The sequence below is a fragment of the Mesorhizobium sp. MC2-1-1 genome (assembly GCF_057597255.1).
The window spans coordinates 3354824-3469192 of the sequence record NZ_CP195205.1; the positions used below are offsets into that span (position 1 = coordinate 3354824).

104 protein-coding genes, 2 tRNA genes and 2 pseudogenes (2 of these 108 only partly in view) are annotated in these 114369 nt (G+C 63.9%); 54 read left to right on the plus strand and 54 right to left on the minus strand.

The window, feature by feature from the left end:
* Positions 1 to 988 carry the 5' portion of a KpsF/GutQ family sugar-phosphate isomerase gene (locus ACR64R_RS16635; RefSeq protein ID WP_487357431.1) on the minus strand. Its footprint begins 14 nt before the window's first position, so 988 of the gene's 1002 nt are visible here — the first part of the coding sequence; its start codon is at positions 986 to 988; its stop codon lies off the left edge, out of view.
* Between the two features lie 159 nt (positions 989 to 1147).
* Between ACR64R_RS16635 and ACR64R_RS16640 the strand changes: the two genes are divergently transcribed.
* Positions 1148 to 2941: an outer membrane beta-barrel protein gene (locus ACR64R_RS16640; protein ID WP_487357432.1), complete on the plus strand. Its 1794-nt coding sequence runs from the start codon at positions 1148 to 1150 to the stop codon at positions 2939 to 2941.
* Between the two features lie 121 nt (positions 2942 to 3062).
* Here the strand turns inward: ACR64R_RS16640 and galU are convergent, their stop codons facing one another.
* Positions 3063 to 3968 (minus strand): UTP--glucose-1-phosphate uridylyltransferase GalU, encoded by a 906-nt coding sequence (gene galU / locus ACR64R_RS16645; RefSeq protein WP_487357433.1) that lies wholly within the window; start codon positions 3966 to 3968, stop codon positions 3063 to 3065.
* Between the two features lie 248 nt (positions 3969 to 4216).
* Between galU and ACR64R_RS16650 the strand changes: the two genes are divergently transcribed.
* From ACR64R_RS16650 to ACR64R_RS16660, 3 genes are all read left to right on the plus strand, one after another.
* Positions 4217 to 5437 (plus strand): lytic murein transglycosylase, encoded by a 1221-nt coding sequence (locus tag ACR64R_RS16650; protein WP_487357434.1) that lies wholly within the window; start codon positions 4217 to 4219, stop codon positions 5435 to 5437.
* Positions 5438 to 5550: 113 nt separating this feature from the next.
* Complete coding sequence (locus ACR64R_RS16655; RefSeq protein ID WP_487357435.1) at positions 5551 to 6762, plus strand: SGNH/GDSL hydrolase family protein; 1212 nt, start codon at positions 5551 to 5553, stop codon at positions 6760 to 6762.
* A 57-nt stretch (positions 6763 to 6819) separates the two neighbouring features.
* Entirely contained in the window at positions 6820 to 7257 is a 438-nt protein-coding gene (locus ACR64R_RS16660; protein ID WP_487357436.1) for an MAPEG family protein, read from the plus strand.
* A gap of 64 nt (positions 7258 to 7321) precedes the next feature.
* On the opposite strand, the gene ACR64R_RS16665 is transcribed toward ACR64R_RS16660, so the two are convergent.
* Both ACR64R_RS16665 and gltB read right to left on the minus strand, forming a co-directional pair.
* A complete protein-coding gene (locus ACR64R_RS16665) occupies positions 7322 to 8776 on the minus strand; it encodes a glutamate synthase subunit beta (RefSeq protein WP_487357437.1) in 1455 nt (484 codons plus the stop codon).
* A gap of 141 nt (positions 8777 to 8917) precedes the next feature.
* On the minus strand, positions 8918 to 13654 hold the full coding sequence (gltB, locus tag ACR64R_RS16670; protein WP_487357438.1) for a glutamate synthase large subunit: 4737 nt from the start codon (positions 13652 to 13654) through the stop codon (positions 8918 to 8920).
* A 492-nt stretch (positions 13655 to 14146) separates the two neighbouring features.
* Between gltB and ACR64R_RS16675 the strand changes: the two genes are divergently transcribed.
* Positions 14147 to 15196 (plus strand): threonine aldolase family protein, encoded by a 1050-nt coding sequence (locus ACR64R_RS16675; RefSeq protein WP_487357439.1) that lies wholly within the window; start codon positions 14147 to 14149, stop codon positions 15194 to 15196.
* Positions 15197 to 15340: 144 nt separating this feature from the next.
* Here the strand turns inward: ACR64R_RS16675 and ACR64R_RS16680 are convergent, their stop codons facing one another.
* The gene (locus tag ACR64R_RS16680; RefSeq protein ID WP_042639398.1) at positions 15341 to 15808 is read right to left on the minus strand and encodes an Hsp20 family protein; all 468 of its coding nucleotides are present in this window, start codon (positions 15806 to 15808) and stop codon (positions 15341 to 15343) included.
* Positions 15809 to 16314: 506 nt separating this feature from the next.
* Here ACR64R_RS16680 and ACR64R_RS16685 point away from each other — a divergent pair.
* The gene (locus ACR64R_RS16685) at positions 16315 to 17271 is read left to right on the plus strand and encodes an alpha/beta fold hydrolase (RefSeq protein ID WP_487357440.1); all 957 of its coding nucleotides are present in this window, start codon (positions 16315 to 16317) and stop codon (positions 17269 to 17271) included.
* 40 nt (positions 17272 to 17311) lie between these two features.
* On the opposite strand, the gene hisN is transcribed toward ACR64R_RS16685, so the two are convergent.
* A complete protein-coding gene (gene hisN, locus ACR64R_RS16690) occupies positions 17312 to 18085 on the minus strand; it encodes a histidinol-phosphatase (RefSeq protein ID WP_487357441.1) in 774 nt (257 codons plus the stop codon).
* Positions 18086 to 18440: 355 nt separating this feature from the next.
* Positions 18441 to 19397, minus strand: coding sequence for an N-formylglutamate amidohydrolase (locus tag ACR64R_RS16695; RefSeq protein WP_487357442.1), 957 nt, complete (start codon positions 19395 to 19397; stop codon positions 18441 to 18443).
* A 149-nt stretch (positions 19398 to 19546) separates the two neighbouring features.
* Here ACR64R_RS16695 and cpdR point away from each other — a divergent pair, with 149 nt between their 5' ends.
* Positions 19547 to 19909: a cell cycle two-component system response regulator CpdR gene (cpdR, locus tag ACR64R_RS16700; RefSeq protein ID WP_006199474.1), complete on the plus strand. Its 363-nt coding sequence runs from the start codon at positions 19547 to 19549 to the stop codon at positions 19907 to 19909.
* Positions 19910 to 20036: 127 nt separating this feature from the next.
* Positions 20037 to 20111 (plus strand) — tRNA-Val (locus ACR64R_RS16705).
* A 59-nt stretch (positions 20112 to 20170) separates the two neighbouring features.
* Here ACR64R_RS16705 and ACR64R_RS16710 read toward each other — a convergent pair.
* The 4 genes from ACR64R_RS16710 to ACR64R_RS16725 all read right to left on the minus strand — a co-directional run bounded on the left by ACR64R_RS16710 (position 20171) and on the right by ACR64R_RS16725 (position 23907).
* Entirely contained in the window at positions 20171 to 20338 is a 168-nt protein-coding gene (locus ACR64R_RS16710; protein WP_487362464.1) for a DUF1330 domain-containing protein, read from the minus strand.
* Between the two features lie 269 nt (positions 20339 to 20607).
* Positions 20608 to 21576 carry a GDP-L-fucose synthase gene (gene fcl / locus ACR64R_RS16715; RefSeq protein ID WP_487357443.1) on the minus strand — a complete coding sequence of 323 codons (969 nt, stop codon included), beginning with the start codon at positions 21574 to 21576 and terminating at the stop codon, positions 20608 to 20610.
* An 11-nt stretch (positions 21577 to 21587) separates the two neighbouring features.
* Positions 21588 to 22673 carry a GDP-mannose 4,6-dehydratase gene (gmd, locus tag ACR64R_RS16720; protein WP_487357444.1) on the minus strand — a complete coding sequence of 362 codons (1086 nt, stop codon included), beginning with the start codon at positions 22671 to 22673 and terminating at the stop codon, positions 21588 to 21590.
* Positions 22674 to 22752: 79 nt separating this feature from the next.
* Positions 22753 to 23907: a dihydrodipicolinate synthase family protein gene (locus tag ACR64R_RS16725; protein WP_487357445.1), complete on the minus strand. Its 1155-nt coding sequence runs from the start codon at positions 23905 to 23907 to the stop codon at positions 22753 to 22755.
* Positions 23908 to 24148: 241 nt separating this feature from the next.
* On the opposite strand from ACR64R_RS16725, the gene ACR64R_RS16730 reads away from it, so the two are divergent.
* The 14 genes from ACR64R_RS16730 (at position 24149) to ACR64R_RS16795 (ending at position 40206) form a co-directional block, all read left to right on the plus strand.
* Complete coding sequence (locus ACR64R_RS16730; RefSeq protein ID WP_487357446.1) at positions 24149 to 25192, plus strand: LacI family DNA-binding transcriptional regulator; 1044 nt, start codon at positions 24149 to 24151, stop codon at positions 25190 to 25192.
* Complete coding sequence (locus ACR64R_RS16735) at positions 25189 to 26205, plus strand: Gfo/Idh/MocA family protein (RefSeq protein ID WP_487357447.1); 1017 nt, start codon at positions 25189 to 25191, stop codon at positions 26203 to 26205. The genes ACR64R_RS16730 and ACR64R_RS16735 overlap by 4 nt, the downstream gene beginning before the upstream one ends.
* Complete coding sequence (locus ACR64R_RS16740; protein WP_487357448.1) at positions 26202 to 27803, plus strand: acyl CoA:acetate/3-ketoacid CoA transferase; 1602 nt, start codon at positions 26202 to 26204, stop codon at positions 27801 to 27803. Before ACR64R_RS16735 ends, ACR64R_RS16740 begins: the two co-directional genes overlap by 4 nt.
* On the plus strand, positions 27796 to 28569 hold the full coding sequence (locus ACR64R_RS16745) for an enoyl-CoA hydratase/isomerase family protein (protein WP_487357449.1): 774 nt from the start codon (positions 27796 to 27798) through the stop codon (positions 28567 to 28569). The genes ACR64R_RS16740 and ACR64R_RS16745 overlap by 8 nt, the downstream gene beginning before the upstream one ends.
* A gap of 10 nt (positions 28570 to 28579) precedes the next feature.
* Positions 28580 to 30091, plus strand: a complete 1512-nt coding sequence (locus ACR64R_RS16750; protein ID WP_487357450.1) for an aldehyde dehydrogenase family protein — start codon at positions 28580 to 28582, stop codon at positions 30089 to 30091.
* 58 nt (positions 30092 to 30149) lie between these two features.
* Positions 30150 to 31403, plus strand: a complete 1254-nt coding sequence (locus ACR64R_RS16755; protein WP_487357451.1) for an ABC transporter substrate-binding protein — start codon at positions 30150 to 30152, stop codon at positions 31401 to 31403.
* Between the two features lie 129 nt (positions 31404 to 31532).
* Positions 31533 to 32492 carry a carbohydrate ABC transporter permease gene (locus tag ACR64R_RS16760; RefSeq protein WP_487357452.1) on the plus strand — a complete coding sequence of 320 codons (960 nt, stop codon included), beginning with the start codon at positions 31533 to 31535 and terminating at the stop codon, positions 32490 to 32492.
* Entirely contained in the window at positions 32489 to 33433 is a 945-nt protein-coding gene (locus tag ACR64R_RS16765) for a carbohydrate ABC transporter permease (protein WP_487357453.1), read from the plus strand. Before ACR64R_RS16760 ends, ACR64R_RS16765 begins: the two co-directional genes overlap by 4 nt.
* A gap of 23 nt (positions 33434 to 33456) precedes the next feature.
* A complete protein-coding gene (locus ACR64R_RS16770) occupies positions 33457 to 34572 on the plus strand; it encodes an ABC transporter ATP-binding protein (RefSeq protein ID WP_487357454.1) in 1116 nt (371 codons plus the stop codon).
* 68 nt (positions 34573 to 34640) lie between these two features.
* Complete coding sequence (locus tag ACR64R_RS16775) at positions 34641 to 36143, plus strand: GMC oxidoreductase (RefSeq protein ID WP_487357455.1); 1503 nt, start codon at positions 34641 to 34643, stop codon at positions 36141 to 36143.
* Positions 36140 to 36901, plus strand: a complete 762-nt coding sequence (locus ACR64R_RS16780; protein WP_487357456.1) for a 3-ketoacyl-ACP reductase — start codon at positions 36140 to 36142, stop codon at positions 36899 to 36901. Before ACR64R_RS16775 ends, ACR64R_RS16780 begins: the two co-directional genes overlap by 4 nt.
* A gap of 6 nt (positions 36902 to 36907) precedes the next feature.
* Entirely contained in the window at positions 36908 to 38536 is a 1629-nt protein-coding gene (locus tag ACR64R_RS16785; RefSeq protein ID WP_487357457.1) for a GMC family oxidoreductase, read from the plus strand.
* A gap of 10 nt (positions 38537 to 38546) precedes the next feature.
* Positions 38547 to 38864, plus strand: coding sequence for a Dabb family protein (locus tag ACR64R_RS16790; protein ID WP_487357458.1), 318 nt, complete (start codon positions 38547 to 38549; stop codon positions 38862 to 38864).
* A gap of 94 nt (positions 38865 to 38958) precedes the next feature.
* On the plus strand, positions 38959 to 40206 hold the full coding sequence (locus tag ACR64R_RS16795; RefSeq protein WP_487357459.1) for an MFS transporter: 1248 nt from the start codon (positions 38959 to 38961) through the stop codon (positions 40204 to 40206).
* Positions 40207 to 40302: 96 nt separating this feature from the next.
* Here ACR64R_RS16795 and ACR64R_RS16800 read toward each other — a convergent pair whose 3' ends face one another.
* The 3 genes from ACR64R_RS16800 to ACR64R_RS16810 all read right to left on the minus strand — a co-directional run bounded on the left by ACR64R_RS16800 (position 40303) and on the right by ACR64R_RS16810 (position 43815).
* On the minus strand, positions 40303 to 41148 hold the full coding sequence (locus ACR64R_RS16800; RefSeq protein ID WP_487357460.1) for an EamA family transporter: 846 nt from the start codon (positions 41146 to 41148) through the stop codon (positions 40303 to 40305).
* Between the two features lie 7 nt (positions 41149 to 41155).
* Positions 41156 to 42073: an endonuclease/exonuclease/phosphatase family protein gene (locus tag ACR64R_RS16805; RefSeq protein WP_487357461.1), complete on the minus strand. Its 918-nt coding sequence runs from the start codon at positions 42071 to 42073 to the stop codon at positions 41156 to 41158.
* Between the two features lie 191 nt (positions 42074 to 42264).
* On the minus strand, positions 42265 to 43815 hold the full coding sequence (locus tag ACR64R_RS16810) for a cation:proton antiporter (RefSeq protein WP_487357462.1): 1551 nt from the start codon (positions 43813 to 43815) through the stop codon (positions 42265 to 42267).
* An 84-nt stretch (positions 43816 to 43899) separates the two neighbouring features.
* Here ACR64R_RS16810 and ACR64R_RS16815 point away from each other — a divergent pair, with 84 nt between their 5' ends.
* A complete protein-coding gene (locus tag ACR64R_RS16815; protein ID WP_487357463.1) occupies positions 43900 to 44451 on the plus strand; it encodes a hypothetical protein in 552 nt (183 codons plus the stop codon).
* An 11-nt stretch (positions 44452 to 44462) separates the two neighbouring features.
* On the opposite strand, the gene ACR64R_RS16820 is transcribed toward ACR64R_RS16815, so the two are convergent.
* The 9 genes from ACR64R_RS16820 to ACR64R_RS16860 all read right to left on the minus strand — a co-directional run bounded on the left by ACR64R_RS16820 (position 44463) and on the right by ACR64R_RS16860 (position 55228).
* Positions 44463 to 45527, minus strand: a complete 1065-nt coding sequence (locus tag ACR64R_RS16820; RefSeq protein WP_487357464.1) for an ABC transporter ATP-binding protein — start codon at positions 45525 to 45527, stop codon at positions 44463 to 44465.
* A 24-nt stretch (positions 45528 to 45551) separates the two neighbouring features.
* The gene (locus ACR64R_RS16825; protein WP_487357465.1) at positions 45552 to 46343 is read right to left on the minus strand and encodes an ABC transporter permease; all 792 of its coding nucleotides are present in this window, start codon (positions 46341 to 46343) and stop codon (positions 45552 to 45554) included.
* Positions 46340 to 47254 carry an ABC transporter permease gene (locus ACR64R_RS16830; RefSeq protein ID WP_487357466.1) on the minus strand — a complete coding sequence of 305 codons (915 nt, stop codon included), beginning with the start codon at positions 47252 to 47254 and terminating at the stop codon, positions 46340 to 46342. Before ACR64R_RS16830 ends, ACR64R_RS16825 begins: the two co-directional genes overlap by 4 nt.
* A gap of 63 nt (positions 47255 to 47317) precedes the next feature.
* The gene (locus tag ACR64R_RS16835; protein WP_487357467.1) at positions 47318 to 48424 is read right to left on the minus strand and encodes an ABC transporter substrate-binding protein; all 1107 of its coding nucleotides are present in this window, start codon (positions 48422 to 48424) and stop codon (positions 47318 to 47320) included.
* A 244-nt stretch (positions 48425 to 48668) separates the two neighbouring features.
* Positions 48669 to 49841 (minus strand): iron-containing alcohol dehydrogenase, encoded by a 1173-nt coding sequence (locus ACR64R_RS16840; RefSeq protein WP_487357468.1) that lies wholly within the window; start codon positions 49839 to 49841, stop codon positions 48669 to 48671.
* Positions 49842 to 49859: 18 nt separating this feature from the next.
* On the minus strand, positions 49860 to 51248 hold the full coding sequence (locus ACR64R_RS16845; RefSeq protein WP_487357469.1) for an aldehyde dehydrogenase family protein: 1389 nt from the start codon (positions 51246 to 51248) through the stop codon (positions 49860 to 49862).
* Between the two features lie 127 nt (positions 51249 to 51375).
* Positions 51376 to 52746, minus strand: a complete 1371-nt coding sequence (locus ACR64R_RS16850; RefSeq protein ID WP_487357470.1) for a glutamine synthetase family protein — start codon at positions 52744 to 52746, stop codon at positions 51376 to 51378.
* Between the two features lie 87 nt (positions 52747 to 52833).
* Entirely contained in the window at positions 52834 to 54390 is a 1557-nt protein-coding gene (locus ACR64R_RS16855) for an amino acid permease (RefSeq protein WP_487357471.1), read from the minus strand.
* Between the two features lie 19 nt (positions 54391 to 54409).
* Complete coding sequence (locus tag ACR64R_RS16860; RefSeq protein WP_487357472.1) at positions 54410 to 55228, minus strand: N-formylglutamate amidohydrolase; 819 nt, start codon at positions 55226 to 55228, stop codon at positions 54410 to 54412.
* Between the two features lie 143 nt (positions 55229 to 55371).
* On the opposite strand from ACR64R_RS16860, the gene ACR64R_RS16865 reads away from it, so the two are divergent.
* From ACR64R_RS16865 to ACR64R_RS16875, 3 genes are all read left to right on the plus strand, one after another.
* Positions 55372 to 56196, plus strand: a complete 825-nt coding sequence (locus tag ACR64R_RS16865) for a MurR/RpiR family transcriptional regulator (protein WP_487357473.1) — start codon at positions 55372 to 55374, stop codon at positions 56194 to 56196.
* 220 nt (positions 56197 to 56416) lie between these two features.
* Complete coding sequence (locus ACR64R_RS16870; RefSeq protein WP_487357474.1) at positions 56417 to 57571, plus strand: efflux RND transporter periplasmic adaptor subunit; 1155 nt, start codon at positions 56417 to 56419, stop codon at positions 57569 to 57571.
* Positions 57568 to 60696 (plus strand): efflux RND transporter permease subunit, encoded by a 3129-nt coding sequence (locus ACR64R_RS16875; protein ID WP_487357475.1) that lies wholly within the window; start codon positions 57568 to 57570, stop codon positions 60694 to 60696. The genes ACR64R_RS16870 and ACR64R_RS16875 overlap by 4 nt, the downstream gene beginning before the upstream one ends.
* Here the strand turns inward: ACR64R_RS16875 and ACR64R_RS16880 are convergent, their stop codons facing one another.
* From ACR64R_RS16880 to ACR64R_RS16905, 6 genes and pseudogenes are all read right to left on the minus strand, one after another.
* Complete coding sequence (locus tag ACR64R_RS16880; RefSeq protein ID WP_487357476.1) at positions 60697 to 61107, minus strand: GtrA family protein; 411 nt, start codon at positions 61105 to 61107, stop codon at positions 60697 to 60699.
* The gene (locus ACR64R_RS16885; RefSeq protein WP_487357477.1) at positions 61104 to 61964 is read right to left on the minus strand and encodes a ChbG/HpnK family deacetylase; all 861 of its coding nucleotides are present in this window, start codon (positions 61962 to 61964) and stop codon (positions 61104 to 61106) included. Before ACR64R_RS16885 ends, ACR64R_RS16880 begins: the two co-directional genes overlap by 4 nt.
* A 427-nt stretch (positions 61965 to 62391) precedes the next feature.
* Positions 62392 to 62886 (minus strand): annotated as a pseudogene (locus tag ACR64R_RS16890) (glycosyltransferase); the annotation flags it as partial.
* Positions 62879 to 64042, minus strand: coding sequence for a glycosyltransferase 87 family protein (locus ACR64R_RS16895; RefSeq protein ID WP_487357478.1), 1164 nt, complete (start codon positions 64040 to 64042; stop codon positions 62879 to 62881). The gene ACR64R_RS16895 and the pseudogene ACR64R_RS16890, both read right to left, overlap by 8 nt.
* Positions 64043 to 64169: 127 nt before the next feature.
* Positions 64170 to 65207 carry a zinc-binding dehydrogenase gene (locus tag ACR64R_RS16900; RefSeq protein WP_487357479.1) on the minus strand — a complete coding sequence of 346 codons (1038 nt, stop codon included), beginning with the start codon at positions 65205 to 65207 and terminating at the stop codon, positions 64170 to 64172.
* Positions 65208 to 65212: 5 nt separating this feature from the next.
* Complete coding sequence (locus ACR64R_RS16905; RefSeq protein WP_487357480.1) at positions 65213 to 66454, minus strand: acyl-CoA dehydrogenase family protein; 1242 nt, start codon at positions 66452 to 66454, stop codon at positions 65213 to 65215.
* Positions 66455 to 66568: 114 nt separating this feature from the next.
* On the opposite strand from ACR64R_RS16905, the gene ACR64R_RS16910 reads away from it, so the two are divergent.
* The 6 genes from ACR64R_RS16910 to ACR64R_RS16935 all read left to right on the plus strand — a co-directional run bounded on the left by ACR64R_RS16910 (position 66569) and on the right by ACR64R_RS16935 (position 70966).
* The gene (locus ACR64R_RS16910) at positions 66569 to 67384 is read left to right on the plus strand and encodes an SDR family oxidoreductase (RefSeq protein WP_487357481.1); all 816 of its coding nucleotides are present in this window, start codon (positions 66569 to 66571) and stop codon (positions 67382 to 67384) included.
* 39 nt (positions 67385 to 67423) lie between these two features.
* Entirely contained in the window at positions 67424 to 67957 is a 534-nt protein-coding gene (locus ACR64R_RS16915) for a MaoC family dehydratase (RefSeq protein ID WP_487357482.1), read from the plus strand.
* Positions 67954 to 68991: a phosphotransferase family protein gene (locus ACR64R_RS16920; RefSeq protein WP_487357483.1), complete on the plus strand. Its 1038-nt coding sequence runs from the start codon at positions 67954 to 67956 to the stop codon at positions 68989 to 68991. Before ACR64R_RS16915 ends, ACR64R_RS16920 begins: the two co-directional genes overlap by 4 nt.
* Before the next feature lie 18 nt (positions 68992 to 69009).
* A complete protein-coding gene (locus ACR64R_RS16925; protein ID WP_487357484.1) occupies positions 69010 to 69786 on the plus strand; it encodes an SDR family NAD(P)-dependent oxidoreductase in 777 nt (258 codons plus the stop codon).
* A 141-nt stretch (positions 69787 to 69927) separates the two neighbouring features.
* A complete protein-coding gene (locus ACR64R_RS16930) occupies positions 69928 to 70572 on the plus strand; it encodes a TetR/AcrR family transcriptional regulator (protein ID WP_487357485.1) in 645 nt (214 codons plus the stop codon).
* A 160-nt stretch (positions 70573 to 70732) separates the two neighbouring features.
* Positions 70733 to 70966: a DUF680 domain-containing protein gene (locus tag ACR64R_RS16935; protein WP_487357486.1), complete on the plus strand. Its 234-nt coding sequence runs from the start codon at positions 70733 to 70735 to the stop codon at positions 70964 to 70966.
* Between the two features lie 98 nt (positions 70967 to 71064).
* On the opposite strand, the gene ACR64R_RS16940 is transcribed toward ACR64R_RS16935, so the two are convergent.
* The 5 genes from ACR64R_RS16940 to ACR64R_RS16960 form a co-directional block, all read right to left on the minus strand.
* A complete protein-coding gene (locus tag ACR64R_RS16940; RefSeq protein WP_487357487.1) occupies positions 71065 to 71289 on the minus strand; it encodes a hypothetical protein in 225 nt (74 codons plus the stop codon).
* Between the two features lie 86 nt (positions 71290 to 71375).
* Positions 71376 to 71960, minus strand: a complete 585-nt coding sequence (locus ACR64R_RS16945; protein WP_487357488.1) for a sarcosine oxidase subunit gamma — start codon at positions 71958 to 71960, stop codon at positions 71376 to 71378.
* Entirely contained in the window at positions 71953 to 74946 is a 2994-nt protein-coding gene (locus tag ACR64R_RS16950) for a sarcosine oxidase subunit alpha (RefSeq protein ID WP_487357489.1), read from the minus strand. Before ACR64R_RS16950 ends, ACR64R_RS16945 begins: the two co-directional genes overlap by 8 nt.
* Complete coding sequence (locus ACR64R_RS16955) at positions 74943 to 75239, minus strand: sarcosine oxidase subunit delta (protein ID WP_487357490.1); 297 nt, start codon at positions 75237 to 75239, stop codon at positions 74943 to 74945. The genes ACR64R_RS16950 and ACR64R_RS16955 overlap by 4 nt, the downstream gene beginning before the upstream one ends.
* A 72-nt stretch (positions 75240 to 75311) precedes the next feature.
* Entirely contained in the window at positions 75312 to 76565 is a 1254-nt protein-coding gene (locus ACR64R_RS16960; RefSeq protein WP_487357491.1) for a sarcosine oxidase subunit beta, read from the minus strand.
* A 295-nt stretch (positions 76566 to 76860) separates the two neighbouring features.
* Here ACR64R_RS16960 and ACR64R_RS16965 point away from each other — a divergent pair, with 295 nt between their 5' ends.
* The 5 genes from ACR64R_RS16965 to ACR64R_RS16985 all read left to right on the plus strand — a co-directional run bounded on the left by ACR64R_RS16965 (position 76861) and on the right by ACR64R_RS16985 (position 81039).
* Positions 76861 to 77247, plus strand: a complete 387-nt coding sequence (locus tag ACR64R_RS16965) for an SET domain-containing protein (protein WP_487357492.1) — start codon at positions 76861 to 76863, stop codon at positions 77245 to 77247.
* Between the two features lie 179 nt (positions 77248 to 77426).
* Complete coding sequence (gene rpsU, locus ACR64R_RS16970; protein ID WP_027165252.1) at positions 77427 to 77693, plus strand: 30S ribosomal protein S21; 267 nt, start codon at positions 77427 to 77429, stop codon at positions 77691 to 77693.
* A gap of 131 nt (positions 77694 to 77824) precedes the next feature.
* A complete protein-coding gene (locus ACR64R_RS16975; protein ID WP_487357493.1) occupies positions 77825 to 78676 on the plus strand; it encodes a tetratricopeptide repeat protein in 852 nt (283 codons plus the stop codon).
* A 211-nt stretch (positions 78677 to 78887) separates the two neighbouring features.
* Entirely contained in the window at positions 78888 to 79364 is a 477-nt protein-coding gene (locus tag ACR64R_RS16980; RefSeq protein WP_487357494.1) for a DUF992 domain-containing protein, read from the plus strand.
* Between the two features lie 223 nt (positions 79365 to 79587).
* The gene (locus tag ACR64R_RS16985) at positions 79588 to 81039 is read left to right on the plus strand and encodes an MFS transporter (RefSeq protein WP_487357495.1); all 1452 of its coding nucleotides are present in this window, start codon (positions 79588 to 79590) and stop codon (positions 81037 to 81039) included.
* On the opposite strand, the gene coaBC is transcribed toward ACR64R_RS16985, so the two are convergent.
* From coaBC to ubiE, 3 genes are all read right to left on the minus strand, one after another.
* Positions 81036 to 82511 (minus strand): bifunctional phosphopantothenoylcysteine decarboxylase/phosphopantothenate--cysteine ligase CoaBC, encoded by a 1476-nt coding sequence (coaBC, locus tag ACR64R_RS16990; protein ID WP_487357496.1) that lies wholly within the window; start codon positions 82509 to 82511, stop codon positions 81036 to 81038. The two genes, ACR64R_RS16985 and coaBC, sit on opposite strands and share 4 nt — an antisense overlap.
* Before the next feature lie 86 nt (positions 82512 to 82597).
* Positions 82598 to 84172, minus strand: a complete 1575-nt coding sequence (gene ubiB, locus ACR64R_RS16995) for a 2-polyprenylphenol 6-hydroxylase (protein WP_487357497.1) — start codon at positions 84170 to 84172, stop codon at positions 82598 to 82600.
* Between the two features lie 43 nt (positions 84173 to 84215).
* Entirely contained in the window at positions 84216 to 84992 is a 777-nt protein-coding gene (gene ubiE, locus ACR64R_RS17000; RefSeq protein WP_487357498.1) for a bifunctional demethylmenaquinone methyltransferase/2-methoxy-6-polyprenyl-1,4-benzoquinol methylase UbiE, read from the minus strand.
* Between the two features lie 168 nt (positions 84993 to 85160).
* Between ubiE and ACR64R_RS17005 the strand changes: the two genes are divergently transcribed.
* The 3 genes from ACR64R_RS17005 to ACR64R_RS17015 all read left to right on the plus strand — a co-directional run bounded on the left by ACR64R_RS17005 (position 85161) and on the right by ACR64R_RS17015 (position 87566).
* On the plus strand, positions 85161 to 86135 hold the full coding sequence (locus tag ACR64R_RS17005) for an adenosine deaminase (protein WP_487362465.1): 975 nt from the start codon (positions 85161 to 85163) through the stop codon (positions 86133 to 86135).
* 128 nt (positions 86136 to 86263) lie between these two features.
* Entirely contained in the window at positions 86264 to 86893 is a 630-nt protein-coding gene (gene upp / locus ACR64R_RS17010) for a uracil phosphoribosyltransferase (protein WP_027165262.1), read from the plus strand.
* A 106-nt stretch (positions 86894 to 86999) separates the two neighbouring features.
* The gene (locus ACR64R_RS17015) at positions 87000 to 87566 is read left to right on the plus strand and encodes a TIGR02281 family clan AA aspartic protease (RefSeq protein ID WP_487357499.1); all 567 of its coding nucleotides are present in this window, start codon (positions 87000 to 87002) and stop codon (positions 87564 to 87566) included.
* A gap of 6 nt (positions 87567 to 87572) precedes the next feature.
* Here the strand turns inward: ACR64R_RS17015 and deoA are convergent, their stop codons facing one another.
* From deoA to ACR64R_RS17045, 6 genes are all read right to left on the minus strand, one after another.
* Complete coding sequence (deoA, locus tag ACR64R_RS17020; protein ID WP_487357500.1) at positions 87573 to 88889, minus strand: thymidine phosphorylase; 1317 nt, start codon at positions 88887 to 88889, stop codon at positions 87573 to 87575.
* Positions 88889 to 89692 (minus strand): purine-nucleoside phosphorylase, encoded by an 804-nt coding sequence (locus tag ACR64R_RS17025; protein ID WP_487357501.1) that lies wholly within the window; start codon positions 89690 to 89692, stop codon positions 88889 to 88891. The genes deoA and ACR64R_RS17025 overlap by 1 nt, the downstream gene beginning before the upstream one ends.
* Before the next feature lie 13 nt (positions 89693 to 89705).
* Positions 89706 to 90098: a cytidine deaminase gene (gene cdd / locus ACR64R_RS17030; RefSeq protein WP_487357502.1), complete on the minus strand. Its 393-nt coding sequence runs from the start codon at positions 90096 to 90098 to the stop codon at positions 89706 to 89708.
* A gap of 94 nt (positions 90099 to 90192) precedes the next feature.
* Positions 90193 to 91164, minus strand: a complete 972-nt coding sequence (locus ACR64R_RS17035; RefSeq protein WP_128256300.1) for an ABC transporter permease — start codon at positions 91162 to 91164, stop codon at positions 90193 to 90195.
* Position 91165: 1 nt separating this feature from the next.
* Positions 91166 to 92305, minus strand: coding sequence for an ABC transporter permease (locus tag ACR64R_RS17040; RefSeq protein ID WP_487357503.1), 1140 nt, complete (start codon positions 92303 to 92305; stop codon positions 91166 to 91168).
* Positions 92302 to 93834 carry an ABC transporter ATP-binding protein gene (locus ACR64R_RS17045; RefSeq protein ID WP_487357504.1) on the minus strand — a complete coding sequence of 511 codons (1533 nt, stop codon included), beginning with the start codon at positions 93832 to 93834 and terminating at the stop codon, positions 92302 to 92304. Before ACR64R_RS17045 ends, ACR64R_RS17040 begins: the two co-directional genes overlap by 4 nt.
* A 256-nt stretch (positions 93835 to 94090) precedes the next feature.
* Between ACR64R_RS17045 and ACR64R_RS17050 the strand changes: the two genes are divergently transcribed.
* A complete protein-coding gene (locus tag ACR64R_RS17050; RefSeq protein WP_487357505.1) occupies positions 94091 to 94300 on the plus strand; it encodes a SlyX family protein in 210 nt (69 codons plus the stop codon).
* A 22-nt stretch (positions 94301 to 94322) separates the two neighbouring features.
* Positions 94323 to 94733, plus strand: a complete 411-nt coding sequence (locus tag ACR64R_RS17055) for a hypothetical protein (RefSeq protein WP_487357506.1) — start codon at positions 94323 to 94325, stop codon at positions 94731 to 94733.
* Here ACR64R_RS17055 and ACR64R_RS17060 read toward each other — a convergent pair.
* The 6 genes from ACR64R_RS17060 to ACR64R_RS17085 all read right to left on the minus strand — a co-directional run bounded on the left by ACR64R_RS17060 (position 94728) and on the right by ACR64R_RS17085 (position 99704).
* The gene (locus tag ACR64R_RS17060; protein WP_487357507.1) at positions 94728 to 94901 is read right to left on the minus strand and encodes an N-acetyltransferase; all 174 of its coding nucleotides are present in this window, start codon (positions 94899 to 94901) and stop codon (positions 94728 to 94730) included. The genes ACR64R_RS17055 and ACR64R_RS17060 overlap by 6 nt on opposite strands.
* A 64-nt stretch (positions 94902 to 94965) precedes the next feature.
* Positions 94966 to 95955, minus strand: coding sequence for a BMP family lipoprotein (locus tag ACR64R_RS17065; protein ID WP_487357508.1), 990 nt, complete (start codon positions 95953 to 95955; stop codon positions 94966 to 94968).
* A 279-nt stretch (positions 95956 to 96234) separates the two neighbouring features.
* A complete protein-coding gene (locus ACR64R_RS17070; RefSeq protein ID WP_487357509.1) occupies positions 96235 to 96561 on the minus strand; it encodes a hypothetical protein in 327 nt (108 codons plus the stop codon).
* 84 nt (positions 96562 to 96645) lie between these two features.
* Positions 96646 to 97347: a hypothetical protein gene (locus ACR64R_RS17075; RefSeq protein ID WP_487357510.1), complete on the minus strand. Its 702-nt coding sequence runs from the start codon at positions 97345 to 97347 to the stop codon at positions 96646 to 96648.
* Positions 97348 to 97532: 185 nt separating this feature from the next.
* Positions 97533 to 98945, minus strand: a complete 1413-nt coding sequence (locus tag ACR64R_RS17080) for a protein kinase domain-containing protein (protein ID WP_487357511.1) — start codon at positions 98943 to 98945, stop codon at positions 97533 to 97535.
* Positions 98946 to 98963: 18 nt separating this feature from the next.
* Complete coding sequence (locus ACR64R_RS17085; RefSeq protein ID WP_487357512.1) at positions 98964 to 99704, minus strand: metallophosphoesterase family protein; 741 nt, start codon at positions 99702 to 99704, stop codon at positions 98964 to 98966.
* Positions 99705 to 100167: 463 nt separating this feature from the next.
* Between ACR64R_RS17085 and ACR64R_RS17090 the strand changes: the two genes are divergently transcribed.
* A tRNA-Ser gene (locus ACR64R_RS17090) sits at positions 100168 to 100257 on the plus strand.
* Positions 100258 to 100347: 90 nt separating this feature from the next.
* Here the strand turns inward: ACR64R_RS17090 and ACR64R_RS17095 are convergent.
* On the minus strand, positions 100348 to 100485 hold the full coding sequence (locus ACR64R_RS17095; protein WP_487357513.1) for a hypothetical protein: 138 nt from the start codon (positions 100483 to 100485) through the stop codon (positions 100348 to 100350).
* A 97-nt stretch (positions 100486 to 100582) separates the two neighbouring features.
* Positions 100583 to 101953 (minus strand): aspartate aminotransferase family protein, encoded by a 1371-nt coding sequence (locus tag ACR64R_RS17100; RefSeq protein ID WP_487357514.1) that lies wholly within the window; start codon positions 101951 to 101953, stop codon positions 100583 to 100585.
* A gap of 158 nt (positions 101954 to 102111) precedes the next feature.
* Between ACR64R_RS17100 and ACR64R_RS17105 the strand changes: the two genes are divergently transcribed.
* Together ACR64R_RS17105 and ACR64R_RS17110 are read left to right on the plus strand one after the other, a co-directional pair.
* A complete protein-coding gene (locus ACR64R_RS17105; protein WP_487357515.1) occupies positions 102112 to 102801 on the plus strand; it encodes a GntR family transcriptional regulator in 690 nt (229 codons plus the stop codon).
* Positions 102802 to 102803: 2 nt separating this feature from the next.
* A complete protein-coding gene (locus ACR64R_RS17110) occupies positions 102804 to 103925 on the plus strand; it encodes an NAD(P)/FAD-dependent oxidoreductase (protein WP_487357516.1) in 1122 nt (373 codons plus the stop codon).
* A 35-nt stretch (positions 103926 to 103960) separates the two neighbouring features.
* On the opposite strand, the gene ACR64R_RS17115 is transcribed toward ACR64R_RS17110, so the two are convergent.
* Positions 103961 to 104176 (minus strand): KTSC domain-containing protein, encoded by a 216-nt coding sequence (locus ACR64R_RS17115; protein ID WP_487357517.1) that lies wholly within the window; start codon positions 104174 to 104176, stop codon positions 103961 to 103963.
* Between the two features lie 99 nt (positions 104177 to 104275).
* Here ACR64R_RS17115 and ACR64R_RS17120 point away from each other — a divergent pair, with 99 nt between their 5' ends.
* The 3 genes and pseudogenes from ACR64R_RS17120 to ACR64R_RS17130 all read left to right on the plus strand — a co-directional run.
* Positions 104276 to 104893, plus strand: coding sequence for an alpha-ketoglutarate-dependent dioxygenase AlkB (locus ACR64R_RS17120; protein WP_487357518.1), 618 nt, complete (start codon positions 104276 to 104278; stop codon positions 104891 to 104893).
* Positions 104894 to 105075: 182 nt separating this feature from the next.
* On the plus strand, positions 105076 to 105486 hold the full coding sequence (locus ACR64R_RS17125) for a hypothetical protein (RefSeq protein WP_487357519.1): 411 nt from the start codon (positions 105076 to 105078) through the stop codon (positions 105484 to 105486).
* Positions 105487 to 105494: 8 nt separating this feature from the next.
* Positions 105495 to 105632, plus strand: a pseudogene (locus ACR64R_RS17130) (NADH-quinone oxidoreductase subunit D); the annotation flags it as partial.
* Between the two features lie 81 nt (positions 105633 to 105713).
* On the opposite strand, the gene ACR64R_RS17135 reads toward ACR64R_RS17130, so the two are convergent.
* Together ACR64R_RS17135 and ACR64R_RS17140 are read right to left on the minus strand one after the other, a co-directional pair.
* Positions 105714 to 106148, minus strand: a complete 435-nt coding sequence (locus ACR64R_RS17135; protein WP_487357520.1) for a hypothetical protein — start codon at positions 106146 to 106148, stop codon at positions 105714 to 105716.
* A gap of 593 nt (positions 106149 to 106741) precedes the next feature.
* A complete protein-coding gene (locus ACR64R_RS17140) occupies positions 106742 to 107929 on the minus strand; it encodes a Gfo/Idh/MocA family protein (RefSeq protein ID WP_487357521.1) in 1188 nt (395 codons plus the stop codon).
* A gap of 195 nt (positions 107930 to 108124) precedes the next feature.
* Here ACR64R_RS17140 and ACR64R_RS17145 point away from each other — a divergent pair, with 195 nt between their 5' ends.
* The 6 genes from ACR64R_RS17145 to ACR64R_RS17170 all read left to right on the plus strand — a co-directional run.
* Positions 108125 to 109024: a MurR/RpiR family transcriptional regulator gene (locus ACR64R_RS17145; protein WP_487357522.1), complete on the plus strand. Its 900-nt coding sequence runs from the start codon at positions 108125 to 108127 to the stop codon at positions 109022 to 109024.
* A gap of 162 nt (positions 109025 to 109186) precedes the next feature.
* Positions 109187 to 109969: an SDR family oxidoreductase gene (locus tag ACR64R_RS17150; RefSeq protein WP_487357523.1), complete on the plus strand. Its 783-nt coding sequence runs from the start codon at positions 109187 to 109189 to the stop codon at positions 109967 to 109969.
* Positions 109966 to 111492 (plus strand): mannitol dehydrogenase family protein, encoded by a 1527-nt coding sequence (locus tag ACR64R_RS17155; RefSeq protein ID WP_487357524.1) that lies wholly within the window; start codon positions 109966 to 109968, stop codon positions 111490 to 111492. The genes ACR64R_RS17150 and ACR64R_RS17155 overlap by 4 nt, the downstream gene beginning before the upstream one ends.
* Before the next feature lie 19 nt (positions 111493 to 111511).
* Positions 111512 to 112423: a sugar phosphate isomerase/epimerase family protein gene (locus tag ACR64R_RS17160; RefSeq protein ID WP_487357525.1), complete on the plus strand. Its 912-nt coding sequence runs from the start codon at positions 111512 to 111514 to the stop codon at positions 112421 to 112423.
* Between the two features lie 70 nt (positions 112424 to 112493).
* Entirely contained in the window at positions 112494 to 113546 is a 1053-nt protein-coding gene (locus tag ACR64R_RS17165) for an ABC transporter substrate-binding protein (RefSeq protein WP_487357526.1), read from the plus strand.
* 226 nt (positions 113547 to 113772) lie between these two features.
* A protein-coding gene (locus ACR64R_RS17170) for a sugar ABC transporter ATP-binding protein (protein ID WP_487362466.1) crosses the window boundary here: on the plus strand, positions 113773 to 114369 show its 5' portion. The gene runs 945 nt beyond the window's last position; 597 of the gene's 1542 nt are visible here — the first part of the coding sequence; it begins with the start codon at positions 113773 to 113775; its stop codon lies beyond the right edge, outside the window.

The following is a 114369-nucleotide window of genomic DNA, read 5'->3' on the forward strand; positions in this document are numbered from 1 at the left end:
TGCGCAGCAGATCGTGCAAATGAACCAGGCCGACCGGCTTGCTTTCCTCGACCACCATCAGACTTGTGATGGCCGAATTGTTGATGGTTTGCAACGCCGTCGCGACCAGCGTGTCCGGGCTTGCCGTCTTCGGCTTCTTCGTCATCACCTGATCGACGCTCATGGAAAGCAGGTCGCTGGCGATGTGCCGGCGGATATCGCCGTCGGTGATGATGCCGGCAAGCGCGCCGTCGGCGCCGGTGATCGCCACGCAGCCGAAACCCTTGCGCGACAATTCCAGGATTGCCTCCTGCATGCCGGTTCCCGAGGGCACAAGCGGCAGCCTTTCGCCCACATGCATGATCTCGCGCAATTGCATCAGGTTGGCGCCAAGCTGGCCGCCCGGATGGAAGGTGCGGAAATGGTCAGGCGTGAAACCGCGCGCCTCGAGCAGCGCGATAGCCAGCGCATCGCCCATGACGAGTTGCAGCAGGGCCGACGTCGTGGGCGCCAGCCCATGCGGACAGGCCTCCGGCACGGCCGGCAGCAACAGCACGACGTCGGCGGCACGCGCCAGCGCTGAGTTCTCGCCCGAGGTAATGGCGATCAAAGGGATGGAAAAGCGCCTGGAATAGGCGACGATGCCCATCAGTTCCTTGCTCTCGCCAGACCAGGACATGGCGATGATGGCGTCATCCCGGGCGATCATGCCGAGATCGCCGTGATTGGCCTCGGCCGGATGGACGAAAAAGGCGGGGGTGCCGGTCGAGGCGAGCGTGGCTGCGATCTTGGAGCCGATATGGCCGCTCTTGCCGACGCCGGTAACGATGACGCGGCCGTCGATCCGCGAGATCATGTCGATGGCGGCTGCGAAAGGCTCCGCCAGCCCATTCTCGAGCGCGGCGGCAAGGGCCGCCACACCGGCCTTCTCCGTCGCCACCGTTCTCAGCGCCGATTCGATCGCAGCCTGCCTGTCCGGCTGCCTTCTCTCTGGGGACCCCGCATGCATGGCGCAAGCGATTAGCGCTTTGCCTCGCCGGTGTCCAACAGAATTGCCGTGGGGCCTTGATCGGGGGCACGCAAGGCGGCCCTCTCAACCCTCCGTTAACCATCCGCATTTACGGTTCGGTAAGTATGGCGCAACCGCGCCGCGCAAGCAGTGGTGTCGATGTCCGGGGGCCAACCTGAAACGAGAATCGGTCGAAGGGGCATTGCCGTCGCGGCACTGCTGCTGACGGCGAGCGCGCTCGGCTTACTGCGCTCGGCGCCGGCATTTTCCCAGGAGACCGAGCTGCGCGGCGAGGTTTCCGAATCGGCCATACTCGCCGACCAGCAGCGCAAGGCCAGGCAGTTGCGGGCGCAGGGGGCGCAGGATCAGGATGCGCCCGCGGTCGCGGCCGCCCAAGATACCGCACCGACGACCTACCAGCCGGCAAGCCCCGGCGCCGTTCCCGATGACAACCAGGCGGGGCGCGCCGCGGACAGCATCTTCGACCAGCCGCAGGCAACCGACGATCCGTTAGCCGCCACGACGACGCCGGCAAAACCGCGCCGGCCCTCGACGGCCAATCGGCGCGCTCAGGACACCAAGACGAATACCAAGACAGCCGACAAGAGCAAGGCAAGGAAGAAGACCGGCGAGGCGACGGACAATACGACCACGGCCTCCACTGCCGGCGCAGCCAGCCAGGCCGATGCCGCCGCCATCGATGAAAATGACGGCAGCAACAGCCGTGCTGTCACCGTCGACAGCGTCGACAGGCAGAGGCTCGACCCCGGCGCGGAGCGCACGGCGTCCATCGAAGGCCGGAAGGTCAAGCCGGAGGACGATCCCTTCGCCGCGCCGGGCGTGAAAGTCGGCACCTTTCTCTTCCGGCCGTCGCTCGAGCAGGGATTGACCGCCACGTCCAACGCCGATTCCAGCAGCACCGGCAAATCGGCCGTCCTGTCCGAGACGGCGCTGCGTTTCACGGCGACCTCGGACTGGCGTGAGAATTCGGCCTTGATCACCGGCTACGGCCTTTTCCGCAACACCGTCTCCGGCGAGAAGATCAACGATGCACAGGGCCGCATCGACGGCCAGCTCAACGTCGATCTCGACAACGAGCTGCGCGCCGTCGCCAAGCTTGGTTACGAAGCGGCGCCGGAATCGGCTTCCTCGCCGGATGCGATCGCAGGTGTCACTCAGCAGCCGCTGCGCCAGACCGTGGACGGCAGCCTCGGCATCGAAAAAAGTGTCGGCAAGATGCGTTACGCGCTGACCGGGGCAGTCAGCCATGATTTCTACGGCGATGCCGAACTCTCCAACGGGACCACCGTGTCGCAGAAGGATCGCGATTCCACGCTCTACACCGCGACCTTGCGGACCGGTTATGAGATTTCGCCCGCGCTGACGCCCTTCGCGGAGGCCGAGGCCGGGCGGCGCGTCTACGACCTGCGCACCGACACCGACGGCTTCCAGCGATCCTCGACCAGGCTTGGCGCGCGCGCCGGCCTCGAGCTCGACATGGGCGAGAAGCTGTCCGGCGAATTTTCCGTCGGCTGGCTGCGCGAAGCGATCGACGACAGCCGCCTGCCGGCGGTGGCCGGGCCGAGCATCAATGCCGACCTCAAATGGTCGCCCGAGCGCGGCACCACCATCGGGCTCACCGGGAAGACCGAAGTGGAGACCACCACGACGGCCGGCCAGAGCGGCGATATCCTCTATTCCGGCCGTCTGACCGGCGAGCGCCAGATCCGAGCCAACCTGACGGCAAACTCGGCGCTTGGCCTCGATTGGCGCGACTACACCGGCTCCGACGGCCACGATTTGATCCTGAGCGCCGAGGCCGGACTGACATGGTGGCTCAATCGCTATGCCGGGATTACCACCCGCGTCAGGACCGAGAAGCTGACCAGCAATCTGCCCGGCCGCGACTACACTGCCAACAGCGTCTACCTCGGACTGAAGGTGCAACGCTGACAGCAGTGACGGCCATGCCTGTATCGAGATTCAGGTCATCGGGGTCGAGAGCGATGCATCCGAGAACCGGAGCCGAGCGCGCCCCGGGGTATGAGCACGGCCTGCCTCAGAACCGCGACGGCTACGAAGCCGCGCCGCGCTGCTCCACCGGTCGGACCTCATCAAGCAGCGTGCGGATGACGCCGGCCATGCTTGCGTTCATGTCGCTGCGCCAGAGCGCGAAGGCGACATTGGCCTCGACGAAACCCTCCGGCGAGCCGCAGTCGAAGGTGCGCCCCTTGTAGTGATAGCCGTAGAACGGTTGCTCTTTCTGCAGCCTCAGCATCGCGTCGGTCAGCTGGATCTCGTTGCCGGCGCCACGTTCCTGGCTTTCCAGGATCCCGAAGATTTCCGGCTGCAGGATATAGCGCCCATTGATGAAGAGGTTGGACGGCGCGGTGCCCTGCTTCGGCTTCTCAACCATGCCGGTGATGCGGAAGCCGTTATGGGTGTCCTCACCGCGGCCGACAATGCCGTATTTATGCGCCTCGGCCGGGTCGCATTCCTGCACGGCGATGATGTTGTTGCCGGTCTCGGCATAGAGCTCGACCATGCCCCTCATGCAGCTCTTTTCCGACTGCATGATCATGTCCGGCAAAAGCAGCGCGAACGGTTCGTCGCCAACCAGCTCGCGGGCGCACCATACGGCGTGGCCTAGGCCCATCGGCACCTGCTGGCGGGTGAAGCTGGTCTGCCCCGGCGCCGGCTGCAGCCGCTGCAGGCGGGCGAGCTGGTCGTCCTTGCCTCGCTGGGCGAGCGTGTCGTAGAGCTCGAACTGGACGTCGAAATGGTCCTCGATGACCGCCTTGTTGCGCCCGGTCACGAAGATGAAATGCTCGATGCCGGCCTCGCGGGCCTCGTCGACCACATATTGGATGACCGGCCGGTCGACGACGGTGAGCATTTCCTTCGGGATGGCTTTGGTGGCCGGAAGGAACCGCGTGCCGAGGCCGGCGACCGGAAAAACTGCCTTGCGAACGCGTTTCATGCTGACACCCCTATTTTCGGCCAATTATCCGTTCGGCGGCGCGCTCCGCAATCCCCTCCGGGATTTTCACGCCGGAATTCCATTTTCACGCCGGAATGTGGGATTAACGGGCGACCGGTGAACGTAAAGCTAAAAGTAGAGCTAAAGTCGCGACACATATTTTCGTTCCTGGCGGCACCTATGGTAAACTAAATGCTAACCGGGTTCGGCGTTGAATGATCCTTCCTGATTTGACGAAGGAGGAAATGATGTCCGTTCGCAACACCGCGAGGCGCCTGATAGCGCTGGCGACCTCCGCCGGCGTCACGCTGGCCCTGCTGATGCCCGCCGGACCCGCTTTCGCGGATGCGGGATTCCGCCAGTGGGTTGCAGGCTTCCGCGCCACCGCGGTGGCGGGTGGCGTTTCGGGCGCCGTCTACGATCAGTCCATGAGGGGCATCGAGCCCGACCCGGTCGTGCTGGAAAAGGCCCGCACCCAGCCGGAATTCACCGCGCCCGCCTGGGACTATTTCGACAACCGCGTGCACGACCAGTCGGTGGCCAACGGCCGGGCGATGGCGCGCAAGTGGAAGCCGTGGCTCGATCGCATCGAGGCGCGGTTCGGCGTCGACCGCAACATCCTTCTGGCGATCTGGTCGATGGAATCGAACTATGGCGAGATTCTCAAGCGCGACGACATCATGCGCAACGTCATCCGCTCACTGGCAACGCTCGCCTATGGCGATCAGAAGCGGTCGAAATATGCCCGCACCCAGCTGATCGCGGCCTTGAAGATCCTGCAGACCGGCGACATCGACGAGAGCCATCTGATGGGTTCCTGGGCCGGCGCGATGGGCCAGACGCAGTTCATCCCGACCAGCTATCAGCGCTATGCGGTCGACATGGACGGCAACGGCAAGCGCGACATCTGGAACTCGATCCCAGACGCGCTGGCGACTTCCGCCAATCTGCTCAAGACGAACGGCTGGCAACCCGGCAAGACCTGGGGTTATGAGGTGACCATACCAGCCGGCAAGCTGCCCGGCGGCGCAAAAACGCTTGCCCAATGGCAGGCGCTCGGCGTGGTCAGGGCCAATGGCAAGCCATTCAGGAACCTGACGGACAAGGCCACGCTGAAAGTGCCGGATGGCAGGGGCGGCCCCGCCTTCCTGATGATCAGGAATTTCTCGGTCATCAAGGCCTATAACAATGCCGACAAATACGCCTTGGCCGTCGGCCTTCTGGCCGACGAGATCGCCGGCGGCACCGGGCTGGTGCAGGACTGGCAGCGGCCTTTCACCAAGCTCAGCTTCGAGGAGCGGCAGGAGTTGCAGAAGCGACTCTCCGAGCATGGCTATTATGACGGCAAGTTCGACGGCAAGATCGGCGATGGCTCAAAATCAGCCATCATGGCCTATCAGGCCAACGTCGGCTTGACCCAGGATGGCTATCCGAGCATGGAAGTGCTCAAATGGCTCCGCAAGCAATAGGGCTGTCGAAGGCGCCAGCCGTCCTTCCAGACAGGACAAGGATGCTGTAGCGCTCGGCTTGCGCATGACCTTGCCACGTCTGCCCGGTCATGCGCCAAGGGATGGAGAGGTGTTTGGTTCCGGTTGCGCGTATCAGGCAGGGTATTCGCCGGGCGCCGATCCTGATTCTCGCCCTTGCCGTGCTTATCGTCACCGCCGCCGGCGCCTTCCACGCCCCTGCCTTCGCGCAGGAGGAGAGCCGCGGCTGGTCGCTGCGCGACCTTCTGTTCCCGCGCCGCAGTGAACGCGTCGAGCCACCGGTCGAAATACAGAATGCAAGGCCGAAGCCGAAGAAGAAGCCCAAGCCGCGCCCGCCGGCGGAGCCGGAAACACCGATCGTCGAGAAGACGAATGACGCCCGGATCGTGCTGGTGGTTGGCGACTTCCTGGCGGCCGGGCTGGCCGAAGGGCTGGACGCCGCCTTTGCCGACAATCCCGCCGTCAGGATCGTCACGCGTAGCAATGGTTCGTCCGGTTTCGTTCGCGATGATTTCTACAATTGGCCAGCCGAGATAAAATCGCTGATCGAGACCGAGAAGCCGGCGGTCGTGATCGTCATGCTGGGCTCCAACGACCGGCAGCAGATGAAGGTCGGCGACGTGCGCGAGCAGCCGCGTTCAGAGAACTGGACCAAGGAATACGAGCGCCGCGCGGATGCGCTCGGCAAGGCCATACAGAATGCCAAGGTGCCGTTCCTGTGGGTCGGCATGCCCGCTTTCCGGGTAGCGAAGATGAACTCGGACATGCTTGCCTTCAACGACATCTATCGGTCCACCGCAGAAACTCATGGCGGCGAGTTCGTCGATGTCTGGGACGGCTTCGTCGACGAGAATGGCGCTTTCGTCACCTCCGGCCCGGACATCAACGGCCAGCCGGTCCGCCTGCGTTCCGATGACGGCATCAACGTCACAAAGGCCGGCAAGCGCAAGCTTGCCTTCTATACGGAAAAGCCGTTGGCAAAGATACTCGGCCTGGCGGCGCCGGGAAGCATCACGACCGTGTCCGCGCCCACCGGCGCTCCGGTCGAGGCTTCGAAGCCGGCCGCGGCCCCCGTGATAGTCGACCGCACCGCGCCGATGCTGCTCGGCGATCCGTCGCTCGACGGCGGGACCGAACTGCTCGGCGCCGCGCAGCCGGCCAAGGCCGATCCGAACCTGCCCGGCCAAAAGCTGATCATCGAAGGCAAGGCGCCCGCCGCCTCGCCAGGCCGTGCCGACGATTTCACCTGGCCGCCCAAGAAGCAGCCTCCCGCGACGGCGGCTGTCGGGTCAGGCGCGACTCCTTGATCTATATTCCTCTATAGCGGCAATTTGGCGCTCAGCCGATCAATGGCACTATTGGATTTGGCCGAGCTCAACATCGGGGGGGCAAATATGTCGGCAACAGCTTATTCCCTGCTCGGGTTCGTAACTTGGACCCTATTGCTGCTTATATGGATGGAGATCCTGCGCACCTATCTTGTGTTGAGCGGCCACGTGCCCGCGAATGGCTTCGCACCGGACAACGCCGGACTTTCGCCCTTCCTGCAGCGACTGGCCCGCGCTCACGCCAATTGCATCGAAGGCCTTCCCGTATTTGGAGGTCTCATGGCCCTTGCCATGATGAGCTCGCGCGCTTCTATCACCGATCCGCTCGCATATTGGCTTCTCGGCGCGCGGCTGGTGCAGTCGGCCATCCATTTGACGTCGACAAGTCCGACCGCCGTCAAGGCTCGATTTTCGGCGTTCGCGGTCCAGATGGCCATTGGCCTCTATTGGGCGATAAAGCTTCTGGCCAGCTAGCGTCCCACCGTTTCATGGAAACGGCGGGTCGCCAAGATTGCATTCGTTACCGCCAATTGCCGACTCAGCGCGGCAGCACCGTCGATCCCATCAATGCCTCGTCGATCGAGCGCGCCGCCTGGCGGCCCTCGCGGATGGCCCAGACCACCAGCGACTGACCGCGGCGCACATCGCCGGCGGCATAGAGCTTGTCGACACTGGTCTTGTAGTCGCGATCGTTGGCCTCGACATTCCTCGAGCGGCGGCTGTCGGTGACGACCTTGATCTTGCCTTCCAGTTCCTTCATCAGGCTGTCGCCCGCCGGGCCGGCAAAGCCGATGGCGATGAAAGCGAGATCGGCGCGGATGACGAACTCGGTGCCGGGGACTGGCTTGCGCTTGTCGTCGACCTCGCAGCAGCGCACGCCGGTCAGTTGGCCGTCCTCGCCGATGAATTCGAGCGTCGCCACCTGGAATTCGCGCTCTGCGCCCTCGGCCTGCGAGGAGGATGTGCGCATCTTGGTCGCCCAATAGGGCCATACCGAGAGCTTGTCTTCCTTCTCCGGCGGCTGCGGGCGGATATCGAGCTGCGTCACGCGCACGGCGCCCTGGCGGAAGGCGGTGCCTATGCAGTCGGACGCGGTATCGCCACCGCCGACCACCACGACATGCTGGCCGCCGGCAATGATCGGGTGCGAGGGCCACGCCACCGACTGGATCGGCTCGCCGCCGACGCGGCGGTTCTGCTGCACAAGGTAAGGCATGGCGTCATAGACGCCGCTGAGATCGCTGCCCGGGATACCGGCCGGACGCGGCGTTTCGGAGCCGCCACAATAGAGCACGGCGTCGAACTCCTCGATAAGATCGGCGACCTTCACGTCGACGCCGACATTGACGCCGCAATGGAAGGTGACGCCCTCGCCCTGCATCTGCTCGATGCGCCGGTCGATATAGTGCTTCTCGATCTTGAAGTCCGGAATACCGTAGCGTATCAGCCCGCCGGGTCGGCTCTCGCGCTCATAGACATGCACATCGTGGCCGGCGCGACCGAGTTGCTGCGCCGCCGCCATGCCGGCGGGTCCGGAGCCGATGACGGCAACCCGCTTGCCGGTCTTCCTCTCAGGGGGATAGGGCCGGATATGGCCGGTCTCATAGGCCTTGTCGGCGATCGCCTGCTCGACCGTCTTGATGGCAACCGGAATGTCCTCGAGATTGAGCGTGCAGGCTTCCTCGCAGGGGGCGGGACAGATGCGGCCTGTGAACTCCGGGAAATTGTTGGTCGAATGCAGGTTGCGGATCGCGTTGTCCCAATCGCCATTGTAGACGAGGTCGTTCCAGTCGGGGATCTGGTTGTGGATCGGGCAACCGGTAGGCCCATGGCAGAACGGAATGCCGCAATCCATGCAGCGCGCGGCCTGTTTCTCGACCTCCTTGTCGGACATCGGCAGCGTGAATTCGCGGAAATGCCGGATTCGGTCCGAGGCAGGCTGGTACTTGTGCACCTGCCGGTCGATCTCGAGAAAGCCTGTTACCTTGCCCATAGTCCAGTCCCTGCTGTCCGAAGGCACGCTTTTGTCGGCGCACCCGTTAACCCCTTAAGGCTGCCGTGGCAACCGAAGTCCGGGGTCAGGATTGTTGGTGAGGATGGCGGCCGCAGACCCGTCTCTCCGGCCTGCCGATGCTCATTCGGCCGCCACGCTCATGCGCATGCGTTCCATCTCGATCAACGCGCGGCGGTATTCCACCGGCATGATTTTTCGGAATTTCGGCCTGAAATTCTGCCAGTCGTCGAGGATCTCGCGGCCGCGCACCGAACCGGTGAAATGCACGTGGTTGGAGATCAGCTGGTAGAGCCGTTCCTCGTCGTGACTGGTCATGTCGCCGGAAACGTCGACGCGGCCCTTATGGTCGAGATCGCCGCCATGATGGAGCAGCTTTTCCATCAGGTCGTCCTCTTCCGGAACGGGCTCAAGCTCGACCATCGCCATGTTGCAGCGTTCGGCGAAATCGCCCTGCTCGTCCAGCACATAGGCGACGCCGCCCGACATGCCGGCCGCGAAGTTGCGCCCCGTCTTGCCGAGCACCACGACGATGCCGCCGGTCATATACTCGCAGCCATGGTCGCCGACGCCTTCGACGACGGCCGCCACGCCGGAATTGCGCACCGCGAAGCGCTCGCCGGCGACACCGGCGAAATAGGCTTCGCCCTCGGTAGCGCCGTAGAGAACCGTGTTGCCGACGATGATCGAGTCGGCCGCCACGATCCTGGCTTCTTCCGGCGGGCGGATGACGATGCGACCGCCCGACAGGCCCTTGCCGACATAATCGTTGCCGGCGCCGACCAGCTCGAACGACACGCCGCGCGCGAGAAACGCGCCGAAGGACTGGCCGGCCGTGCCGGTCAGCTTCACCTGGATCGTGTCCTCGCGCAGGCCCTTGTGCTTGAAGCGCTTGGCGACCTCGCCCGACAGCATCGCGCCGGCGGATCGGTCGACATTGCGGATCGGCAGCTCGATGGTGACGGGCTGCTTTGCGTCCAGCGCGGGCTTCGCCAGCTCGATCAGCTTGCGGTCGAGCACGTCGTCGATCGGGTGCTTCTGCCGCTCGGTCCAGTGCAGCGCCTCATGCGGCGCGTCCGGCTTGAAGAACATCTTGGAGAAGTCGAGCCCGCGCGCCTTCCAGTGTTGGATGACATCGCGCTTTTCCAGGAGATCGCTGTCGCCGATGATCTGGTCGAGATGGGTGTAGCCCATTTCGGCAAGCAGCGCCCGCACCTCTTCCGCCACATAGAAGAAGAAGTTGATGACATGCTCGGGCGTGCCCTTGAAGCGCTTGCGCAGCACCGGGTCCTGCGTCGCCACGCCGACCGGGCAGGTGTTGAGATGGCACTTGCGCATCATGATGCAGCCGGCCGCGATCAGCGGCGCGGTCGAGAAGCCGAACTCGTCGGCGCCGAGCAGCGCGCCGATGATGACGTCGCGCCCGGTGCGAAGGCCGCCATCGACCTGCAGCGCCACTCTGCTGCGCAGGCCGTTGAGCACAAGCGTCTGGTGCGTTTCGGCAAGGCCCATTTCCCACGGGCTGCCGGCATGCTTGAGCGAGGTCAGCGGCGAAGCGCCGGTGCCGCCATCATAGCCGGAGATGGTGATGTGATCGGCGCGCGCCTTGGCGACGCCCGCGGCGACGGTGCCGACGCCGACTTCCGATACCAGCTTGACCGACACGTCGGCCGCCGGATTGACGTTCTTCAGGTCGTAGATCAGCTGCGCCAGATCCTCGATCGAATAGATGTCGTGATGCGGCGGCGGCGAGATCAGGCCGACGCCGGGGGTCGAATGCCTGACCTTGGCGATGGTGGCGTCGACCTTGTGTCCGGGCAACTGGCCGCCTTCGCCGGGCTTGGCGCCTTGGGCGACCTTGATCTGCATGACGTCGGAATTGACCAGATACTCCGCCGTGACGCCGAACCGCCCCGAAGCGACCTGCTTGATCGCCGAGCGTTCCGGGTTCTTGCCGCCGCCGGGCAGCGGCAGATAGCGATCGGCCTCTTCGCCGCCCTCGCCGGTGTTCGACTTGCCGCCGATCTGGTTCATGGCGCGAGCCAGCGTGGTGTGCGCTTCGCGCGAGATCGAGCCGAACGACATCGCGCCGGTCGAGAAGCGCTTGACGATCTCGGCCGCCGGCATGACGTCCTCGATCGCGACCTTCTTGCGGCCGGTCTCGTCCGCTGTTCTGATCTTGAACAGGCCCCGAATGGTCTGCGCGCGCGCGGTCGCGCTGTCGATCTGCGCCGAATACTCCTTGAACGTGTCCCATGAGCCTTGCCGCACAGCGTGCTGCAGGCTGGCGACCGCGTCCGGCGACCACATATGCGCCTCGCCGCGCATGCGGAACATGTATTCGCCGCCGACCTCAAGGTTGTTGCGCAGCACGGGATCGCTGCCGAAGGCATCGGCATGGCGGCTGAGCGTCTCGGTCGCGATCTCGTCGAGACCGACGCCTTCGATCAGCGTCGCCGTGCCGGTGAAATACTTCTCGATGAAATCCGACTTGAGCCCGATGGCGTCGAAGATCTGCGCTCCGCAATAGGACTGGTAGGTCGAGATGCCCATCTTGGACATCACCTTGAGGATGCCCTTGCCGATCGACTTGATATAGCGCGAGACGACCTCGTACTCGTCGACCTCGGCCGGCAGTTCGCCGCGCTTGTGCATGTCGAGCAGCGTGTCGAAGGCGAGATAGGGGTTGATCGCCTCGGCGCCATAGCCGGCCAGGCAGCAGAAATGATGCACCTCGCGCGGCTCGCCGGATTCGACCACGAGCCCGACCGACGTGCGCAACCCCTTACGGATCAGGTGATGGTGGACCGCGGCCGTCGCGAGAAGCGCCGGGATGGCGATGCGGTCCGGACCGACCTGGCGGTCGGACAGGATGATGATGTTGTAGCCGCCGGCGACCGCCGCCTCTGCCCGCTCGCAGAGCCGGTCGATGGCGCCCTGCATGCCGGCCGCACCCTCGTTCGAGCCGTAGGTGATATCGATCGTCTTGGTGTCGAAACGGTCCTCGGTGTGGCCGATGGAACGGATCTTTTCGAGATCGCCATTGGTCAGGATCGGTTGGCGCACCTCCAGCCGCTTGCGACGCGACGTGCCGACCAGGTCGAAGATGTTCGGCCGCGGCCCGATGAAGGACACCAGGCTCATCACCAGTTCCTCGCGGATCGGGTCGATGGGCGGGTTGGTGACCTGGGCGAAGTTCTGCTTGAAATAGGTATAGAGCAGCTTCGACTTGTCCGACATCGCCGAGATCGGCGTGTCGGTGCCCATCGAGCCGACGGCTTCCTGTCCGGTGGTGGCCATCGGCGCCATCAGGAGCTTGGTGTCCTCCTGGGTGTAGCCGAAGGACTGCTGGCGATCGAGCAGGCTGACATCCTTGCGCAGCGCCCGCGGTTCGACCGGCTTCAGGTCCTCCAGGATGAGCTGCGTGTTGGCGAGCCAGGTCTTGTAGGGATGCCTGGTCGCGATCTCCGACTTGATCTCCTCGTCGGAGACGATGCGGCCCTTGGCGAGATCGATGAGCAGCATGCGGCCCGGCTGCAGCCGCCACTTCTGCACGATCTTTTCCTCCGGCACCGGCAGCGCGCCGGCTTCGGAAGCCATGATGACGCGGTCGTCGTCGGTGACGATGTAGCGGGCCGGGCGCAGGCCGTTGCGGTCCAGCGTGGCGCCGATCTGGCGTCCGTCGGTGAACACCACCGCCGCGGGTCCGTCCCACGGCTCCATCAGCGCCGCGTGGTACTCGTAGAAAGCCTTGCGGTCGGCATCCATGAGCTTGTTGCCGGCCCACGCCTCCGGGATCAGCATCATCATGGCGTGGGTGAGCGAATAGCCGCCCTGGAACAGGAACTCGAGCGCGTTGTCGAAGCACGCAGTGTCCGACTGGCCCTCATAGGAGATCGGCCAGAGCTTCGAGATGTTGTTGCCGAAAAGCTCGGAATCGACCGAGGCCTGGCGCGCCGCCATCCAGTTGTTGTTGCCGCGCACGGTATTGATCTCGCCATTGTGCGCGACCATGCGGTAGGGATGCGCCAGCTTCCATGACGGGAAAGTATTGGTCGAGAAGCGCTGGTGCACGAGGATCAGCGCCGTCTCGAAGCGCGGATCCTTGAGGTCCTTGTAATAGGCGCCGACCTGATAGGCCAGGAACATGCCCTTGTAGACGATGGTGCGCGCCGACAGCGACACGCAATAGGCGCCAATGTCCTTATTGTCATTCTCGGCATAGATGCGGCCCGAGATCACCTTGCGCAGCAGGTAAAGCCTCGCCTCATACTCCTCGTCATCCGGGATATCGGCCGTGCGGCCGATGAACACCTGCCGGTGGAAAGGCTCGGATGCGACGATATTGGGCGCCTTCGACAGCGATGAATTGTCGACCGGCACATCGCGGAAGCCGATGAGCGGCAGCCCTTCCGACTGCGCCGATTCGGCGATGATCTCTTCGATATGGGCTCGAAGCGCGGCGTCCTGCGGCATGAACCAATGGCCGACGCCATACTGGCCGGCTGGCGGCAGTTCGACGCCCTTGGCCGCCATCTCGTCGCGGAAGAAAGCATCCGGGATCTGCACGAGCACGCCGGCGCCATCGCCGACCAGCGGATCGGCGCCGACGGCACCGCGATGGGTGAGGTTTTCCAGCATCGCCAGACCGTCCTCGACGATCCGGTGCGACTTCACGCCCTTCATGTTGGCGATGAAACCGACGCCGCAGGCGTCATGCTCGTTGCGCGGATCATAGAGGCCTTGGGCGGCCGGGCCGCCGGCGGTTCGGAGGGCTTGGGTCGGGACGATGTTTTTAACGGCTGCCGCTTTCGTCTGCGCGGCCGGGCCGTTGATCGCAGATGGCGTCAGTTCCGTCATCGTCCTATCCTCCATTCTCCACCTTGGCCCCGACTGTCTCAGGGCGCTGGTTTGCCTTGGGAAGCGGGATGCTTCCCCTTGATTCTTGCTGCACGTCTAGCGAAATCCATCGAACCATACGGCTATACGCCCGGTTCGCATCCGGTATCGTACAGGTCAGAGCCGGGCCGTCTACCCGCCGCTCGCGACAATGGCCGGAATGGCAGCGATGATACGCCAGTCCAGCCTGTTTTGTGCGACAAAATAAGACAGCACTACTGTCCTAAATTTTTTATGGCAGAAATCAGGGGACCATACAAGACCGATTCACAAAAAACTTGGCCGTGCCGCGACACAAAATTTCGTGACGAGCACTGGAAGCGCAAGCTTTGATCCGCGCCACTCTTGTTCATAGGCTGGCTTCACCGCTTTGAAGCCGATTGGCTCTTGCGCTCCCGATAGCGAAGCGGTCAAGTCGCGCCCGCTTTTGCCATTCATGATATGGACCTCTCAATGTTTTTTGCATCCGACAATTGGGCGGGCGTCCACCCCAACATCGCCGCCGGCCTGTCAGCCAATGCCGGCGGCTTCTCAACCGCCTATGGCGATGGCGATCTGGATCGCGTCGTCTACGGGCGTTTCAGCGAGCTCTTCGAGCGGGAGGTCGCGGTGTTCTTCGTTGCCACGGGCACAGCGGCGAACTCGTTGTCGCTGGCCGCCTACAGCAAACCCGGCGGCATCTCGTTCGCGCACCGCGAATCCCATGTCATCGAGGACGAATGCGGGGCGCCGGAATATTTCAGCGGCGGCTCACGCCTGCACGCGGTGGACGGCGCGCTGGGCAAGATCGACCCGTACAACCTCGAACAGACCGTCGGCCGTTTCGCGCCGGAGATTGTACACTGGGGTCGGCCAACGGCCGTATCGATCACCCAGTCGACGGAGGTCGGCACCATATATGGACTTGAGGACATCGCGGCGATTTCCCAGGTCGCCAAACGCCACTCCCTGCCGCTGCATATGGACGGCGCCCGCTTTGCCAACGCGCTCGTCGCGCTTGAGACGACGCCTGCCGAAATGACATGGAAACGCGGCGTCGACATTGTTTCCTTCGGCGGAACGAAAAACGGTTGCTGGTGCGCCGAGGCGGTGGTGCTGTTCGATCTCGGCCGGGCCAAGGAACTGGCTTTCCTGCGCAAGCGCGCCGCGCAGCTCTTCTCCAAGTCGCGCTTCATCGCCGCCCAGTTCGACGCCTATTTCAAGGACGGCCTGTGGCTCGAAACGGCCCGTCACGCCAACGCCATGGCCGCGCGCCTGGCGGCGGCCATCGAGGACTCGGCAACGGCCAAGCTGGCCTGGTTGCCGCAGGCGAACGAGGTATTCGCCGTGATGAAAAAGACGGAGGCTGATAGGCTGCAGGCAGCGGGCGCGGCCTTTTATGACTGGCACAAGCCGTACGGTTTCGACGGCCATTTCGGCGAGGATGAACAGCTCTATCGCTTCGTCACCAGCTTCGCCACCACGGCCGAGGAAGTCGACCGTTTCGGCAAGTTGCTTGGCTGAGTTCGCGGCACGAGCAGCCGGATGATCCAGCCGCCCCTCGGCTCAATGAAAGACCGCTTGCCTGCGCCACAGTAAAAAGCGGCGCCTCTCGGCGCCGCTTCCGTCTCGGGAGGGAGACGTTGTCTATAGGATAGAACCCGCGGATTACGCGGCGGCCTTGGCCTCGATCTGCTTGGCTTTATCCGAAGACTGAGTGATCGCGATCTTGCGCGGCTTCAGCTCCTCGGGAATGTTGCGCTTGAGATCGACGAAGAGCAGGCCGTTCTTCAAAGTGGCGCCCTCGACCTCGACATGGTCGGCGAGCTGGAAGCGGCGCTCGAAAGCGCGCGATGCGATGCCGCGATAGAGCAGCTCGGAGCCCTCGCCATTGCCCTCTTCCTTGCGCTCGCCCTTGACGGTCAGCACGTTGCGGTGGGCCTCGATCGAAATCTCGTCTTCCGAGAAGCCGGCAACGGCCATCGAGATGCGATAGGCGTTCTCGCCGGTGCGCTCGATATTATACGGCGGATAGGTCTGCGCGGTCTCGGGCTGGCCGAGCGAGTCGAGCATGGTGAAGAGCCGGTCGAAGCCGACGGTCGAACGATAGAGCGGGGAAAAATCAACGTGACGCATGAGGTGTTCTCCTGTTGAGCAACATGGTTTGCGTATGACCTGGTGCGAAACCCTCGAAAGGCGTTTCGGTTAGGCCAGCGACCCCGACATCGGCGGCCGCAACCCTCATTTGGGAAGCACAAAAAGCCAATTCAAGGCTTTGTGAGGCGCAAAACCGCCATGTTGATGAACGGCGGATGAACCCTGGCTTCTGCATCCGTTCAGCCACGCGTCGCTAAGCTCCAGCCAAGGTCGAGCAGTTCCGGGAAAAGCGAGAAGCGGTTTCCGCCAGGAATTGCGTTACGACAAAGAGACAAGCGGCGCTTCACTTTCCCGCGCCGTGACGAGGCCGAACCGGGTGCAACGTCCCTTCCTCCCGGATCGACAGAGGCCGGAAGTGCGCCGCAGGCACTTCCGGCCTTACCTGCTTTGGCGACAGCCGCCTAACGCCTTTGCTTTTGCCGCCTGGCCGTCTATCACCATGCCGACGCCTCGCCCGTCCGGGCAAGAACAAGCAACGACGCCGAATGACGGATATTTTCCATTACGCCGAGGACAATCCCGCGCCCCAGAACGCCGCGGGCGGCTTCTTCACTACGCCCGATGGCAAGAAGATTCGCTACGGCGTCTTTGGCGCTGTCGCTCGTCCGCTGCAAGGCACGGTGGTCCTGCTGACCGGACGCAACGAATGCATAGAGAAGTATTTCGAGACCATCCGCGATCTCGCCGATCGCGGCTTCGGCGTCGCCGTCCTCGACTGGCGCGGCCAAGGCGATTCCAGCCGGCTGCTGCGTGACCGCCAGCGCGGCTATGTCCGCAGCTTCCGCGACTATACGCGCGACCTCGAGCAGTTCTTCGAGGAGATCGTGTTGCCCGACTGCCGCGGCCCCTATTACATCCTTGCCCATTCGACCGGGGCCGTGATTGCGCTGCTTGCCTCGCCGTCGATGATCAACCGCGTGAGGCGAATGGTGCTGCTGGCGCCTTTCCTGGCCGTGCCCGACCTGCAGGCTTCGATAAGCACCGTGCGGCGCGTCTGCGCGGTCTTCTGCGCGCTGGGCCTTGGCCGGCTCTATGCCGCGCTCGGGCCACGGCCGAAATTGCCGGTGCCTTTCGAGATGAACAAAGTGACTTCGGATCCCAAGCGCTACCGGCGCAATGTCGGAATCTACGAAGCCTGGCCGCAGCTCGCGCTCGGCGGCCCAACCATCCGCTGGCTGAAGGCCGCCGCCGGAGCCGCGGAGGCCGTCAGCGATCCCGATTTCATGGCAAGGATCCAGGTGCCGATGCTGATCGTGGCCGCCGGCGCGGACCGCGTGGTCTCCACCAAGGCGGTGGAAACCTATGCCAGGAAGCTGCGCGTGGGCTCATTGTTGATGATCGACGGCGCGCAGCATGAGATCCTGCAGGAGAGGGACATCTACCGCGAGCAGCTCCTGGCCGCCTTCGATGCCTTCATTCCGGGGACCGGCGACGCTCCCTGATCGCGATCGAAATCCGGCGGCGCACCCGTCGCGGCGTGCGTCAACCGCGCAGCGCGGCCATTGCCGCTGCATGCAGTTCCGGCGTCGCCGCCGCCAATATGTCGCCGCCCTTCTCCGCAGGGCCGCCCTCGAAAGTGGTGACGACACCGCCCGCCTTCTCGATGATCGGGATCAGCGCGACGATGTCGTAGGGCTTCAGCCCCGGATCCGCGACGATGTCGACACAGCCCGCGGCCACCATGGCGAAGGCGTAGCAGTCGGTGCCGTAGCGGGCGAGCTGGACCCTCGTCTCGAACTGGTCGTAGCGCTTGCGCGCTTCGCCCTTGAACAAGGCGGGGGTGGTCGTGAACAGCGTCGCTTGCGCGAGATCGGTCGTCTTGCGGGTGGCGAGCCTGCGCGGGCCGCCCGGTCCTTCGTAGTACGAACCCGACGCGTTGGCGTAGAACAGCTCTCCGGTGAAGGGTTGCGACATCATGCCGGCGACCGCGTCGCCATCGGCGGTCAGCCCGACCAGCGTTCCCCAGACCGGAAGGCCGGAGATGAAGGCGCGGGTGCCGTCGATCGGGTCGATCACCCAGACATGCCGGCTGGCGGTGTTCTCGCTGCCATGCTCTTCGCCGAGAATGCCGTGATCGGGATACTCGGCCGAGATCAGCGTCCGGATCGCGCGCTCCGCTTCACGGTCGGCCTCCGTCACCGGATCGAAGCTTTCCGTCAGCTTGTTGGTGACCTTTCCCTGGCTGCGGAAGCGCGGCAAGGTTTCGGCGGCGGCGGCATGCGCGATGCGCCGCATGAAATCGGTGCTGATATCCAAGTCATTCTCCCATCGCGGCTATTGCCAGCCGCTCGTCTCTCACGAACAGGCGCGTCGATATTCCGTCAGACGCCCGCCCTCTGTTGCCTGAATGTCACATCCGGGCCGCCGAAGCGGAATTCCCACATCATGTTGAATTAAAAAAGCCCGATGTCGATTGACATTTGTGCGCCGCACAATAACTTTGTCATCGGACAGGTTTTCCTGTCCATGCCCTCCTTGGGCGTTTCCTCCCTAGACTTCGACCGTGTCGTGAAAACGATGCGGTCTTTTTTTCGGGGCAATTCCAGGAAAGTGTGAAGCGATTTTCCGTCTGGAACTGCGTTTATAAGAACTCGTCGCTCCGATGGAGCAGTCATTCCGCCGCGAGCGGTAAATCGACGAAATGATGGTCGGGCATCGACATCAGGTTGGCCGAGAAGCGGGTAAGATCGTCGGCCAATGCGTCGAAGCCGGCCGATTTCTGGAATGTCCGTTCGTCCATGTAGAGCCCGCGATTGACCTCGACCTGCAGCGCATGCAGATGCCGGGCCGGCCGGCCGTAATGCTCGGTGATGAAGCCGCCGGCATAGGGCTTGTTGTGTGCGACCGTGTAGCCCATGCCGACAAGCAGGCTGATAGCCATTTCGGTGAGCGCCGGCGAGGCTGAAATGCCGAACCGGTCGCCGATGATGAAATCGGGCCGCACGCCATTGTCGCCGACGCGAATGCTGGCCGGCATCGAGTGGCAGTCGATCAGCACGGCATAGCCGAATCTGGCATGTGTCCTGGCCAGTAGCCGCTTCAGCGTCTCGTGATAGGGTTTGTAGACCGCTTCTATGCGCGCCACGGCCTCAGCCAGCGGCAGGCGGCCGGGATAGATATCGAGCCCTTCGCCGACCAGTTTGGGCACCGTGCCCAACCCGCCGGCGACACGCGCCGAACGGATGTTGCAGAAGGACGGCACCGGCTCCGTGAACATGCGCGGATCGAGTTCCCATGGCTCGCGGTTGACGTCGAGATAGGCGCGCGGAAAATTGGCCGCCAGCATCGGCGCGCCAAGTGCCACCGCGCCGCCGAAGAGCTCATCGACATAACAGTCCTCCGACCGGCGGATGGCGTTGCGGTCGAGCCGCGCCATGGCCAGGAAGCGCTCCGGATAGTGCCGGCCGCTATGCGGCGAGTTGAACAGGAAAGGGACGCGCTGCTCGGCGCCCGATCGGATTTCGAAGGGTGGAACGACCGAAAAATCCTCGGCTGCCGTCTTCAATTTGAACGAACCAGGAAACAGCACTGCATCATGACGCAAAACTTGCCACCTTGCGCCCGGCATGTCCAGCATTTCAGGCGGTGAAACCGCGCCTCGGACCGCATGTCGGACGCCCTTCATTCACTTGATGTTTACCGGCGCGGCCGCATATACAGGATGGTTAATGGCCTTGCCCGGCGGCAGGCTGGGGCGGGTGATTCGGACGGGACACAATGGCACGCATTCTGCTGGCGGAAGACGATGACGATATGCGTCGCTTCCTCGTCAAGGCGCTGGAACGCGCCGGCTACCAGGTAAGCGATTTCGACAACGGCGCCAGCGCCTATGAGCGGCTGCGCGAGGAACCTTTCTCCCTGCTCCTGACCGACATCGTCATGCCGGAGATGGACGGCATCGAGCTCGCCCGCCGCGCCACGGAGATCGATCCGGACCTCAAGGTGATGTTCATCACCGGCTTTGCCGCGGTGGCGCTCAATCCCGACTCCAAGGCGCCCAAGGACGCCAAGGTGCTGTCGAAGCCCTTCCACCTGCGCGACCTTGTCAACGAGGTCGAGAAGATGCTGCAGGCGGCCTGAGCCGTCCCTGGTTCGCTTGGGGGCCCGCATCGGCAAGGACTTCGCCGATGCGACAAACGGAAGCCGTCTTTCCACATTCCCGCTATTGACGCGCCGGATCAAAAATGGTGTATGCGCGGCGTCGGATGGGCGTGTAGCTCAGCGGGAGAGCACTGCATTGACATTGCAGGGGTCACAAGTTCAATCCTTGTCACGCCCACCATCCTTTCAATAGTTCACTCGCCCCGTCTTGCCTGGAATGCTTCGGCAGTCCTGTAGCGGTTACCCGAGATCACCTTCGAACATCACGAGCAGGCGGTTCGACGCCTTGAGCGCGAAGCGCTTGGCCTCCTGATAGGCGGGGTCGGCATAGCAGGCCTTGGCGATCTCCAGCGACGGAAACTCCACCAGTACCATGCGTTTGGCATCCCGCGCCTCCTGCCGCGGCATCGAGGCCGGCACGGGTAAAGCCTACCTTCTCAAGGACGTCGAACCCCGATGGTTCGACCTTTTCCCCCAGCCAGCGCTTCTCGATAAAATCCGCCGGAGAATATCTTGTCGACCTTCGCGACCGAGTGAAATTCCTCGTCATGGGTCGGCCCCCAGGCAAAGCCAAAGCGATAGCCAAGCGTATCGGCAAGGGACTTCGCGTTGACCAGGCCAGGTGGCGGCCGCCCAAACCGTCCTCCCTGGTCGCCGCTATGTGTTTCGATTGGGCATCATGCCGAGCCAAGACGAATGTCGCCTCCCCCGACATGCTTGAGGAACCACGCATAGGTCTGTGTCAATCCATCGCGCAGCGTGTACTTCGGACGCCAGCCGGTAGCGAACAGGTGCGAGACATCCAGCAGCTTGCGCGCCATGCCGTCTGGCTTGGTCGGGTCGAAGCTAATCTCTGCACGCAGGCCGACGACCGAGGCGATGGTTCGGGCAAGCTCGGCTATCGTGACGTCCTCGCCGCTCCCGACATTGACGTGGCTGTCACCAGAATAATTCTTCAAGAGCCAGACAAGGGCGTCGGCCGCGTCGTCGACATGCAGGAATTCCCGCATAGGCCGGCCCGACCCCCACACCTGCAGGGCCTTTTGGCCGGTGAGCTTCGCCTCATGCGCCTTGCGCATGAGCGCCGGTACGACATGGCTGCTGTCTAGGTCGAAATTGTCGCGCGGACCGTAAAGGTTGGTTGGCATGGCCGAGATGTAGTCGGCGCCATATTGGCGCCTGTAGGCCTGGCAAAGTTTCAATCCCGCGATCTTGGCGACCGCATACCATTCGTTGGTGGGCTCGAGCGGGCCGGTGAGCAGCGCGTCTTCCGGGATCGGCTGCGGCGCAAGTCTCGGATAGATGCAGGACGAGCCCAGGAAGAGGAGTTTCCGCACCCCGCTGCGGAAGGCGGCCTCGATGACGTTGGACTGCACGACGAGGTTTTCGTAAAGGAAATCCACCGGGAAGCTGTTGTTGGCCAAGATGCCGCCGACCTTGGCGGCCGCCATGATCACCGCGTCGGGCCGCCGGTCCTGCATCCAGCGGCGCACGCCGGCCTGGTCGAGAAGGTCGAGCTCGCTCCGCTCCACCATCACGATCTCGCAATCCTCGCCCGCCAGGCGGCGCGCCAGCGCCGAGCCGACCATGCCGCGATGGCCGGCGACGAAAATGCGTTTTCCCTTGAGGTCGAAGCTCTCTCCCATGCCTCATATTCCTAGGTGGAACGACCGTTACGCCCTGCACCGCCGCTGGCGCGCGCCAGGTCGGCCTGGACCATTTCCGCCACCAGGTCCCTGAAGCCCAAGGTGGGAGACCAGCCCAAGACGTTCCTTGCCTTGGCGGCGTCGCCGACCAGTGTGTCCACCTCGGTCGGACGGAAATAGCGCGGATCGATCCGCACCAGCGCGGCGCCGGTGGCTGCGTCGACGCCGACCTCATCGGCGCCCTCTCCCTGCCAGCGGATGGCGCGCCCTGCCTCGGCGAAGGCGAGCTCCACGAATTCGCGCACCGAATGGGTCTCGCCGGTGGCGAGCACGAAATCGTCAGGCTTGTCGTGCTGCAGGATGCGCCACATGCCCTCGACATAATCGCGCGCATGGCCCCAGTCGCGGCGGGCATCGATATTGCCGAGATAGAGCGTGTCCTGCAGCCCGTGATGGATCGCGGCAACGGCGCGCGTGATCTTGCGGGTGACGAAGGTTTCGCCGCGCATCGGGCTCTCGTGGTTGAACAGGATGCCGTTGGCGGCGAACATGCCGTAGGCCTGACGGTAATTGACCGTGATCCAGTAGGCATAGAGCTTGGCCGCCGCGTAAGGCGAGCGCGGCTGGAAGGGCGTGGCTTCGCTCTGCGGCGTTTGCGCTGCCTGGCCATAGAGCTCCGAGGTCGAAGCCTGGTAGAAGCGCACCAATTTCTCCAGGCCGAGAATGCGGATCGCTTCCAGAAGCCTCAATGTCCCCAGCGCATCGGCATTGGCCGTGTATTCCGGCGTCTCGAAACTCACCTGGACGTGGCTTTGGGCGCCGAGATTGTATATTTCGCTGGGCCTCGTCTCCTGCACGAGGCGGATCAGACTGGTCGCGTCGGTCAGATCGCCATAATGCAGAAAGAAGCGCGCCCCGCTCTCATGCGGGTCCACATAGATGTCGTCGACGCGCCCGGTGTTGAACGAGGACGACCGGCGTTTGACGCCGTGGACGATGTAGCCCTTGCCGAGCAGAAATTCGGCCAGATAAGCCCCATCCTGCCCGGTGACGCCGGTGATAAGAGCGACTTTGTCTGCCAGGGCGACCTCTGCCATTGCCGTATTCGTCCGCGCCGATCTCGGCAAGCGAATACAGATTTACCGGCGGAACGCAAATCCCCGCGCGGGAGATTTCTCAGATGCCCGCCACCGCCAGCAGGGTCTTCATCCTGGCGGCGGCAAGATCGGGGTCGGCCAGCAGGCCGGCCTGGTCGGCAAGTCGAAAGACATCCGCGTAGTGGCATATCCCGCGCGCCGACTGCATGCCGCCGATCATGGTGAAGTGGTCCTGATGCCCGTTCAGCCATGCCATGAAGACGATGCCTGCCTTGTAATACTCGGTCGGCGTCTCGAAGATTTTCCGCGACAGCGGCACGGTTGGCGTCATCAGCGCGTCGTAGCCGGCCCTGTCGCCTTCCGCCAGCTTCGCCAGCGCGGCATTTGCCGCTGGCGCGATGGCGTCGAAGATACCAAGCAGCGCGTGCGAATGCCTTTTGCCGTCACCGGCGATCAGTTCGGGATAGTTGAAATCGTCGCCGGTGAACATCACGACGCCATCGGGCAGCCGGTCGCGCAGGAGCACCTCCTTGCCGGCATCGAGCAGCGATATCTTGATGCCCTCGACCTTGTCGGCGTGCCGCTCGATGGTGGCCACGACCGTTTCGAGCGCCGCGCCGAAATCGTTGCTGCCCCAGTAGCCCCTGAGCGCCGGATCAAACATGTCGCCCAGCCAGTGCAGGATGACCTTGCCCGATGCCTGGGAAAGAATGCGATCATAGACGCGGGCATAATCGTCCGGCCCTTTTGCTACCGCCGCCAGCGCGCGGCTCGCCATCATGATCGCCTTGCCGCCCTCGCCCTCAATGAAAGCGAACTGCTCCTCATAGGCGCGGATGACGTCGTCGAGCGTTTTGGCCGCCGCCGGCGCCAGGTGATCGGTCCCCGCCCCCGAAGCGAGGTCGGCGCCCGGCACCGTTTTAGCCTCCGCGATCGAGCGGCGGATCAGGTCCTTCGCGCTCGCCCAGTCGAAACCCATGCCGCGCTGAGACGTGTCCATGGCCTCGGCGATGCGGAAGCCGAGTCGCCACAGATGATGGCGAAACGCCATCGTCCTGTTCCAGTCGACCGCCGGCCGCGACCATGGATCGGTCATGGCGATGGGGTCGGCAACGACATGGGCGGCTGCATAGGCGATGCGCGAGAAATGCGCGCTTTTGCTCGGCTCAACCGGCTTGCCGGCGAGCCGGTAGCTGACCCGGTCGCCGCTTGCCGCAGGCAACATGATTTCCATCAAACTCTCCCGTCGCCGTCGCTATAACTGGAACGTTCCAATAAATCAAGTGTCCGATGTTCCCATTTGCCCCACTTGTTCGGCTGCCGAGGTCCGATGAAGAAATCCTTGATCGGCAGCGGTTTTGAACCGCTCCAATCACTTTTCCAGTCTTACGGGAATCAACGATTGACTCCGATTGGGAACAGTGATTAGAACGTTCCAATAAGTTCAGTCAAAAAACGTGGAGGACGCGACGAGGATGGCCAGCCGGGCCAAGACGACGATCCTGGACATCGCCCGCGAGGCCGGCGTGTCCAAATCGACGGTTTCGCTCGTGCTGCAGGGCAGCGGGCTGATCCGGCCTGAAACTGCGACCAGGGTGCGCAAGGCGATCGAGGATGTCGGCTACGTCTACAACCGCGGCGCCGCCAATCTGCGCAAGGCCCACTCCAACGTCATCGGAATGGTAATCAACGATCTCACCAACCCTTTCTTCGCCGAGCTTGCGGTCGGCATGGAGCGCGTCTTCCAGGCGGCGGGCGTCGTGCCCTTCATCGCCAACACGGCGGAGAATCCGGTGCGCCAGGAAGAGGTGTTGAAGTCGCTGATGGAACAAGGTGTCGCCGGCCTGATAGTCTCGCCGGCGCGCGGCACCACGCCGGGCGCCTTCCGCCGCATCGAGGCGGCGGGCGTACCGATCGTCTTTACCATGCGCCGGCTGCCTGAGAGCCGCATCCCGGTGATCACGCCGGACAATCATCGCGGCGCCGTGCTTGCCACCGAGCATCTGATCCGCAGGGGCCATCGCCGCCTTGCGTTCTTTGGTGGCTCGTCCGACCTTGTTGTCTATCACGAGCGGCTGGGCGGTTTCCTCGAAGCCTGTGAAACGCTCGGCATTCCGGCGGCCGACCGCCTGATCGTCGAGGGTGAGACCAGCCGCAAAGGCGGCATGGCCTGCCTGGAGACAGCGCTTGCCGCGGCAAGACCACCGACAGCGGCGCTTTGCTTCAATGATGCGGTCGCCTTCGGCGTCATGCTGGCATTGCGCAAACGCGGCCTCGAGGCCGGAGCGGACTTTGCCGTCGTCGGCTTTGACGATGTCGCCGAGGCCGAGCACTACACCCCGGCGCTGACCAGCGTTGCCGTCGACACCGCCGGCCTCGGCGAGCGCGCGGCCCACGTCATGCTGAAGATGATCCAGTCGCGCACCACGCGGGCAGAGGACCATATCGGCGCCGTCAGCCTTGTCGTGCGGGAAAGCAGCGGCCCGGTTCGCGGCAAGCAGATGGGAGACGCGGCATGAGCGTGCGATGGGGACTGATCGGCGCGAGCACGATTGCAAGGCAGTTCATGATCGACGCCATCCGCGCGCAGGCCGATGGCGAAGTCGCTGCCGTGATGAGCTCGAATCCCGAGCGTGCGAAGATCTACGCCGGCGAGAATGGCATCCCGCTCGGCGTCTCGACTCTCGATGCGCTGCTCGGTGCCGGCATCGACGCGGTCTACATCTCGACCACCAACGAGTTACATCTCGAGCAGGGCCTCTCCGCCATAAAGGCCGGCAAGCATGTGCTGTGCGAAAAGCCCCTGGCGCTGACCAGCGCCGACGCGAAGAAGATGGTAGCCGCCGCCAAGGCCGCCGGCATCGTCTTCGGCACCAACCATCATCTTCGCAATGCCGGCGCGCACCGCGCCATGCGCGAGGCGATCGCCGCCGGCCGCATCGGCAAGCCGATCGCGGCGCGCGTCTTCCATTCCGTTTTCCTGCCGGAGAACCTGCAGGGCTGGCGCATTGCCAGGCCGGAGGCCGGCGGCGGCGTGGTGCTCGACATCACCGTCCACGACGCCGACACACTGCGCTTCGTGCTTGGCGACGATCCGGTCGAGATCTCGGCCTTTACGCAGTCGGCCGGCATGGCCGGTTGCGGACTGGAGGATGGCGCCATGTGCATCTGGCGGTTCGCGTCCGGCCTCATTGCGCAATCGCACGAAGGCTTCACCACGAAATTCGCCGGCACCGGTTTCGAGGTGCATGGGTCGGAAGGATCCATCATCGCCAGCAATGTGATGACGCAGAAGCCGGTCGGCTCCGTGCTGCTGCGCACCGCGAAGGGCGAGGAAGAACTGCACTTCGATCGCGAAGATCTCTACACGCGTTCGCTCCGACAGTTCCACGCCGCGATCCGCGGCGAAGGCCAGCCTTCCGCGACCGGCGAGGACGGCGTCTGGTCATTGGCGGCGGCTGAAGCGGCATTGCAGTCGGCCAAGTCAGGCAAGGCCGTCAGGATTGACCCGAAACTCGGGAGCACGAATTGAGCAAGGTCATCTCCGCAACGAAGGCGGCAAGCCTGATCAAGGACGGCATGATCGTATCCGTATCGTCGTCGAGCGGCCTCGGCTGCCCGGACGCGGTGCTTGCCGCGATCGGCGAGCGCTTCGATACGGAAGGCCACCCGACGAATATCACCACGCTGCATCCGATCGCCGCCGGCGACATGTACGGAATCAAGGGCATCGACCATCTCGCCAAGCCGGGCCTGCTGAAACGCACGCTTTGCGGCTCCTATCCGTCAGGCCCCTCCTCCGCCGAGCCGCCGCAAATCTGGAAGATGATCGGCGACAATTCCGTGGCTGCCTATAACGTGCCGTCCGGCATCCTGTTCGACATGCATCGAGAGGCCGCCGCCAAGCGGCCTGGCGTGCTGACCAAGGTCGGCCTCGACACGTTCGCCGATCCGCGCCACCAGGGCTGCGCCATGAACGCGGCGGCCAGCGAGCCGATCGTCTCGGTGCAGCAGTTCGACGGCGAGGAATGGCTCTATTTCCGCGCCATCGTTCCGGCCATCTCGATCATCCGCGCCACCTCCGCCGACGAACGCGGCAACCTGACCTACGAGCATGAAGGCGCCTATCTTGGCGGCCTGGAGCAGGCGCTCGCCGCACGCAACAATGGCGGCATCGTCATCGCGCAGGTGAAGCGCGTCGTCGAGAACGGCACGCTGAAGCCGCATGACGTGCGCGTGCCCGGCGTCCTGGTCGACCATATCGTGGTCGCGCCCGACCAGTTGCAGACGACACAGACGGCCTACGACCCGGCGATCTCGGGCGAGATCTTCCGGCCGCTATCGAGCTTCCGCACGCCGGAGATGAACATCCAGAAGGTGATCGCGCGCCGTGTCGCCATGGAATTGCGCGACGGCATGGCCGTCAACATCGGCTTCGGCATTTCGGCCAACGTGCCGCGTATCCTCCTCGAGGAAGGCCAGCACGGCAAGGTCACCTGGGTGATCGAGCAGGGCGCGGTCGGCGGCGTGCCGCTGCTCGACTTCAAGTTCGGCTGCGCCTCCAACGCCGAGGCGATCATGCCCTCGCCGCACCAGTTCATCTATTTCCAGGCCGGCGGTTTCGACGCCTCGTTGCTCTCCTTCCTGCAGATCGACCGCCATGGTTCCGTTAACGTTTCGAAGCTCTCCGCGCGGCCACATGTCACGGCTGGCGCCGGCGGTTTCGTCGACATCACCTCGCGAGCGAAGAAGATCGTCTTTTCCGGCTTCTTCAATGCCGGCGCCAAGCTCTCGCTGGCCAACGGCGCCATCCGCATCGACCAGGAAGGCAAGGTCAAGAAGATCGTCGAGGAAGTCGAGCACATCTCCTTCTCGGGAAAACGCGCCGTCGCGCAAGGCCAGGACATCACCTATGTCACCGAGCGCTGCGTGATGAAGCTGACGCCAGGCGGCCTGATGGTCACGGAGCTGGCGCCCGGCATCGACCTCGAACGCGACGTGCTGGCGCAGGCCGAGATTCCGCTCGCCGTCGCCAATGACCTCAAGGTCACGCCCGCGGCGCTCTACCAGGACCGGCCGATCGGCCTGTCGCTCAATGGCGGCGCCTCGCTCGGAGGCGCGCATGGCTGAGCTTGTCGCCTTCGAACAAGACGGCGCCATCGGCGTCGTCACATTGCGCCGTCCGGAAAAATTCAACGCGCTCGACATCCCCATGCTGCGCGCGCTCGAAGCGGCGCTCGACGAGGCGGAACTGGCCGAAAGCGTTCGCGCCGTGCTCATCCGTGGCGAAGGCAAGGGCTTTTGCGCCGGCGGCGACGTCGAGGCCTGGGGCGCGATGAGCGCCGCCGATTTCCAGGTGCAATGGGTCCGCTATGGCCACCGTGTCTTCGACCGGCTGGCGCGGCTGAGGCAGCCGACTATCGCCGTTCTATCCGGCCACGCGCTTGGCGGCGGCCTGGAACTGGCCGCGGCCTGCGATTTCCGCGTTGCCGAAACCCAGGTGAAGCTCGGCTTCCCCGAAACCTCGATCGGCGTCGTCCCCGGATGGTCCGGCACACAGCGCGCCGTGCGCCGCTTCGGCGCGCAGGTCGTGCGGCGCCTGGCGCTCGGCGGCGAGATTTTGCTGGCAGCCGAAGCGCTGGCGCTCGGCGTCGTCGACCGCGTCGTCGAGATCGGCAAGGCTTTCGACGAAGCCAAGGCCTGGGCCGAGAAGATCGCCGAGCGAGGCCCACTGGCGACCGAGGCCGCCAAGCTGATGATCGGCGTTGCCGAGGGCGAGGAGAATGCCGCCGCAACCGAGGCGCTGGCCAGCGGCTTCATTGCGCTCACCGCCGACCTGAAAAGCGGCGTCGGCGCTTTCAAGGCCAGGCAGAAGCCGGCCTTTTCGAGATCCTAGAGAAGACATGATGAACGCACCGCTCAACATTCCCATGCCGGCCGAGGCGTCTGAGGCACCGAAGGCCTACAAGCTTCTGATCGGCGGCAGGCATGTCGATGCCCGTGACGGCCGCGCCATCGAGCGCGCCAGCCCCGGCCACGGTTTTGTCGTCTCGCGCTATGCCCAGGCTGGCGCAGCGGACGTCGAGGCGGCGGTCCAGGCCGCGCACGGGGCCTTCGAGACCGGACCATGGCCGCGCATGAAGGCGTCGGAACGCGCCGCGGTGCTTCTCAAGGCTGCCGACCTGATCGAGACCCGGCTGGAAGAGATTGCCCGCCTCGACGCGCTGGAATCCGGCAAGCCGATCTCCCAGGCGCGCGGCGAGATCGGGGGCGCCGTCGACATCTGGCGCTATGCGGCCTCGCTAGCCCGCACGCTGCACGGCGAGAGCTACGCCAATCTCGGCGACGATATGCTGGGCGTCGTGCTGCGCGAGCCGATCGGCGTGGTCTCGATCATCACGCCGTGGAACTTCCCCTTCCTGATCATCAGCCAGAAGCTGCCCTTCGCGCTCGCCGCCGGCTGCACGGCGGTGGTCAAGCCCAGCGAGATGACGTCGGCCTCGACCTTCGTGCTCGGCGACATCCTGCTAGCGGCCGGCTTGCCGGCTGGCGTCGTCAACATCCTCGCCGGTTTCGGCGCCGATGTCGGCGCACCGATGGTCAGCCACCCGCTGGTCGAGATGGTCTCCTTCACCGGCTCCACCCGCGTCGGAAAAATGACCATGGCCACGGCATCCAATTCGCTGAAGAAGGTCTCGATGGAGCTGGGCGGCAAAAACGGCCAGATCGTCTTTCCCGACGCCGACCTCGAGGCGGCGGCGGATGCCGCAGTGTTCGGCGGCTTCTTCAACGCCGGCGAATGCTGCAATGCCGGCAGCCGCCTGATCGTGCACGAGGCGATCGCCGACGACTTCCTGGACGCGGTCAAGGCGTTGTCCCGGAAGGTCCGTGTCGGCGATCCGCTCGACGACCGCACCAAGGTCGGCGCGATGATCTCGGCCGACCATATGGAAAAGGTAGCCGGCTATGTAACGGCGGCGAAAACCGACGGCGGCAACGTTTTCGCCGGCGGCGCCCGGCTTGCATCAAATGCCGGCCAATATCTCGATCCGACCATTGTCCGTAACGTTACAGAAGACATGGCGATCGCTCGCGAGGAAGTGTTCGGGCCGGTGCTGTCGGTGCTCACTTTTGAAACGATTGAAAAGGCATTGCACATTGCCAACAACACGCCCTATGGTCTGTCCGCAGGGGTGTGGAGCGCCAGCATCGACAATTGCATGTCGGTGGCGCGCGGTGTGCGTTCGGGGACGGTCTGGGTGAACACGTTCATGGAAGGTTACCCCGAGCTGCCCTTCGGAGGCTACAAGCAGTCCGGTCTGGGGCGCGAACTCGGCAAACGCGCCGTCGAGGATTATACCGAGGAGAAGACTATCCAGTTTCATCGCGGCCAGCGCACCGGATGGTGGGTCGGCTGAGTTGGGAGACCCCGGCGGACACCCGCCGGTTATGTGTATGCAACAAGGGAGGTAGTACATGTTGCGCAAACTGATTATCGGAACGGCTCTTGCGACGAGCTTTGCGTTCTCGGCGCATGCCGCGGACGTCAAGGAAGTCCAGATGCTGCATTGGTGGACGTCGGGCGGCGAAGCGGCTGCTCTGAACGTGCTGAAGCAGGACCTGGCCAAGGAAGGCTATGCCTGGAAGGACGTGCCGGTGGCCGGCGGCGGCGGCGACGCCGCCATGACCGCGCTGAAGGCGATGGTCGCGGCCGGCAACTATCCGACCGCTTCGCAGATGCTCGGCTACACCGTGCTCGACTATGCCGCCGCCGGCGTCATGGGCGACCTGACCGAGACCGCCAAGAAGGAAGGCTGGGACAAGTCGGTTCCGGCCGCGCTGCAGAAGTTCTCCGTCTATGACGGCAAGTGGGTGGCCGCTCCGGTCAACGTCCACTCCGTCAACTGGCTGTGGATCAACAAGGCGGTAATGGACAAGATCGGCGGCACCGAACCGAAGACCTTCGACGACTTCGTGGCCTTGCTCGACAAGGCCAAGGCCGCCGGCGTCATCCCGCTCGCCCTGGGCGGCCAGAACTGGCAGGAAGCCACCATGTTCGACTCCGTCGTGCTGTCGACCGGCGGACCGGAGTTCTACAAGAAGGCGATGAACGACCTCGATGACGCGTCGCTCAAGTCCGACACGATGAAGAAGTCGTTCGACAACCTGGCCAAGCTGGTCACCTATGTCGACCCGAACTTCTCGGGTCGCGACTGGAACCTCGCCACCGCCATGGTAATCAAGGGCGATGCGCTGGTTCAGGTAATGGGTGACTGGGCCAAGGGCGAATTCCACGCCGCCAAAAAGACCCCGGGCACCGACTTCCTCTGCTACCGCTTCCCGGGCACCGACGGCTCGGTGATCTACAACTCCGACATGTTCGGCATGTTCAACGTCCCGGACGACCGCAAGGCCGCTCAGGTCGCTCTGGCTACCGCCACGCTGTCTAAAAGCTTCCAGTCGGCCTTCAACGTTGTGAAGGGTTCTGTCCCGGCCCGCACCGATGTGCCGGACACCGACTTCGACGCTTGCGGCAAGAAGGGCATCGCCGATCTGAAGAAGGCCAATGAAGGCGGCACTTTGTTCGGCTCGCTGGCCCAGGGCTATGGCGCTCCGCCGGCCGTCGCCAATGCCTACAAGGATGTCGTGTCGAAGTTCGTCCACGGTCAGATCAAGACCTCCGACGAAGCCGTGACCGAGCTGGTCAAGGCAATCGACGACGCCAAGTAAGGCTCTCGCTTGAATGAAGGTCTCCCCCGCTCTGGCGGGGGAGGTCTCCCGTCGACAAAACGGTGCGAATAGGACCCTGGTGCAATGGCGCGCCGGGCCGTTTCCGACCAACCGGTACTGGATGAGCCGATGAGCACAGTCGCCGAAACCCAGATCAAGCTGACACCGGAGCACGACGCCCGCCGTGGCCCGTCGGTCCGTTCGCGGCTGCAGGACCTGCTGCCGAAGATCGTATTGGCGCCAAGCTTCGCGGCGACGATCGTCTTCGTCTACGGCTTCATCCTGTGGACGATCTATCTGTCCTTCACCAACTCCAAGACCTTCCCGTCCTATGCGATTACCGGACCGCGCGCCTATCAGCGGCTGTGGGGCTGGACCTTCGACACCGACCCGCCGTCGAGCTGGTACACCTCGATCACCAATATGGGTATTTTCGGCTTCCTCTACATCGCCATCTGCCTGATGCTCGGCCTGTTCCTGGCCATCCTGCTCGACCAGAAGATCCGTGGCGAAGGCGTCTTGAGGCCAATCTATCTCTACCCTATGGCGCTCTCATTCATCGTCACCGGCGTGGCCTGGAAATGGTTCCTCGACCCCGGCCTCGGTCTGGAGCAAACGCTGCACCAATGGGGCTGGACGAGCTTCCACTTCGACTGGATCAAGAACAAGGATTTCGTCATCTACACGGTGGTCATCGCCGGCGTCTGGCAGGCTTCCGGCTTCATCATGGCGATGTTCCTGGCCGGTCTGCGCGGCATCGACGGAGAGATCATGAAGGCGGCGCAGATCGACGGCGCTTCCACCTTCCAGCTTTATCGCCGCATCGTCATTCCGCTGCTCAGGCCCGTGTTTCTGTCGGCCTTCATCGTGCTCGCCCACCTTGCCATCAAGTCCTACGACCTGGTGGTGGCGCTGACCAGCGGCGGGCCCGGCGGCTCCGCCTGGCTGCCGTCCAACTTCATGTATGAGTTCACGTTCAAGCGCAACGAAATGGCGGTCGGCTCCGCAAGCGCGGTGATCATGCTGATGACCATCACGGCCATCATCGTTCCGTATCTCTATTCCGAGCTCAGGGAGAAGTCGCGATGAGCGCCGTCACTTCACCCGCCCGCCAGGCCTCAAGCGGCGTCCGCTCCAGGACGCTCAACCGCATCGTGATCTACGGGCTGCTCGCGCTGTTCGCGATCTTCTATCTGATGCCGCTGTTCGTCATGCTGGTCACCTCGTTCAAGACCATGGAGGAGATCCAGAACGGCAACATGCTGTCGTTGCCGCATGAGCCGACCTTCGCACCATGGATAAAGGCGTGGAGCGAAGTCTGCTCGGGCCTGACTTGCGTCGGCATGAAGGGCTACTTCTGGAACTCCATCAAGATGGTCGTACCGGCAGTGCTTATCTCGACGCTGCTCGGCGCGCTCAACGGTTATGTGCTGACCAAATGGCGCTTCCGTGGCCACACCCTGGTCTTCGCCATGATGCTGTTTGCCTGCTTCATTCCGTTCCAGTCGGTGCTTTTGCCGATGGCGACGATCCTCGGCAGCCTGGGCCGCTTCGGCGTCACCCTCCAGAACGCCACCGGCTTTAACTTCGGCCTCGGCAACTCGACGGTGAATCTGGTCTTCGTCCACGTGGTGTATGGCCTCGGCTTCACCACCTTGTTCTTCCGCAACTACTACGAGGCTTTCCCGACCGAACTGGTCAAAGCCGCGCAGGTCGACGGCGCCTCCTTCTTCCAGATCTTCCGGCGCATCATGCTGCCCAATTCGTTGCCAATCATCGTTGTGACGGTGATCTACCAGTTCACCAACATCTGGAACGACTTCCTGTTCGCCTCCGCCTATGCCGGGTCCGGCGACGTGATGCCGATGACGGTGGCGCTGAACAATGTCGTCAACACCTCGACCGGCGTCGTCGAATACAATGTCAACATGGCGGCGGCGATGATCGCCGCGCTCCCCACCCTGATCGTCTATGTCGTCGCGGGCCGCTATTTCGTGCGCGGGCTGATGGCTGGCGCGGTCAAGGGCTGACCCTATTTTCTGAAGGAACGACCATGGCTTTTCTGGAAATTGATGGGCTGAAGAAGCGCTTCGGGAATGTCGAGATCCTGAAGGGTATCAATGTCGAGCTCGAAAAGGGCGGCTTCCTGGTGCTGGTCGGCCCGTCCGGCTGCGGCAAGTCCACGCTGCTCAACACCATTGCCGGGCTGGAACAGATCTCCGAGGGCGAGATCCGTGTCGATGGCCGCGCCATCAACGATCTGCATCCTTCGAAGCGCGACATCGCCATGGTGTTCCAGAGCTACGCGCTCTATCCCAACATGACGGTCGCCGGCAACATCGCCTTCGGCATGGAAATGCGCGGCGTGCCGGCCGCCGAGCGCCAGGCGGCGATCGACAAGGTGGCCAAGATCCTGCAGATCGGCCACCTCCTCAACCGCAAGCCCAGCCAGCTTTCCGGCGGCCAGCGCCAGCGCGTCGCCATGGGTCGGGCGCTGGTGCGCGACCCGAAACTCTTCCTGTTCGACGAGCCGCTCTCCAATCTCGACGCCAAGCTGCGCGTCGACATGCGCATCGAGATCAAGCGCCTGCATGCCACGACCGGCACGACGATCGTCTATGTAACGCATGACCAGATCGAGGCGATGACCTTGGCGACCAAGATCGCCGTCATGCGCGATGGCGAGGTTCAGCAGTTCGGCACACCTGCCGAAATCTACAACAACCCGGTCAACATCTTCGTCGCCGACTTCATGGGCTCTCCAGCGATGAACCTGATCCCGGCCAGGATCGGCGGCAACGGCAGCGGGCTGTCCGTCGTGCTCGACCGCGAGTCGCGCCAGCCGATAACGTTGGCCCTGCCAGGCGCGCCGGCCGGCCTTGCGGCCTTCAAGGACAAGCAGGTGATATTCGGCGTTCGTCCGGAAGCGCTGACCGATCCGGAAGGTGCGGAGCGCAATGCCTCCAACATCGCCACGGCCGACTGCCACATCGAAGTGGTCGAGCCGGCGGGCTCTGACACCTTTGCCGTCACCAATCTGGGCGGCAAGGGTGTGGTGGCACGGCTGAGGGCGGACGCCAGGATCCAGCCCGGCACCAACACGCCGCTGGCCTTCAACCTAAGCAAGGCAGTGTTCTTCGATCCGGCTACCGAGAAGCGCATCCTCTGATGCATGTCGCCCAAAAGTGGCTCCGGTTTTGGGGCAACGACATGCATCAAAACAAAGACCCTTAGACTATGGCAAATCCGGATATCGTCATCATCGGCTCCGGCATCGGCGGCGCCACGATCGCCTCCGGCTTGGCCGGCGCCGGCGCCTCGATCCTGATCCTGGAGCGCGGCGAACCGCTGCCGGCAACGCCGCATGCGCGCTCGACGCGATCCATCTTCCTCGACGAGCACTACCGGCCGAAAGAGATGTGGCGCGAGGCCGGCGGAGCGGCCTTCAACCCCGGCAACTACTACTATGTCGGCGGCAATTCGAAATTCTTCGGCGCGGTGCTCATCCGCTATCGCAAGGAGGATTTCTCCGAGCTCGAGCATTTCGGCGGCGTCTCGCCGGCCTGGCCGTTTTCCTATGACGAATTCGAGCCGTGGTACTCGAAGGCCGAGCAGTTGTTTCGCGTGCGCGGCACGCTCGGCGAGGACCCGACCGAGCCGTTCCATTCGATCCCCTACGCCTTCAAGCCAGTCCCGGACGAACCGCCGATCGCGCGTGCCCGCGCCGAGCTGAAGAGCCTCGGCCTGCACCCGGCTTCGCTGCCGCTCGGCGTCGACATCGAGACCTGGCTGAAGGAAGGCAGGACGGGCTGGGACGCTTTTCCCAACACCGGCCTGGGCAAGATCGACGCCCAGACCGGTCCGCTGACGGAAGCGCTGAAGGACCCTGACATCCGCCTCGAAACAGGCGCCCATGTCGACTGGCTGGAGACCTCGCCGGACGGCAAGACGATCGCCGCCATCCACTACACCCAGAACGGCGCGCAGAAGACCCTGTCGCCGAAGCTGGTGATCCTGTCGGCCGGCGCGATCAACTCGGCCGCCATTCTGCTGCGTTCACCCTCCGCGAGTGGCAAAGGCCTCGCCAACAGCTCCGACCAGGTCGGCCGCAACTTCATGAACCACAATTCGAGCGCCATGCTGGCGATCGACCCGCGCCGCCGCAACGACAGCGTCTACCAGAAGACGCTGATGCTCAATGACTACTACCTGTCGGACGGCAAGGGCGGCAAGCCGCTCGGCAATGTGCAGTTGCTCGGCAAGATTGACGGCAACATGCTGAAGGCCAATGTCAAGTCGATGCCGAAATTCGTGCTCGACTACATGGCCGGCCATGCCGTCGACTGGTATCTGATGTGCGAGGACCTTCCCGATCCTGAAAGCCGCATCATGGTCGACGGCAGGGAGATCATCATGCAGTGGCGGCGCTCCAACATGCAGTCGCTGGAGGGCCTGACCAAGGTGATGCGCGAGAACCTTCGCGCCTGCGGTTACCCGATCGTGCTGTCGCGCCCCTTCGACAAGCGCACGCCCTCGCATCAGTGCGGCACGGTGAAGATGGGCAAAGACCCGGCGACGTCGCCGCTCGATCCGCTCTGCCGCGCCTATGATCACCGGAACCTCTACGTCGTCGACGGCGGCTTCCTGCCGACATCGGCCGCGGTCAATCCGGCGCTGTCGATCGCAGCTCAGGCGCTCCGTGTCGCCGATCATATCCGGAAGCCGGAGCTTGCCGCATGAGCCGCCCGGCAGCCATCGTCACCGGCGGAGCGCGCGGCATCGGACTAGCCTGCGCCGAGGCTCTGGCCGATGTCGGCTTCGACATCCTCGTTGCCGATCTTGCCGACAATCCAGCCCAGGGACTGGCAGAGAATATCGCGGCTCGCGGCGCGAAACTCGCCTACGTCCAATGCGACATAGCCGACCTCGCCGCCCATCAAAGACTGGTTGACGCCGCGATCACCGCCTTCGACCGCATCGACTGTCTGGTCAACAATGCCGGCGTCGGCGCCGTCGTGCGAGCCGATCTTCTGGACTTGAAGCCGGAGAATTTCGATCGCGCGCTGAATATCAACCTGCGGGGCACAATGTTCCTGACTCAGGCCATCGCCAAGGCCATGCTGGCGGCACCTGCGGCATCGGCAAGGTCGATTATCACCATCACCTCGGTCAGCGCGGCGATGGCCTCGCCGGAACGCGCCGACTACTGCATTTCCAAGGCAGGCCTTTCGATGTGGGTGAAGAACCTGGCGCTGCGGCTCGCCGCTGAAAATGTCGGCGTGTTCGAGGTGCGGCCGGGCATCATCCGAACCGACATGACGGCGGGTGTCTCCGCCAGATATGACGCGCTGATCGACGGCGGCCTGGTGCCGGCCAAACGCTGGGGCGAGACCGGCGACATAGGCGCCGTGGTGGCAGCACTTGCCTCGGGAAAATTCGGCTTCTCGACCGGATCGGTCATCGATGTCGACGGCGCGCTCTCGGTGCCACGCTTGTGAGGAACCATGGCTGACTACATCATTGTTGGCGCCGGTCCGGCCGGCTGTGTTCTCGCCAACCGGCTGAGCGAGGATCCATCGAATTCGGTGCTGCTCCTGGAGGCCGGCGGCAAGGACTGGCATCCCTATATCCACATGCCGGCGGGCTTCGCCAAGATGACCAAGGGCATCGCGTCCTGGGGCTGGTCGACCGTGCCGCAGAAGAACATGAGAGACCGCGTCTTCTGGTACACGCAGGCCAAGGTCATCGGCGGCGGCTCATCGATCAACGCGCAGATCTACACGCGCGGCAACGCCCGCGACTACGACGCCTGGGCGAAAGAAGAGGGGCTCACCGGGTGGGGCTATCGCGACGTGCTGCCCTATTTCAAGCGCGCCGAAAACAACCAGCGCTTCGCCAATGATTATCACGGGGACCAGGGACCCCTCGGCGTCTCCAACCCGATCTCGCCGCTGCCCATCTGCGAGGCCTATTTCCGCGCCGGCCAGGAAATGGGCATACCCTTCAATCCGGACTTCAATGGCGCGAGCCAGGAAGGCGTCGGGTACTACCAACTCACACAGAAGAATGCGCGGCGATCGTCCGCTTCCGTCGCCTATCTGAAGCCGATCCGCGCCCGCACGAACCTGACGGTCAGGACGGATGTCCTGGTCACCCGCATCGTGGTCGAGAAGGACCGAGCCGTCGGCGTCGAAATCGTCGACAAGCCCGGCGGTGAAAAGTCTGTCCTGCGCGCCGAACGTGAGGTGATCGTTTCCTCCGGCGCCATCGGCTCGCCGAAGCTCCTCCTGCAATCGGGCATCGGCCCGGCCGATCATCTGAAGTCGGTCGGCGTCACACCTGTCCATGACCTGCCCGGCGTCGGCTCCAACATGCAGGACCATCTCGACCTCTTCGTCATTGCCGAATGCACCGGCGATTACACCTACGACAACTACGCCAAGCTGCACCGGACGTTGTGGGCCGGCCTGCAATACGTCCTTTTCAAAAACGGACCGGTCGCCTCCAGCCTCTTCGAGACGGGCGGTTTCTGGTACGCCGACCCGACTGCCGCCTCGCCCGACATCCAGTTCCATCTCGGCCTCGGCTCCGGCATCGAGGCTGGCGTCGAGAAGCTGAAGAACCCGGGCGTGACGCTGAACTCGGCCTTCCTGCGCCCACGCTCGCGCGGTACGGTGCGGCTGAAGAGCTCCAACCCGACCGACCACCCGCTGATCGATCCCAACTACTGGTCCGATCCTTACGACCGCGACATGTCGATCAGGGGGCTGAGGCTGGCGCGCGAGATCATGCGGCAGAAGGCGCTGCAGCCCTTCGTGCTGCGCGAGGTGCTGCCGGGGCCGAATCTGCAGAGCGACGACGATCTCTTCGACTACGCCTGCCGCACGTCCAAGACCGACCACCACCCTGTCGGCACCTGTCGCATGGGCCATGATGCGATGGCCGTGGTGACGCCGGATCTCAGGCTGCGCGGCATCGAGGGCTTGCGCGTCTGCGACGCCTCGGTCATGCCGCGCGTCCCCTCCTCCAACACCAATGCGCCGACCATCATGGTCGGTGAAAAGGGCGCCGATCTCATCCTCGGCCGCGAGCCGCTTCCGCCGGCCGTGTTCAAGGGCAACCAGGCGGCATGAGGCACAAACAATGATCCGGCATTGCGTGTTTGTCCGCTTTCGCGACGACGTTCCCGCAACCGAGCGTGCAGCGATCCACGCCGATCTCGAAGCGCTGCGCGACGTCATCGACGGCATGGGCAAGGTGCAATTCAGCTCCAATGTCAGTCCCGAACCGTTTGCGCGCGGCTTCGACCATGGCTTCACCATCGACTTTAGCAATGCAGCTGCCCGCGACGCCTATTTGGTCCACGAGGCGCACCAGCGCGCCGGCGCCCGCCTGGTCGCCGCGCTAAAGGGCGGCACCGACGGGCTGATGGTCATCGACCTCGAGGTGACGCAAATGTGACCGCTGGCCGGCTTAAAACCGGCAGCTGTCCCGTTCTCTTTTGCCCGCCGTGGAACATATCGCTCCTTTTGGGGGATACAAAAGGAGCACCGCCTTGGACCTCACCACCGAGCAGAAGAAAACCGTAGTCGCATCCTTCCTGGGCTGGACGCTCGACGCTTTTGATTTCTTCCTTCTGACTTTCCTGCTCACCGATATTGCCGCTGAATTCCAGACCGACGTGCCGGCCGTCTCCAAGGCGCTGTTCTTGACCTTGGCCACGCGCTTCATCGGTGCGTTCTTCTTCGGCATGCTTGCCGACAAATATGGCCGCAAGCCTATCCTGATGCTAAATATCGTCAGCTACTCGGCGATCGGCGCGTTGGCCGCCTTCTCGCCCAGCCTGGGCATATTCCTGGCGTTGCGCGCCCTGTTCGGCATCGCCATGGGCGGGGAATGGGGATTGGGCAGTTCGCTTGCCATGGAGTCCATCCCGCCTAGCTCGCGCGGCATGGTCTCCGGCATCCTGCAATGCGGTTATCCGGCCGGCTATCTGCTTGCCGCTGTCGCTTACGGACTGCTCTATGGGCACAAGATCGGCGACTTCACAATCGGCTGGCGCGCCATGTTCCTGCTGAGCTTCGTGCCGGCGCTGATCGTGCTGTTCATCCGCTCGCATGTGCCGGAATCGCCTGCTTTCGTCGAAGGCCGTTCGCAGGCACGGCCCGGTCTTGTCGAGACGCTGCGCAAGCACTGGGGCATTGCCCTCTACGCCGTGGTGCTGATGATGTTCTTCAACTTCTTCAGCCACGGTACGCAGGACCTCTACCCGACCTTCCTGAAGAAGCAGCATGGCCTCGACCCGCACATGGTGAGCTGGATCACCATCGTCGCCAATATCGGCGCCATCGTCGGCGGCCTGGCCTTCGGCGCGCTGTCGGAGAAGATCGGCCGCGTCAACGCCATCACCCTTGCCTGCCTGATTGCCCTGCCGGCGATCCCGCTCTGGGCCTATACGACCACGCCCTTCATGCTGGCGATCGGAGCCTTCATCATGCAGGTGGCCGTGCAGGGCGCCTGGGGCGTCATCCCGGTGCATCTCAACGAACTGTCGCCAGGTTCCGTGCGGGCGACCTTGCCGGGTTTCATCTATCAGGCCGGCAATCTGGCTGCTTCCTATGGCGGCCCCTACCAGGCCGGCATCGCCGAGGCTCCCGGTGGCAGCTACGGCTACGCGCTGGCCTTGTTTGCCGGCGTTGTCGCCGTCTGCATCATCGTCGTCATCCGTTTCAGTCCTGAACGCCGGGGGCAAGTGATGACGGTGCTTGATCGGGAAGCCGGATCGGTTCCAGGAAAGATGTAAGCGGTTGGGTTTGGCGACTTCCCGCAGCCATCCCTCCGGCATTGCGTCAAACAAGTGGATAGAGCGGTTTGCATTTCGGTGAAATGGTGAAGCGCTCTATCCAAGCCTGAGCGCGACGACGCCCGCGACGATGCCGAGCGCTGCCGTGGCCCGCCAGCCAGTCATCTTCTCACCCAGCGCCAGCACCGAGATCAGCATGGCGAACAGGATCGAGGTCTCGCGCAGCGAGGCGACCGAGGCGATCGGCGCCTTGGTCATCGCCCACATGACGATCCAATAAGCGGCGCCGCTCAGCACGCCGGTGAACAGCCCTGCCTTCCAGTCGCGCGCCAGCACCGGCAGCGACTGCCGCCCGCGAAAGGCGACGCACAGCACCAGCGCCCACGTCGCATCGCAGACGAACAGCCAGGCAGCGTAGCTCGTCGCGGTAGCCGCCAGCCGCGCGCCACTGCCGTCCGACAGCGTATAGCTGGCAATGAAGATCGACGTGCCCAGCGCGAAGCCGACGGCGCGCAGATTGAGCTTCTCCAGATGAGCGCCGCCGCGAAACGACATGATCAGCGTGCCGACCGACAACAGCACGATGCCAATGATGGCGAGCGGCGCAGGCACCTCCCCGACCAACACGATGCCGCCCAGCGCCGAGAGCAGGGGCGCAGTGCCGCGCGCCAGCGGATAAGTTTGGGCGAAATCGCCGGCTTTGTAGGCGCCGATCAGGAATGTCCGATAGCCCATATGGAAGAAAACCGAGGCGAGGATAAATGGCCAGACCTCGGCCTTCGGCACTTCGACAAAGGGCAGTGCCACAAGCGCCGCCGCGCCCATGCCGAGTGTCATCAGCGTGATCGACAGGAAGCGGTCGAGATGCACCTTGACCAGCGCATTCCAGATCGCGTGCATGGCGGCCGCCGAGAGCACGGCCAGGAAGACGAACAGCGTCATGCCCGCCTCACCTGCCCGCCTGACTCGAGGCGATGCCTGGCGTTTCCAGGTCGATATCGACCCTCAGCGGGAAATGGTCCGAAGCCATCTCGCCGATGTCGGCGCCGACCGAACGCACACGTCCCGCCAGCATGCCGCCGACGAAGCAATGGTCGAGCCGGCGTTTCGCCAGCCTGCCGTCGATGATCTTTTCATGCGTGTGGAAATCAGGGCAAGGCTCGCTGGCTACGGCTGCAGCATCGACGAATCCGTCGATATAAGCGGCGCCGGGATGATACGGCACGCTGCCGGTGATACGCCGGTATTCGGCGCTGCCCGGCTCCATGTTGAAGTCGCCCAGCCAGATCGCCGCCTGCGGGTTTTCAGGCTCGGCCTGGCCGTTGCTCCAGTTGCGCTGCGGCTCGTCGTCGGCGCCGCTCCACGGGCCGCCGTCGGATGCCGCGCGGCGATGCTCGGCAATGAGGTAGTCGATCTGTTCCAGCCGCTCCTCGGCCGCGATATGGGCAAGATGCAGCGAGAGCACCCGCACCGGCCCCGCCGGCGTGCGGATCATGCATTCCAGGGCCGCGTTGCGGGTGTTGAGCGGTCGCAGCGTGCGCCGCAGCGGCAGCGTGTGCAGGCGCGACCAGACGATCGGCAGCCTCGACAGCACCATCGTGCCGAACTGCCGCCTGCGGTTCACGACGCGGCCGTCGCGCTTCTCGCTGGCGTCCATGTCGAAAGCGGGGCCGTAGGCCCAGTAATAGTCGGGCAGCAAGCTGGACAGCATCTCGGGCTGATCGTCTTCATTGCTGCGCCGCCAATGCCGCTCGACCTCCTGCAGCGCGATGATATCGGCGCCGTCCACCAGCCTGGCGGCGCGGCTCAGATCGTAACGCCCGTCGCTGCCATAGCCGTACTGGATGTTGTAGCTGATCAGTTTCATTGTTTAACCGGCTCACTTCCGAAGATCGACGTAGCGCAATTCCAGGAAAGGTGTGAGCGGCTTTCCGTCTGGAGTTGCGTCCGAGACAGAGGGGTGCCGTTTCGGTGGACCGCTCTATCGCGCCGCCTGTGCCGTTGCAATGTGCCGCGCAGGCAGGCGAAATGGTCCAGCCGAGGTTGGCCAACCGGCTATCAGGTCGTCAGCGGCTGGAAGCTTCCGGCGGGCGCCGCCGCCAGTTCCGACCAGTCGATCTCCTCTTCCAGCCGGTGATAGGCCTCGTCACCGATCGTGCCGTTGCTGCGCAGTTCCTCCAGCCTGTCGCGCTGCCGCTTGATGGCGTAAAGACGCAGCCGGTCGTATTCCGTCGCGGCTTGCGCGTTATCCGGATTCTCGGCGATCCGACGTTGCGCCTCGTATTGTTCGCGCACGACGGCGGCAGCGGACGAAGTCTTGCCGCTCAGCACATCAAGCGCGGCCTGCATGATGGCCACTCGCGCCTCGGCCACTTCGCGGTCGATCGAAGTGTCCCGCGCGAAGTTGAGCCGGCGCAGCAGCGGCTTCAGGCTCATGCCCTGCAGCACAAGCGTTCCGAGCACGACGGCGAAGGCCGCCAGCACGATCGGGTCGCGGCCGGGGAAGTCGGCGGGCAACGCGATCGCCACCACCAGCGTCACCAGCCCGCGCATACCGCACCAGCCGACAAGCACCGCACCGCGAAATGTCGGCGCATCCCGCTTCTGCCCTTCGCTATCGGGACGCGTGAACTGCCTTATGACCGCAACGTAACCCATCACCCAAACGAGACGGGCCACGATGACGACCGCCAGCACGGTCGCGGCGAAGAGGAAGGCCTCGCCTTGCCCGTCGCCGGAGAGCCGACCGACGATCGATCGAGCCTGCAGGCCCATCAGCACAAAGGCCAGCACATTGAGCACGAAGACGGCCGACTCCCAGACCGAATAGGTGCTGACGCGACGTCTCGCCGACATCCGGCGTGGCGCGGTCCGCGCGATGGTGATGGCATAGACGACGATGGTGATGATGGCGGAAAGACCGAGCTTGTCGGCAATGATCCAGACGGCGAAGGTTCCGGCGAACTGCACCACGGTGCTGCTTGCCGCATCCTCGATGCGGGTGAGCGTCAACAGCGAGACGCGCCCAAACAGGTAGCCAGCGACAACGCTGCCGACCGTCGACAAAAGTATCACCGGAACGGCGTCCCTGAGAAGGAGGGAGCCGACGGCGGCCGAGACCGATATGCGGTAGATCAGCAGGGCCGTGCCGTCATTGAGCAGGCTTTCGCCCTGCAGGATGGCGGTGATGCGGTGCGGCACCTTGAACTGGCTGAGCACCGCGCTTGCCGCGACCGCGTCCGGCGGGGCGACGATGGCGCCGAGCGCGATCGCCGCCGCGATCGGCAGACCCGCCATCTTCCAGCCGACAAAGGCAACCACAACGGTGGTGAAGACGACCGCCCCGAGCGCCAGGAGCACCAGCGACAGCCGATAGCGCTTCAGGTCGCGCAGCGACGTATCGTAGGCGGCATCGAGCAGCACAGGCGCGATGAACAGCGCCAGGGCCAGTTCCGGATCGATCTCAATCACCGGCGCGCCCGGCAAGAAGGCAATCCCGACGCCCGCAAGCGCCAGCAGCGATGGATAGGGAAGCTCGAGCTGACGCGATAGCGCCGTCAGAGCCACGGCGATCAGAAGCAGGACGAGGGTGAGTTCGAACAGCGCCATGGCTTATCTAAGCATGGAAGAGTGGCATTGGCAGAGGAAAACTGCGTATCGTGGACGTCGACTCGGATTGTTTGGAGGACGCGAATGAAGAGAAGCTTCGCTACATCATGTATGTTGGTTCTATCATTAACCGGCGCCACTGCTTCCGAGCTTTACAATCAATTGCTCTCGGCAAAGACCCAACTTTTTCAAACTTCGAGACCCGGACCGGGTTTGGGACTGTGGGCAAAGCAGACGAATGAAAGATTGATGTCCGTCATCGAGGGGACGTGGGTGGATCTGGGATACACCGATTTGGGGAGTGAGGAAACTTTCAGAAAAGCCTGCCGTGACTACGGAATGGTGGTCAAGAGGGAAAATAACTATTCGTTTGTCGTAACCTCGCATGTGAAACTAGGGCGTAGGGAAAGCGACGTTAGTAAAGAATACATCTTCAAATCGGGAATCTCATACAATTTCAGGTGGAACATCGATCAGCAGATGAAAATCTTTGGCGATGACGAACCGAACGGTCCGAAAGTTCTGCAAAACGCAAATGGAACAAGCGCGTTGTTGATGACGACGCCCAACACCATAGTTGAGGCCGATTTCGCGACCGGAATCCCTTTCCTGTGGGGGCGCTGCCCCATGGGCTAATGGCCCATGGTCTAATGCAGAACCAGCATGTCGCCCGATGAGAAGGAAATGTCCGCCTTGTCGCCCACGGCCGGCGGCGGCGTGGTCGAGTTGTTGAAAGTGTCGAGCGACACCGTGTTGCCGCCGACGCCGACGCGCACGCGGATGACCGAGCCGAGGAAATGCACTTCGGCGATTTCCCCCGACAGGCTGGCGTCATGGCCGGGTTGCCGCCCCAGCGAAATCGCTTCCGGCCGCAGCGCCAGCGACAGCGTATCGCCGGACTTGGAGCCGTTGAGCTTGCCCTTGAGCGAGACTTCCTGGTTGTTGACCTGCACCGTGCCCATGGCGGCGTCGGTGACCTTGCCTTCCAGCACGTTGAGCGTTCCGACGAAATTGGCGACGAACTTGGTTGCCGGCCGGTTGTAGATCTCGAACGGCGTGCCGACCTGTTCGGCCCTGCCGCCATACATCACAGCGATGCGGTCGGATATCGACAGCGCCTCTTCCTGGTCATGGGTGACGAAGATGGTGGTGATGCCGAGCTTCTTCTGGATCGAACGGATCTCCTCGCGCAACGATACGCGCACCTTGGCGTCGAGCGCCGACAGGGGCTCGTCGAGCAGCAAGAGCTTTGGTTTGGGCGCGATGGCGCGCGCCAATGCGATGCGCTGCTGCTGGCCGCCGGAAAGCTGGTAGGGATAACGATCGGCCATCTGCGGCAGCTTGATCATGTCGAGCATCTCGGCGACGCGCCTGTCCGCGTCCGCCCTGGGCATGCCGCCTACCTTCAACCCGAAGGCGATGTTCTGCGCCACGGTCAGGTTCGGGAACAGCGCGTAGGCCTGGAACACCATGCCGACATTGCGCTGATTGGGCTTCAGCCTGGTGATGTCCTTGCCGCCGACGACGATCTTGCCGGCCGACGGCTCCTCGAAACCGGCGACCATGCGCAGCACCGTCGTCTTGCCGCAGCCGGAAGGGCCGAGGAAGGAGACGAACTCGCCGGGCGCGACATCGAGATTGAAGTCCTCGACCACTGTTGTGGCGCCGAAGGATTTTCGCACATGCTGGATGGAGAGGAACGGCTCGGCCATGGCTTTTCTTTCAGTGCTTTTCGCTCAATTGGGACGGCTCGCCGATCTCGGCGCGAAGCGCGACAGTATCTGAATCAGTGACATGCAGCCCCATGTTATTATGAACGCAATGATGGACAGCGCTGCCGGCTCATAGGCCCGGTTGGCCACCAAATTCTGCAGGTACGGGCCGAAGGCCGGGCGGTTGAGCAGGCTGGCCATGGTGAATTCACCTATGACGATGGCAAAGGTGAGGAACGCGCCCGACAACACAGCGATCAGCACGTTGGGCAGAATCACCCGAGTGATGATCGTGCCCCACCCTGCCCCCAGGATCTGCGCGGCCTCAGTCAGCGTGCGCACGTCGATGGTGCGAAGACCGGTGTCGACGGCCCGGTACATGTAAGGCAAAGCAAGCGCCGCGTAGCCGATCACCAGCAGCGCGTTGGCTCCCAGGTTGGACCCCAGGAATGGCAGCGGCGAATTCGAGCCGTACATCCGGATATAGCCGAAGACGATGACGATGGCCGGGATCACCAGCGGCAACAGCGTGATGAACTCCACGATGGGCCTGAGTTGCGGCAGGCGAAGGCGGATCCAGTATGCCGTGGGCACGACGATCAGCACACCGAGCAGGATGGTGAAGATGGCAACGATCACGGAAAACAGGAAGGTCGCCTGGAACTGGCTGTCGCCCAGCACGACCTTGTAGGCGTCGAAGGAGTAGACGCCGCGCCGCATGCGCAGCGAGAACTCGATTGTCGCGATCAGCGGGATGAAGAAATAGGCCGCGCCCAATATGAAGACGACCCAGGCCCAGAACCTGCCGGATTTCATTTCAGCCACCTCTCCGAGCGCGTCCGGAACCAGATGTAGAAGATGTTGGCAAGGCCTGTGATGAAGATCATGCCGAAGGCGATCGCATAGCCCAGATGGGCATTATGCAGCACATCGCCGCGGATCTGCGCATAGAGCAGGATCGGAACGATGTTGAGCGACGAGCCGGTCAGGGCGTAGGCGGTTGCAATTGCTCCGAAGGCGTTGGCGAAGAGCAGGATGACAGTGCCGAGGAAGCTCGGCCAAAGCACCGGAATGACCACCATGCGCCAATATTGCGCCTGGGTGGCGCCGAGCGTCGCGGCGGCCTCGCCCCATTCCCGTTTCAAGCCGTCTATGGCCGGCACGATGATAACCACCATCAACGGGATCTGGAAGTACACATAGGTGATCGTCAGCCCCCAGAATGACAGCAGGTTGAAGCCATGCGCATAGAGGTTCAGGCCAACCAGCGTGTTGAGCAAGACCGTGACGAGACCGAGCCGCCCAAGCGTCGCGATGAAGGCGAAGGCGAGCGGCACGCCGGCGAAATTGGATGCGACGCCGGAGAAGGTCAGCGTCGCCGAACGTATCCAGTCAGGCAGCCCGCCGCGCACGATGGCGATGGCGATAGCAAGGCCTGCGAAGGCGCCGATCAGCGATGACGCCAGGCTAACCTTTATCGAAATCCAGTAGGCGGCAACAATGTTGGCCGAAAAAAGCGCGACGATGTTCGCGAAGGTGAATTCGCCCGCTTCGTTCTGGAAGGCGCCCAGCATCAGGTAGAGGGTGGGCAGGATCAGGAACATCACGGCGAAGACGAAGAACGGCGTGACGCCAAGCCACTGCGTCGGCAGCCGCAGGCTTCGTGCCTCGGCTGGCGGCGCGGTCTTTCCCGCAATTGCCTTGTTGGAGAGCGAGAGATCGGTCATGCGCCGGCTACCGTTTTGGGAACGAGGCCGGGCGGCGAGGGTCGCCCGGCCGATATCACCCTGTTACTTCACATTGGCGCCGACGACGGCGTCCCAGTTCTTGGTGATGGTTTCCTTGGCCTTGCCCTGCTCGTCGAGCGACGGGAACACGGCGGAAGCATAGGACTCCGCCGGCGGCAGCTTGGCCAGCACGTCCGCGGGGATCTTGCCGTTCTTGGCGAGATCATTGAAGCGGATCGGGTGGCAGTAGCCCTTCAGCCAGCCGATCTGGCCTTCGTCGGAATAGAGGTATTCCATCCACAGCTTCGCGGCATTCGGATGCGGCGCGTAAGCGCTGATCGCCTGCACATAGACGCCGGCGACGACGCCGGTCTTCGGCACGATGACATCGACGGGCGGGTTGCCCTTCAGCGTGTCGCGGCCCGAAAGCGCGTTATAGTCCCAGGTGACGAGGATCGGCGTCTGGCCTTGGGCGAGCGTCGCCGTCTTGCCGATGACCGGCACGAAATTGCCGGCTGCATTGAGCTTCTTGAAGTAGTCGAGACCAGCGGTGCCTGCTGCTTCGCCAGCGGCTGCGCCACCGGAAAGGCCCGCGGCATAGACGGCCTGGATGGCCTGGTTCGAAGCACGCGGGTCACCGGCGAGGGCGACCGAGTTGGCGAACTCCGGCTTCAGCAGGTCAGCCCAGTCGGTCGGCGATTGCTTGACCAGGTCCTTGTTCACCTGGAAGGAGAGCACGCCGTAATAGTCGCCGTACCAGGCGCCATCGGCGTCCTTGGCGCTGTCCGGGATCGAGTCCCAGGTCGATACCTTGTAAGGCATCAGCAGGCCGTCTTTCTTGGCGGTCGGACCAAAGGACAGGCCGACGTCGATGACGTCGGGCGCCTGCGGGCCCTTGTTGTCCTTGTTGGCCTTGATCGCCTCGACCTCGTCGCCCGAGCCGGCGTCGGGATTGAGTTCGTTGACGGTGATCCCAGGATACTTAGCCTTGAAACCGTCGATCACTGCCCCGTAGCCACACCAGTCATGCGGAAGCGCGATGGTGGTGAGCTGACCTTCAGCCTTCGCGGCCTTGACGAGATCGTCCATCGAATCCGCGGACGAAATCACCGTCGACGCAAAGAGCGCCGCGGCCGAAAGGGAAAGCACTTTCCCCGTGAACTTGAACATATGTTCTCTCCGTTGAACTGGCGCGCTGGGCGCCTGCGATGCGGGTATCGTTTTCGTGTGACAGCCAGATGAAGGCTTTTTGAAACCGGAGCCCCACAGCTAAAAAAGTTAACTCTTTTTAACGGACTGTAGCAATTAGCCCGCACTTAATTTTCCGGCTAATGGTTAGCTGCCTTGATTTTTGCCCCCTCTCCCTTTTCCTCGAGTGTTACCTTTTTCAAATCCTCGGCAGTGAAGCCGGCTCTCAAACAGAGCCGGCGATGGCATTTTCGAGCAGCGTCAACGCTGCTTTCTTGGTGAGTTTCACAGGGTTGCCGCCAGCCGTCGGATCGACGACCGCCATGTCGGCGATCAGTGTCTTGCGCTTCTTGTCCATGTTGAGCCCCTTGATCAGACCGGGCAGGGTGTGCGGCACCTTAAGTTCCTTGCGCAGCTTGATTATGGCCTTGGCGAAGCCGTCGAATCCGCCCCTGATGCCGCAATAGGCGGCGAGCCTTGCAATGCGGTCCTCGATCGCCTCGCGGTTGAACGCCAGCACATAGGGCATGAACACCGCGTTGGTCATGCCGTGATGGGTGTCGTAGAGCGCGCCGATCGGATGCGACAGCGAATGGATAGCTCCCAACCCCTTCTGGAAAGCGGTGGCGCCCATGGCCGCCGCGCTCATCATATGGGCGCGCGCGACCAGATCCTTGCCGTTGGCGAAGGCCTTCGGCAGGTTCTCGAACACCAGCCGGATGCCTTCCACCGCGATGCCGTCGGCCATCGGGTGATAGCCCGGCGCGCAATAGGCCTCCAGGCAGTGCGCCAGCGCGTCCATGCCGGTGCCGGCAGTGATGAAGGGCGGCATGCCGACTGACAGTTCCGGGTCGGCAATGACGATTGCCGGCAGAAGCTTCGGATGGAAGATGACCTTCTTGGTGTGTGTCTCCTCATTGGTGATGACGCCGGCCCGGCCAACCTCCGAGCCCGTGCCCGCCGTGGTCGGCACCGCGATGATCGGCGCAATCGCGTCCGAATTGGCCCGCGTCCACCAGTCGCCGATGTCCTCGAAGTCCCATACCGGCCGTGTCTGCCCGGCCTGGAAGGCGATGAGCTTGCCGAGGTCGAGCGCCGAGCCGCCGCCGAAGGCGATGACACCGTCATGCTTGCCCTTCTTGAACACGACGATGCCGGCGGTCAGATTGGATTCGACCGGGTTCGGCCTCACTTCCGAAAAGACGCCGTACGGGATCTTGGCATCGTCGAGGATCTTCAGCGTCGAGGCGACGACCGACAGCTTCGCCAGTCCCGGATCGGTCACGAAAAGCGGCCGTTTGATGCCCGTGGCGGCCAGCACCTCCGGCAATTCCTTGATGCGCCCTGCGCCGAAGCGGACGGTGGTGGGGTAGTTCCATTTGGAGATGAGCTTGGACATGGCTTGTCTTTCAAAAAGTCAGATTGCTTCGCGCAGGTGGTAGGATTTCGGGCGGGTCAGATTGTCGTAGCCGATGGCAGAGAGCGCGGCGCCCTTGCCGGTGTCCTTGACGCCGGTCCAGACCAGCGCAGGGTCGAGATAGTCGCAGCGGTTCATGAACACCGTTCCGGTCTCGACGCGGTCGCCGATCGCAATCGCGCGCTCGGTGTCGCGCGTCCAGATCGAGGCAGTCAGCCCATAGGGGCTGTCATTCATCAGCGCGATCGCCTCCTGGTCGTCGCGCACCTTCATGATGCCGACGATCGGGCCAAAACTTTCCTCCCGCATGACGCTCATCTGGTGGTCGACCTCGGTCAGCACCTCCGGCGCCAGATATGGCGAGCCGGCTTTGTCATTCTCGACCTTCATGTTGATGTGCGCGGTGGCGCCCTTGCGCAGCGCCTCGGCCTTCTGCTCGCGGATCAGGTCGGCAAAGCGCGCTTGCGCCATCGGTCCCATGGTGGTGGCCTGATCCAGCGGATTGCCGACCACATAGTTCTTCGTCTCGGCAATGAAGCCCTCGACGAACTCGTCATAGACCTTCTCGTGCACGTAGATCCGCTCGATGCCGCAGCAGCACTGACCGGAATTGTAGAAGGTCCCGTCGACCAGATTGGCGACCGCGTGCTCCACCTTGGCGTCGGGCAGCACATAGGCCGGATCCTTGCCGCCAAGCTCGAGGCCGAGCGTCATGAAGGTGCCGGCAGCCGCCTTCTCGATGGCGCGGCCGCCGCCGACCGATCCGGTGAAGTTGACATGGTCGATCTTGCCTGAGCCGAGCAGCTTCTCGGTCTGGGTATGGTTCATGACGAGGTTCTGGAACAGGCCCCTCGGGAGCCCAGCCTTGTCGAAAGCCTGCTGGAAGCGCTCGCCGACGAGCAGCGTCTGCGCCGCGTGCTTGAGGATTACGGCGCTGCCGGCCATCAGCGCCGGCACGATGGTGTTGACCGCGGTGAGATAGGGATAGTTCCACGGCGCGATGACCATCACGACGCCCAGCGGCACCTTCTTCACATAGCGGCGAAACCCGTCCTTCGGATTGGAGGCCGGCACCGGCTTCAGCGCCTGCTCCGCGATCTCGACCATGTAGCTGGTGCGTTCCTTGACGCCGCCGAACTCGCCGGCGTAGCGCACCGGCCGCCCCATCTGCCAGGCGATCTCCGGCACGATCTCGTCGCTCATGGCGACCAGCGCTTCAAGCATCGCCAGCATGTATTTGCCGCGCTCCGCGATCGGCGTCTCGGCCCATTTCTCCTGCGCCGCCCGCGCGCGCTCCACCGCCGCGTTGATCGCCTGGTCGGTCGCGACCGGCCGCTCGGCATAGATCGAGCCGTCGATTGGGGATTTGAGTTTGACCGTTTCGGTCATTTCTTCCTCGCAGTTTACAACAGTCGAAAATTACATGGCACGTTGCTGCCCTCATGCGCCTGCCGGCACCCTCTCCCCGTGAAGTAAACGGGGAGGGGTGAGAGGCAGGGCCGGCGCTTGCCGCGTTCTAGTACCGCTCGAAGCCCCGGTGCAGTTCCCAATCCGTGATGCGGCGGTCGTATTCGAACTGCTCCCAGCGGGCGGTGTGCACATAGTGCTCGATCACGTCATCGCCGAAAGCCTGCTTCAGCATCTTGGACTTGGCCAGCGTCTCGGTGGCGTCGCGCAGCGTCTTCGGAATCTCCGGCAGCCGCGAGGCCTGGTAGGCGTCGCCGACGAAGGGCTTCTGCAATTCCAGCTTCTCGTCGATGCCGGCGAGGCCGGACGCGATCAGAGCCGCGAAGGCGAGATACGGATTGAGGTCGGCGCCGCCGATACGGCACTCCATGCGGATGCCTTTGGTGCCCTCGCCGCAGAGCCGGAAGCCGGCCGTGCGATTATCCTCGCTCCACATGATCTTGGTCGGCGCGAAGGTGCCGGCCTGGAAACGCTTGTAGGAATTGATGTAGGGCGCCAAGAACCAGGTGAACTCCTTGGCGTATTTGAGCTGTCCGGCCGCCCATTGCCGACCGAGAGTGGATAGCGTCCACTCGGCCTTCTTGTCGAAGAACAGCGGCGTCTTGCCGTCGGCGCTCCACAGCGAATTGTGGATGTGGCTGGAATTGCCGGCGAGCCCGTAATTGTACTTGGCCATGAAGGAAATGGCCTTGCCCTCGGAATCGGCGATCTCCTTGGCGCCGTTCTTCAGGATGACGTGGCGGTCGGCCATGTCGAGCGCCTCGGCGTAGCGTACATTGATCTCTTCCTGGCCTGGTCCCCACTCGCCCTTGGAGTTCTCGATCGGGATGCCGGCGGCTTCCATCTCGTTGCGCAGCCTGCGCATCACGCCTTCTTCCTTGGTGGTGATGCCGATCTGGTAGTCACCGATATACGGCGAAGCGCTGTCGAGCCCCTGCCAGTGCTTCTTGCGCGCGGATTCGTACGTTTCGCTGAACAGATAGAATTCGAGCTCGGAGGCGAAATAGCCGATATAGCCGCGTTCCTGCAGGCGCTTGACCTGCTTCTTCAGGATGGCGCGGGGCGAGTGCCCAAGATCTTCATGCGTGTGATGGTCGAGAACGTCGCAGATGACCAGCGCCGTCTTTTCCAACCACGGAATGCGCCGCAGCGTCGACAGATCGGGCTTCATGACGAAATCGCCATAACCCTTCGACCAACTCGCAGCCTTGTAGCCCGGCACCGGCTCCATATCGATATCGCAAGCCAGCAGATAGTTGCAGCCATGCGTCTCGCCATACGCGGAATCCACGAAATACTGGGCCAGGAAGCGCTTTCCCGCGAGCCGGCCCTGCATGTCGACGATGCAGGCCAGCACCGTGTCGATCTCGCCGTTCGAGACCGCTTTCTTCAACTGATCGAACGAGAAATTCCCGGCCATTCCTTTGGCACTCCAACACTTGTCGATTGAAAGGGAGAGACGAAACCATGGCCGGCGCGACGCCGGCCATGGTCGTGAAGCGAAGGTTCAGTGGCCAGTCTCGCCGACCGCCTGTTCGGCCGCTTTGATCGCCGCCTGGCGTGCCGCGATGATGTCGCCGAGCGGCGGCCCCTGGAAGCGGTTGCGCTCGAAGGCGAACCAGACGATCGCCGTCAGGATGAAGAAGCCGACGGTGATGTAGAGCGCCCAGTCGTTCGGCGGCTGAATGCCGATGACGAAGATCAGGATCATCGACACGATCGACAAGAAGGCAAAGAGCATGAAGATTCCGCGTCCCATGTTCCACGGCCCCATCTTGTCCCACTTCGGCGTTCCCCAGGCCATCATGCCGAGCACGATCGGCACGGTGAAGGAGAGGAACAGGAAGATGACGGTGCAGGACACCACGATCGTATAGGCCGAGGTGCCGGCGACCGAAACCACCGAGGAACCCCAGACGAACAGGACCGACAGGATCGAGGCGGTCCAGATCGCCGACACCGGCGTGCGGTAGGTCGGGCTGACCTTGGCGAGCGCCGCCGAGCCCGGCAGGCCGCCGTCACGCGAGAAGGCGAAGATCATGCGCGAGGCCGAGGTGACGGTGGCAAGACCGCAGAGCAGCTGGGAAACGAACACAACGAGGTAGACGAACTCCTTGACGCCGGTCCCCACGCGCTGGTCGAAAGCCCAGAAGAACACGTTCCAGCCCTGCTTGGCAGCGTCGTCCATGTTCGGGATCATCAGCACGAAAGCGGCCAGGAACAGGTAGCCGAACAGGGCCGACCAGATGACCGACATCACCATCGCGCGCGGCACGGAGGAGGCCGCCTTGATGGTCTCCTCCGAGGTATGCGCGGAGGCATCGTAGCCGGTGATCGTATAGATCGGCAGCAGCAGGCCAAGCGCGAACACCCAGGCGTTCGAGACTGACGGCCACACGCCGCCGCCGGCGTCGCCCGAGTAGTTGTGGAAGGTGAAGAGGCGGCTGAAATCCCAGTGTTCGGCCGAGATCAGGCAGACGACGGCGATCAGGATTGCCCCGAAGAAGATCAGGTAGCCCGAGAAGTCCGTCAGCTTTGCCGTCAGCTTGATGCCGAGGTGGTTGATCAGCGCCTGGAGGCCTGTGACGACGACCAGGAAGATCATCTGATTGGTCAGTGAACCGTCAATTCCCAGCGCAGGTCCGAAGGCGCCGATGAAGAAGGTCCATGTCCCGACATTGATGGCACCAAGCACGGTGATCAGGCCGAGCAGGTTGAGCCAGGCCGTCACCCAGCCGGTGCCGCGATTGCCGAGGATCGAACCCCAATGATAGAGGCCGCCCGCCGTCGGATAGGCCGAGCTGATCTGCGACATGGCGACCGCGAAGGTGAGCGAGACAAAGCAGCCGACGAGCCAGCCGATACCGATACCGATGCCGCCTGCGCCCGAGGTCGCCTGCGCCAGCGAATTGATGCCGCCGGATAGGATGCAGATGATGGAGAAAGAAACCGCGAAATTCGAAAAGCGGCTGAGGCGCCGCTCCAATTCCTGGGCATAGCCCATGCTGTGGAGGTGTTTTACGTCCTCCGCCTTGTCGGCGTCTGTATAACCCGGTGCTGCCATGTGAAGTCCCCTTAATTTCTTAGCTGGCCGATTGTACTGACTTTCCCGTTGCGCTTTGTCGGGAGCCCCTGGCCTCCTCGGGCTCCAGATTCGAAAATATGCCCGTGAGCAGATCCGCCCATCTCCGCTGCCCGGTCTCACCGGCGATTTCGTCGTTGCGGATTTCGATCATCGCGCAGGCGAGGCCGCGCGAACGTGCATGCCGCTCCAGCGTGAAATAAACGCGGTCGGCCGGCGAATAGGGTTCGTTGACGCCGACGGTGACGCCGGCCAGCCGCTGCAAGGCCGCGACCAGGGGCTTCGCCAGCCGGCGATCGTCATCATGGATGATGCCGATATGCCAGGGCCGGCTCTTGCCCTTGTAGACTGGCGTGAAGGAGTGCACCGAAACCAGCCGCGTCTCCTGGCCGCGCGCCAGCCGCCGGTCGATGATCCCGGCGATCGTGTCGTGGAACGGGCGCCAGGCAAGGTCGACCCGCGCGGCGCGCTGCTTGTCGGACAGGCCCGAATTGCCGGGAATGGCTGTCGCCTCGCTGACCGGCGGAACGAGGTCGGGCGCGTCGAGCGGACGATTGCAGTCGATGACGAGTCGCGAGACGCGGGTCTCGATCAACGTGGCGTCGAGCGCCTGGGCCATGCGGCTGGCGACGGGAAGCGCTCCCGGGTCCCAGGCGATATGGCGGGAAAGATCCGCCGCCGGCAGGCCAAGGGTTCCGAACTCGGCGGGAAGGAAATTGGAAGCGTGGTCGCAGGTGAAGACGAAGGGGCTGGATCCGCCGGGGTTGGTCACCCGTACGGTCTCAGACGGTGCAAGGCTGACGGGCCGAGCTTTCTCCATATCGTCCCCTGCAGGACGCTGTATCTTATGTTACGGATTTTGTCTCATTGCGTCCCTGTGAATGATTTCATACAGTTTGAACGGCTTTGTCAAACGCGAATTCGGGAAAACGGCGGCGGCGGGTCGACGGGTAGGGGAAAACCATGGTTTCCAGCATTGCCGAACTGATCTCGGACCGTATCGGCGCGATGCCGGCCGGCGAGCGCCGAGCCGCCCAGACGCTGATTGCCAACTATCCTTTGACCGGACTGAAGACCGTCGCCGAGTTTTCGGCCGCGGCCGGCGTGTCCTCGCCCACGATCCTGCGTTTCGTCGCCAGGCTCGGTTTCCAGAATTACCCCGAATTCCAGTCGGCGCTGCAGGATGAGCTGGCGGCGCAATTGCAATCGCCGGCTTCGCGCACACTCAATCCAGGCTCGGCCGGCGGCGCCGCCTCGCCGATGCTGGAGGCGACGCTCGACAATATGCGCGAGACCTTCCGGCACCTCACCGACAAACAGCTCTCCGATATCGCCGCGCGACTGGCCGAGCGGCGCGGCAAGACCTTCCTGATAGGCGGCCGCTTTACCGATCCGCTGGCGCGCTACATGGCCGCCCACCTCGCCATTATCCAGCCGGATGTCTATCACCTCGCCGGCCAGGAGAGCATCTGGCGCGACCGCCTGATCGACATGGGCAAGCGCGACGTGCTGGTGATCTTCGACATCCGCCGCTACCAGGAAAGTCTCGTCCGCTTTGCCGAGAAGGCGCATCAGCGTGGCGTGCAGATCATCCTCTTCACCGACCAGTGGCTCTCGCCGATCGCCCGCTTCGCCCGCCATGTGATCGCCGGGCGCACCGCCGTGCCCTCAGCCTGGGATTCATCGGCCGCTATCTTCGTCGTCGCCGAGACGCTGATCGCCGCTGTGACGAGGCAGTTGGAAGCAGCCGGCGCCAAGCGCATCCGCGACCTGGAGAACTTGCGCTAGCCAACGGGAGCGGTTTGCCGCCTGGTAATTCCGGCAGAACGCAGGGATCGGTACCCCGCCGGACTTCACGTTACCGAGATTTAATGTGCACGATTGCGTGATAATTGCCATAAAACGCTGATACCGGGGTGTGGCGTGGCCGGTTTTCGCCCCCAGCCCGTATCGTTGTCTGGCCTGCTTCCTTCTGGTTCGGCAGACGGGTTCCGCCGCTGGAGTGTCGATGTCGAGCTGGAAACAGATTGTTGCAGCGCTTATGATTCTGGTCGCCGCCGTGGCCGCCTGGGCGCGCTTTTATCCTGGCGCGCCTCAGACCTTGGCGCGTTGGGGAATGGACTGGGCCGTCGCCGCGACACCTCCCGCGAAGCGCACCGCAAGCGGCCTTGGCCCCTCCGGGGGCAACCGTGCCGGTCAGATTGTGTCGATCGTCGCTTCGCCGGTCGGCACCGCCACCATCAATGACAGGCTGCAGGCGATCGGCACCGGCCGCGCCAACGCGACCGTCACCGTCAACCCATACTCGTCCGGCCGCCTCACTGAGCTCCTGGTCCACTCCGGCACGCATGTCCGGAAGGGCGACGTCATCGGCAGGCTCGATTCCGAGACGGAAGTGATCGCCCGGGACCGCGCCCAGTTGACGGTGGAGGATGCGCGATCCAAGCTCGACCGGGTGAAGTCGCTGAGGGCTTCCAACGCGGCCACGCCGGTCGCCGTCGCCGATGCCGAGGTAACGCTCGCCAACGCCAGGCTGGCGCTACGCGACGCCGAACTCGCACTCGAGCGCCGCTCGATCGTGGCGCCGATAGATGGCACTGTTGGTATCCTGCCGATCGCCGCCGGCAATTATGTCACCAGCCAGTCGGCGATCGCCACGCTCGACGACCGTTCCAGTATTCTGGTCGATTTCTGGGTGCCGGAACGCTTCGCCGCGGCGATCAAGGTCGGCGCCCAGCTCTCGGCTACGCCTTTGGCCAACCCCAACCAGGTCTATGCCGGCACCGTCTCGGCCATCGACAACCATATCGACGAGAACAGCCGCACACTGCTCGTCAAGGCCACGATTGCCAATCCCGCCGATTCGCTGCGCGCCGGCATGTCCTTCCAGATCGGCATGCGGTTCCCCGGTGAGACCTATCCGGCCGTCAGCCCTCTCGCCATCCAATGGGGGACCAATGGCGCTTATGTCTGGGCCGTCGCCGAAGGCAAAGCCAAGCGCATTCCTGTCCGCGTCATACAGCGAAACACCGAGACGGTTCTCATTGATGCTCCCTTCGTGAGCGGCGACATGGTGGTGACCGAAGGCACGCAGAGCGTCAGCGAAGGCGGCGACGTCCGTATCGCCGGCGAGGATCGCGCCACCGAGGCCGAAGGCTCATGAGCGTCGGCGAAACCGCCGACGGATCGGGCTTGACCGCGCTTTTCATCCGCAGGCCGGTCATGGCCTTCGTGCTCAACACGCTGATCGCGGTTGCCGGACTTGCCGCCTTCTGGGGCGTCGAGATACGCGAATTGCCGGATGTCGACCGCCCGGTCATCACCGTCAACACCACCTTCGAGGGCGCGGCCGCCGAAACCGTAGACCGCGAGTTGACCGACGCGATCGAAGGCGCGGTCGCGCGCGTCTCCGGCGTCAAGTCGATCTCGTCCAATTCCTCCTTCGGCCAGAGCCGGGTCACCATCGAATTCAACGACGGCGTCGACCTCAATGTCGCGGCCTCCGACGTGCGCGATTCCGTCAGCCGGATCACCAACCAGCTGCCCAACACCGCCGATGCTCCGCGCATCGTCAAGGCGGACGCGAATTCCGATCCGGTGATGCGGCTGGCCGTCACCTCGGACACCATGTCGGTTCAGGATATGACGGTGTTCGTGCAGGACCGCATCGAGGATGACCTTGCAGCGGTGCCGGGTGTCGCCGACGTCCAGGTGTCCGGCGACCGCGACAAGATCTTCCGCATCGATGTCGACCAGAACAAGCTGGCGAGCCAGGGCTTCACCGTTGCCGATCTGAGGACAGCGCTCGCCTCGGTCGCCTTCGATTCCCCTGCCGGCTCGATCACCACGACCAATCAGGACCTCATCGTTCGCACGACCGCCGACGTAACCACGCCGGAGGAGTTCGAGAACATCGTCATCGGCGGCACGACCCGTATCCGCGACGTCGCCACCGTGACGCTGGGGCCCGATATCGGCCAGTCGACACTGCGCTCCGACGGCAAGGCCGGCATCGGCCTCGGCATCATCCGCCAAGCGGAATCGAACACGCTGGATATCTCGAGCGGCGTCAGGGCCGCCGTCGCCAAGCTGCAAGAGACTCTGCCAGCGGGCATGTCGATCAAGGTCACCAGCGACGATGCCGTCTTCGTCAACGGCGCCGTGCACGAGGTCGAGATCGCGCTGGCTCTCTCGGTCTCGATCGTGCTCATTGTCATCTACGCCTTCCTGCTCGACTGGCGCGCAACTCTGATCCCCGGCCTGTCGATGCCCGTCGCCATGATCGGCACCATCGCCGCCATCTATCTCGCCGGCTTCTCCGTCAACATCCTGACGCTCTTGGCGCTGGTGCTGGCGACCGGCCTCGTCGTCGACGACGCCATCGTCGTGCTGGAAAACATCGTGCGTCGCCGCAACGAAGGCATGGGGCCGCGCGCGGCTGCCGTACTGGGCACCCAGGAAGTGTTCTTCGCCGTCGTCGCCACCACGCTGACGTTGGTCGCCGTCTTCGTGCCGATCTCATTCCTGCCGGGACAGACCGGCGGCCTGTTCCGCGAGTTCGGCTTCGTGCTGGCGATGTCGGTGCTGCTCTCCTGCGTGGTCGCGCTGACCTTATGCCCGATGCTTGCCTCGCGCATGCTGACCAGCGCCTCGCTTCACCAGGAAGGCGGCACCGGCATCGGCGCGCGCGTTGGCGGCGCCCTGCACGGCCTCTACAAACGCTGCCTGCATCTTTGCCTCGACGCGCCCTGGATCGTGGTGCTGGTCGCGCTGATCTTTGTCGGCACCGCGTTTGCGCTGTTCGGCAACATCCGCCAGGAGCTCACGCCGACGGAAGACCGCGCCGTGGTGCTGCTGCGCATCAACGCGCCGCAAGGCGTCAGCCTCGACTACACGACGGAGCAGATGCGCAAGATCGAGCGGCTGATCCAGCCGCTGCGCGATTCCGGCGAGATCCGCTCGACCTTCGAGAACGCCGGCAACAACGGCTCCTACAATTCGGGCTTCATGGTGATGACGCTGGCGCCGTGGGACGAGCGCAGCCGCAGCCAGCAGGAGATCATGGCCGACATCGGCCGCTTGGCGAAACAGGTGCCGAGCGTGCGCGTCTTTCCGGTGCAGCCGAACAGCCTCGGCATCCGCGGCGCCGGCAACGGCCTGCAATTCGCGCTGGTCGGCAACGACCGCAAGGCATTGAGCGAGGCGGCCGTGAAGATCGTCGACGAGATGCGAAAGGACCAGCGCTTCCAGACGCCGCGCCTCTCCGTCGACCCGACGCAGCCGCAGCTTGCCGTGGCCATCGATCGCGAACGCGCCTCGGACCTCGGCATCGACATCACCGGTCTCGCCGACACGCTGCAGGCCATGCTCGACGGCAACGATGTCGTCGACGTCTACATCGCCGACCGCAGCTATGGCGTGAAGCTGGTCTCGACCAGCAACCCGATCAACGATCCGACCGATCTGGAAAACATCTTCCTCAAGACGCAGGACGGTCGCTTCGTACCGATGTCGACCATCGCCACGCTGACCGAGCGCGCCGTGCCGCCGTCCCTGACACGCGAGCAGCAGCAGCCCTCCGTCGCGATCACCGCCAACCTTGGCGGCGGCTTCGCGCTTGGCGAAGCGCTGACCCGCGCCGAGGAAATCGCAGCGCCACTGCTGCCATCCGGGGCCCGCATCCTGCCGATCGCCGAAGCCGCCACCCTGGGCGAGAGCAACAGCGCCATGATCGCCGTCTTCAGCTTCGCGCTGGTCATCATCCTGCTTGTGCTGGCGGCCCAGTTCGAGAGTTTCGTCAGCGCCGTCATCATCATGGCGACGGTGCCGTTGGGGCTGGCCTGCGCCATCTTCGCGCTTTTCCTGTCGGGCACCAGCCTCAATGCCTACAGCCAGATCGGACTGGTGCTTCTGGTCGGCGTCATGGCCAAGAACGGCATTCTGATCGTCGAGTTCGCCAACCAGCTGCGCGACCGGGGGCTGGGCGTGCGCGAGGCGATCGAACAGGCTTCGACCATTCGCTTGCGCCCGGTGATGATGACCATGATCTGCACCGTGCTCGGCGGCGTGCCGCTGGTGCTGGCTTCGGGCGCCGGCGCGGAAGCCAGGGTGGCGCTGGGCTGGGTCATCGTCGGCGGCCTCGGGCTGGCCACCGTCTCGACGCTGTTCCTGACCCCTGTCGCCTATCTCTTGCTTGGCCGCTTCGTCACGCCCAAGGCGCATGAGGAAGCGCGCCTGAAGCGCGAACTCGAGGAAGCCGCCTACGCGAATATCGAACCGGCCGAGTAGCTATCTCAGCAGCCGGCCTTCGATCGACCAGCGGGCCGCCAGGAAGTTCAGCACTGCCGCGACCACGACGCCGATGATCTTGGCGGGCCAGACGCCGATCGCCCCTGCCAGAACCGCGATCGACAGGCTGGAGCCACCAAGTGAAATCAGTGCTCCCAGCGAGACGAAGCGCAGGAAGGAGTGGTGCAGCCGGATGTCCGGGTCACGCTCGAACGACCAGGAGCGGTTCGCCACGAAGGAGAAGAGGACCGCAACGAACCAGGCGCCGAAATTGGCGGCCAAGGCCGATACCGCGAGCTTGAGCAACAGGAAGAATGCAGTGAGGTCGATGCCGGTGTTGGCCAGCCCGACCAAGGCGAAACGAACGATCTTGTTGCCGGTCGAACGTTGCGGTTGGCCGGGATTGCTCATTCGCCGCTGTCCATGACGCGGACTCCGGCCTTGTCGAGGATGTCGCCGAAAGCCCGCGAGGAAAGTACCGCGAATTCTACCTCGCGCACGGCCTGCATCGGGTCTCGCGCGCGCAATATGTCATCGACATGGCCCGGATGGCACATGAACACTCCTCGCTGCGGCAAGGTGTCGACGGCCGCGCGCAACGTCGAAGCGAATCTTTCCGGCCGCCGCCAGTCATAGATGCCGGAAAGCGGCGTCATCACGCTGAAGCCGGCCCGTTGCATCGATCTGTTGAACCCCGCCGCGAGAGCGGCGACCGCCGCGATCTTGGCCACCGCCGCGTCCAGGCCGGGAAGTCCGGGCGCGCCTCGCAGTGCCGGCTTGCGCGCGCTTCGCCCAAAACGCGCCAGCAACCAGCTTCGCACCATGGGGAGGAAATGCACGTGCTGGTGTCCGTCGATATAGTCGGGCGCGCCATCCAGCGCATTGACAAAGCGGTCGTACTGGGCGTCGAGTTCGGCGTGAACGTCCCGCTCGTCAATACGCCCGCGCCGCATCGGCAGCGCAAGGGAAGCGAGCTTTGGCAACTTGCCGTCTGGCGCGAGGCTCGACGGACCGGTCGCCGCGGTCTGGTCAGTGAGGGTCAGATGCAACCCGACGGCCGCTCTTGCGCGAAACGGTCTTATCCGCGCCGCCGCCTCCTCCCATTCGGGAAAGCCCGTCATGCAACCGGTTCCGGTCAGGCGGCCACACTTGATAAGCTCGAGGATCGCGCCTGATACGCCCGGCGCCAGCCCGTAGTCGTCGGCAATCAGTCGGATCGACCGGGTCATTTTCCGGGGCGACCTGCTCGGCGTCGCCGCGCAGGACATCGCGCACGATGTAGACGGGCCGGTCCTTGCTTTCGCTGAGCGTGACCCAGATATACTCGCCGATCAGGCCGAGCAGCGCCAGGTTGAGACCGCCCAGCAGCACGACGGCAACCATGATGCTGGGATAGCCGGGCACGGCGATGCCGTAGAACAGCACCTCGAAGAGCACCTTCACGCCATAGGCCAATCCCGCAAATGCCGCCAGCAATCCGACGAGGCTGATGGCGCGTAGCGGGATCACGGAAAATGAGGTGAATCCTTCGAGGGAGAACGCGATCAGATTGAAGCGACTCCATTTCGACGTGCCGCTGGCGCGGCTTTCCGGCGAATAAAGCACCGCTTTCTGGCGGAAGCCGGCCCAGGCGAACAGGCCCTTGTTGAAACGACGCTTGTCGCGCACGCTGGTCAAGGCGCGCGCCACGGCACCGCGCATGACGCGGAAGTCTCCGGCATTTTCGGGAATATCGAAGCGCTGGCTGCTGTTGATCAGCGTGTAGAAGAGCCGCGCCAGTTGGCTGCGCCGCCAGCTCCCCTCGCGCCGGTCGTTCTGCGCATAGACGACGTCGATCTCCGCATCCCCGACCAGCTCGCCGATCATCTTCAAGCTGATGTCCATGGAATGCTGCAGGTCGGAGTCCATGATCAGGACAAAGTCGCCGCGGGAGTGGTCGAGGCCGGCGAGAACCGCAGCTTCCTTGCCGAAATTACGGCTGAGCCGTACGATCTCCCAGGAACCCGAGAGCGCGCCCGCAAATGTCTCGGCGCCGCCGTCGCGGCTGCCGTCGTCGACGAGTATCTTGCGGACAGTCATGCCGAACCTCTCCGCCACGGCAGCTTCGAGTTTGCCGAGCAGCCCGACGAATGCGATCGCGGATTCGGCCTCGTTGAAGAACGGTGCGATAATATCGAGCATCTCAGCCATGCGCGACGGCCCCGGCCGACGGCATCTTCTGTGTGTCCCGCCTCCAGAACCAGCCGATCAGCAGACAGGCGACTATGCTGATCGCGATTGGCCGAAACCACGGGTGGAAAAGACTGTGCAGCCGACTGTCGACGCTGGTCAGTCCGGTGACAAAGAGCAGCGACGCGAGCAACCAGCGCATGGCTCCGGCTCCTTTCTCCTGCCACAGCAGGGCGATGGAGAGGCCGGCAGGCACCGCCACCATGGCATAGGTGTTCTGCTCGACCCGTGGATTGAAGACGCACATGTAGAACGCCGCCGTGAGAAAGATGGCAAGCCCGCTGACCCTTGCATCCAGCCTGCGGTCGAAATGGAGCACCACCCACAGCGTAAGCAGAGCCGCGATGACGCGCACGATCGTCGCGTCAAACTCAGGAAGCGTCATCCCAAACCTTGTGAAAGGCGCCGTGAAGTCGGCCGGAACGAACGGACCGGTCGGGTCGACCGTCATTGAAGTCAGCATCCGGAAGAAATCGTAGTATTGCGAATTGATATAGCCAGCCGGCGCAAAGCCGTAAGGGATGGCGAGCACGACGAGCACCGCAAGCGCCAGCACCGGTATCAGCCTTGGGCGCAGCGCTCCCGCCAGCAGCAGCATGATGATCGCCGTGGGTTTGGCGATGATGGCAAGCGAGGCCCAGAAGAAGCACTCGGCGCGGCGTCCCTCGAGTGCCGACAGCGTCAGAAACCAGCACGCTCCGGTGAGCAGGATCGTCGCCTGGCCGTTGCGAAGCGCCGCCAGCGAAACCGGCAGGGCAAGGAAAAGGCCGAAGGACAAGAGCCAAGTCTGCTCGCGGCCGCCGATCGCGCGGACCTGGCGCATCGCGGCAAAGGTGAGCACCCCGAAGCCCAGCGCGTGCCAAAGGATGTTACCCAGATGGGGCCCGAGTTTTAGCAGGGGGACGTAGAGGACGGCGAAGGCGGGAGCGTACAGATACCCCATGGCGACTTCGACCTGATACAGCGGTTGGCGGCTCAGAAAAGCTTCACTGCCATATCGATAGATATGGATCACCGAACGTGCATTGGGCAACCATAGCACAAGGCCGAGTACAATCAGAAACGACCCGATCCACAACCAAAGCCCCAAACGGTCGAAAACCGGCTTGGAAATCATCATCGAATGCCCCACTCAACCCTCGAAGCGGGATCAGTCTGGCATCGTCCCGGCATTTTGATGGCGGCCGCCATATCATGGAGAAAACAGCGCGGCATAGCCGCCGCCAGCCCGCCGCCCAGCGATATCATGGCTTTATGAACACCTTTCCATTCGGCTTGGCCAGTTCGGTCGGCAGCCGCGCCATCGCCTCGTCCAGCGGCACGACCGCCGTGACGTCGGTCGACCAGCGCCCGTCGGAAAAGCGCTTTTGCGCTTCCAGTACCGCCGGGCCTAGCCGGTCGCGGAACTGGCGCATCCATTCGGCAAGCCAGAAGCCTTCCACGCGCTTATGCTGGAAGATCAGTTGCCCCGGCTCGCGGATCACCGTCGGCTCGCCGTCGAGCCGGCCGTAGACGATCCAGCGCGCGCGCTTCGGCATGGCGTTGAAGATGGTTGAAGCCAGCGGGCCGGTAACCGCGTCGAGGAAGATGCGCGGCTGCTCGGCCTCCATGATTTCGCGCAGTGAGGCCTCGAAATCCGCCGCCTTCTCGTTGAGCACATCGGTGGCGCCGAGACCCTTCAACAGCGGGATCTGCTCGTCACGGCGCACGGTCACGATAGGCCGAAAGCCTTCCTCCTTCGCCAGCCCGATGATCAGCTTGCAGAGCTGGCTGGCGCCTGCTGTCATGATGAAGGCCTTTTCGCCCTCTTGCTTGACGATGTCGAACATGGCCAAGGCGGTCAGCGGATTGACAATCATCGCGGCGGCGTCCTCGTCGCGCACCGTGTCGATGAGCGGGATGCAGGACGCGGCCTCGGCAACCGCATAATCAGCCCATGCTCCCCAGTTCGACACGCCTGTGGCGAAGGCGACCCGCTTGCCGGCAAGGCTTTTTGCGTATGGGTCGTCGCCGGCGGCGACAACGATGCCGACGCCTTCGAAACCCGCTGGACGGCCCTTGACCCGCGGCTGGCCGTACTGGCCCTTGATGAAGGCGATGTCGGACGGATTGATCGAGGCGAGATTGACCTTGATCAGCGCCTGTGTCGGCCCTGGCGCTGGCACGGCTATGCTGCCGGGCTCAAGGTAAGGCTCCATTACTTCCGGCGCGGCGGCCGAAGGCGTCCTCGTATATCCGTCGCCGACAAGCAGCAGACCCCGCATTTGCGATGGAAGCGTCATGGCTGTCAGACCTTTTCCTGCGTATATTTCTTCAGTTCCGTGCGCGCCACCTGGCGCCGGTGCACGGCGTCCGGCCCGTCGGCCAGCCGCAGCGTCCTCAGATGCGTCCATGAGCGGGCAAGCGGCGTATCCTGGCTGATGCCTTGCGCGCCGAACATCTGCACCGCCTCATCGGTGACCTTCAGCGCGACGCGGGGCGCCACGACCTTGATCTGGCTGATCCAGGGCGCGGCCGCGCGGGCGTCTCCCTGGTCGATCATCCACGCGGCCTTGAGGCACAAGAGCCGCGCCATCTCGATCTCCATCCGGCATTCGGCGATGATGTCGAAATTGGCGCCGAGCTTGGCCAGCGACTGGCCGAAGGCCTCCCGTCGCACCGAGCGCTGGCAGAGCATCTCAAGCGCCATCTCGGCCTGGCCGATGGCGCGCATGCAGTGATGGATGCGGCCCGGCCCCAGCCGCCCCTGCGCGATCTCGAAGCCCCTGCCCTCGCCCAGGATCAGGTTCGCCGCCGGCACCCGCACATTTTCGAACCTGAGATGCATGTGGCCGTGCGGTGCGTCGTCGTCGCCATAGACCTGCATGGGCCGCAACCTGGTGATGCCCTTGCTGTCGGCCGGCACGAGGATCATCGAATGCCGGCGGTGCCGCGGCTCCTCGTCGGAACCGGTCCTGACCATGACGATATAGATGGCGCAGCGCGGATCGCCGGCGCCGGACGCCCACCATTTCTCGCCGTTCAGCACATAATCGCCGCCGTGCCGCTCGCAGCGCATCGAGATGTTCGTCGCATCCGAGGAGGCTACATCCGGCTCGGTCATCAGATAGGCCGAGCGTATCCGACCCTCGAGCAGCGGCTCCAGCCAGTCCCGCTTGTGCGCCTCCGAGCCGTAACGCTCCAGCACCTCCATGTTGCCGGTGTCGGGCGCCGAACAGTTGAAGGTTTCGGCACCGAGATGCGCCTTGCCCATCTCCTCGGCCAGATAGGCGTATTCGACGGTGGAAAGACCGTAGCCGCGCTTGGAATCGGTCAGCCAGAAGTTCCACAGCCCGCGCTCCCGGGCCGTCTTTTTCAAGCCCTCGAGAATCTCGGTTTGCCTGGCCGTATAGGCCCAGCGGTCACCACTCTTTCCGACTTCGGCGAGAAACGCCTCCCCCAGCGGCGCGATCTCGTCGCGCACCATCGCCACGACGCGCTGATGGATTGGTTTCAGCCGCTCGGTCATGCCGAGATTCATATCCGTCATCGCTTCCGGCCTTTCCGAAGATAGAGCTTTACCCGTGGCGAGGATGACCGTACTTCGGCTAGCCTTGTCAACGCGAGTCCCTCGCCGGTTGGAGCGAGGTGTGCGGAGGAATGCATGAGCTATATGGACGAGCTGTTCTCGGTCGCCGGCAAGACCGCGCTGGTGACGGGTGCGGCGACCGGCATCGGCCGCATGGTGGCGACCGGGCTGGTGCGTGCCGGTGCTAACGTGATGATCGCCTCGCGCAAGGGCGAGGACTGCGCCAAGGTTGCCAACGAATTGAATGCGCTCGGTGGCTCGGGCCGGGCAGAAGGTTTTGCCGGCGACGTATCCAGCGAAGCGGGCATCGCCGCTCTGGTCTCCGAGGTCAAGGCGCGCGCGGAGCGCCTGCACATACTGGTCAACAATGCCGGTATTTCCTGGGGAGCGTCGCTGCAGGAGTTTCCCTATCACGCCTGGGCCAAGGTGTTCGGCGTCAACGTCACCGCCGTTTTCCACCTGACACGGGAGCTCTTGCCGCTGCTCGATGCCGCGGCAAGCGACGAGGACCCGGCCCGCGTCGTCAATCTCGGCTCGGTGATGGGCACCCAGCCGCTGGCCGACGACGCCTATTCCTATGCCGCCTCGAAAGCGGCGGTGCACCATTTGACGCGCACGCTGGCCATCGAGTTCGCCGCCCGCCGCATCACTGTCAACGCCTTTGCTCCCGGTCCTTTCCAGAGCCGGATGACGGCGTTCGCCACCGCCACCGAGGAGCAGGCGAAACATGTCGGTAACCATGTTCCGCTCGGCCGCATAGGCGTGGCGGATGACATTGCCGGCGCAACGCTTTATTTGTGCAGCCGAGCCGGCAGCTATGTCACCGGCGCCATCCTGCCGATCGACGGCGGCCAGTCGGTGCAGCATGGAATGACTTTGTTCAAGGAATAAGGCGCACGATTTCAAGGAATCGGGCGGGGTTCAAGGAATATGGCGTCCGGTTCAGGAAATCGTAATCCGGGCGGGGGTGCGGAGGACATAAGCGTGGAACCGATCAGTCTCGATACGCTTCTGGCAAACGTCGGCAAGGAGGTCGGCGTTTCGCCCTGGCGAACGGTCACGCAGCGCATGATCGATCAGTTCGCCGATGCGACCGACGACCACCAGTTCATTCATTGCGACCCTGAGCGCGCCGAGCGCGAGACGCCGTTCGGCGGCACCATCGCGCATGGTTTCCTGTCGCTCTCGCTATTGTCGGCAATGACCTTCGAGACCATGCCGCCGCTGGAAAACACCAAGATGGGCGTCAACCACGGCTTCGACACGCTTCGCTTCCTCGCGCCGGTGAAGACGGGCTCGCGCATCCGCACCCGCTTCGTGCTGGCGGACGTCAAGGTGCGGCCGTCCGGTTGGGTGCAGACGGCGCATGACGTGACCATCGAGATCGAAGGCTCGAAGAAGCCGGCGCTCACGGCGCGTTGGCTGACCTTGACGCTGATTGAGCGCCAGCCCGAGAACGCATGAGCGGCGAGGCCGGTGTCATAGACCAAGCGACGCTTGCGCCCTATCTCAAGGCGCATATACCGGGTTTTACCGGCCTGTCCGCGATTGAAAAATTCAAGTCGGGCCAGTCCAATCCGACCTATCTTTTGACAGCAGCCAGCGGCCGCTATGTGCTGCGCGCCAAGCCGCCGGGACAATTGCTGAAATCCGCGCATCAGGTCGACCGGGAATTCCGGGTGATGCGGGCGTTGGGCGGGACGGCGGTGCCGGTGCCGCGCATGCTGCATCTCTCGGGCGAGGACTCCGCGATCGGCCGCATGTTCTACGTCATGGAGTTCCTCGACGGCCGCATCCTCTGGGATCCGTCGCTGCCGGACGTCTCCGGCAATCACGAGCGCGCCGCGATCTACGACGCGATGAACGCGACACTCGCCGCCTTGCACGATGTCGATGTCGAGGCCGTCGGTCTTGGCGATTTCGGCAAGCCCGGCAGCTATTTCGAACGCCAACTGGCCCGCTGGACCGGCCAGTACCGCGCTTCGGAAACCGAAGCCATAACCGATATTGACAGGCTGATAGCGTGGCTCGAAAAGCGTATGCCGGCCGATGACGGCCGCCTTTCGCTTGTCCATGGCGATTATCGGCTCGACAACATGATGTTTGCCCCGGACGCGCCGAAAGTGATCGCGGTGCTCGACTGGGAGCTTTCGACGCTTGGTCATCCCTTCGCCGACCTCGCCTATCAATGCATGCAATGGCGTCTGCCGCACACCTCGGGCTTTCGCGGCCTCGGGGGCGTCGACCGCGCGGCTGCAGGCCTGCCTTCCGAGGAGGCCTATGTCGCGGCCTATTGCAAAAGGCGCGGCATCGGGAAGATCGACGGTTGGATCTTCTTTCTCGCCTTCTCCTTCTTCCGGCTGGCGGCGATCTGCCAGGGCGTCTATCGCCGCGCGTTGGACGGCAATGCTTCCAATCCGGAAAAGGCAAGGACCTATGGCGAGGCAGTGAAGCTGCTTGCCCAGCTTGCCGCACAACTGATCGACGAGAACGACTGAAAGCGGGAGAGCCGAGCGATGGGCCGTTTCGAAGGGATGACGGTGCTGATCACCGGCGCGACCGGCGGCCTCGGCAGCGGCGCGGCCAAGGCCTTCGCCGCCGAAGGCGCGCGGCTGGTGCTGTCCGATCTCGACGAGGCTGCTCTCGGCGGCTTTGCCAAAACGCTCGACGCCGAGGCGGCTCACCTGGCCGGCAACATTGCCGACGAGACGCTCTCTGAGGATTTGGTGAAGCTTGCGGTGCAGAAGTTCGGCCGGCTCGACATCGCCGTCAACAATGCCGGCATCGTGCACAGCTTCGTGCGCCTGCCGCAGGTAGCCTCGGAGGAAGCGCGCCGCGTGGTAGAGGTCGACCTGCTCGGTGTCTTCTATGCCATGAAACACCAGATTCCTCAGTTGGAACGACAGTTCAGGGAAAGCGGCAAAGGCGGCGTCATTGTCAACATCGCCTCGGTCGCTGGCCTCTCGGGCGCGCCCAGGCTTTCGGTCTACGCCGCCGCCAAGCATGGGGTCGTAGGCCTGACGCGCTCGGCGGCCGTGGAATATGCCGGCAAGGGAGTCCGCATCAATGCGGTCTGCCCCGCGCATACGCGCACGGCGATGGTCGACGGATTCGTCCGCGCCACCGGCGCGCCCGAAGTCGAAGCGCTTGCCGAACTCACACGCGGCGTGCCGATGAAGCGTGTCGGCGAGGTCGACGAGATCACGACCGGCATCCTGTTCCTTGCCGACCCGGCCAATTCCTTCATGACCGGCCATGCCCTGGCGCTCGACGGCGGCATTGGAGCGATATGATCAATTCCAGGACAAAGGTCCTGGCGGTTGTCCGTCGGAGTTGCGTTAGAGCGCGCCCAAGGGAACCAGTCCGGTCACTTGTCCGTTTCCGTACAGCGTATATAATTTCTTCGGGCGGCCAACCATAAAGGCAGGCGGACATTGGCGCTGAGCGTTCGGAAACGCCGAGAAAAACAGAAGGCAGAGCTCCGCTCCGAACTGGTCGCCGCGGCTCACAAGCTGGTGCAGGAAGAAGGCTATGAAGGCCTGACCATCCGCAAGCTTGCCAAGCGCGTCGGCTACGCGCCGATGTCGGTCTATTCCTATTTCGCCGATAAGCAGGACATATTGTTCGCGCTCGCCGAGGATGCCTTCGAAACGCTGGCGCGGCGTATCGAAGAACACCCCGCCGACGACCCGATCGAGGCGCTGCAGGCGGTGATGACCGAATACGCCGCTTTCGGCCTTGGCAATCCCAACGAATACCGCACCGTTTTCATGACTGAGAAGACCAAGCTGCCGGAGGGGCGCAGCTACGAGGACATGGAAGAGGGCAACCCCGCCATGAAGGTGCTGATCAAGCGTGTCGAGGCCTGTGTTGCCGCCGGCAGGCTCAAGGGCGACCCGCGCGCAATCGCCACCATGCTGTGGACGGTCGGCCACGGCACGATTTCGCTGCTGATCACGTTCCCGTTCTATCCGTTTGGCGACGCGCAGGCCTATGTGAAGCGCATGTGCGATTTCGCGCTGGCGGGGCTCTCGGTGGGCGACGTTCCTCCCCTGGCCGAGACAGCGATCGACTGCTGATTGGTAGCCGGCATGGCATTGTCGGTCGCTTGATTTGCCCGCCTGAATTCCCACGTCCAAGGTGCCTGTCGTACACGTACAAAGTTTTGCTTGAATTCCGCTTCCAGTGGTCGTATGTGTACGTCAAATTGTACATGTACGAAGACGACTGGAGACGGAAATGAAGAAGACGATCCTCACCCTCGCTGCCGTTCTGGCTTTCTCGGGCGCCGCCTTTGCCGGCGCGAGCCAGCCGGCCAAACATGCCCCGGTTGCCTGCGCCCAGACCAAGGCCAATGTGGCGCTCGATTGCACTGCGACCGGCTCGGTCGAGAAGTCGGATACCACCACGACTCAGCCCAAAAGCCCGAAGCTTGGCATCGACGTCAGCCCGTGGTTCGTGCCCGGCCTGTAAGCGCCGCTGGTAAGCACCATTGGCAAGATTTCAAACGAAAACGGGCGGCTGGGCCGCCCTTTTCGTTTTACCTGTAGCCCAGATCGATCTGCCCCGGCTTACTTCTTGCGCCGTTTCGTTCCCGGCACGGCCTTGGCTTTACCCGGCTTCGCCGGCGCCCCGGGAATGGCGGTGCCCGTGATCGACACCGGGTCGCTGGCCGGAAACGTGTCCTCGAGGCCTTCCTCGAGTTCCTCTTCCTCGATCTCGTGATGGCGCTCCTGTTCCAGCGAACGGACCGCCGCTGTCTTCTTCGGCGATTTCGGCGCGGTTTTGGACGGCATCGGCAATCTCCCTCGCAAGCCGCGGAAACGGACAGGGCCGGCGATGGTCCCTGCCGTGCGGCTTTCCGACAGCACCGCGTGACGGGTCAGTTCGCCGCGTCGCTCGCCGCTTCCGAGAGCAGAGTAAAGACATAGTCCGAGAAGGAACGCCAGCACTCCACCCGGAAGGAATCCGCGGCGGTGCGCAGCAGCACGATCTCGGATTTGCCCAGAATCGTGCGCGAAGCCGCGCCGACCGGGAAAGCCTCGAGCGACAGATCCTGCGGGCAGCCCGAATTGACCGCAACGGCGGCTGCGGGCCCGGCGACCGAAATCCCGACATTGCGATGCGAGATGCCGACCGCCGAATGCAGCGCCGTCACCTTGGCGCAGTCGACGAGCGGATCGTTGCCGGACTCGTCGATGATCAACCATTCGTCCGGCCCGAGCCACAGCGCCGTGCGACCGTCCTTGGTGGCCGAGGTCTTCGGCCTGGCCGGCAGTGTCACGCCAAGCGCCTTGGAGAGCGCCGCTAGCGAAGCCTGCGGCGCGCGCAGGGAGACGCGCTCGGCGGGCGGCAGCACCTCCACTTTCACGCCTGGCGCCGACAGCGTGCGGCCGGCAAGCGCCGGCCGACGCTCGACGGAAGCGGAAGCAGCGACGGCTTTTGTCTTGGCGGCAGCCTTAGCCATTGAGGCGTTCTCCCTTCTCGTCGACGAACACCATGCCGGTGACCTCCACCTCGATCGTGCCGTTCGGCATCGGCACATAGAGTGTCTGGCCCATCCTGTCGCGGCCGCCGGCGACCAGCGCCAGCGCGATCGAACGGCCGCAATTCTCCGACCAGTAGCTGGAGGTGACGTGGCCGATCATCTTCATCGGGATCGGCTGCTTCGGGTCGGCGACGATCTGCGCGCCCTCTTCCAGCACGACCTTCGGGTCCTTGGTCTTGAGGCCAACGAGTTGCTTGCGCCCCTTGGCGACGAGATCCGATCGGGTCAGGCCGCGAATGCCGACGAAGTCGGTCTTCTTCTTGCCGACCGCCCAGTCGAGCCCGGCGTCGTTCGGCGTCACCGTTCCGTCAGTGTCCTGGCCGACGATGATGTAGCCCTTCTCGGCGCGCAGCACATGCATCGCTTCGGTGCCGTAAGCGGTCGCGCCGTGCTTCTGGCCCTCGGCCCAAAGCGCTTCCCAGACCGCCTCGCCATAATCGGCCGGCACGTTGACCTCGAAGCCGCGCTCGCCGGTGAAGGACATGCGGAACAACCTGGTCGGCACGCCGCAGATTTTGCCCTCGCGCACCGACATATGCGGCATTGCCTCGTCCGACATGTCGATGCCTTCGATCAGCGGCGCGATGATGTCGCGCGACTTCGGCCCCTGCACCGCGATGACTGCCCATTGCTCGGTGATCGAGGTCAGCCAGACATTGAGATGCGGGAATTCGGTCTGGAGGTAATCCTCCATATGGTTCATGACACGCGGCGCGCCCCCCGTCGTCGTCGTCACATGGAAGCGGTCGGGCGCCAGCCTGCCGACGACGCCGTCGTCATAGATGAAGCCGTCCTCGCGCAGCATGATGCCGTAGCGGCAGCGGCCGGTTTCCAGCTTCTCCCAGGGATTGGTGTAGAGCAGCTCCATGAATTTCGCCGCGTCCGGCCCGACCACCTCGATCTTGCCGAGTGTCGAGGCGTCGAACAGGCCGCCGACCTTGCGCACCGTCACGCATTCGCGGTCGACCGCCTTGTGCATGTCCTCGCCGGCTTTCGGGAAATACCAGGCGCGCTTCCAGTGGCCGACGTCCTCGAACACAGCCCCATGCGACGCGGCCCAGCCATGCGTTGCCGTGCGCCGGATCGGATCGAACAGCGCGCCGCGCGCGTGGCCGACGATCGAGCCGAAGGTCACCGGCGTGTAGGGCGCGCGGAAGGTGGTGAGGCCGACTTGCGGGATCGGCTTGCCGAGCTCGTCGGCGGCGATCGCAAGGCCATGCATGTTCGACGTCTTGCCCTGGTCGGTCGCCATGCCGTTGGTGGTGAAGCGCTTGACGTGCTCGATCGAGCGCATGCCTTCATGCACCGCCTGGCGGATGTCCTTGGCGGTGACGTCGTTCTGGAAGTCGACGAACGCCTTGACCGTCGTCCCCGGCCCCGCGCCGGGCGCGGCACCCAGCATGCCGCGCGACCAGCTCTCGCCAGCATCGACCTTCGGCCTGGCACTCTTGGCGGCTTTGCCGCCTGCCTCTTTCGCCGCCTTGGCGCCCGCCGCATAGGCCTCGTCTACCGTCGCCGCCAGCCCGTCCGTGCCGTTGCAGGCGCCGACCGAGACGCAGTCCTGCGCGTAGGTGCCGGGCACGAACCGCTTGGTCTCGTCGTTGAAGGCAACCTTGCCGCGCGATTGCGAGAAGAGATGCACCGAAGGCGTCCAGCCGGCCGACATCAGGATCGCGTCGACCGGAATGGTGCGCCCGCCGCCGCCATTCTTTGGCTGCACGGTCATGGATGACACGCGCAATTTACCCCCGGCGCTCACCACCGCGCGGCCGAAATTGATCTCGATGCCGAGGCTCCTCGCCTCGTCGATCACCGGTCCCGAAGGATTGTCGCGCAGGTCGACGATCGCCGCGACATTGACGCCGGCCTTCTTGAGGTCGATCGCGGCGGCATAAGCGGAATCATTCGCCGTATAGACGCCGACATTCCTGCCGACGGCCACGCCGTAGTGGTTGAGATAGGTGCGCGCCGCCGAAGCAAGCATCACACCCGGACGGTCGTTGTTGGCGAACACCATGTGGCGCTCGATGGCGCCGGTGGCGATGACCACGCGATTGGCGCGGACCTGCCACAGCCGTTCGCGCGCCAAGTCGCGACCCGGGTCTTTGATGTGATCGCTGACCCGCTCGACCAAGCCGACGAAATTCTGCGCGTAATAGCCGAAGGCGGTGGTGCGGGAGAGCACGCGCACATTGTCCATCGCCTTGAGCTTCGCGATCGCGGCCTGCGCCCAGACATAAGCGGCCTCGCCGTCGATCCTGGCGCCGCTCTCGAAGCGCAGGCTGCCGCCAAATTCGGCCTGTTCGTCGGCGAGGATGACCCGCACGCCGGTTTCGGCGGCGGCAAGTGCCGCGGCGATGCCGGCGGCGCCGCCGCCCAGCACCAGCACCTCGCAATGCGCGTAGCGCGCGGCATAGTGGTCCGGATCCGGCTTGTCGGGAGAAACGCCAAGGCCGGCGGCAGCCCGGATCTTCGGCTCGTAAAGGCTCTTCCAGGCCGACTTCGGCCACATGAAGGTCTTGTAATAGAAGCCGGCCGAAAACAGCGGCGAGGCGACGTCGTTGACCGCGCCAACGTCGAAGGCGAGCGATGGCCAGCGGTTCTGCGAATGCGCCGTCAGCCCGTCATAGAGCTCCTGCACTGTGGCGCGAACATTCGGCGTCTTGCGTGCATCATCGCGCACGACTTGCACCAGCGCGTTGGGCTCCTCGGCGCCGGCCGACAGGACGCCGCGCGGTCGGTGATACTTGAAGGAACGGCCGACGAGATGCACGCCATTGGCGAGCAGCGCCGAGGCCAGCGTGTCGCCCTGGATTCCGGTGTAGGACTTGTCGTCGAAGCTGAAGGAGGCGGTCCGGGCCTGGCTGAGGCGGCCGGCGCCCGGAATGCGGAACGTGGCGCTCATTTCGCGGCTCCAGGCAGCTTCGCCGGCTTCGGCTCGCCGGCCTTGTAGGTCATGATGAACTTGTCGGTGACGGTGTCACGCACGGCGTTGAAGAAGCGCGCGCAGCCATGGATGTGCCGCCAGCGCTCATAGATGATGCCCTTCGGGTTGGCGCGGATGAAGAAGAATTTCTCGAAATCGTCGTCGCTCTCGGCGGCAATGTTGGTGGAACGCGCGATATGCGCCTCGCCGGCATTGCGGAACTCGAGTTCCGGGCGCTCTTCCTCGCAATAGGGGCAGCGGATGAGAAGCATCTGGGTGATCCTAAAACTTGCCGTGACCGGCGCACGCGCCGGCCGAGTGAAAGCATAGCGGCTGAGCCATCATCAGTGCGCCACCGCCGCCGCCGCCGCCTCGTCGATGAGACGGCCGGTGCGGAAGCGCTCGAGCGTGAAGGGCGCGTTGATCGGATGGGGCTCGTCCTTCGCGATGGTGTGGGCAAAGACATTGCCTGAACCGGGCGTCGCCTTGAAGCCACCCGTGCCCCAGCCGCAATTGACGTAGAGGCCCTTGACCGGCGTCTTCGCCAGGATCGGCGAGCGGTCGGGCGTGACGTCGACGATGCCGCCCCAGGAGCGCAGCATCTTCATGCGCGTGAAGATCGGGAACATCTCGCAGATGGCGTCGAGCGTGTGCTGCAATATGTGCAGGCCGCCGGTCTGCGAATAGGAGACATACTGGTCGGTGCCGGCGCCGATCACCAGCTCGCCCTTGTCGGACTGCGAGATATAGGCGTGCACGGTGTTCGACATCACCACGCAGGGCACCACCGGCTTGACCGGCTCCGACACCAGCGCCTGCAGTGGATAGCTTTCCAGCGGCATGCGCACGCCAGCCATGTTCATGATGACCGAGGAATGGCCTGCCGCGACCACGCCGACCTTCTTGGCGCCGATGAAGCCGCGCGTCGTGTCCACCCCGCTGACCGCGCCGTTGGCCGCGCGCTTGATGCCGGTGACCTCGCAATTCTGGATGATGTGGACGCCGCGCGCCGAAGCGCCGCGCGCATAACCCCAGGCGACCGCATCGTGGCGCGCCGTGCCGCCGCGGCGCTGCAGCGCCGCGCCCATCACCGGATAGCGCGCGTCCTTGGAGATGTTGAGCGGCGGACAGAATGCCTTCGCCTCCTCCGGCGTCAGCCATTCATTATCGATGCCGTTGAGGCGGTTTGCATGGATGTGGCGCTTGAACACCTGGACGTCATGCACGTTGTGCGCCAGCATCATGACGCCGCGCGGCGAATACATGACGTTGTAGTTGAGCTCCTGGGAGAGCCCGTCCCACAGCTTCAGCGCGTGGTCGTAGATGCCGGCGCTTTCGTCATAGAGATAGTTGGAGCGGATGATGGTGGTGTTGCGGCCGGTGTTGCCGCCGCCGAGCCAGCCCTTTTCCAGGACCGCGATGTTGGTGATGCCGTGCTCGCTCGCCAGGTAATAGGCCGTCGCCAGGCCATGGCCGCCGGCGCCGACGATGATGACGTCGTATTCCTTCTTCGGCTCCGGCGAGGTCCACTGTTCTTCCCAGCCCTTGTGGCCGCGCATCGCCTCGCGGGCAATGGCGAATACCGAGTATTTCTTCACGTTGTAGCCTCGCGCCAAAAATCGCGGATGTCGTCCGTCACGTGAGGAGTATCACTAGCGAAACCGCGCCGCCATCCTTGCGCTGTTTGCGACGGCGCTTGCCGTTTTGCGCCGTGACTGCTCGACGCATCGGAACGGATCGGCCCGCCTCTCGACGGCCGGAGGCGCCTCGATCAATCGGACGTGATCCGAGTGACAGCAGCCGACGGCCGATCCGTTGAAAATGTCGCGAAGCGGCCTTGCATTTCGGCGCGATTTGACGATTCCGTTTTCGCGTCGAAACCGGGACGGAACGATGCTGCTGATCAGAACCTATGTTGCCCAGAGCGCCATCGAAGGCGTCGGCGTCTTCGCCGCCGAGCCGATCCGCAAGGGCGCCTCGATCTGGCGGCTCGATCCCGATTTCGACCTGCTGATCCCGATGGAAAAATATGAAGCCGCATCCCCGCATCTCAAGGAACTGCTCGACCGCTATGCCTATCCGAGCCCGGACAAGCCCGGCTTCATGGTCTATGAGGTCGACAATGGCCGCTTCATGAACCACTCCGAGCGGCCGAATACGGATTTCTCGCAATATGGCGGCGCTGTCGCCATTCGCGACATCGCGGCCGGCGAGGAAATCACCTGCGACTACGGCGAGTTTTTCGAGGACTTCGCCCGCCTCCATTTGACGACCGCTTAAGGCAAGCGAACGTCCAGGGACGGCGCATCGGTTTTTGATCGCGCTTTCCCGCATTCAGAGGTGGACATCCCAACCTGATTCTGCTATCAGCCGCCACAATTCGCGGTGCAATTCGCCGCGGAGGCATTTCAGCTATGGCTGTTTGCCTAAAGATTTCAAACCCGAAGACAGGATTGCCCGTGCAGGTACTCGTCCGCGACAACAACGTTGATCAGGCGCTTCGCGCGCTGAAGAAGAAGATGCAGCGCGAAGGTATTTTCCGCGAAATGAAGATGCGCGGTCACTACGAGAAGCCGTCCGAGAAGCGTGCCCGCGAGAAGGCGGAAGCCGTGCGCCGCGCCCGCAAGCTGGCTCGCAAGCGCGCCCAGCGCGAAGGCCTGCTGCCAATGACCCCGCGTCCGGCTCCGGCGGGTGCCGCCGGCGCTTCGCGCTCGCCGCGCTCATAACGCCAATTTTTCGTCCTTTTCGAAGGATACCGAGGGTGGCGCGATGCGGAATCGCCGCCACCTTTTTGTTTACAGATTCGAGCCGGTTCGGAGAGGAACGGACTGACGGCGCCGCGGCAGTGAGGACAAAGATGGACGCAATATCCGTGGAGCGCAAAACCGCTTTTCGCGGCTTCGCCCTGACGGCGGCCCTGCTTTCGGGTCTGACGCTTGCAGCATGCCAGACGGCCCCGACAGGCGAGTTCAACTCGATCGACAAGGCGCAAGCGTCGAGCGAGAACATCTCCTCGCTTTCGGCGGTCATCCAGCGCAACCCGCAGGACCCGGAAGGCTACAACGTGCGCGGCTCGGCCTATGGCCGTGGCGGCCAGTACCAGGCGGCGCTCAAGGACTTCAACCAGGCCATCCAGCTCAACCCGAACTTCTACCAGGCCTATTCGAACCGCGCGCTGATCCAGCGTTTCCTTGGCAACCAGCAAGCGGCTTTGGCCGACTACAACCGCTCGATCCAGATCAACGCCAACTACGACGCCGCCTATATCGGCCGCGGCAATCTCTACCGCAAGGCGGGCCGCACGCAGGACGCATTCAACGACTTCCAGAAGGCGATCCAGCTCGACACCACCGATGCCCGCGCCTACCACAATCGCGGCTTGATCTATCAGAGCCAGGGCCAGCATAAATTCGCCATCGAGGATTTCTCGACCGCGATCTCGCTGGCGCCGGACGCCGCCGAACCTTACAACGGCCGCGGCCTCTCCTACCTGGCGACAGGCGACGACGACAACGCCTTCGCCGACTTCAACATGGCCATCAAGCTCGACGGCAAGAACGCCGAGGCATGGGCCAACCAGGCGCTGATCTACGAAAAGCGCGGCGACAAGGCCAAGGCCTCCAAGTCCTATCGCGAAGCCATCCGGCTCGACCCCACCTATCAGCCGGCCAAGGACGGCCTGTCGCGTGTCGGTGGCAGCGCCAGCTGATCAAGCTGACTGCGCCGGAAGGTATGTCGCTTGACGCTCGGCGGCCACCTGCGACTGCGGGTGTTGCGCCTCGGAGACGCCGATAGCGATCCGTTAACCGCCGATGGCGATGTGTAACCTTTGCCATGTTCGCGCCAAGGTTTCGGCGGAACGCTCGGCGCGCCTCGCTCGTTTAAGCCGGGGCCAAGATTTTCGCGAAAGGACCTTTCCAATGATCAAAACACTTGTCTGTGCCGCTGCCGCGCTTGTCGCCTCGGTCCTTGCGTCCCCAGTCAGCGCCGGCACGCTCCGGCTCGGCACGCTCGATTGCACGATCGACGGCGGTATCGGCTACGTCATCACGTCCAACAAAGGCGTCTCCTGCACCTTCCGCCCTTATCATCACGGACCGGCCGAGCAATACACCGGCATGATCTCCAAGCTCGGCGTCGATCTTGGCCAGACGCATCAGGGCCAGCTCGTCTGGGCTGTGCTTGCCGCCACGCGCCACCATGAGGCGGGCGACCTCGCCGGCAGCTATTACGGCGTCAACGCCGAGGCTTCCGTCGTGACCGGCGGCGGCGCTAATCTCCTGGTCGGCGGCCTCGATGGCGCCTTCATGCTGGAGCCCCTCAGCGTCCAGGCGCAGACCGGCCTCAACCTGGCCGTCGCGGTGGCCTCGCTGGATTTGGTGCACTCCTACAAGTGAGCCTTCCAAATTCGCTGTGCCGCATACGGCCCGGAACATCTGTTCCGGGCCGTATGCTTTGGAAAACCGGATCAGCTCGGCGCAAATCACAGCTCGCCTCGAAACCCGCGAAAAAACATCTTGAGCTCAACCGCGCTTGAGGTTCTACCACCCCTGCCGATCTGGATCTTGCACCTCGTCTGCAATGCGGGATGAGGTACGGGAGGACAAGCAGGAGATCGGCGTGACGGCAGCAAGCGGCAACAAGGTGGCCAGCAACAGAGTGGATTGGCGGGCGTTGTGGACGAGCGGCGATCTGGCGCGCTTCTGTTTCGTCAGCCTCGGCATCCTGCTACATGCCACGAACGAGACGATGGTAGCGACGGTGATGCCGGCCATGGTCGGCGATCTTGCGGGCGTGCAGCTCGTCGGCTGGTCCCTGGCGATCTACGAGCTCGGCGCGATCGTCGCCGGCGCCGCGGCCGGCCGGCTGGTCAGCTATGTCGCCCTGCGCTCCAACATGATGATCGCCGCGCTGCTCTACGCGATCGGCGCACTGATCTGCGCCACGGCGCCTTCCATGCCGCTGTTCCTCGCCGGACGTCTGGTCGAAGGACTCGGCGGCGGTGCTCTCGTATCACTGGCCTTCGTCTCAGTCGAGCGCTTGTTTCCACGCAACATCTGGCCGCAGCTCTTCGGCATCATGTCCGCGATTTGGGGGGTCGCGGCCTTCAGCGGCCCCATGCTCGGTGCACTGATGACCGAGTTCCTGTCATGGCGCTGGGCCTTTGGCATCTTCACCTTCGGCGGCGCGGCGATGGCGCTGGCAAGCTTCATCGTGCTCGACACGCCCGAGGCGAGAAAGCCGCAGGTGGGCAACGGCAAGGCACCCCCCTTCCCCTATCCGGCGCTCTCCTGTCTCGCCCTCAGCATCGTGCTGATCGCTGCTGCCGGCATCGACATTGCCCTGTTGCGCTCGTCACTGCTGCTCTGCCTCGGCCTGATCGGCCTGGCGCTGTTCTTCCGCATCGATGCCCTCAGGCCACAATCGCGGCTCTTTCCGTCGCCTTTGTTTTCGTGGCGCTCGCCGCTTGGCAGCGGCATGACCATGGTTGCGGCATTCTCCGTGGCGACCTGCACCTTCACCATTTACGGGCCGCTGCTTCTGACCACGCTGCACGGCATTCCGATCCTGACCACCGGCTACATCATCGCCGCAGAATCGATCGCCTGGTCGATCCTGTCGATCCTCATCGCCAATGCTCCGCTGGAGCGCGAGAGACTGATCATCGTTGTCGGTGCGCTGATGATCGCCTCCGGCCTCGCCGGCTTCGCCTACACCATCCCGGCAGGCTCGATCCCACTCATACTGCTCTGCGCCCTGCTGCAGGGCGGCGGCTTCGGCGTTTGCTGGCCCTTCCTCACGCGCGTCATCGTCGCTTCGGCGCGCGACGGCGAGCAGACGATCGCCTCGGCCGCCGTGCCAACTATGCAGCGCATCGGCTACGCGGTGGGCGCCGCACTTGCCGGTATCGTGGCCAATGCCAGCGGCTTCTCGGAGGGCCTAACCCGTGAAGCCGCCGCAGGCGTTGCCGGCTGGTTGTTCCTCGCCTTCGTGCCACTGGCTGCCCTGGGATGCATCGCCGCGCTGAGGACCGCACTGCCGACGCTGCGGTCTCAGCAGGCGACCGGCTAAACGACGACTGTCCGCAGCCGCTCCGCAATGAGCGCGGCGAGCCGCGCCGCCACCTCGTCCTTGTCCATCTCCGGCCATTCATCGACGCCGTTCCTGGAAACGATACGCACCTTGTTGCGATCGCCGCCCATCACGCCGGACGGCCCGATGCCGCTTTCATGCGAAACATCATTGGCGACGATGAAGTCCGCGCCCTTCTTCTTCAGCTTGGCCTCGGCATTGGCGATGAGGTCCTGCGTCTCCGCCGCGAAGCCGACCACAAGCCCGGGCCGCTGGGCGTGATGACCGATGCCGGCCAGGATGTCTGGATTCTCGACCATCTGCAGCGAAGGCGGCCCCTCGCCCGCCACCTTCTTGATCTTCTCGCCGGCGGCGTTGGCCGTGCGCCAGTCGGCAACCGCCGCGACGAACACGGCGGCATCCGCCGGCAACAGGCCCTCGACCGCTTCCTTCATTTGCGCGGCCGTTTCGACATGCGTGGTCGCGACGCCTGCCGGATCGGCGATGGTGACCGGACCGGAAACCAGCCGCACATCGGCGCCGAGATTGGCAAGCGCGGCCGCGATGGCATGGCCCTGCTTGCCCGAAGAGCGGTTGGCGATGTAGCGCACCGGGTCGATCGGCTCATGCGTCGGCCCGGAGGTTACGATGATCCTTCGGCCCGCAAGCGGCTTGGGCCTCTGGTCCAGCATCGCCTCGACCGCCGCGACGATCTCCAGCGGCTCGGCCATGCGGCCTTCGCCCGCCTCGTTGCTCTCGGCCATCTCGCCCCTGGCGGGGCCGACAAAGGCGATGCCGTCCTTTTGCAGGGTCGCGCGGTTGCGCCGCGTTGCCGGATGCGACCACATTTTCGGGTTCATCGCCGGCGCCATCAGCACCTTCTTGTCGGTGGCCAGAAGCACCGTCGAGGCAAGGTCGCTGGCATGGCCGTTGGCGAGTTTCGCCATCAAATCGGCGGTAGCCGGCGCCACCACAAGCAGGTCGGCTTCGCGCGACAGCCTGATATGGCCGACATCGTGCTCGTCATTGCGGTCGAACAGTTCGGTGAAGACATGGTCGGCCGAAAGCGCGCCGACCGACAGCGTGGTGACGAATTCCTGCGCGGCCGAGGTCATCACCACCCGCACCGACGCGCCGCGCTCGCGAAGCCGCCGGATCAGGTCGAGCGATTTATAGGCGGCGATGCCGCCGCCGATGATGAGCAGAATGCGCTTGCCGGAGAGGGAACGCTCATTCCATGCATGATCACCGACCGTTTTGAGATCAAGAGCATGTTCTGATCTCCGCCCGAGGGCCAATATCTCATCACGTGGGGCTCTCAATCGCCAGAATCCTTCCTGCTGCGAAACCAGTGTCCCTCCACGCAAGACATCTCGCGCCTCCTGTTCCATGGAAACACCGCGCGCGGCAGCCCGTTCGCGAAGAATCTGTTTTACGCCCTCGTCCAGATTGCGAATTGTTATGGTGCTCACGGAATCGCTCCTTGGCCTCTACCTGAGCAGCGGCAGCGCTAGCAATGATGGCATTTGCAGCGATGGATTGCTAGCAGTGCGAGCAATCAAATCAACTTCCAAGCGATGTAGATCAGCGTCAGAGCGATCACCCACAGCGCCACGCGGCCGGAGCGGGTGTGGCGCGCCTCGGCCTTGCCGATGGCGCGCGCCGTCGCTTCGTCGAAGCGCAGGCCGTTCTCGGCCATCAGGTCGATCTCGCGCGACAACCGGTCGGTGCGGGCGGCCAGGTCCGGCGCTTGCCGTGCGAGCGCCAGCAGCGCCTTGGCGCCGTCGCGCGCATCGGTGAGCAGTCCGCGCGGGCCGAGATTGCCGGCGATCCAATCGCCGACCACCGGCTCCGAGGTCTTCCACATGTTGAAGGCCGGATCGAGGGTGCGAGCGACGCCTTCGACGACGACCATGGTCTTCTGCAGCAGGATGAGTTCAGGCCGTGTCGCCATGTCGAATAGCTCGGTAACCTCGAACAGCAAGGTCAATAGCTTGGCCATCGAGATGGTGTCGGCCGACTGGCCGTGGATCGGTTCGCCGATGGCGCGGATCGCCTGCGCAAAGGCCGAGACATTGTGCTGGCGCGGCACGTAACCAGCCTCGAAATGCACCTCGGCGACGCGCTGGTAGTCGCGCACGATGAAACCGTAGAGGATCTCGGCGAGGAAGCGTCGCTCCTTCTTGCCGAGCCGCCCGGCGATGCCGAGATCGACCGCCACGATGGTGCCGTCGGCCTCGACGAACAGGTTCCCCGGATGCATGTCGGCATGGAAGAAGCCGTCGCGCAGCGTATGTCTAAGGAACGACTGAATGAGATTGGCGGCGATTGCCTTGAGATCATGCCCGGCGGCGGCAAGGCCGGCCAGGTCGTTCATCTTTATGCCGTCGATCCACTCCATGGTGAGCACGTCGCGGCCGGTCCGTTCCCAGTCGACCGCCGGCACGCGGAAGCCCGGATCGTCCTTGGTGTTCTCGCCAAGCTCGGAAAGCGCCGCCGCCTCGAGCCGCAGATCCATCTCGATCCTGGTGGTCTGAGCCAGCGTCTGGGTCACCTCGACAGGGCGAAGGCGACGCGAAGAGGGGATATATCTTTCCTGCAGATGGGCCGCGAGGAAATAGCTTTCGAGATCCTGGAAGAAGCGCCGTCGCACGCCGGGCCGGATGACCTTCACCGCCACGCGCGAAGCGGTGCCATCGCGAACGACTTCGGCGCTGTGCACCTGCGCGATCGAGGCCGCCGCCACCGGCTCCCCGAAACTTGCATAGAGGTCGTCTATCTTGCGCCCGAGCGAACCCTCGATAGCGTGGACCGCTTCCGCCTTCGGGAAGGTGTGCATCTTGTCCTGCAACATCGCAAGGTCGAGCGCCATGTCGTTGCCGACGACGTCGGGTCTCGTCGCCAGGAACTGGCCGAGCTTGACGTAGGACGGTCCGAGCCGCACCACGGCCCGTGCCAGCCTGTCGCCGCGCTGATAGCTCAGCGCCCGGCGGCGGGTGAACAATCGCGCCACGCGCCAGCCGAATTTCGGCATGCCGGAGAGTTCTTCCCCCGGCAGCGCCGCGACGACGCCCTCACGGACCAGCACCCAGCCGGCCCGCGTGAGCCTGAAGGCGGCGGCGACGCTGCTCATTGCCAAGCCTGATTGAAAAGGGCCTGCTTCAAGGAATCCCGCCTCAAAGCTTCCAGCCGGAATGGAGAGCAGCAATCCCGCCCGAATAATTGCGGAACGTGACGCGATTAAAGCCGGCGCGGGTGATCATCGCCGCGAAATTCTGCTGGTTGGGGAACTTGCGGATGGATTCGACCAGATAGGAATAGGGCTCGCCATCGCCGGTCACCGCCTTGCCGATCCTGGGAATCGCGTTGAACGACCAGGCTTCGTAGGCCTTGTCGAGCAGGGGCATCTCGACCTCTGAGAATTCCAGGCACAGAAACCGTCCGCCGCGCTTCAGCACGCGATAGGCTTCGGCAAGGGCGACCTCGATGCGCGGCACGTTGCGGATGCCGAACGCGATCGTATAGGCGTCGAAAGTGTCGCCCTCGAATGGCAACTCCTCGGCATTGGCTTCGACGAAGTCGGTGTTCGCCGAAAGTCCAAGCTTCTCGGCGCGGTCGCGACCGACGGCCAGCATCGAGCCGTTGATGTCGAGCACCGTTGCATGAGCCTGCCGGTGACTGGCCTCGACAATACGGAAGGCGATATCGCCGGTGCCGCCGGCGACGTCTAGCACCTTCCAGCCTGGCCGCTTCGGCGGGTTCAACCAGGCGACCATCGCGTCCTTCCACAACCGATGCAACCCGGCCGACATCAGATCGTTCATGAGGTCATAACGATTGGCCACCTTATGGAAGACGTCGTTGACCAGGGGCTGCTTCTCGCCTGCCCCGACCTTCCTGAAACCATAGGAGGTTTCCATGCCGCCCGCGGCCGTGGTTCTTTCAACTGACATTATTTTGATCCGCCATAAAACCGGCGGGACCATAGCCGATCGATGGTGCCGACGCTATTGTCCAAGGCGCGGTTTTCGGCCGCGCTTCCAAAACCCGGTCGAGAAAGGTCCCGCATGATTTTCCGGCCAGAATCCGTGCGAGAACAGCAAACCGGACGAAATGACCGCATTATTTTGAAGGCCGAGTTACACTGCCACATCGAAGGCGCGGCGGCGCCCGAACTTGTCGTCAGCCAGGCCCGGAAATACGACAAGGACCCTTCGCCCTACATCCAGGACGGCTCCTTCGTCTGGCACGATTTCACATCGTTTCTGGCCGCCTATGATTTCGCCTCCGACCTGTTTCGCACGGAAGACGATTATGCGCGCCTGGCCGACCATTATCTGACCAGCCTCGCCCGCGATGGGGCTATTTATTCCGAGGTTTTCACCTCGCCGGACCATGCGAAGAAAGCCGGCCTTTCACCGAAGGCTTATACAGATGCGCTGGGCGAAGGCATGGCCCGCGCCAAGGCCAAGACCGGCATCGAAGCCCGCATGATCGTCACCGGTGTGCGCCATGTCGGCGTTGAGGCGATCGAGCAGGCGGCGCGCTTCGCGGCGCGCTGCGGCCACCCGCTGGTGACCGGCTTCGGCGTCGCCGGGGACGAGCGCATCGGCGATTTCGAAGATTATGTGCGCGCTTTCGAGATCGCGCGCGAGGCAGGTCTCGGCATCACCATCCATGCCGGCGAACTGATGGGCTGGGAAAGTGTGGCGGCAGCCCTCGACCACATCCGCCCGTCGCGCATCGGCCACGGCGTGCGCGCCATCGAGAATCCCGACCTTGTCCGCCGCATCGCCGCGGAAGGCGTGGTGCTGGAATGCTGCCCGGGCTCCAACATCGCGCTGAAAGTGTTCGACAGCTTCGCCGACCATCCTTTTCCGGAGCTGCGCGCCGCCGGCTGCAAGGTCACGCTCAACTCCGACGACCCGCCTTATTTCTGGACCTCGCTGAAGCGCGAATATGACATCGCCGCCGAGCATTTCCGTATGGACGACAAAGCGCTGACCGCCGTCACGAGGACAGCCATCGAGGCGGCGTTCGTCGACAGGAAGACCAAGGCCGCCCTGCTCGCCCGCGTCAACGCGGCCGGTCGCTGACTCACTGCTGGATTCGTCCTTCTTCTGGATTTAAGGCAAAAGCTGTGGTGGATGGCCGCCGGGCGGTTCCTTGGCCGGCGCATTGTCGCTAGGGTCGTTTCCAGTAGCCGGAATTTCAGGAGATCACGATGCAGGGCGTCACCGTCGTCGACCACCCCCTTGTCCAGCACAAGCTGACCATCATGCGCAAGAAGGAGACCTCGACGGCCGGCTTCCGGCGGCTGTTGCGCGAGATCTCGCTCCTGCTCGGCTATGAGGTGACCCGCAACCTCGAACTGACCACGACCATGATCGAGACGCCGATCGAGGAAATGGAGGCCCCGACGCTCGAAGGCAAGAAGCTGGTCTTCGCCTCTGTGCTTCGCGCTGGCAACGGCCTGCTCGAGGGCCTGCTCGACCTCGTGCCGGCAGCGCGCGTCGCCCATATCGGCCTCTACCGCGACCATGAGACGCTGGAAGCCGTCGAATATTTCTTCAAGGCGCCTAGCGACCTTGCGGACCGTCTGGTGATCGTCGTGGATCCGATGCTTGCGACCGCCAATTCGGCGATCGCCGCGATCGACAAGCTGAAGGGACGCGGCGCCACCAACATCCGTTTCCTGTGCCTGCTCGCCGCACCTGAAGGAATCGAGCGCTTCACCAAGGCGCATCCGGATGTGCCTATCTTCACCGCCTCGATCGACCGCCAGTTGAACGACAAGGGCTACATCATGCCCGGGCTCGGCGACGCCGGCGACCGTATGTACGGCACGAAATGAGCGTATCCATTTACCGCGCGTTTACATAACCGCGCGGTTCCGGCGCACATTAAAGCTCAAAACACCATGTCGGCTTAAGGATGCAGCCCCGACGTAAGGGGCATCCATGCTGCGCAAGCTTCTGATCCTTGGCATCTTTACCGGAACCTCGGCTTCGATCCCGATTATCTATCAGGCGAATCCAAATCTGGTCGACGGGTTGCTGAAATCGACCCTCGCCTCCCGGTCGGCGACGTCGGGGGCTCAACCGCAAGTCGATCTCGCTTCGGTTCCGGATAAGCCGGCAACGCCAATGCCGCTCGGGCGCCAAGTGATGGTCAATGCCGACGAGCGCGGCCATTTCACATCGCAGTTCAAACTCAACGGCCGCCAGATCGACGGAATGATCGACACCGGCGCGACGCTTGTCGCCATCAACGCTTCGACCGCGCGCAGGATCGGCATATCCCTGAACCCGTCCGATTTCAATCGCCAGGTGAACACCGCCAACGGCTCCATCAAGGCCGCCGTGGTGACCCTCGACCACCTTCAGATCGGCAGGATCTCCGTCGACAACGTCCAGACGATGGTGCTCGATGACAGGGCGCTGCAGGTCAATCTCATCGGCATGAGCTTCCTGCAGCGCCTGCAGAAATACCAGGTGCAGAACGGCGCGCTGCTGCTCGTGCAATAGGTCCGATCAGCGAGGCAATATCCGCCTCAGCACGGTCTTGTCGGTGGGCGGCTTTGAACCGCTGATCGTATACGCGGCGCGCACGGCGGCTGCGGCCGCCTCGGCCTGCGCGCCCGTGCGGGCATGGACCACCGCCAGCGCCTCGCCTGAGCGGACCTCGGCGCCGACCGGTAACAACCTGGTCAAGCCGACGGCATGGTCGATCCTGTCGTCCGGGCGGGAACGTCCGCCACCAAGTGTTACGACGGCAAGCCCGATATCGCGTGTTGAAATGCCGGCCACAAAACCATCCTGTTTCGCTTTCACGGCCAGTTCGACTGGCGCCGCCGGCAGGTGCTTTTCCGGGTCGTCGACGAAATCGCCAGGTCCGCCAAGTGCTACCACCATTCGCGCGAAGACCGTGGCCGCCCGGCCGCCTGCAAGAGCTTCGGTGGCGCGCCTGATGCCGTCCTGGTTGGACGAGACCACTCCCGCCGACTGCAGCATCTCGGCCGCCAGCGCCAGCGTCACGTCCTCGAGCCGGCGGTCGCGATAGCGGCCGGTGAGGAAATCGACCGCATTCTTCACCTCGACCGCGTTGCCGGCCGCCGAGGCCAGAGGCTCGTTCATGCCCGTCACTAGCGCGGAAGCGTTCAGGCCTGCGCCGTTCGCGACCTCGACCAGGCTGTTCGCCAGCGCGACCGCGTCGCGCGACTTTTCCATGAAGGCGCCGTTGCCCACCTTGACGTCGAGCACCAGCGAGCCCAGGCCCGCGGCCAGCTTCTTCGACAGGATCGAGGCGGTGATCAGGGGTATCGATTCGACCGTCCCGGTCACGTCGCGGATGGCGTAGAGCCTGCGGTCGGCTGGCGCGAGATCCCCGGTCTGGCCGATGATGGCGCATCCCGTTTCCAGCACCGTCTTGCGGAAAAGCGCCACGTCCGGCTGGCTGGTGTAGCCGGGGATGGCATCCATCTTGTCCAGCGTGCCGCCGGTGTGGCCGAGACCACGGCCCGAGATCATCGGCACATAGGCGCCGCAGGCGGCAACGATCGGCGCCAGCATCAGCGAGACATTGTCGCCGACGCCTCCCGTCGAATGCTTGTCGGTAACTGGGCCAGGCAGATCGGACCAGTCAAGCACGTTGCCGGAATCGCGCATCGCGATTGTCAGCGCCACCACCTCCTCGCGGCTCATGCCGTTGAGGAAAACGGCCATCGCGAAAGCGCCGACCTGGCCCTCGGAGATGGTCCCGGTCGTCAGCCCTTCGACGAAGGCCGCAATCTCCTCGGCGGAGAGCTTGTGGCCGTCGCGCTTGCGGCGAATGATCTCCTGCGGCAGCATCAGTCGGGCAAGCCGTCCTGGAAGACGCGCCGTAGGATCGTCGCCAGCCGCGCGCCGCCGACCGGCGCCATGTCCTTGGTTTCCTGGTGCGAGAGCTCAGCTCCCGTCATCCCCGCCGCCAGGTTGGTGATGACCGAGCAGGCGGCGACCTTGAGCCCGAGGAAACGCGCGAGGATGACCTCCGGCACCGTCGACATGCCTACCGCGTTGGCGCCCATCACGCGCGCCATGCGGATCTCGGCCGGTGTCTCGAAGCACGGTCCGGAGAACCACATATAGACGCCCTGGTGCAACGCCGTGCCAGTTGTCTTGGCCGCCTTCTCGATCGCGCCGCGCAGGCCGGCATCGTAGGCCTCGGTGAGGCCGACGAACCTGCGGTCGCTCGGCTCGCCGATCAGCGGGTTGGAACCGGAGAAATTGATGTGGTCGGTGATCATCATCACCGAGCCCGGCCCCATTTCAGGGTCGACCGAGCCGGCGGCATTGGTGAGGATCAAATGCGAGATGCCGATGCCGGCAAGCACCTCCAGCGCCGGGCGCATCGCGGCGGCATTGCCATGCTCGTAATAATGCGCGCGGCCGGAGAGCATCAGCACCGGCGTGCCGGCGAAATGCCCGGCAACCACCTCGCCTGCATGGCCGGAAACACCGCTGCGCGGGAAGCCCGGCAACTCGGCATAGGAGATGCGCCTGGCATCCTTGACCTGGTCGACAAGTCCGCCGAGGCCCGACCCCAGCACAAGCGCGACCGCGGGCGCCAGCCCGTCCAGCTTTTCGACCAGATGATCCAGCGCTTCCTTCATTCTAGCCAACTCTTCATTTCAAGATGTCGCCCCTGAAGCCGTAGGGTAGCATTTCGCCCATGGTCACGGTCTCGGCCACACCGGTGTTGTCGCACAGATAGAGCTTCGTGTCCGGCTGGCAGAATTCCGCCAGCCGTTGCCGGCAGCCGCCGCAAGGCGAGCATTTGGCCATCCGTTCGGCAATCACCGCGATCTCCACGATCTTGCCGCCGCCACCCATGATGTAGTGGCCGAGCGCGGTCGTCTCGGCGCACCAGCCTTCCGGATAGGACGCCACCTCGATGTTGGCGCCGGTGAAGACGCGCCCGTCCTCGGTGCGAAGTGCCGCACCCACCGGGAATTTCGAATAGGGCGCGTAGGCCTTGGCCATCGCCGTCTTCGCCGCCTCGAACAGATCATGCGACATCCGCTTCTTCTCTCCCGCGATCGTGTTCAAATGCCGGCCGCCTTCGGACGGAACCATCGCCTCAGCGTTGCCGCGACATCAGCCTTCCCCTACATCAGCGTTCCTTGACGTAGGGCACACCGCCGGCGCGCGGCGGAATGGCCTTGCCGATGAAGCCCGCCAGCAAGATGACGGTCAGGACATAGGGCAGCGCCTGCATGAATTGCGCCGGCACCTTGCCGACGAGGGGAAGCGGCGAGCCCTGCAGGCGGATCGAAGCCGCGTCGAGAAAGCCGAACAGCAGGCAAGCGAACATGGCGTTGACCGGCTTCCACTTGGCGAAGATCAGCGCGGCCAGCGCGATATAGCCCTTGCCTGCGGTCATGTCCTTCACGAAGCCGCCATTCTGCACCATCGACAGATAGGCGCCGGCGACGCCGGTGAGGATGCCGGTGCAGATCAGCGCGCGGTAGCGCAGCCAGGCGACCGAGATGCCGGCGGTATCGACGGCGGCCGGATTTTCGCCGACCGCGCGCATTCTCAGCCCAAAGCGGGTGCGAAACAGGACCCACCAGGTGAACGGCACCATGGCGAAGGCGAAATAGACCAGGATGGAGTGGCCTGAGATCAGTTCGGCGTAGATCGGGCCGATGATCGGCACATCCCTGATCGCATCGGCGCCAGGCCAGATGATCGCCTCGAACCGTTCGCCCGGTTGCAGCGCCGGCGTGCGTCCGCCCTGCTGGAACCAGGCTTGGCCGAGGATGATGGTCGAACCGGCGGCGATGAAATTGATCGCCACGCCCGATACGATCTGGTTGCCGCGATGCGTGATCGAGGCAAAGCCGTGCACCAGGGCGAAGGCGACCGAGATCAGCACCGCCGTGCCGAGGCCGATCAGCGCCGAATGGAAGACGGCGGCGGCGGAGGCACCGGCGAAGGCGCCGACCAGCATCTTGCCTTCGAGCCCGATGTCGAAGATGCCGGCCCGTTCCGAATAAAGGCCAGCCAGGCAGGCGAGCAGCAGCGGAACCGAAAGGCGGATGGTCGAGTCCAGCACCTGGATGATCGCGTTGAAAATGTCCATCTCAGGCCCCCGTCCCCTTGATCGCCTGCATGCCGACAGACTTCGGACTGACCGAGGCGAACAGCGCCTGGATGTAAGGCCTGAACATATGTTCCAGAGCGCCGGCGAACAGGATGACCAGGCCCTGGATGATGACGATCATGTCGCGGCTGATCGCCGGCATCTCGAAGGCGAGCTCGGCCCCGCCCTGGTAGAGCATCCCGAACAGGATGGCCGCCAGTACGATGCCGACCGGATGCAGCCGGCCCATAAGCGCCACCGCGATGCCGACATAGCCGGCGCCGGACACGAAATCGATCGCGACATTGTGCTGGTCGCCCATCACCGGGTTAAGCGCCATCATGCCGGCCAGCGCGCCCGAGATCATCATCGCGGTGATGATGATGCGGGTTTCCGAAATACCGGCGTAGCGCGCCGCCTTCGGGCTGTGGCCATAGGTGCGCATTTCATAGCCGAGCCTCGTGCGCCAGATCAGAAGCCAGACCAGGAACGCCATGACCAGCGCCAGCAGGAAGCAGATGTTGAGCGGCGCCGAGCGGATCTTCGCGCCGAACAATTCGATCACCCAGTTGAGCTTCGGCAATTCCGCGCCGGCCAGGAAATTGCGCGTCTGCGGCGCCTGCGAGCCGGCCGGCTTCAGCGGACCGACCAGCAGATAGACCATCGCCGAGGCGGCGATGAAGTTGAACATGATGGTGGTGATGACGATGTGCGAGCCGCGCTTGGCCTGCAGATAGGCCGGGATCAGGCCCCAGAGCGCGCCGAACGCCGCCGCGGCCACGATCGCCATAGGGAAGATCGCCCACCAGGGCAGCACGCTGTCGAAGCTCAGGCAAACGAGCGCGATGCCGAGGCCGCCTATGTAGGCCTGGCCCTCGGTGCCGATGTTGAAGAGGCTGCAATGCGCAGCCACAGCCACCGACAGTCCGGTGAAGATGAAGGTGGTGGCATAGAATAGGGTGAACGCGATGCCCGTGCCCTTGCCGAAGGCGCCCTCGACCAGGATGACAGCGGCGCGGAACGGATTTTCGCCGACCAGCATGACGACAAAGCCGGCGACGATGAAGGCGACCGACAGGTTGATCAGCGGTATCAATCCGTAATCGGCCCAGGCCGGCAGCTTGGCGTAGGGCGTGCTCATTCGGCGGCCTCCTGGTGTTCGACGCCGGCCATCAGCAGGCCGAGCTCACCTTCGGTCGCGTCCGGGCCGCGCTCACCGACGACGCGGCCTGCGAACATCACCAGGATGCGGTCGGAGAGCGAGCGGATTTCGTCGAGCTCGACGGACACCACCAGCACCGCCTTGCCCTGGTCGCGCATGGCGATCAGCCGCTTGTGGATGAATTCGATGGCGCCGACATCGACGCCGCGCGTCGGCTGGCCGACGATCAGCACGCCGGGGTCCTGTTCCATTTCGCGCGCCAGCACGATCTTTTGCTGGTTGCCGCCGGAGAAATTGGCTGTCTTGAGACGCGGATTGGCGGGGCGGATGTCGTATTTCTCTATCTTTTCCTTGGCGTCGGCCATGATGGCATCGATGTCGAGGAACGGCCCCTTCAGGTAGCGCTCGTCGTCATGGTAGCCGAGGATCGAATTCTCGTTCTCTTCGAAGGCGAGCACCAGCCCGACATGGTGGCGGTCCTCCGGCACATGGGCAAGCCCCCGGTCCCGCAACTCGCCAGGATCGGCCTTGCCGGTGAGATCGATCGGCTTGCCGTCGAGCATCACCTCGCCGGAAACCGCTTGCCGGATGCCGGAGATCGCCTCCAGCAGTTCGGACTGGCCGTTGCCGGCGACGCCGGCGATACCGACGATCTCGCCGCCCCGAACGTCGAACGAGACGTTGTCGACCATGGTGACGCCGCGGGAATCCTTGACCGTCAGGTTCTTGACCGAGAGTTTCACCGCGCCGGCTTCCGACTGGCCCTTCTCGACCCTGAGAAGCACGCGCCGCCCGACCATCAGCTCTGCCAACTCGCCGACCGTGGTTTCCTTCGTCACCCGGGTCGCCACCATCGTGCCTTGGCGCATCACCGAAACCGTGTCCGTGATCGCCATGATCTCGCGCAGCTTGTGCGTGATGAGCACGATGGTTTTGCCCTGGTCCTTCAATTGCTTGAGGATGCGAAAGAGGTGATCGGCCTCGGCCGGCGTCAGCACGCCCGTCGGCTCGTCGAGGATCAGGATTTCGGCGCCGCGATAGAGCGCCTTGAGGATTTCGACGCGCTGCTGCAGGCCGACCGGCAGTTCCTCGATGACGGCGTCGGGATCGACTTCGAGGCCGTATTCGCGCTCCAGCCGCTCGAGCTCCGAACGCGCCTTGGCGATGCTGCTCTTCAGTAGCGCATCGTTCTCTGCCCCCAGTATGATGTTCTCCAGCACGGTGAAATTGTCGACCAGCATGAAATGCTGGTGCACCATGCCGATTCCGAGCGCGATGGCGTCGTTTGACGTATTGATCGACACCGGCTTGCCGCCGACACGGATCTCACCGCTATCGGCCTGGTAGAAGCCGTAAAGGATCGACATCAGCGTCGACTTGCCGGCGCCGTTCTCGCCAACGATGCCGTGGATGGTGCCGCGCGCGACTTCCAGGTTGATGTCGCGGTTGGCGCGCACCGCGCCAAAGCTCTTGTTGATGCCTACGAGCTCGATTGCGGCTTGCGCCATGCAGCCTGTCCCACTCAGTTTTTTTATCGCTTGGTCAAAATGCCTAGCATGATGCCCAGCCCCTGCCAATCGGCCTTTCACTCTCGACAAATCCCCGCGCCCTTGTCAATTTCGAACCTGGGCAGGGTCCGCAAAAGTGTCTCAAGGTTTTGCGATTCGCACCTGCCAAAACGAAAAGAGCATGGGCAGATGGTCATGGGACATCCCGGGAGTATCTGCCTTGGATGCGGCTTCATATTCGCAAGGGTCGGTTTGCATGGTCATGCCTGAAGATCGGCTGACGACGCTGGAAATCCGCGCCGCCGAGCAGGAAAGGACAATCGAGGAACTGTCCGGCCAGATCGCCGAACAGTGGAAGGTGATCGAGCGTATGGAGCGCAAGCTTGCCGCCCTGAGCGACCGGTTCCTGGAACTGGAGGAGCAGACCGCCGCCGACGTGCCGGTGACCAAGCCGCCGCACTGGTGAGGAGCCATGGGGGAAGGCGGCTATGTCCAGTGAACGCGACTATGTCGGCAGGGCTGGCGACTATGTGTTCGGCCTGATGAACGACAAGGAACGCGCCCGCGCCGAGCGCGACCTCGAGATCGACCCTGCCTTTCGCGAGGCGGTGCTCTCACTCGACGAGCGCCTGCGCGCCTTCGATCCCTCTTGGGCTGGCGGACGCGGCCGTCGCTGGGAGTTGGTCGCCCAAAGCCTTGCCGAAATGCCGCAAATGCAGACGCGGCTGACAGCCATTGCCGCCCCGGAAACACAGAAGCAGCCGCCGATGGATCACCGACCCGAGCGCAAGCCCTATGACGTCGGCCCACATTCGGTCGGAGGCAGGAGACTGGGCTTCGTCATCGCGCTTGCCATGTTGGCGGCCTTTGCGCTCGGCTATCTCGCCGGCACCCTATAAGGTGCGCGACATCAACAGCATCGGCGCGTCGTCTTGCTCGAAAGTCTCGGCCGCCATCCATCCGAGCGCTTCGTAGAAGCCTCGCGCCTGCCACGTGTGGAGGTGGAGCATGCCGATGCCGGCCGACGCGGCATGACCCTCGATCGCTTCGATCGTCGGTCGCATCATCCCGTTGCCAAAACGAAACCGCCGGGCGTCGGCCCGGCGGTCCAAAGCTTAAGTGATTTGAAGATCAATAGGGGCACTTGTTGTCGGCGGTATAGTCGTGGACCTCGACCTTGCCGGAGATGATGTCGGCCTTGGCCTTTTCCACCGCCGCCTTCATCTCATCCGTCACCAGCGCCTTGTTGTTGTCGTCCATGGCGTAGTCGACGCCGCCTTCCTTGAGGCCGAGATTTTGGAGGCCGCCTTTGAAGGTGCCGTTCTTGCCGTCCATGAACGCGTTGTAGACGGCTACGTCCACGCGCTTCATCATCGAGGTCAGCACCTTGCCCGGCTGCAGGCCGTTCTGGTTGGAATCGACGCCGATGCCGAGCTTGCCGGCATCCGCCGCCGCCTGCAGCACGCCGACGCCGGTGCCGCCGGCCGCCGCGTAGACCACGTCGGCGCCCTGGTCGATCTGCGTCTTGGCGATCTCACCGCCCTTGGCCGGATCGTTCCAGGCCGCCGGCGTGTCGCCGGTCATGTTCTGGATGACATCGGTCGCGCCGGCCGACTTGGCGCCGCCGACATAGCCGCATTCGAACTTGCGGATCAGCGGGATGTCCATGCCGCCGATAAAGCCCACCTTCTTCGACTTCGACGCCATCGCCGCCAGGATGCCGACGAGATAGGAGCCTTCGTTCTCCTTGAACACCAGCGAGCGGACATTGGGCATGTCGACAGCGTCGTCGATGATGGCGAAATTCAAGTCCGGATAATCCTTCGCGACCGCTTTCAGGGCGTCCTCCCAGGCAAAGCCCGCCATGACGATCGGGTTGCGGCCGTCCTCGGCGAAGCGGCGCAGCGCCTGCTCGCGCTGCGAGGCGTTGGAGACCTCGAATTCGACGTAGGCGATACCGGTCTCGGTCTTGAACTTCTCCGCGCCATGATAGGCGGCCTCGTTGAAGGATTTGTCGAATTTGCCGCCCAGATCATAGAGGATCGCCGGCTGGACATCCGCGGCGAATGCCGGAAGAACCATTGCGGTTGCGGCCAGAAGGCCGAGAACGATACGTTTCATGAGATCCACACCCTGTCGGTTATTTTACTTTTTGCACCGCCCGCCCACCCGGTTCTCCGGCAGGCTGTCGACGCCAGGCAGGAAGTGCTTTCCCTCCCGCTCGCGGTCAATCTGGCACGGCGCGAAACAAAATTCACGTGGAATTTTGACCTGTTGGAAAAAGCGGTTACCTGCGGTCCGCCCGCCTCCTTGAGCAAATTGCAGGTAGACCGTGAAACGGGCAGACACTGCGGTTTCGTCGTGGCCTTGCGTCCGGAAGTGCATCAGAACCAAGAGCCTTCAGGGACTTGGAGCGAATTCCGCGCCGCGGCGACGGCGCCGGTAGCCTATGGCGTAAAGCAGGAAAGCAAGCACCGCGAACACCGCGAAGCCGGGTTGCGCAAGTACCCAGGCGACGGCGCCGTCCCAGACCAGCGGGCCTGCCTTGGCGCGCACGAACGTCTCGAACGCCGCCCGCGTGTCCGGCGAGGCCGCCAGCCAGCTTGCGTTGAGCGGCGTCATCACCAGCGAGGAGGCGGCGACCGAGCGTGTCGTGTCGATTACCGCCATGATGACGGAAACCGACAACGCAACCATGGCCGCCAGCCGAAAGATGAAACGCAACATCGATGCTCTCCCCGGGAAAGCTCCCGTCTGCTCCGCGATCGACATAGAGCGTGCGTAACTCCCGCGCAATCGCGACCGATGATATTAACGGGCCGGCGGGGGCCGGCGCCGGTTTACCCGCCAGATGACGAAAATGCCGCCGGCGATCGCCCCGACGATCAGGCCTCCAAGCCCGACAAAGGCCGCGAAAAATCCGCAGGCGCCCTCGAAGCAGCTCATATGGGTCAGGTCCGCGATCAGCGAACCGACGAAGAACCCGGCGCAGGCGCCGATCGCGCCGCCAAGGATGATCCCGAGCAGCGCGGCGAGGATCGAGACCAAGACCGGCGGCCGCTCGGTCTCAGGATTGACATAGACAGTCTCGGCGCCGGCGCCGCCGCGCAGGAGAAAGATGCAGAGCAAACCGATGGCGATCTCGGCGACGGTGAAGCCCAGCGCCTCGGCCGAAAAGACGAAGTCGGACATAAGCAGCACATAGGCCTGGCGCACGAGGAGCCAGATGATGATGGCGATTTGCCAGATCGTATAGTGGCGCGGGAAACGGGCCGACCGGTTGAAGGCAAGACCAAGCAGATACAGCCCCCACAGAATCGTGATCACGCCGCCGGCAAGGCCGCCATAGATCAGGAAGAAGACGCTGTGCGGCAGGCTGAAGTCGCCGATCAGCCGCCAGTTCGAGATCAGGCCATAGGCCGACAGCCCCATGACGACGACGAGCCACCCCACCGGGATGAAGGAAAGCCCGCTGTCCGGCCGTCCCGCGGGTTGCCGATCGATGGAAGCCATGTCAGGACGATGCCCCTCGCAAAGCCCAATGCAATTCCCGGGAGACCGCCGCTCCACCCGCAATTGCGTGAAACCAACTTTGGAGCGGTCCGGCGATGTGGTCAAAGGCCGAAGCACTCGGGGGCAGTCGACAGGCAGTCGCGACCGGAGTCAAGCGCGAACGGGTCCGCAGGGCACCGATGACATCACGACGATTGCCGCCTTTGTTCCTCGACCGCTTTCAATCGCACCACCGACACCGAGCAAAGGGCTCGCGCCACGACCTTGGTCGAGACGCTGCCGAGGTGCCGGCGCATCTTCGAAGACGAGCGCGCGCCGACGACGATATGGCCGACATCATTGTGCTCGGCGTAGTTGAGGATCGCGTCGGCCGGACTGACGGCCTCGAGCACGTGGTAGCTTATCCGATCCTCCGGCAGATGCAGTGGACGTGCCCAGTCCTTCAAGGCGACCAGCCGCTGCAGATAGACCAATCGGCCCGATTGATCGATCGTCGGCGTGTCGGCGATGATCTCGGTCTTCAACACCGTCACGCAGGCCAGCCACGAGTCCTGACGCGCCGCAAGCACGCGCGCGGTTTCGTTGAGAACCTCGCCCGCCAACGCATCGCTTCCGTTGGCAAGGTCGACCGCGGCCAGAACGATCGATGGCCCGGCGCGTACCCTGGAGTCGGCCGCTCTCCCCACCAGTGACTTCTCGTCCGTCCTGCGGAAGAGATTCCTGATCGCGCCCCAGGTACCTCCGTTCGATGGCGCGCGATTTCTGGCGACCACGACCTGGTCGGGGTTGCTGAGATCCGAGAGAACGTGCGCGGCATCGGCGTACCGCCTCGATCTGTCGACTTCCATGCATCGGAGAATGACAGCCTCCAGCCATCTCGGTATGGCCCTGTCGACATCTCGCGGCGGCCTGGGCGCGTGATAGAGCCTGCGCTTCATTCCCGCGAAGGTGGCCGGACGCCCGTACGGCTCCTCGCCCGTGGCGAGTTGATAGAGGATGCAGCCCAGCGCGAACACGTCGCTTGCGGGATCGGACCTTTCGCCCAGCACCTGTTCCGGCGATATATAGGCTGCCGTGCCCATCGGCACCGAGCTCTCCTCGCCGAGAAGGTCTGGAAGCTCGGCATGGCGGGCGAGGCCGAAGTCCAGAAGAACGGCGCCGCGCTCGGCAAGAATGATGTTCTCGGGCTTGAGATCGAGATGGACGACCTTCTGGCGATGCAGAGCGGCGAGCGCCTTGGCGATCTCAGAGCCGATCCTTGCCACCTCGTCGGGCGGCTGCGGGGCGGCGTTGGTCAGTCGCTCCACGCCGACGCCAGCGACGAACTCCATCGCGATGTACGGAACCGTTGCCAGGCTTCCGGATGCCGCGAAGCGCGGCACGTGCGGACCCGACAGGCGTTTGAGGATCAGTTCCTCGGCTTCGAAACCGAGTATGACGGAAACGTCGCCACCGGGATCGAGAAAGGGGATCTTCAGCAAAAGCGGGAAATTGAATTCCGGATTTTTCGCACGCCACAGTGAGGCCATGCCGCCGGATTGAAGCCTTTCGACGAGCTCGAAACCGTCGATCCTTGCCCCTGCCTCGAACTTCTGCATCCATCGCCTCCAGCTTGACTAGCGGCCGATTTTCAAGCGCATGCCGAGCCACCCGGGCAGTCCTGTCGCCTGAATCTTGCGGACGGTTTCTTCGTGATCATAAGGAACGCGCACCATCGTCAGTTCGCGCCGTTCCGTGTCGAGCAGCGCGAAACAGGCGGCCGGGTTGCCGTCGCGCGGCTGGCCGACCGCCCCGACGACGACGACATGCCGACGCAATTCGGATACGGGCGCCGCCACATTGTCCAGCGGCCGGAAATGAACCGGCCGGCTGCCCGGCAAGGCGTAGTAGACGGCTGGAATGTGGGTGTGGCCACAGAGAATGACGCGGGCGTCGCTTGCCGACAGGCAGCGTTCTGCCGCGTCGACATCGCGTATATACAGCCATTTTTCCGGGCGTTCCGCGCTGGCGTGGACATAGAGCCGGTCTTGGGACCGCAGCGAGAGCGGCAGCTTGGCAAGAAAGTCGAAATGCGTCCGGGTGAGGCATTTGCGGGTCCACTCGATGGCGGTCCGCGCATTCTCCGTCATGTCGTTCCGGCCGAACGCCGCCGCCTCATCGTGATTGCCCATGATGCAGGCTGCCCCGTCTTCGACGAGATCGGCCGCCTTCTCGACCACATAGGCGGGATCAGGCCCGTAGCCGACCAGATCGCCGAGCAGGACCAACTGGTCCGGCGCCAGCTTCCGAGCAGCCTCAAGGACTGCGTCGAACGCCTCGCGGTTGGCATGAATGTCAGACAGGACTGCAATACGCATTCAACCTTGTCCCGGGAACGGGACAACTTAGCAAGACGCCGGCCGCAAGGGATTTGATCCGGCTCAATGTCCCTGCGGGAGCTTATGGCGGAGCGTCCCCTGCCAATACGGTTTCCTCATCGGCCTTACGACATTGGCTGCAGTTCGGCTGCGCGGCCTCTCACTTACCAGGCGCGAAAGCGCCTTGTGGGTCAGCCCGCCCACATCACACGAGCGCACGGCACGCCGTCGTTTGAGGCGGCCTTCTGTGGCATCCACGACCAAAAGCCTTTGCAATGCCATTATGGCTTGGCATTCGCTTTCGGATCGACTAGATGAGCCCCGCGCCTGTTTGCCGAGACGGCTAGCGGTGCAGGGAAGGTTGCCCGCCGGTTGAAGGCAGCCACATGTCCGTTCAGGACTTCCCACGGGAGCATCTTCCCCAACCCGCCCGGCGAAACCGGCCGGCGCGAGATGCTAGGACGGAGAGGTGGCCGAGTGGTTGAAGGCGCACGCCTGGAAAGTGTGTTTACGGGAAACCGTAACGCGGGTTCGAATCCCGCTCTCTCCGCCAGCTGCCCCCTGCAATCATCGACGAAGCTGCCGCGATGTCTGCCTTCTGGCAACGGCGGAACCTGGCTCCATACTGATCTGCCGAGGGGTTTCAGCGATGGGAAGCACCCCCGAAATACAATGCCTGGCGGCGCCTCGACAGGTGGCGCTCATAACCGCCGCCGCCACAGGCGGTGAACTCGATGCGCGCGCCATCCTCGATGGTCTCTTCGCTGAAGGCCGGCAGCACGATCTTGTCGCCGTCGCGAAGCTTGGATCGTCTCGCTCTCCTTGCCGTCGCAGCTGCCCAGCACGCCTCGCGGCGGGAAGCTGGTGCTTCTTCAGCCCTACGGATGAACCTGCGGCAGCGCGGCGGCGAGCGACCGCTCGAACGCATCGACCAGCGCGTCGACCTGGGTCTCGGTGATGATCAGCGGCGGGCAGAAGGCGATGGCATCGCCCATGTTGCGTGAGATGACGCCGTTCTGCTGCATAAGGCCGTTGACCAGCGCGCCGAGCGCCGCCGGCTTGCCCCAAGGCGCCTTGGTCGCCTTGTCGGCGACGAGCTCGACGGCGGCGATGAGACCGACGCCGCGCACCTCGCCCACCAGCGGATGCGAGGCGAGATTGCGCAGCCTTGCCTGCAGATGCGCGCCGACTTTGTGCGCATTGCCGACGAGATCGCGCTCCTCGATCAGCTTGATGTTCTCCAGCGCGACGGCCGCGGCGACCGGATGACCGCCGCCCGTGAAGCCGTGGCCGAAGGTGCCGATACGGTCGCTCTCGTTGGCGATCGGCTCGAACACCTTGTCGTTGATCAGCAGCGCCGAGATCGGCAGGTAGGATGAGGAAATCTGCTTCGACAGCACCATGATGTCGGGCTTGATGCCGAAAGTCTGCGAGCCGAACATCTCGCCCGTCCGGCCGAAGCCGCAAATCACCTCGTCGGCCACGAGCAGGATGTCGTATTTCGACAGCACCGCCTGGATCTTCTCCCAGTAGCCGTCGGGTGGAACGACGACGCCGCCGGCGCCCATGATAGGCTCGCCGATGAAGGCGGCGATCGTTTCGGGTCCCTCGGCAAGGATCAGCTTTTCCAGATCGTCGGCGAGCCGGGCGGAGAACTTTTCCTCGCTCTCGCCGGGCTGGGCGTCGCGCCAGTGATGCGGCGTCGAGGTGTGCAGGACGTTGGCGATCGGCAGGTCGAAGGAGAGATGGTTGTTGGGCAGCCCGGTCAGGCTCGCCGAGGCGATGGTGACGCCATGATAGCCGCGCTTGCGGCTGATGATCTTCTTGCGCGCCGGCTGGCCGAGCGCGTTCGAGCGGTACCAGATCATCTTGATCGCGGTATCGTTGGCCTCGGAACCGGAATTGGTGAAATAGGCCTTGCTCATCGGCGCCGGCGCCATCTGCACCAGCTTTTCGGCCAGGTCGATCAGCGGCGAATGCGCCTTCGAGCCGAAGTCGTGATAGAAGGGCAGCTTCGACATCTGTCTTGTCGCAGCGTCCACCAGCCGCTTTTCCGAGAAGCCGACGGCGACGCTCCACAGGCCCGCCATCGCCTCGATATAGCGATTGCCGGCGAGGTCCTCGACATAGATGCCGTCGCCCTTTTCGATGACCAGCGGACCCGTCTCCTGATGCTTGCGGGCGTTGGTATAGCCATGCAGGTGGTAGCGGATGTCGCGGGCTTCGGGGGAATTCGGTCTGGCGTCCATGACGGCTCCTGTCTGCAGGCGCGCAAGCGGATATTGTCCTGCCCCCTCGTCCAGAGGTTGCAGCTTCCTCTTGCATTGTGGTGTTTGATGCATCATGTTTCTTATAACATACACAGTCAAGCCTTTTGGGGACAATGACTGAATGGGGCGGAAACGGCATGAAGAGCTTCAGCTTCGAGACGCTCGAACACGAAAATCTCGGTGACACGGTCTATGCGCGGCTCTCGGAGGCGCTGGTCAAGGGACGCTTCGCGCCGGGTGAGCGACTGACCATCCGCGATCTCGCCCAGTCGCTCGGCACCAGCGTCACGCCGGTTCGCGACGCGATACTGCGCCTCATCCAGGATGAAGCCCTGGTCCAGAAATCGGCGCGCGAGGTGCGCGTCCCCATCATCAGGCTGGAACGCTATCGCGAGATCCGCCAGATAAGGCTGAAGCTCGAAGGGCTCGCCGCGCGCGAGGCCGCGCTCAAGGCGACGGCCAAGGACATCGAGCGGCTGCGCAATCTGATTGCCCGCAACGAAAGTGCCATTGCTGACAGGAACTGGACCGAGGCGCTGGAGCTCAACCAGACCTTCCACTTCGCGCTGGCCGACATCGGCAATATGGTGGTGCTGCGCGGCATCCTCAATCGGCTGTGGCTGCAGATGGGGCCGCTGATCGCGGAATCCTATCATGAAGGCGGCCGCGCCATGATCGACAACCACCACGCGGTGTTCGCCGCGATCAAGAAAGGGGATGCCGATGCCGCCGAACGTGCGATCATCGCCGACATCACCGAGGGTGGAAACGTGATTCTCGAACGGCTGCTCGGCAGGAGCGCCGCCGACATGGCGGTGGCGGGCTGAGAATGGAACAGATCGACTGCATCGTCGCCGGCGCCGGCGTCGTCGGTCTTGCGATTGCGCGCAAGATCGCCGCGCGCGGCCTGGATACGCTGATCCTCGAGGCGGCGGATGCCTTCGGCACCGAGACGAGCTCGCGCAATTCGGAAGTGATCCATGCCGGCATCTACTATCCGCAAGGATCGCTGAAGGCCCGGCTTTGCGTCGCCGGCCGCGACATGCTCTACCGCTACTGCGCGGACCGTGCGATCCCGCATCGCCGCTCGGGCAAGCTGATCGTCGCGACCGACGAGGCCCAGGAACCCGTGCTTGCCACGATCCGGGCCGGCGCCGCTGCCTGCGGTGTCGACGATCTGCGGTCCGTCTCCGCCGCCGAGGCGCAAGCCCTGGAGCCGGCGCTTCATTGCACCAAGGCGCTGCTCTCGCCCTCCACCGGTATCGTCGACAGCCACGCGCTCATGCTCGCCTTGCTCGGCGACGCTGAGGAAAGCGGCGCAATGCTGTCACTCAACACGCGCATCGTTTCGGGCCGCGTCGATGCCAGCCGCATCGTAATCCAGACGATGGACACGGCAAGCGGCGAGGGTTTCGAGATCGCCACGCCGCGCCTCATCAACGCGGCCGGCCTTGGCGCCGTCGCGCTGGCGGGCTCGCTCGAAGGCTTCGACCGTCGGTTCTTGCCGACGCTTCGCTACGCCAAAGGCAATTACTTCTCGGTGGTGGGCCGGGCGCCCTTCTCGCGGCTGGTCTACCCCGTGCCCGAACCGGGCGGGCTTGGCGTCCATCTGACACTTGATCTCGGCGGCACGGCTCGGTTCGGTCCCGACGTCGAATGGACGGACACGCTCGACTACCGTGTCGATCCGGCGCGCGGCGAGCGCTTCTACGATGCGATCCGCAAATATTGGCCTGGTCTGGCCGACGACAGCCTGCAGCCGGCCTATAGCGGCATTCGGCCGAAACTCTCCGGTCCTGGCGAAGCCAACAGCGACTTCGTCATCCAGGCCTCCGCAACGCACGGCATCGACGGCCTGGTCAATCTGTTCGGCATCGAAAGCCCCGGCCTGACCTCAAGCTTGGCGATTGCCGAACAGGTGATGCGCATCCTCGCGCCCAAGACGGGCTGACGGCGCCGCGGCGTCAAGACGCGGCGCTCTGGCGCTCAATGCCGGCGTCCACGTCCGACGAGGTGGTATCTGAAGCGATCGCGCACGAACTCGTTGAAGAATTGGCCTTTCGAGAAAGCCGTCTTGAAAGCCGTATAGACCTCGGGTCCGACGTCCTCATAGTCATAGCGCTTGCCCGTCGGAACGAACCACACCGAAAGGACTCGCCTCGACGGATCGTAGTGAATGTTCTGGATTGCGGTGGAAGGCATGGCCAGCATCCTGCTTCCAACCTAACCCTTCACGCATCTCCAGGTTCCGCGGGCAGGGAGCGGCCTTGCACACGTGTTCCGACCTCCTATCTGAGCCGCATGTCATCAGCCAAACGCCCGACCAAGGAGAGCGCCTGCCAGGGCGACCTCTTCGATGCGTCCGGACGCGCGCTGCCCGCAAGCCTGCCCGAAGGCTTCTCCTACCAGCCGGAACTGATCGACCGTGACGAAGAGCGCGAACTGATCCGCCATATCCGGGGCCTGCCTTTCGAACCGTTCGATTTTCACGGCCATCTTGCCAACAGGCAGGTCGTCGGCTTCGGTCTGCGCTATGACTATGAGCGCCGTCAGGTGCTCGAAGCGCCGCGCATTCCGGATTTCCTGCTGCCGCTGCGCGCCAAGGTCGCCAAATTCGCGGGCGTCGCGGCGAGCGAATTCGCGCAGGTGCTTATCAACGAGTATCGTCCTGGCGCCGGGATAGGCCGGCACAGGGATAAGCCGCATTTCGAGATCGTCGCCGGTGTTTCCCTGCTGGCGCCCTGCAGCTTCCGGCTGCGCCGCAAGAGCGGCACGGCATGGGACCGCGAAACCATCGAGCTCGAGCCCAGGTCCATTTATCTCATGGCCGGCCCGTCGCGAAACGAGTGGGAACACTCCATCCCGCCTGTCGAACAACACCGCTACTCCGTCACCTTCCGGACAATGCGCGTCTCCTAGAGCGTTTCACCGTTTCACGGAAACGGCGAACCGCTCTATCTTTGTTTTTTTAAGCAATTCCGGTCGGAAAACCGCTCACAGTTTTCCTGGAATGCTCTAAGTCGCCGCTGTCACGGCTTTCCAGGAACCATCACCCGGCCCCGCGGTTGTGTCGTCAGATTTCGAGATCGAAAGGAAAGACGATGCGCACCTTGACGATGGTCCTGGCGCTGTCGGCAATCGCATTGGCGCAGCCCGCTTCTGCTCAACGCGCCGATTCGCAGCCGCCGAAAGCCCCGCCTCCTGCTCAGGAGCCCATCCCGGACAAGCCGCAGCCCGACCAGGCCCAGCCTGATCAAGGCGACGCCGCCCAGAACGTGACCAACATCGCCGTGGTGGCGATTGACGACCTGCCCTCGGAAGTGAAGGCGCAGGCGGAGGCCATAGTCACCAGGACGACGGCCAAGGAGCTGGCCAAGCTGCAGAACTCGGTCGATTCCTCGCCCGCGGCAACGTCGGTCCTGCATGCCAATGGCCTCAACTCGTCACAGGTCGTTGCCGCCAACATCGACGGTGACGGCACGCTGACGCTGATCATCCAGACGACGGCCTGACGTTAGGCTGCAACATCTGCACGCCATCCTTCACCTATCTCCAGGCGATGGATTTCCTGTCGCGCGAGCACATGCTGGCCGATGTCGCGGCGGGTCATCGGCGCGTTCGACATCGTCACATCGTCTTCGGCGAGATCGGTCGCTGACGAGAAGGAGAGCCCGGCGCCTCCCCATCTCTTCCATCAACCGTCCGGCCCGGCACGATCCCGCAGACGGAACCACCGCCCCTAATGCATGAACACCGCTCTCAACCAGGCAAGAATGCCTGCGCCCGGAGAGACCGCCGCGCGCACGCGCGATGCCGCCCAGCTTGCCGGCATGTTCGCGCCGACATGGCAATGGCAGACAACCTCATGCAGTTGCCAGTCGCTCATTTCGAAGAAGCGCTTGGCTTCGCCGTAAGTGTCGTCCTGCAGGCCCTGCGCGCGAAAGATCGGATCGTCGAAAGCGACGGTGATCGCCGATCCGTCAGCGCGCATTCTCGCACGCATGTCGGGTGAGACGTATTCGGTGCCCGCCAACGCCGTAAGGCGGCGGCTCGGGCTCTGTTCGAGAAGTTGCGCCCAGCGTTCGAGGCGCTGGCCTCGATTGGCGAAGAGAGCCGGTGCTTCGGCATGAACGTCGGCAACGGCGTTGATTTGGTCAAGGGTTTGATGCTTCACGGCCGCCTCCTATGTCGGCAGATGGCCACTCGCCCGGCATGGGAACTAAGGCGCCGACCGCCGCCGGCAAGAGCCGAAGCAGGCTCGCGGAATCATTTGATCGTTACTTGTCGCCACCGCCTGGCGCGATGCTGGTTGCACCATTCGCGAGCGCGACAGTTCTGCCAGTCGGCGCCGATCGCCTCCGACGAAGCGTCTGAGTGCGGCGATCATCGTTTCAGGTCGGGCGGGATATCCCGTCCGTCGGGATCGCGGCAGAGCTTGCCCGGGCGCCGAGCGGGAGGAAGCGCGATGGCGACTCTCCCAAACCAGACCAATCCCCGCGCCGGGCGCCCACGCCGCGAACCGGATCTGGACCGGCTGCAGGACGAAGAACCCATTCCTCAATCCGGATGATAACGATCTGCCGCCAAAGCATTCGCGTGGAGATAATCTGGCGCCAGCACTGCCGACTCAGGAGGTGCCATCACGCCGTCTCATGCTCCACCACACCATGTGACGCGAGCCCAGCCCGCATGACCCTTGCGGGACCGCCCTCCTGATCGATCCGACAGGCTGGCTGGCCGGCCGAAAAGGGTACCAACATCCGGCCACTATCCCGCAAACCGCGCTGGCATCCACGCTCCGCCCGCCGCGTTCGACTCCACCGCCGCGGCCACGAACTTCACGCCCCTTGCGCCGTCCACCACGTCGGGCACCTGCGACACCCGCCCTGCGTCAACCGTCGCGCCCGCGCGATGCGCGCGGATGATGTCGGCGGCGTCGCGGTAGAAATTGGCGAAGGCCTCGATATAGCCTTCCGGGTGCGCGGCCGGCATGCGCGAGACGCGCCGGGCCTCTGCCGTCGAGCCATGGCCGCCGCGCACCAGCGTGCGCGTTTCCTCGCCATAGGGCGAGAAGCGCAGCTCCTCCGGCCGCGATCCGGACCATTCGAGCCCGGCCTTCTCGCCATAGATGCGCACCGAAAGGTCGTTGTAGTGGCCGGGCGAGGTCTGGCTGGCGAGGATCGTGCCGCGCGCGCCGCCCGTCCAACGCACGAGCACATGCGCGTTGTCGTCGAGCCGCCGCCCCGGCACCGCTGTGAACAGGTCGGCCGAAACGGCCTCGCCCTCGAAACCGGAAATGAAGCTCGCCAGGTTGAAGGCGTGCACGCCGATGTCGGCAAGCACGGCCGACTGACCGGCGCGCGCCGGATCGGTGCGCCACTCGGCCTGCTTCTGGCCCTCGGCGTCGATCGGCTTGGTCAGCCAATCCTGGATATACGCGCCATGCACGGACACGATGCGGCCGAGTTCGCCCGCCGCCACCATTTCGCGCGCCTGACGCACCATGGCGTAGCCGGTGTTGTTCAGCGTGACGACGAAGCGGCGCTTCTTGGCTTTCGCCAGCGCGACCAGCGCTTCGGCCTCGCCAAGCGTCGTCGACAGCGGCTTGTCGCAGATCACGTCGATGCCGGCTTCAAGGAAGGCGGTGGCGACCGGCGCGTGCAGATGATTGGGCGTGACGATGACCACCGCCTCGATGCCGTCCGGCCGGGCCGCCTCGGCCCTCGCCATGGCATGGTAGTCGGCATAGCTGCGCTCAGGCGCGATGCCGATCTCGGCGGCGGAGCCGGCTGCGTTGTCCGGATCCGAGGATAGTGCGCCGGCGACCAGCGCGATCTGGTCGTCGAGCCGTATGGCCAGCCGATGCACGGCGCCGATGAAGGCGTTGCGGCCGCCTCCTACCATTCCAACTCTCAGGCGCTGGCGCGCGGTTGCGTCCGCGGTTGCATAGACCATGATTGCTATTATCCTCCCGATGCAGCGGTGTTTTGACATGATGCGGACATAGACAGTCCGCACGATTTTCGAATGATATTTCTATTTTTTGTTTTGTAAAACGATCGTGCCGCGCTAGCGTTTCTCGCGGTCGCAGTGATGGACCGCATCCGGATGGAGGGTTCGGGTGTTTCAAGCCGTCCTTGGGTACGTCACATGAGCGGCCGTCGCCGAACGGCCAACGAATCGTCCGCGAATGGCCTGGAGACGGCGGCGAGAAAGCGAAGCCGTTCGCTGGCAGCTCTTGGTTACACCAAGCCGCAAACCTATGAAGAGCTGCGGGCGGTGCTTTCGTCGGGCACCGTGCATTTCCCCAAGCGGCTTCGCCAGGTGGCGATCTTCCTCTGGCAGCATCCGAGCGAAGTGGCGCTAGGCACGATCGCGCAAGTGGCGGACCAGGCCGGCGTGCAGCCTTCGACCCTGGTGCGCTTCGCGCAGATTTTCGGCTATTCCGGCTTTTCCGATTTCCAGCTCCTGTTCAAGGACCGCATGAAGGGCTCCTGGCCGGATACGCAAGGCAGCCCGGACAAGGCCGAGGTGGCGAATGCAAACCTGCATTTCCTGAACGGCATGGTCGCTGCCTGCCAGGCCTCGCTCGGCCGCATCGGCAATGATTTCGATATCGCCGGGTTCGAGACGATGGTCGACCATCTGGCGGCGGCCGAGCTGATCTATGTCATCGGCAGCAAGCGCGCCTTCCCCGTCACCACCTATCTGTCGCTGACGCTGTCGCAGCAGGGCGTGCGCAACGTGCTGGTCGACAATGTCGGCTCGACCGCGCTCGACCAGGTCGGTTGCATCACGCCGCGCGACGCGGTGCTTGCTGTCTCCTTCAGCCCCTACAATTCGATCACGCCCGACCTCGTCGCCGTCGCGCATGAGCGCAAGGCGCGCATTGTCACCATCACCGACAGCACCTTCTCGCCGCTGGCAAAACTGTCCGACACCTGGCTGGAAGTGGTCGAGCAGGATTTTGGCGGGTTCCGCTCGCTCGCCGCCTCGCTTGCCGTCGGCATGGCCTTGGTCCACGGCGTCGTCGCGCGCCGGACAGGCTGAAGGGAGCAATTCCAGGAAAAGTGCGAGCGGTCTTCCGTCGAAAGACAAAGAGATAGGGCGGTTCACCGTGTCCATGAAAACGGTGAACCGCTCGGAACGATTGACTAAGGAGAACTATCGTTCCATATTCAAAAAAATAGAAACTTTGTTCCGGGAGGAGGAATGGAGGTTCGTCTCGACGGCAAGGTGGTGCTGGTCACCGGCGCGACGCAAGGCATCGGCCGCGCGATCGCCGAGATCGCCGCGCGCTCAGGCGCCGCCGGACTGCTGATCACTGGCCGTGACCCGAAACGTGGCGACGCTGCCGCTGCGGAGCTCTCGGACATGGGCACCGCTGCCGCTTTCACTTCCGCCCACCTCGGCGATCCGCAAGCTCCGGCACAACTGTCGCAGGCTTGCATCGACCGCTTCGGCCGCATCGACGGTCTGGTCAACGCCGCCGGCCTGACTGATCGCGCCTCCTTCGTGGACGCCAGCCTCGACGATTGGTCGTCGCTCTTCGCCGTCAACGCACGCGCCCCTTTCTTCCTGATGCAGGCAGCGATCGCCGACATGAAGAAACGCGGACAGGGCGGCTCGATCGTCAACATCCTGTCGATCAACGCGCATTGCGGCTCGCCGGAGCTGGCCGTCTATTCCGCCACCAAGGGCGCGCTGGCGACGCTGACCAAGAATGCCGCGAACGCCCATCGCTTCGACCGCATCCGCGTCAACGGCATCAATGTCGGCTGGACCGACACGCCGGCCGAACGCGTCATGCAGGCCGACACGCTCGGCCAGGGTCCGGGCTGGCTCGACGCGGCCAGCGCGGCGCAGCCTTTCGGCCGGCTGTTCTCCGTCACCGACATCGCCAATCTTGCCGTCTTCCTGCTTTCCGACGCGGCCGGCCCGATGACCGGGGCGCTGGTCGACCAGGAGCAATGGGTGATCGGAGCCAACCGGTGAGCGCCGAGAACCTCAGCCCTGCGTTGCTTGGCCGCCTGCCGTCCGAGGTCCGCAAGCCGGCTTACGATCGTGCCGCGCTGAAGCCGGGGATCGCCCATATCGGCGTCGGCGCCTTCCACCGCTCCCATCAGGCCGAATACACCGATGACCTGCTGGCGAAGGATTTCGACCGCTGGGGACTGGTCGGCATCAATATCCGCCCTCCCCTGCTGGCCGACACGCTGGGGCGCCAGGATGGCCTCTACACACGGCTCATTCGCCAGAACGACGAGGTCGAGGCGCGCATCATCGGCAGCATCGTGCGCGTCGTCGACAGCCAGGACAGCGCCGAACCGGCGTTGGATGTGCTCGCTTCGCCCGACATCGAGATGGTCACCATGACCGTGACCGAGAAAGGCTATTGCCACATCCCGTCGAGCGGCGCGCTCGACCTCGACCACCCTGATATTATCCATGACCTCGCTAGTCCCGGGACACCGCGCAGCGTGCCCGGAATCCTGGCAAGGGCGCTGGAATTGCGCATGGCCACGCATGGCCGGCCGGTGACGCTGCTCTCCTGCGACAACATCCCGACCAACGGCATCATTCTCGGCAACGTCGTGCGCGCATTCGCGGAGCGGCGCGGCAGGAAGCTGGCGGACTGGATCGAGGCCAATGTCGCCTTTCCCTCGGCCATGGTCGACCGTATCGCACCGGCGACGACCGCAACCGATATTGACACGGTGGAAAAACGCTTCGGTTACCGCGACAGCGCCGTGGTCGTCGGCGAGCGCTTTCGCCAATGGGTGATCGAGGACCATTTCGCTGGTAGCGCGCCGCGCTGGGACCTGGTCGGCGCCACCTTCGTCGACGACGTGATGCCGTTCGAGCACCTCAAGATGCGCGTGCTGAACGGCGCCCAGACAGCGCTCAGCTACCTCGGTGTTCTGGGCGGCTTCGAGCACACGTTCGAGACGATCGCCAACCCGCTGCTCGCGACTTTCGTCCGCCGCATGCTGACCGAGGAGACGCTGCCGACGCTGAGGCCAGTGCCCGGCATTTCGCCCTCTGCCTATCTCGAGCAAAGCCTGTCGCGCCTCGCCAACACCGCGATCCATCATCGCAACCACCAGATCGCCACCGACGGCTCGCAGAAGATCGTGCAGCGCCTGCTCAATCCGATCCGTGACCGGCTGGCGAAGGGCGAGACCATTGCACTGCTCTCGGTGCCCGTCGCCGGCTGGATGGCCTATCTTATTAAGGCCTCCGCGCGTTTCGGCCGCGCCTGGCAGGTGTCCGACCCGTTTGCCGAGAAAATTGCGGCGATCGCCGATCGCATCGGTTCGGACAGCAGCGCGCTTGTCGATTCTATCCTCGCCATCGACGCCATCTTTGACCCGTCCTTGGCCGCCAACGTCACATTCCGCGCGCATGTCGTCGCCAGCCTCGACGGCCTGCTCTCGAAGGATCCGATGGGCTTTGTCAGACTAGTCTGTTCTGTGCCAACCGATGCGCGGTTGAAGCAGCCGGCTCGATCTGCATAGTTAGGTATTGGGAGGCATCATGAAACTTGGACTGCTGACGGCACCATTTCCGGATACTGCTCTCGACGAGGTCGCCGACTGGGCGCGCTCGTCCGGTTTCGAGGCGCTGGAGATCGCCTGCTGGCCGAAGACTTCCGGCGCCAGCCGCCGCTATGCCGGCACCAGCCATATCGACGTGGACGTTTCGGCCGCGCAGGCCAGGGACATCGCCGACGAGCTTGCCGGCAAGGGCTTGGCCATCTCCGGCCTCGGCTTCTACCCCAATCCGCTGCATCCCGACCGGGCGCATCGCGAAGCGGTCATCGATCATCTGAAGAAGGTGATCGTGCTGGCGAGCCGCATGGGTGTCCCGCTCGTCAACACCTTCTGCGGCGGCGACGCCTCGAAGACGGTCGACGCCAACTGGGAGGACGCGCAGAAGGTCTGGCCGGCAATCATCGCCGATGCCCGCGAGCATGGCGTGAAGCTCGCTTTCGAGAACTGCCCGATGATCTTCAGCTATGACGAATGGCCGGGCGGGCACAACATCGCTTATTCGCCTTACATCTGGCGCCGCATCCTCGAAGCCTGGGGCGGCGACGTCGGCATGAATTTCGACCCGTCGCATCTCGTCTGGCAGATGATCGACAAGGAGCGCTTCATCCGCGAGTTCGGCCCCCACATGTTCCATGTCCATGCCAAGGACCTGATGATTGATCATGATGGTTTGTACGAGCGCGGAATCCTTTCGGCCGGCATAGGCTGGCAGGTGCCGCGCATGCCGGGGCTTGGGGACATCGACTGGAACAGGATTTTTTCGGGCCTCTACCGGGCCGGTTACGACGGGCCGGTAATCATCGAGCATGAGGACCGGCGCTTCGAGGGGACGGATGAAAAGGTAAAGCGCGGCTTCCTGCTTGCCCGCGATGTGCTGAGCCCCTTCATCAAATGATGAAAAGCTGGACGCCGCCACGTCGGCGCTCTGCAACTGACTGGAAGAATCGAACTGAACTGAAAAATCAATGTGGAGGAGTACTGAAATGAAAAGACATCTGACCGTGGCCACGCTGCTCGCCGGCGCCGCCTTGATTGCCTCAGTGGGCGTCTCTGCCGCCGCCGGCAAGTACACGATCGGCATCTCCAATACGGTCCAGGGCAACGGCTGGCGCGAGGAAATGATCTGCGCCATGAAGGCGCAGGCGCTGGCTTCCGGCGAGGTGGCGAAGCTCAACATCGCCCACCGCAACACCGACGCCGCCGGCCAGCTCGAGGACATCCGCAACCTGATCAGCGCCAAGGTCGACGCCATCGTCGTCAACCCGGCCGATCCGGCCGGCATCAAGGCCGGCCTCGAGGAAGCCACCAAGGCCGGCATCGTCGTCGTCGCCGTCGACCAGGCGGTGACCGAGCCGTCCGCCTACATCATCTCCAACAACCAGGAGCAGTACGCCTATCTCGGCGCCAAGTGGCTGTTCCAGCAGATGGGCGGCAAGGGCGAGGTGTTTTATATGCGAGGCGCCGCGGGTGCCTCGGCCGACAGCGATCGTGACAAGGGTTTCAAGAAGGCACTGGCCGAATTCCCTGACGTGAAAGTCGCGCAGGAAGTGTTCACCGGCTGGCAGCAGGATCAGGCCAAGCAGCAGATCCTCTCCTTCCTCGCCACCGGCACTCCGATCAACGGCATCTGGACCTCCGGCATCGACAACGTCATCGTCGACGCGCTGGTCGAGCAGCAGGCGCCGATGGTGCCCGTGGTCGGCGCCGACAATGCCGGCTTCGTTGGCCAGTTGAGCTCGGTCAAGGGGCTGGTCGGCGCGGCCGTCACCAATCCGGGCTCGATCGGCGGCGCCGGCGTGACGCTCGCCTTGCAGATCCTCGACGGCAAGAAGCCGGCACAGCAGACCGTGCTGGTCAATCCCGAGCTGTGGGAGAACGCCACCGACGCAGGCAAGGCAAAGCTGAAGAGCGTTGTCGACCCCTCGCTTAGCCCCGAATGGCCGGTGTCGATCTCGATCCCGGAGTGGACGACCTACACCAAGGACCAGATCATCGCCTGCAAGGGTCCCGGCGAATAAGGGAGTAGACGCTCTTCCACCTTCTCCCCTTGTGGGAGAAGGTGGATCGGCGCGATAGCGCCGAGACGGATGAGAGGCGTTCCATGAAACGCCAACGTCTCACCCCGCTCGAGCACCCTTATCCGACGCCTGCGGCGACACCTGCTCCCACAAGGGCAGAGGGGAAGGTCAGCCGCCACTGCATCAATTTCTGGAACGAGAACCACGCGATTTGACAACAAACCCGTTGCCGCAAAGCCCTCTCCTCGACGCCACCGGCGTGGCGAAGAATTATGGCGCGGTTGCCGCGCTGCGCAACGCCTCGCTGTCGGTCCTGCCGGGCGAAGTGCATGCGCTGATGGGCGCCAACGGCGCCGGCAAGTCGACGCTGGTGAAGATCCTGACCGGCGCGATCAAGGCGGATGCCGGGCGCATCCTCATCCGCGGCGAGCAACTCGATGTCCGATCGCCCGCCGCTGCCCGCCGCGCCGGCTTGCTGCCTGTCTACCAGGAACCGGCGCTGATCCCCGATCTCGATGTCCTGTCCAACCTCAGGCTGACCGGCACGCCGGTCGAGCCCTTCCGCGCCTGGGTGCGCGAGCTCGGCATTCCCGACCTCGACATCCGCGAGACGGCCCGCCACATCCCCCTGGCCATCCTGCGTGTGCTCGACCTCGCCCGGGCGCTCGCCGTCGAACCCGATGTGCTTCTGCTCGATGAGATGACCGCGGCGCTGCCGGCGAACCTCGCCGAGAAGGTGCTGGAAGTCGTGAGCCGGCAGGGCGATGCGGGTCGCTCGGTGATCTTCATCTCCCATCGTTTCGTCGAGATCTCCGCGCTCTGC

Bases quoted from the DNA above. Each gene is read 5' to 3' on its own strand.
- ACR64R_RS16900 (WP_487357479.1), bottom strand. From the start codon at position 65,207: ATGACGCTTCCATCGCAAATGCGGGGTCTGCTGCTTGTCGGCGACGGA.
- ACR64R_RS16830 (WP_487357466.1), bottom strand. From the start codon at position 47,254: ATGACCGATCTCTCGCTCTCCAACAAGGCAATTGCGGGAAAGACCGCG.
- ACR64R_RS16755 (WP_487357451.1), top strand. From the start codon at position 30,150: ATGTTGCGCAAACTGATTATCGGAACGGCTCTTGCGACGAGCTTTGCG.
- ACR64R_RS16815 (WP_487357463.1), top strand. From the start codon at position 43,900: ATGAAGAGAAGCTTCGCTACATCATGTATGTTGGTTCTATCATTAACC.
- ACR64R_RS16840 (WP_487357468.1), bottom strand. From the start codon at position 49,841: ATGTCCAAGCTCATCTCCAAATGGAACTACCCCACCACCGTCCGCTTC.
- ubiE (WP_487357498.1), bottom strand. From the start codon at position 84,992: ATGTCAGTTGAAAGAACCACGGCCGCGGGCGGCATGGAAACCTCCTAT.
- ACR64R_RS17160 (WP_487357525.1), top strand. From the start codon at position 111,512: ATGAAACTTGGACTGCTGACGGCACCATTTCCGGATACTGCTCTCGAC.
- fcl (WP_487357443.1), bottom strand. From the start codon at position 21,576: ATGGGAGAGAGCTTCGACCTCAAGGGAAAACGCATTTTCGTCGCCGGC.
- ACR64R_RS17070 (WP_487357509.1), bottom strand. From the start codon at position 96,561: ATGTTGCGTTTCATCTTTCGGCTGGCGGCCATGGTTGCGTTGTCGGTT.
- ACR64R_RS17140 (WP_487357521.1), bottom strand. From the start codon at position 107,929: ATGGTCTATGCAACCGCGGACGCAACCGCGCGCCAGCGCCTGAGAGTT.
- ubiB (WP_487357497.1), bottom strand. From the start codon at position 84,172: ATGAGCAGCGTCGCCGCCGCCTTCAGGCTCACGCGGGCCGGCTGGGTG.
- ACR64R_RS16860 (WP_487357472.1), bottom strand. From the start codon at position 55,228: ATGGAGAAAGCTCGGCCCGTCAGCCTTGCACCGTCTGAGACCGTACGG.
- ACR64R_RS16760 (WP_487357452.1), top strand. From the start codon at position 31,533: ATGAGCACAGTCGCCGAAACCCAGATCAAGCTGACACCGGAGCACGAC.
- ACR64R_RS16770 (WP_487357454.1), top strand. From the start codon at position 33,457: ATGGCTTTTCTGGAAATTGATGGGCTGAAGAAGCGCTTCGGGAATGTC.
- ACR64R_RS16835 (WP_487357467.1), bottom strand. From the start codon at position 48,424: ATGTTCAAGTTCACGGGGAAAGTGCTTTCCCTTTCGGCCGCGGCGCTC.
- ACR64R_RS16885 (WP_487357477.1), bottom strand. From the start codon at position 61,964: ATGTCCTGCGCGGCGACGCCGAGCAGGTCGCCCCGGAAAATGACCCGG.
- ACR64R_RS17100 (WP_487357514.1), bottom strand. From the start codon at position 101,953: ATGGACGCCAGACCGAATTCCCCCGAAGCCCGCGACATCCGCTACCAC.
- ACR64R_RS16750 (WP_487357450.1), top strand. From the start codon at position 28,580: ATGAACGCACCGCTCAACATTCCCATGCCGGCCGAGGCGTCTGAGGCA.
- ACR64R_RS16665 (WP_487357437.1), bottom strand. From the start codon at position 8,776: ATGGGCAAGGTAACAGGCTTTCTCGAGATCGACCGGCAGGTGCACAAG.
- ACR64R_RS16975 (WP_487357493.1), top strand. From the start codon at position 77,825: ATGGACGCAATATCCGTGGAGCGCAAAACCGCTTTTCGCGGCTTCGCC.
- ACR64R_RS16850 (WP_487357470.1), bottom strand. From the start codon at position 52,746: ATGGCCGGGAATTTCTCGTTCGATCAGTTGAAGAAAGCGGTCTCGAAC.
- upp (WP_027165262.1), top strand. From the start codon at position 86,264: ATGCAGGGCGTCACCGTCGTCGACCACCCCCTTGTCCAGCACAAGCTG.
- ACR64R_RS17145 (WP_487357522.1), top strand. From the start codon at position 108,125: ATGAGCGGCCGTCGCCGAACGGCCAACGAATCGTCCGCGAATGGCCTG.
- ACR64R_RS17150 (WP_487357523.1), top strand. From the start codon at position 109,187: ATGGAGGTTCGTCTCGACGGCAAGGTGGTGCTGGTCACCGGCGCGACG.
- ACR64R_RS17035 (WP_128256300.1), bottom strand. From the start codon at position 91,164: ATGGACATTTTCAACGCGATCATCCAGGTGCTGGACTCGACCATCCGC.
- ACR64R_RS16940 (WP_487357487.1), bottom strand. From the start codon at position 71,289: ATGCCGTCCAAAACCGCGCCGAAATCGCCGAAGAAGACAGCGGCGGTC.
- ACR64R_RS17055 (WP_487357506.1), top strand. From the start codon at position 94,323: ATGTCCAGTGAACGCGACTATGTCGGCAGGGCTGGCGACTATGTGTTC.
- ACR64R_RS16805 (WP_487357461.1), bottom strand. From the start codon at position 42,073: ATGAAACTGATCAGCTACAACATCCAGTACGGCTATGGCAGCGACGGG.
- ACR64R_RS16920 (WP_487357483.1), top strand. From the start codon at position 67,954: ATGAGCGGCGAGGCCGGTGTCATAGACCAAGCGACGCTTGCGCCCTAT.
- ACR64R_RS17045 (WP_487357504.1), bottom strand. From the start codon at position 93,834: ATGGCGCAAGCCGCAATCGAGCTCGTAGGCATCAACAAGAGCTTTGGC.
- ACR64R_RS17120 (WP_487357518.1), top strand. From the start codon at position 104,276: ATGTCATCAGCCAAACGCCCGACCAAGGAGAGCGCCTGCCAGGGCGAC.
- ACR64R_RS16675 (WP_487357439.1), top strand. From the start codon at position 14,147: ATGTTTTTTGCATCCGACAATTGGGCGGGCGTCCACCCCAACATCGCC.
- ACR64R_RS17040 (WP_487357503.1), bottom strand. From the start codon at position 92,305: ATGAGCACGCCCTACGCCAAGCTGCCGGCCTGGGCCGATTACGGATTG.
- ACR64R_RS16680 (WP_042639398.1), bottom strand. From the start codon at position 15,808: ATGCGTCACGTTGATTTTTCCCCGCTCTATCGTTCGACCGTCGGCTTC.
- ACR64R_RS16945 (WP_487357488.1), bottom strand. From the start codon at position 71,960: ATGGCTAAGGCTGCCGCCAAGACAAAAGCCGTCGCTGCTTCCGCTTCC.
- ACR64R_RS16695 (WP_487357442.1), bottom strand. From the start codon at position 19,397: ATGCCGGGCGCAAGGTGGCAAGTTTTGCGTCATGATGCAGTGCTGTTT.
- ACR64R_RS16855 (WP_487357471.1), bottom strand. From the start codon at position 54,390: ATGGCAGCACCGGGTTATACAGACGCCGACAAGGCGGAGGACGTAAAA.
- ACR64R_RS16925 (WP_487357484.1), top strand. From the start codon at position 69,010: ATGGGCCGTTTCGAAGGGATGACGGTGCTGATCACCGGCGCGACCGGC.
- ACR64R_RS16800 (WP_487357460.1), bottom strand. From the start codon at position 41,148: ATGACGCTGTTCGTCTTCCTGGCCGTGCTCTCGGCGGCCGCCATGCAC.
- ACR64R_RS17015 (WP_487357499.1), top strand. From the start codon at position 87,000: ATGCTGCGCAAGCTTCTGATCCTTGGCATCTTTACCGGAACCTCGGCT.
- ACR64R_RS16915 (WP_487357482.1), top strand. From the start codon at position 67,424: ATGGCGTCCGGTTCAGGAAATCGTAATCCGGGCGGGGGTGCGGAGGAC.
- ACR64R_RS16845 (WP_487357469.1), bottom strand. From the start codon at position 51,248: ATGACCGAAACGGTCAAACTCAAATCCCCAATCGACGGCTCGATCTAT.
- ACR64R_RS16825 (WP_487357465.1), bottom strand. From the start codon at position 46,343: ATGAAATCCGGCAGGTTCTGGGCCTGGGTCGTCTTCATATTGGGCGCG.
- galU (WP_487357433.1), bottom strand. From the start codon at position 3,968: ATGAAACGCGTTCGCAAGGCAGTTTTTCCGGTCGCCGGCCTCGGCACG.
- ACR64R_RS17025 (WP_487357501.1), bottom strand. From the start codon at position 89,692: ATGAAGGAAGCGCTGGATCATCTGGTCGAAAAGCTGGACGGGCTGGCG.
- ACR64R_RS16745 (WP_487357449.1), top strand. From the start codon at position 27,796: ATGGCTGAGCTTGTCGCCTTCGAACAAGACGGCGCCATCGGCGTCGTC.
- ACR64R_RS17165 (WP_487357526.1), top strand. From the start codon at position 112,494: ATGTGGAGGAGTACTGAAATGAAAAGACATCTGACCGTGGCCACGCTG.
- ACR64R_RS17085 (WP_487357512.1), bottom strand. From the start codon at position 99,704: ATGCGTATTGCAGTCCTGTCTGACATTCATGCCAACCGCGAGGCGTTC.
- ACR64R_RS16880 (WP_487357476.1), bottom strand. From the start codon at position 61,107: ATGAGCAATCCCGGCCAACCGCAACGTTCGACCGGCAACAAGATCGTT.
- ACR64R_RS16965 (WP_487357492.1), top strand. From the start codon at position 76,861: ATGCTGCTGATCAGAACCTATGTTGCCCAGAGCGCCATCGAAGGCGTC.
- ACR64R_RS16710 (WP_487362464.1), bottom strand. From the start codon at position 20,338: ATGCCGCGGCAGGAGGCGCGGGATGCCAAACGCATGGTACTGGTGGAG.
- ACR64R_RS16980 (WP_487357494.1), top strand. From the start codon at position 78,888: ATGATCAAAACACTTGTCTGTGCCGCTGCCGCGCTTGTCGCCTCGGTC.
- ACR64R_RS16775 (WP_487357455.1), top strand. From the start codon at position 34,641: ATGGCAAATCCGGATATCGTCATCATCGGCTCCGGCATCGGCGGCGCC.
- cdd (WP_487357502.1), bottom strand. From the start codon at position 90,098: ATGTCGCATGATCTGTTCGAGGCGGCGAAGACGGCGATGGCCAAGGCC.
- ACR64R_RS17115 (WP_487357517.1), bottom strand. From the start codon at position 104,176: ATGCCTTCCACCGCAATCCAGAACATTCACTACGATCCGTCGAGGCGA.
- ACR64R_RS16765 (WP_487357453.1), top strand. From the start codon at position 32,489: ATGAGCGCCGTCACTTCACCCGCCCGCCAGGCCTCAAGCGGCGTCCGC.
- gltB (WP_487357438.1), bottom strand. From the start codon at position 13,654: ATGACGGAACTGACGCCATCTGCGATCAACGGCCCGGCCGCGCAGACG.
- ACR64R_RS16725 (WP_487357445.1), bottom strand. From the start codon at position 23,907: ATGGAAATCATGTTGCCTGCGGCAAGCGGCGACCGGGTCAGCTACCGG.
- ACR64R_RS17105 (WP_487357515.1), top strand. From the start codon at position 102,112: ATGAAGAGCTTCAGCTTCGAGACGCTCGAACACGAAAATCTCGGTGAC.
- ACR64R_RS16785 (WP_487357457.1), top strand. From the start codon at position 36,908: ATGGCTGACTACATCATTGTTGGCGCCGGTCCGGCCGGCTGTGTTCTC.
- ACR64R_RS16640 (WP_487357432.1), top strand. From the start codon at position 1,148: ATGTCCGGGGGCCAACCTGAAACGAGAATCGGTCGAAGGGGCATTGCC.
- ACR64R_RS16810 (WP_487357462.1), bottom strand. From the start codon at position 43,815: ATGGCGCTGTTCGAACTCACCCTCGTCCTGCTTCTGATCGCCGTGGCT.
- ACR64R_RS16820 (WP_487357464.1), bottom strand. From the start codon at position 45,527: ATGGCCGAGCCGTTCCTCTCCATCCAGCATGTGCGAAAATCCTTCGGC.
- ACR64R_RS16790 (WP_487357458.1), top strand. From the start codon at position 38,547: ATGATCCGGCATTGCGTGTTTGTCCGCTTTCGCGACGACGTTCCCGCA.
- ACR64R_RS16955 (WP_487357490.1), bottom strand. From the start codon at position 75,239: ATGCTTCTCATCCGCTGCCCCTATTGCGAGGAAGAGCGCCCGGAACTC.
- ACR64R_RS16910 (WP_487357481.1), top strand. From the start codon at position 66,569: ATGAGCTATATGGACGAGCTGTTCTCGGTCGCCGGCAAGACCGCGCTG.
- ACR64R_RS17075 (WP_487357510.1), bottom strand. From the start codon at position 97,347: ATGGCTTCCATCGATCGGCAACCCGCGGGACGGCCGGACAGCGGGCTT.
- ACR64R_RS16730 (WP_487357446.1), top strand. From the start codon at position 24,149: ATGGCCAGCCGGGCCAAGACGACGATCCTGGACATCGCCCGCGAGGCC.
- ACR64R_RS17080 (WP_487357511.1), bottom strand. From the start codon at position 98,945: ATGCAGAAGTTCGAGGCAGGGGCAAGGATCGACGGTTTCGAGCTCGTC.
- ACR64R_RS16935 (WP_487357486.1), top strand. From the start codon at position 70,733: ATGAAGAAGACGATCCTCACCCTCGCTGCCGTTCTGGCTTTCTCGGGC.
- ACR64R_RS17125 (WP_487357519.1), top strand. From the start codon at position 105,076: ATGCGCACCTTGACGATGGTCCTGGCGCTGTCGGCAATCGCATTGGCG.
- ACR64R_RS17060 (WP_487357507.1), bottom strand. From the start codon at position 94,901: ATGATGCGACCGACGATCGAAGCGATCGAGGGTCATGCCGCGTCGGCC.
- ACR64R_RS16895 (WP_487357478.1), bottom strand. From the start codon at position 64,042: ATGATTTCCAAGCCGGTTTTCGACCGTTTGGGGCTTTGGTTGTGGATC.
- ACR64R_RS17110 (WP_487357516.1), top strand. From the start codon at position 102,804: ATGGAACAGATCGACTGCATCGTCGCCGGCGCCGGCGTCGTCGGTCTT.
- ACR64R_RS16735 (WP_487357447.1), top strand. From the start codon at position 25,189: ATGAGCGTGCGATGGGGACTGATCGGCGCGAGCACGATTGCAAGGCAG.
- ACR64R_RS17050 (WP_487357505.1), top strand. From the start codon at position 94,091: ATGGTCATGCCTGAAGATCGGCTGACGACGCTGGAAATCCGCGCCGCC.
- cpdR (WP_006199474.1), top strand. From the start codon at position 19,547: ATGGCACGCATTCTGCTGGCGGAAGACGATGACGATATGCGTCGCTTC.
- ACR64R_RS16780 (WP_487357456.1), top strand. From the start codon at position 36,140: ATGAGCCGCCCGGCAGCCATCGTCACCGGCGGAGCGCGCGGCATCGGA.
- gmd (WP_487357444.1), bottom strand. From the start codon at position 22,673: ATGGCAGAGGTCGCCCTGGCAGACAAAGTCGCTCTTATCACCGGCGTC.
- ACR64R_RS16685 (WP_487357440.1), top strand. From the start codon at position 16,315: ATGACGGATATTTTCCATTACGCCGAGGACAATCCCGCGCCCCAGAAC.
- ACR64R_RS16865 (WP_487357473.1), top strand. From the start codon at position 55,372: ATGGTTTCCAGCATTGCCGAACTGATCTCGGACCGTATCGGCGCGATG.
- ACR64R_RS16905 (WP_487357480.1), bottom strand. From the start codon at position 66,454: ATGACGGATATGAATCTCGGCATGACCGAGCGGCTGAAACCAATCCAT.
- deoA (WP_487357500.1), bottom strand. From the start codon at position 88,889: ATGCTGCCGCAGGAGATCATTCGCCGCAAGCGCGACGGCCACAAGCTC.
- ACR64R_RS16650 (WP_487357434.1), top strand. From the start codon at position 4,217: ATGTCCGTTCGCAACACCGCGAGGCGCCTGATAGCGCTGGCGACCTCC.
- ACR64R_RS16875 (WP_487357475.1), top strand. From the start codon at position 57,568: ATGAGCGTCGGCGAAACCGCCGACGGATCGGGCTTGACCGCGCTTTTC.
- ACR64R_RS16870 (WP_487357474.1), top strand. From the start codon at position 56,417: ATGTCGAGCTGGAAACAGATTGTTGCAGCGCTTATGATTCTGGTCGCC.
- ACR64R_RS16950 (WP_487357489.1), bottom strand. From the start codon at position 74,946: ATGAGCGCCACGTTCCGCATTCCGGGCGCCGGCCGCCTCAGCCAGGCC.
- ACR64R_RS17065 (WP_487357508.1), bottom strand. From the start codon at position 95,955: ATGAAACGTATCGTTCTCGGCCTTCTGGCCGCAACCGCAATGGTTCTT.